The organism is Streptomyces sp. NPDC031049 (assembly GCF_055571015.1).
The window spans coordinates 63922-147316 of record NZ_JBVIGC010000020.1 but is presented as its reverse complement, the minus strand read 5'-3'; the positions used below and the strand labels follow the sequence as shown (position 1 = coordinate 147316).

Annotated in this window: 67 protein-coding genes and 1 riboswitch; of the genes, 20 read left to right on the top strand and 47 right to left on the bottom strand. The window is 72.9% G+C overall.

Going from position 1 to position 83395, the window contains the following annotated elements:
• Positions 1–205 precede the first annotated feature (205 nt).
• The 8 genes from ACZ45Q_RS28645 to ACZ45Q_RS28610 form a co-directional block, all read right to left on the bottom strand.
• On the bottom strand, positions 206–1078 hold the full coding sequence (locus ACZ45Q_RS28645; protein ID WP_468266528.1) for a DUF3159 domain-containing protein: 873 nt from the start codon (positions 1076–1078) through the stop codon (positions 206–208).
• Between the two features lie 3 nt (positions 1079–1081).
• Entirely contained in the window at positions 1082–1480 is a 399-nt protein-coding gene (locus tag ACZ45Q_RS28640) for an OB-fold nucleic acid binding domain-containing protein (protein ID WP_468266526.1), read from the bottom strand.
• A gap of 62 nt (positions 1481–1542) precedes the next feature.
• Positions 1543–2226 (bottom strand): response regulator, encoded by a 684-nt coding sequence (locus ACZ45Q_RS28635; RefSeq protein WP_468266524.1) that lies wholly within the window; start codon positions 2224–2226, stop codon positions 1543–1545.
• Positions 2223–4769 carry an ATP-binding protein gene (locus ACZ45Q_RS28630; protein ID WP_468266522.1) on the bottom strand — a complete coding sequence of 849 codons (2547 nt, stop codon included), beginning with the start codon at positions 4767–4769 and terminating at the stop codon, positions 2223–2225. Before ACZ45Q_RS28630 ends, ACZ45Q_RS28635 begins: the two co-directional genes overlap by 4 nt.
• 162 nt (positions 4770–4931) lie before the next feature.
• Positions 4932–5600 (bottom strand): ABC transporter ATP-binding protein, encoded by a 669-nt coding sequence (locus ACZ45Q_RS28625; protein ID WP_468266536.1) that lies wholly within the window; start codon positions 5598–5600, stop codon positions 4932–4934.
• Positions 5601–5937: 337 nt separating this feature from the next.
• Positions 5938–6690 carry a DUF3710 domain-containing protein gene (locus ACZ45Q_RS28620; RefSeq protein ID WP_468266520.1) on the bottom strand — a complete coding sequence of 251 codons (753 nt, stop codon included), beginning with the start codon at positions 6688–6690 and terminating at the stop codon, positions 5938–5940.
• A 1-nt stretch (position 6691) separates the two neighbouring features.
• A complete protein-coding gene (gene dut / locus ACZ45Q_RS28615; protein ID WP_468266518.1) occupies positions 6692–7255 on the bottom strand; it encodes a dUTP diphosphatase in 564 nt (187 codons plus the stop codon).
• A complete protein-coding gene (locus ACZ45Q_RS28610; RefSeq protein ID WP_468266516.1) occupies positions 7252–7836 on the bottom strand; it encodes a PaaI family thioesterase in 585 nt (194 codons plus the stop codon). The genes dut and ACZ45Q_RS28610 overlap by 4 nt, the downstream gene beginning before the upstream one ends.
• Before the next feature lie 58 nt (positions 7837–7894).
• On the opposite strand from ACZ45Q_RS28610, the gene ACZ45Q_RS28605 reads away from it, so the two are divergent.
• Positions 7895–8356, top strand: coding sequence for a DUF3093 domain-containing protein (locus ACZ45Q_RS28605; RefSeq protein ID WP_468266514.1), 462 nt, complete (start codon positions 7895–7897; stop codon positions 8354–8356).
• 243 nt (positions 8357–8599) lie between these two features.
• On the opposite strand, the gene ACZ45Q_RS28600 is transcribed toward ACZ45Q_RS28605, so the two are convergent.
• The 4 genes from ACZ45Q_RS28600 to ACZ45Q_RS28585 form a co-directional block, all read right to left on the bottom strand.
• Complete coding sequence (locus tag ACZ45Q_RS28600) at positions 8600–9541, bottom strand: hypothetical protein (protein ID WP_468266512.1); 942 nt, start codon at positions 9539–9541, stop codon at positions 8600–8602.
• Positions 9542–9554: 13 nt separating this feature from the next.
• Positions 9555–9851 carry a DUF4193 domain-containing protein gene (locus ACZ45Q_RS28595; protein ID WP_003993510.1) on the bottom strand — a complete coding sequence of 99 codons (297 nt, stop codon included), beginning with the start codon at positions 9849–9851 and terminating at the stop codon, positions 9555–9557.
• Between the two features lie 404 nt (positions 9852–10255).
• On the bottom strand, positions 10256–11491 hold the full coding sequence (locus ACZ45Q_RS28590; protein ID WP_468266510.1) for a sensor histidine kinase: 1236 nt from the start codon (positions 11489–11491) through the stop codon (positions 10256–10258).
• 6 nt (positions 11492–11497) lie between these two features.
• Positions 11498–12151: a response regulator transcription factor gene (locus tag ACZ45Q_RS28585; RefSeq protein ID WP_007387794.1), complete on the bottom strand. Its 654-nt coding sequence runs from the start codon at positions 12149–12151 to the stop codon at positions 11498–11500.
• A gap of 419 nt (positions 12152–12570) precedes the next feature.
• Between ACZ45Q_RS28585 and ACZ45Q_RS28580 the strand changes: the two genes are divergently transcribed.
• Positions 12571–12744 carry a hypothetical protein gene (locus ACZ45Q_RS28580; protein WP_468266508.1) on the top strand — a complete coding sequence of 58 codons (174 nt, stop codon included), beginning with the start codon at positions 12571–12573 and terminating at the stop codon, positions 12742–12744.
• 205 nt (positions 12745–12949) lie between these two features.
• On the opposite strand, the gene ACZ45Q_RS28575 is transcribed toward ACZ45Q_RS28580, so the two are convergent.
• Both ACZ45Q_RS28575 and ACZ45Q_RS28570 read right to left on the bottom strand, forming a co-directional pair.
• The gene (locus ACZ45Q_RS28575) at positions 12950–13765 is read right to left on the bottom strand and encodes an inositol monophosphatase family protein (protein WP_468266534.1); all 816 of its coding nucleotides are present in this window, start codon (positions 13763–13765) and stop codon (positions 12950–12952) included.
• A 17-nt stretch (positions 13766–13782) separates the two neighbouring features.
• Positions 13783–14910, bottom strand: coding sequence for a ferrochelatase (locus ACZ45Q_RS28570; protein WP_468266506.1), 1128 nt, complete (start codon positions 14908–14910; stop codon positions 13783–13785).
• Positions 14911–15107: 197 nt separating this feature from the next.
• On the opposite strand from ACZ45Q_RS28570, the gene ACZ45Q_RS28565 reads away from it, so the two are divergent.
• Together ACZ45Q_RS28565 and ACZ45Q_RS28560 are read left to right on the top strand one after the other, a co-directional pair.
• Positions 15108–16352, top strand: coding sequence for an MFS transporter (locus ACZ45Q_RS28565; RefSeq protein ID WP_468266504.1), 1245 nt, complete (start codon positions 15108–15110; stop codon positions 16350–16352).
• A complete protein-coding gene (locus ACZ45Q_RS28560; protein WP_468266502.1) occupies positions 16306–17631 on the top strand; it encodes a D-arabinono-1,4-lactone oxidase in 1326 nt (441 codons plus the stop codon). The genes ACZ45Q_RS28565 and ACZ45Q_RS28560 overlap by 47 nt, the downstream gene beginning before the upstream one ends.
• Here ACZ45Q_RS28560 and ACZ45Q_RS28555 read toward each other — a convergent pair.
• Positions 17555–18430 carry a hypothetical protein gene (locus ACZ45Q_RS28555; RefSeq protein ID WP_468266500.1) on the bottom strand — a complete coding sequence of 292 codons (876 nt, stop codon included), beginning with the start codon at positions 18428–18430 and terminating at the stop codon, positions 17555–17557. The two genes, ACZ45Q_RS28560 and ACZ45Q_RS28555, sit on opposite strands and share 77 nt — an antisense overlap.
• Before the next feature lie 472 nt (positions 18431–18902).
• Here ACZ45Q_RS28555 and sepH point away from each other — a divergent pair, with 472 nt between their 5' ends.
• Positions 18903–19955 (top strand): septation protein SepH, encoded by a 1053-nt coding sequence (gene sepH / locus ACZ45Q_RS28550; RefSeq protein WP_468266498.1) that lies wholly within the window; start codon positions 18903–18905, stop codon positions 19953–19955.
• 372 nt (positions 19956–20327) lie between these two features.
• On the opposite strand, the gene ACZ45Q_RS28545 is transcribed toward sepH, so the two are convergent.
• Entirely contained in the window at positions 20328–21179 is an 852-nt protein-coding gene (locus ACZ45Q_RS28545) for a sulfurtransferase (protein WP_468266496.1), read from the bottom strand.
• A gap of 295 nt (positions 21180–21474) precedes the next feature.
• Between ACZ45Q_RS28545 and ACZ45Q_RS28540 the strand changes: the two genes are divergently transcribed.
• Positions 21475–22278, top strand: coding sequence for a VOC family protein (locus ACZ45Q_RS28540; protein ID WP_468266494.1), 804 nt, complete (start codon positions 21475–21477; stop codon positions 22276–22278).
• 59 nt (positions 22279–22337) lie between these two features.
• Here the strand turns inward: ACZ45Q_RS28540 and ACZ45Q_RS28535 are convergent, their stop codons facing one another.
• The 4 genes from ACZ45Q_RS28535 to ACZ45Q_RS28520 all read right to left on the bottom strand — a co-directional run bounded on the left by ACZ45Q_RS28535 (position 22338) and on the right by ACZ45Q_RS28520 (position 27805).
• Complete coding sequence (locus tag ACZ45Q_RS28535) at positions 22338–22988, bottom strand: thymidine kinase (RefSeq protein WP_468266492.1); 651 nt, start codon at positions 22986–22988, stop codon at positions 22338–22340.
• A gap of 43 nt (positions 22989–23031) precedes the next feature.
• Positions 23032–24270: an alkaline phosphatase family protein gene (locus ACZ45Q_RS28530; RefSeq protein ID WP_468266490.1), complete on the bottom strand. Its 1239-nt coding sequence runs from the start codon at positions 24268–24270 to the stop codon at positions 23032–23034.
• On the bottom strand, positions 24270–24857 hold the full coding sequence (locus tag ACZ45Q_RS28525; RefSeq protein ID WP_468266488.1) for a DUF5998 family protein: 588 nt from the start codon (positions 24855–24857) through the stop codon (positions 24270–24272). Before ACZ45Q_RS28525 ends, ACZ45Q_RS28530 begins: the two co-directional genes overlap by 1 nt.
• 140 nt (positions 24858–24997) lie before the next feature.
• Positions 24998–27805: a bifunctional acetate--CoA ligase family protein/GNAT family N-acetyltransferase gene (locus ACZ45Q_RS28520; RefSeq protein ID WP_468266486.1), complete on the bottom strand. Its 2808-nt coding sequence runs from the start codon at positions 27803–27805 to the stop codon at positions 24998–25000.
• Positions 27806–28030: 225 nt separating this feature from the next.
• Here ACZ45Q_RS28520 and ACZ45Q_RS28515 point away from each other — a divergent pair, with 225 nt between their 5' ends.
• Positions 28031–28312: an HPr family phosphocarrier protein gene (locus tag ACZ45Q_RS28515; protein WP_019755624.1), complete on the top strand. Its 282-nt coding sequence runs from the start codon at positions 28031–28033 to the stop codon at positions 28310–28312.
• Between the two features lie 197 nt (positions 28313–28509).
• Here ACZ45Q_RS28515 and ACZ45Q_RS28510 read toward each other — a convergent pair whose 3' ends face one another.
• The 4 genes from ACZ45Q_RS28510 to ACZ45Q_RS28495 form a co-directional block, all read right to left on the bottom strand.
• On the bottom strand, positions 28510–29205 hold the full coding sequence (locus tag ACZ45Q_RS28510) for a GntR family transcriptional regulator (protein WP_468266484.1): 696 nt from the start codon (positions 29203–29205) through the stop codon (positions 28510–28512).
• Positions 29206–29406: 201 nt separating this feature from the next.
• The gene (locus ACZ45Q_RS28505) at positions 29407–30183 is read right to left on the bottom strand and encodes a M23 family metallopeptidase (protein WP_468266482.1); all 777 of its coding nucleotides are present in this window, start codon (positions 30181–30183) and stop codon (positions 29407–29409) included.
• 12 nt (positions 30184–30195) lie between these two features.
• A riboswitch (cyclic di-AMP (ydaO/yuaA leader) is annotated at positions 30196–30360 on the bottom strand.
• 246 nt (positions 30361–30606) lie between these two features.
• A complete protein-coding gene (locus ACZ45Q_RS28500; protein WP_468266532.1) occupies positions 30607–31977 on the bottom strand; it encodes a M16 family metallopeptidase in 1371 nt (456 codons plus the stop codon).
• A gap of 17 nt (positions 31978–31994) precedes the next feature.
• Positions 31995–33362, bottom strand: coding sequence for a M16 family metallopeptidase (locus tag ACZ45Q_RS28495; RefSeq protein WP_468266480.1), 1368 nt, complete (start codon positions 33360–33362; stop codon positions 31995–31997).
• Between the two features lie 354 nt (positions 33363–33716).
• Here ACZ45Q_RS28495 and ACZ45Q_RS28490 point away from each other — a divergent pair, with 354 nt between their 5' ends.
• A complete protein-coding gene (locus ACZ45Q_RS28490) occupies positions 33717–36170 on the top strand; it encodes a DNA gyrase/topoisomerase IV subunit A (protein WP_468266478.1) in 2454 nt (817 codons plus the stop codon).
• 57 nt (positions 36171–36227) lie between these two features.
• On the opposite strand, the gene ACZ45Q_RS28485 is transcribed toward ACZ45Q_RS28490, so the two are convergent.
• The gene (locus tag ACZ45Q_RS28485) at positions 36228–37301 is read right to left on the bottom strand and encodes a CobW family GTP-binding protein (protein ID WP_468266476.1); all 1074 of its coding nucleotides are present in this window, start codon (positions 37299–37301) and stop codon (positions 36228–36230) included.
• Between the two features lie 318 nt (positions 37302–37619).
• On the opposite strand from ACZ45Q_RS28485, the gene ACZ45Q_RS28480 reads away from it, so the two are divergent.
• A complete protein-coding gene (locus ACZ45Q_RS28480; protein WP_468266474.1) occupies positions 37620–38153 on the top strand; it encodes a DUF6082 family protein in 534 nt (177 codons plus the stop codon).
• A 254-nt stretch (positions 38154–38407) separates the two neighbouring features.
• Positions 38408–38644 (top strand): hypothetical protein, encoded by a 237-nt coding sequence (locus tag ACZ45Q_RS28475; protein ID WP_468266471.1) that lies wholly within the window; start codon positions 38408–38410, stop codon positions 38642–38644.
• A 211-nt stretch (positions 38645–38855) separates the two neighbouring features.
• Here the strand turns inward: ACZ45Q_RS28475 and ACZ45Q_RS28470 are convergent, their stop codons facing one another.
• Complete coding sequence (locus tag ACZ45Q_RS28470) at positions 38856–40019, bottom strand: citrate synthase/methylcitrate synthase (RefSeq protein WP_468266469.1); 1164 nt, start codon at positions 40017–40019, stop codon at positions 38856–38858.
• 121 nt (positions 40020–40140) lie between these two features.
• Between ACZ45Q_RS28470 and ACZ45Q_RS28465 the strand changes: the two genes are divergently transcribed.
• The 4 genes from ACZ45Q_RS28465 (at position 40141) to ACZ45Q_RS28450 (ending at position 45273) form a co-directional block, all read left to right on the top strand.
• Entirely contained in the window at positions 40141–41400 is a 1260-nt protein-coding gene (locus ACZ45Q_RS28465; protein WP_468266467.1) for a citrate synthase, read from the top strand.
• 227 nt (positions 41401–41627) lie between these two features.
• Positions 41628–42572, top strand: a complete 945-nt coding sequence (locus ACZ45Q_RS28460; protein ID WP_468266465.1) for a sucrase ferredoxin — start codon at positions 41628–41630, stop codon at positions 42570–42572.
• 284 nt (positions 42573–42856) lie between these two features.
• On the top strand, positions 42857–44596 hold the full coding sequence (locus tag ACZ45Q_RS28455; protein WP_468266463.1) for a sensor histidine kinase: 1740 nt from the start codon (positions 42857–42859) through the stop codon (positions 44594–44596).
• Positions 44593–45273, top strand: coding sequence for a response regulator (locus tag ACZ45Q_RS28450; protein WP_468266461.1), 681 nt, complete (start codon positions 44593–44595; stop codon positions 45271–45273). The genes ACZ45Q_RS28455 and ACZ45Q_RS28450 overlap by 4 nt, the downstream gene beginning before the upstream one ends.
• An 87-nt stretch (positions 45274–45360) precedes the next feature.
• Here ACZ45Q_RS28450 and ACZ45Q_RS28445 read toward each other — a convergent pair whose 3' ends face one another.
• The 3 genes from ACZ45Q_RS28445 to ACZ45Q_RS28435 all read right to left on the bottom strand — a co-directional run bounded on the left by ACZ45Q_RS28445 (position 45361) and on the right by ACZ45Q_RS28435 (position 49772).
• The gene (locus ACZ45Q_RS28445; protein WP_468266459.1) at positions 45361–46953 is read right to left on the bottom strand and encodes a solute symporter family protein; all 1593 of its coding nucleotides are present in this window, start codon (positions 46951–46953) and stop codon (positions 45361–45363) included.
• Positions 46950–47444 carry a DUF485 domain-containing protein gene (locus ACZ45Q_RS28440; protein WP_468266457.1) on the bottom strand — a complete coding sequence of 165 codons (495 nt, stop codon included), beginning with the start codon at positions 47442–47444 and terminating at the stop codon, positions 46950–46952. Before ACZ45Q_RS28440 ends, ACZ45Q_RS28445 begins: the two co-directional genes overlap by 4 nt.
• Before the next feature lie 204 nt (positions 47445–47648).
• A complete protein-coding gene (locus ACZ45Q_RS28435; protein WP_468266455.1) occupies positions 47649–49772 on the bottom strand; it encodes a DNA gyrase/topoisomerase IV subunit B in 2124 nt (707 codons plus the stop codon).
• A 442-nt stretch (positions 49773–50214) separates the two neighbouring features.
• On the opposite strand from ACZ45Q_RS28435, the gene ACZ45Q_RS28430 reads away from it, so the two are divergent.
• Positions 50215–50445 carry a DUF7455 domain-containing protein gene (locus ACZ45Q_RS28430; protein ID WP_468266453.1) on the top strand — a complete coding sequence of 77 codons (231 nt, stop codon included), beginning with the start codon at positions 50215–50217 and terminating at the stop codon, positions 50443–50445.
• A gap of 217 nt (positions 50446–50662) precedes the next feature.
• On the opposite strand, the gene ACZ45Q_RS28425 is transcribed toward ACZ45Q_RS28430, so the two are convergent.
• The 7 genes from ACZ45Q_RS28425 to ACZ45Q_RS28395 all read right to left on the bottom strand — a co-directional run bounded on the left by ACZ45Q_RS28425 (position 50663) and on the right by ACZ45Q_RS28395 (position 61913).
• Complete coding sequence (locus ACZ45Q_RS28425; protein ID WP_468266451.1) at positions 50663–51631, bottom strand: S1 family peptidase; 969 nt, start codon at positions 51629–51631, stop codon at positions 50663–50665.
• Between the two features lie 158 nt (positions 51632–51789).
• Positions 51790–53325 carry an RNA polymerase sigma factor gene (locus tag ACZ45Q_RS28420; protein ID WP_468266449.1) on the bottom strand — a complete coding sequence of 512 codons (1536 nt, stop codon included), beginning with the start codon at positions 53323–53325 and terminating at the stop codon, positions 51790–51792.
• A 427-nt stretch (positions 53326–53752) separates the two neighbouring features.
• A complete protein-coding gene (locus tag ACZ45Q_RS28415; protein WP_468266447.1) occupies positions 53753–54640 on the bottom strand; it encodes a FadR/GntR family transcriptional regulator in 888 nt (295 codons plus the stop codon).
• A gap of 162 nt (positions 54641–54802) precedes the next feature.
• On the bottom strand, positions 54803–56785 hold the full coding sequence (locus ACZ45Q_RS28410; protein WP_468266445.1) for an ABC transporter ATP-binding protein: 1983 nt from the start codon (positions 56783–56785) through the stop codon (positions 54803–54805).
• 162 nt (positions 56786–56947) lie between these two features.
• Entirely contained in the window at positions 56948–57706 is a 759-nt protein-coding gene (locus ACZ45Q_RS28405; protein ID WP_468266443.1) for an NUDIX hydrolase, read from the bottom strand.
• Between the two features lie 131 nt (positions 57707–57837).
• Positions 57838–59907, bottom strand: coding sequence for a glycogen debranching N-terminal domain-containing protein (locus ACZ45Q_RS28400; protein WP_468266441.1), 2070 nt, complete (start codon positions 59905–59907; stop codon positions 57838–57840).
• Positions 59908–60305: 398 nt separating this feature from the next.
• Positions 60306–61913, bottom strand: a complete 1608-nt coding sequence (locus tag ACZ45Q_RS28395) for a DUF4192 domain-containing protein (protein WP_468266439.1) — start codon at positions 61911–61913, stop codon at positions 60306–60308.
• Positions 61914–62066: 153 nt separating this feature from the next.
• Between ACZ45Q_RS28395 and ACZ45Q_RS28390 the strand changes: the two genes are divergently transcribed.
• Together ACZ45Q_RS28390 and ACZ45Q_RS28385 are read left to right on the top strand one after the other, a co-directional pair.
• Positions 62067–64232, top strand: coding sequence for a RecQ family ATP-dependent DNA helicase (locus ACZ45Q_RS28390; protein WP_468266437.1), 2166 nt, complete (start codon positions 62067–62069; stop codon positions 64230–64232).
• 447 nt (positions 64233–64679) lie between these two features.
• Complete coding sequence (locus tag ACZ45Q_RS28385; RefSeq protein ID WP_468266436.1) at positions 64680–65294, top strand: hypothetical protein; 615 nt, start codon at positions 64680–64682, stop codon at positions 65292–65294.
• A gap of 349 nt (positions 65295–65643) precedes the next feature.
• Here the strand turns inward: ACZ45Q_RS28385 and ACZ45Q_RS28380 are convergent, their stop codons facing one another.
• From ACZ45Q_RS28380 to ACZ45Q_RS28370, 3 genes are all read right to left on the bottom strand, one after another.
• Entirely contained in the window at positions 65644–66306 is a 663-nt protein-coding gene (locus ACZ45Q_RS28380; RefSeq protein WP_468266434.1) for a hypothetical protein, read from the bottom strand.
• 68 nt (positions 66307–66374) lie between these two features.
• The gene (locus ACZ45Q_RS28375; RefSeq protein WP_468266432.1) at positions 66375–67076 is read right to left on the bottom strand and encodes a ribonuclease HII; all 702 of its coding nucleotides are present in this window, start codon (positions 67074–67076) and stop codon (positions 66375–66377) included.
• 81 nt (positions 67077–67157) lie between these two features.
• A complete protein-coding gene (locus ACZ45Q_RS28370; RefSeq protein WP_468266430.1) occupies positions 67158–67781 on the bottom strand; it encodes a TetR/AcrR family transcriptional regulator in 624 nt (207 codons plus the stop codon).
• 232 nt (positions 67782–68013) lie between these two features.
• On the opposite strand from ACZ45Q_RS28370, the gene ACZ45Q_RS28365 reads away from it, so the two are divergent.
• Positions 68014–69561 (top strand): MFS transporter, encoded by a 1548-nt coding sequence (locus tag ACZ45Q_RS28365; protein ID WP_468266428.1) that lies wholly within the window; start codon positions 68014–68016, stop codon positions 69559–69561.
• Between the two features lie 391 nt (positions 69562–69952).
• Here ACZ45Q_RS28365 and ACZ45Q_RS28360 read toward each other — a convergent pair whose 3' ends face one another.
• From ACZ45Q_RS28360 to ACZ45Q_RS28350, 3 genes are all read right to left on the bottom strand, one after another.
• Positions 69953–70858: an ADP-ribosylglycohydrolase family protein gene (locus ACZ45Q_RS28360; protein ID WP_468266426.1), complete on the bottom strand. Its 906-nt coding sequence runs from the start codon at positions 70856–70858 to the stop codon at positions 69953–69955.
• A gap of 12 nt (positions 70859–70870) precedes the next feature.
• Positions 70871–71530, bottom strand: a complete 660-nt coding sequence (locus ACZ45Q_RS28355) for a histidine phosphatase family protein (protein ID WP_468266424.1) — start codon at positions 71528–71530, stop codon at positions 70871–70873.
• Positions 71531–71605: 75 nt separating this feature from the next.
• Positions 71606–72211, bottom strand: coding sequence for a YdbC family protein (locus ACZ45Q_RS28350; RefSeq protein ID WP_468266422.1), 606 nt, complete (start codon positions 72209–72211; stop codon positions 71606–71608).
• Positions 72212–72367: 156 nt separating this feature from the next.
• On the opposite strand from ACZ45Q_RS28350, the gene ACZ45Q_RS28345 reads away from it, so the two are divergent.
• Positions 72368–72901 (top strand): TerD family protein, encoded by a 534-nt coding sequence (locus tag ACZ45Q_RS28345; protein WP_468266420.1) that lies wholly within the window; start codon positions 72368–72370, stop codon positions 72899–72901.
• A 117-nt stretch (positions 72902–73018) separates the two neighbouring features.
• Here ACZ45Q_RS28345 and ACZ45Q_RS28340 read toward each other — a convergent pair whose 3' ends face one another.
• Together ACZ45Q_RS28340 and nrdR are read right to left on the bottom strand one after the other, a co-directional pair.
• Positions 73019–75904: a vitamin B12-dependent ribonucleotide reductase gene (locus ACZ45Q_RS28340; RefSeq protein ID WP_468266418.1), complete on the bottom strand. Its 2886-nt coding sequence runs from the start codon at positions 75902–75904 to the stop codon at positions 73019–73021.
• Between the two features lie 165 nt (positions 75905–76069).
• On the bottom strand, positions 76070–76630 hold the full coding sequence (gene nrdR, locus ACZ45Q_RS28335) for a transcriptional regulator NrdR (RefSeq protein WP_468266416.1): 561 nt from the start codon (positions 76628–76630) through the stop codon (positions 76070–76072).
• A gap of 615 nt (positions 76631–77245) precedes the next feature.
• Here nrdR and lexA point away from each other — a divergent pair.
• The gene (gene lexA, locus ACZ45Q_RS28330; protein ID WP_468266414.1) at positions 77246–78025 is read left to right on the top strand and encodes a transcriptional repressor LexA; all 780 of its coding nucleotides are present in this window, start codon (positions 77246–77248) and stop codon (positions 78023–78025) included.
• Between the two features lie 351 nt (positions 78026–78376).
• On the opposite strand, the gene ACZ45Q_RS28325 is transcribed toward lexA, so the two are convergent.
• From ACZ45Q_RS28325 to ACZ45Q_RS28315, 3 genes are all read right to left on the bottom strand, one after another.
• Entirely contained in the window at positions 78377–80353 is a 1977-nt protein-coding gene (locus tag ACZ45Q_RS28325; protein ID WP_468266412.1) for an ATP-dependent DNA helicase, read from the bottom strand.
• A 241-nt stretch (positions 80354–80594) separates the two neighbouring features.
• Entirely contained in the window at positions 80595–81434 is an 840-nt protein-coding gene (locus ACZ45Q_RS28320; RefSeq protein ID WP_468266410.1) for a GNAT family N-acetyltransferase, read from the bottom strand.
• Positions 81435–81463: 29 nt separating this feature from the next.
• On the bottom strand, positions 81464–83395 hold a 1932-nt coding region (locus ACZ45Q_RS28315), incomplete at its 5' end, for an IucA/IucC family protein (protein ID WP_468266408.1).

Here is an 83395-nt window from a genome sequence, read left to right as displayed (position 1 = left end):
CGGGGGGGGGGGGGGGGGGGGGGTGTGCGGGGGGGGGGGGGGGGGGGGGGGTGGGGGGGGGGGGGGGGAGGGGGGGGGGGGAGGGGGGGGGGTGGGGGGGGGGGGGGTCCGGGGTTTTTGTTTCCCCCCCACCGTCGTGTACGCGATGTCCTGGCCGTACGGCGCCACCGCGCGGGCGTCGCGCCTCGCGGTGACCGCGCCGGCGTCACGCCTCGCGGTGCCTGCCGCCGCGGGCGTCGGCCGCGTCGCCGTCGCCGTCCGTGAGACGGCGGAGGGTGTCGTCGACGGCGGGTTCCATGACCTCGCCGAAGATCTCCGCGGTGCGTCGCCGCTCCGCCTCCTGCTGCTCGCGCTCCGCGGCCCGGCGCTCCTCGCGCTCCTTCTCGGCCTTCTCCGCCGCCTCCATCTCCGCGAACACGTCGATGGGGGCCGGCGCCTTGGCCAGGAACACCCAGGTCAGCCATACCGCCAGCAGGAACGGCGGGATCTTGAGGGTGACCAGGACCCAGCCGAGCTGCTCGGTGTCCGCCCACCAGTACAGGGGGAAGAGGATCGCGCACTTGGCGAGCAGGATCGCGCCCCACGCGTAGCTGGCCTTGGCGTAGGCCTTCTTGCGACCCGGGTTGCGGGTGCGCCAGGAGAGGTTCTCCTTGAAGACCGGGCCGAGGATCAGGCCGATCAGGGGCACACCGGCGAGCGTGGTGATGATGTACGCCAGGCCCAGGCCCAGCGTGTAGAGCATGCCGGGCAGATAGAAGTTCTTGGCGTTGTCGGTCATCATCGCGAAGACGACGCCGAAGGCGACACCGAAGACACCGCTGAAGGCGTGCTTGATGGTGTCCTTCATCGCCAGCCGGACGACCACCAGCACCAGCGAGACGGCCAGTGCCGCGATCGCGGACAGATGGAGGTCGTTGTTGATCGTGTAGATCGTGACGAAGAGCAGGCCCGGCAGGACCGTCTCGATCATGCCCCGCACGCCGCCGAAGGCTTCAAAGAGGGCGGCCTCCGTCACCGCCCGCGAGTCGCCCGCTTCGTCCGCTTTCGTGTCTTCGGTCGGCTTGTCGAGGGACGTCACCGGCTACTCCCGTCCGAGGGGTCGTAGTTCGTACTTCGGGTTGAACAGCACCCGGCGGCCCCGGCTCATCGAGATCCGGCCCGATGCGATGAGCCTGCGCCCCGGCTCTATGCCCACGATGGAGCGCCTGCCCAGCCACACCACGTCCAGCGCGGCGGAGCCGTCGAACAGCTCGGCCTCCAGGGCGGGGACGCCCGCCCGCGGTCGCAGGGTGACCGTGCGCAAGGTACCAGTAACCGAGACGATCTGCCGGTCCTGGCAGTCGCAGATGCGGGTGCAGCCGGCCGTGTCCGCGTCCTCCCGCAGCTCCTCGGACTCCAGGTCCTCCTGGGAGGAGGAGAGCCGGTCGAACATGCGCCGGAACCGGCCCGCCGGCTTGCCGGAACGAGGGACACCACTCATACCTGAAGCCTACCGGGGCCCACCGACGGCCAGGCACCCCCACGGCACCGGTATCGCGAGGGTCACTTCTCGAACCGGTAGCCCATGCCGGGCTCGGTGATGAAGTGCCGCGGGTGGGAGGGGTCCGCCTCCAGCTTGCGGCGCAGCTGGGCCATGTAGACGCGCAGATAGTTGGTCTCCGTGCCGTACGACGGGCCCCACACCTCCTGGAGCAGCTGCTTCTGGCTGACCAGCCGGCCGGTGTTGCGCACCAGCACCTCCAGCAGGTGCCACTCCGTGGGCGTCAGCCGGACGTCCTTGCCGCCCCGGGCGACCTTCTTCGCCGCGAGGTCGACGGTGAAGTCCGCGGTCTCCACCAGCACCTCCTCCTCACCGCCGGGCACCGGCTCGGCCCGGCGGACGGCCGCCCGCAGCCGGGCCAGCAGTTCGTCCATGCCGAAGGGCTTGGTGACGTAGTCGTCGGCGCCCGCGTCCAGCGCCTGGACCTTCTCGTCGGAGGAGTGCCGGGCGGACAGCACCAGGACGGGCACCCGGGTCCAGCCGCGCAGGCCCTTGATCACGTCCACGCCGTCCATGTCGGGCAGGCCGAGGTCGAGGACCACCACGTCGGGGTGGCGGGCCGCGGCGAGCCGCAGGGCGGTGGCGCCGTCGTGCGCGGCGTCCACCTCGTAGTGGCGCGCCTTGAGGTTGATCACGAGGGCGCGCACGATCTGCGGCTCGTCGTCGATCACGAGCACCCGGGTCATCGGGCAGCCTGCCTTTCTGCTGTCGGGGCGGGAAGGAGCTCGGGGGGCGAGCCCGCCGCGCGGAGGGTGAGGACCATGGTCAGGCCGCCGCCGGGTGTGTCCTCCGCCTCCAGGGTGCCGCCCATGGCCTCGGCGAACCCGCGGGCCACGGCCAGCCCGAGCCCCACGCCGGAGCCGCGCGGAGCGTCGCCGTACCGCTGGAAGGGCTCGAAGATGCGGTCCTTGGCCTCGTCCGGGACGCCGGGCCCCCGGTCCACGACCCGCACCTCGACCCGGTCGGCGAGGGCGCTGGCGGCGACCAGCACCGGCCGGCCGGGGGGACTGTACTTGACGGCGTTCTCCACCAGGTTGGCCATCGCCCGCTCCAGCAGCCCCGCGTCCACGGCGACCATGGGCAGCGACTCGGGGATGTCCAGGTCCACGGCCGTCTCGGGCACCCCGCCGAGCGCCATCGGCACCACCTCGTCGACGTCGATCTCGCGGATCAGCGGCGTGACCGTACCGGTCTGGAGCCGGGACATGTCGAGCAGGTTGCCGACCAGGTGGTCGAGGCGGTCCGCGCCCTCCTCGATGCCCTCCAGCAGCTCGGCCCGGTCCTCCTCGGACCATGCCACGTCCTCGGAGCGCAGCCCGGTGACGGCGGCCTTGATGCCGGCCAGCGGCGTGCGCAGGTCGTGGCTGACGGCCGCGAGCAGGGCCGTGCGGATGCGGTTGCCCTCGGCCAGCGCGCGGGCCCGGTCGGCCTCCTCGCGCAGCCGCCGCCGGTCCAGGACGACGGCGGCCTGGGCGGCGAACGCGGCCAGCACCCGGCGGTCCGCGGCGGGCAGCACCCGGCCGGTCAGCGCGAGCGCCATGTGGTCCCCGACCGGCATGTCGACGTCGGCGTCCTCGGGGCGCAGCACCGCCGGGCCGGTGCCCGCGCGGCCGGCGCAGGTCCAGGGCGCGACGTCGTCCGTCCGCTCCAGCAGGGCGGCCGACTCCATGCCGAACGTCTCGCGCACCCGTTCGAGCAGTGCCTCCAGGCTGGTCTCACCGCGCAGGACGTCGCCGGCCAGGAAGGACAGGATCTCCGACTCGGCGCGCAACCGGGCCGCCTGGTGGGTGCGACGGGCCGCCAGGTCGACGACGGAGGCCACGGAGACCGCGACGCCGACGAAGATCGCCAGCGCCAGCATGTTCTTCGGGTCGGAGATGGTGATGCGGTGGACCGGCGCGGTGAAGAACCAGTTGAGCAGCAGGGACCCCACCGCGGCCGAGGCGAGCGCCGGGTAGAGCCCGCCGAGCAGGGCCGCGGCGACCGTCAGGGCCAGGTAGAGCAGTACGTCGTTGGCCAGGCCCAGGTGCACGGTGTTCAGCACCAGCGTCAGCAGCAGCGGCCCGGCGAGGCCGACCAGCCAGCCCGAGACGAGCCGGGCCGGCCCCAGCCGGGCGCCTCGGGACACGGGCAGGCCGCGGCCCTTGGCGGCCTCCTCGTGGGTGACGATGTGCACGTCCAGGTCGGGGCCGGACTCGCGGGCGACGGTGGCACCGACGCCGGGTCCGAAGACGTACTGCCAGCTCTTGCGGCGCGAGGAGCCGAGGACGATCTGGGTGGCGTTGACGCCGCGCGCGAAGTCCAGGAGGGCGGCCGGTATGTCGTCACCGACCACGTGGTGGAAGGTGCCGCCGAGGTCCTCCACCAGGGTGCGCTGCACCGCCAGTTCCTTCGGGGACGCGGCGGTCAGCCCGTCGCTGCGGGCTATGTAGACGGCGAGCACCTCGCCGCCGGCGCCCTTCTCGGCGAGCCGCGCCGCCCGGCGTATCAAGGTGCGGCCCTCGGGCCCGCCGGTCAGTCCGACGACGATCCGCTCGCGGGAGCCCCAGATCCGCGACACCCGGTGGTCGCTGCGGTACTGCTTCAGGTACGCGTCGACACGGTCCGCCACCCACAGCAGCGCCAGCTCGCGCAGCGCGGTGAGGTTGCCGGGGCGGAAGTAGTTGGACAGCGCGGCGTCGACCTTGTCCGGCTGGTAGATGTTGCCGTGCGCCATGCGCCGTCGCAGCGCCTGGGGGGACATGTCGACCAGTTCCACCTGGTCGGCGCGGCGCACGACCTCGTCCGGCACCGTCTCCCGCTGCCGTACGCCCGTGATCGACTCCACCACGTCGCCGAGCGACTCCAGGTGCTGGATGTTGACGGTCGAGATCACGTCGATCCCGGCGGCCAGCAGTTCCTCCACGTCCTGCCAGCGCTTGGTGTTGCGGGTGCCGGGGACGTTGGTGTGCGCCAGTTCGTCGACGAGGGCCACCTTGGGGCGGCGGGCCAGCACCGCGTCCAGGTCCATCTCGGTGAAGGCGGCGCCGCGGTGCTCCAGCCGCCGGCGGGGCACCTGCTCCAGGCCGTGGAGCAGCACCTCGGTGCGCTGCCGGCCGTGGTGCTCGACGAACGCCACCACGCAGTCCGTACCGCGCTCGACGCGGCGGTGGGCCTCGGAGAGCATGGCGTACGTCTTGCCCACGCCCGGTGCCGCCCCGAGGTAGATCCGTAGCTTGCCGCGTCCCATGGCCTCATTGTCTTCCGGTCAACTGCTGACTGCGCAGCGTCGACCTTACGGCCAACAATCCCGACAAATGCGGGCCGGGTACGCCCGGAACCGGTCTTTGACGCAACTCTGACGCCGGCCGTCGTCACTGCTCTGACGCCGGCGGCCGTCACTGCTCGACGATCACTGCTCGACGATCTCTCCGTCGCGCAGTTCCAGCACACGGTCGGCCAGGTCGAGCAGGGTCGCGTCGTGCGTGGCGACCAGCGCGGTGACGTGTTCGCTGCGGACGACGGCCCGCAGCAGCTCCATCACGGCGTGCCCGGTCTCCGCGTCGAGCTGGCCGGTCGGCTCGTCGGCGATCAGCAGGGCGGGCCGGTTGGCGAGGGCCCGGGCGACGGCGACCCGCTGCTGCTGGCCGCCGGACAGCTCGCCGGGCCGCTGGGCGGCGTGGTCGGCGAGGCCGACCAGGGACAGCAGCAGGTCGACGCGTTCCTCGCGCTCGCGCGGATCGGCCCGGCGCAGCCGCAGGGGTACGCCCACGTTCTCGGCGGCGGTGAGGATCGGGATGAGCCCGAAGGACTGGAAGACGAAGCCGATCCGGTCGCGGCGCAGGGCCAGCAGCCCGTCCTCGTCCAGCCCGCCCAGCTCGACACCGTCGACCGTGACGCGCCCGGCGTCCGGGCTGTCGAGGCCGCCGACGATGTTGAGGAGCGTGGTCTTGCCCGACCCCGAGCGCCCCTTCAGGGCGACCAGCTCCCCGCGGGGCACCTCGAAGGAGACGCCGCGCAGCGCGTGCACGGCGGCGTCGCCGCGGCCGTAGGACTTGCGCACGTCCTCGACGCGCAGCATGGTCTCGGTCTGCGTGATCACCTGTGGCACGTGCCCTCCCCCGCCGGAACCGGGCGTCAGTATCACCGGGGAACGGCCGCCGGTTCAACGACCGCGCACACGCCGACCTCTGCCGCCGGTTGCGGTGCCGGGGGGCGGGGGGGACGCCCACCGGCAACGGTTGCGAGGTTGCTCTGTGGCTTCTGCATCTGGTGGTGCAGAAGGGGAGAGCGTGCCCGGCGAGTGAGGCCGTGTCCCGCCGGTGGGCAGTGACTGGACGTTCCGCGCATGACAAAAAGAGGCCGGGCCCCCGATCCGGGGCCCGGCCTCGCTCACGGCTGTGTACGGCCCTCCGCCGTCACCGGACCTCGGTGATCTCCGGGCCCCGCTGGAGCCGGGTCATGCCGCCGGAGAAGCGGGAACCCTCCTCCTGCTGGACGCCCTCGGGGACCATCTGCGCGTCGTTCGGCAGCTTCAGCACGATCGGGTCGCGGGGCGCCATCGGGCCCTCGCCGCGGACCACGACCGTGTCACGGAAGATCTGCTCCAGCAGACCGGCCGCCTCCGGCTGCACCGCGCCCTGACCGGAGATCACCCCGCGCAGGAACCAGCGGGGGCCGTCGACGCCGACGAAGCGCACGACCTGGAAGCCGCCCGTGCCGTCCGGCAACTGCACCGGCACCTGGGCGCGCAGCTCCCAGCCGAGCGGGCCCTCGACCTCGTCGATGATGCCACCCTGCTGGGTGATGCCGGTCGCGATCTCCTCGCGCACCTCGGACCAGATGCCCTCGCGCTTGGGCGCGGCGAAGGCCTGGAGCTGGACGGCGCTGTCGCGCAGCACGACGGTCGCCGCGACGATCGCGTCGCCCGCGACCTCGACCCGCAGTTCCATGCCGTCGACGCCCGGCACGAACATGCCGCCCAGGTCCACCCGGCCCTCGGCCGGGTCGCGGACCTCGGTGCTGTCCCAGGGCCCGTCGGGCCGCGGCCCGGGCTCGAGCCGCACCCGCTCGCCCTCGTCGTCCGCCTCGGTGTCGACGCTGTCGACGACCTGCTCGGCCTCGCCGGCCGCGTCCTCGGCGGCACCCTTCCTCTTGCGACGTCCGAACACGTCACTGTCCTTCCCGGTCGGATACGACCGAAGCGTATCGATTCCCACCCGTCGGGCCGCCCTCGGCGACCTGACCGCTTGTGCCGCTTGTTGTGCCGCTTGCAGGCCCCGTCCCGGCGTGGCCACCGGTGGACCCGAAGCCCCCCTCGGCCCGTGCCGAGTCGGGAAGCTCCGCGACCTCGCGGAAGCGGACCCTCTCGACCTGCTGGACGACCAGTTGGGCGATCCGGTCGAAGCGCTCGAACCGCACGGCTTCGCGCGGGTCGAGATTCACCACGATCACCTTGATCTCCCCACGGTACCCGGCATCAATCGTCCCCGGGGCATTCACGAGGGCGACACCGCAGCGGGCGGCGAGGCCGGAACGCGGGTGCACGAAGGCCGCGTACCCCTCCGGGAGCGCCACAGACACGCCCGTGGGCAGGACGGCCCGCTCACCGGGGCCGAGTTCGCAGGCGACGGTGGTGCGCAGATCGGCGCCCGCGTCGCCGGGGTGCGCGTACGCCGGGAGCGGTACGTCGGGGTCGACGCGCCTGAGCAGGATGTCGAGCGGCGCGCGGCTCACGGGTTCACCTCGAAGGCGCGGGCGCGACGGAGCTGGTCCGGGTCGTCCATGGCGGCGCGGATCTCCTCCTCGCGGCCGTGGTTGACGAAGTGCTCGACCTTGACCTCGATGAACACGGCGTCGGCGCGCACGGCGACGGGGCCGTCGGGGCCGCCGATCCGGCCGGTGGCCGTGGAGTAGATCTTGCGTCCGGCGACCGCGGTCGCCTCGGCCGTCAGGTGCAGCGTGGTGCCCACCGGGACGGGCCGCAGGAAGTCGGTCTCCAGCCGTCCGGTGACGGCGATGGTCCGCAGCAGCCAGTTCAGCGAGCCGAGGGTCTCGTCCAGTGCGGTGGCGAGCACGCCGCCGTGCGCCAGGCCGGGGGCGCCCTGGTGGGAGGGCTGCACGGTGAACTCGGCGGTGATCGACACCCCTTCGCCGGCCCGCGCCTGGAGGTGCAGTCCGTGGGGCTGGTCGCCGCCGCAGCCGAAGCACTGGCCGTAGTGGGCGCCGAGCAGTTCGCCGGGAGCGGGGGCGTCGGGGTGCCGAACGGGTCGCGCCGCGTCGGCGGGGGGCTGAAGAGCTGCGGAAGTACCACTCACAGGCGCAGACCTTACCCGCGCGTCGGCCCTGCGCCGATCCCGTGCCAAGCTTGGCTCCATGCAGCTCTCCGCCACCCCGTACGAAGAACGTCTCACCGCGCCCCGTTCCTGGTGGTTCGGTTCCTTTCTGCTGGGGCTCGCGGCGGCCCTGATCCTGCTGCCGTTCGGCACGCTGCCGATGCTCGGCGGGCTGGCCGGCGGCACGGCGGTGGCGGCCGTCGCCGCCAGCTCCTACGGCTCGGTCCGCATCCGCGTCGTGGGCGACGCGTTGATCGCGGGCGACGCCCGGATCCCGGTGGCGGCGCTGGGCGAGGCGGAGGTGCTCGACGCGGAGGAGGCCCGCGCCTGGCGCACCTACAAGGCCGACACCCGTGCCTTCCTGCTGCTGCGCGCCTACATCCCGACGGCACTGCGGGTGGAGGTCACCGACCCCGACGACCCGACGCCGTACCTCTACCTGTCGACCCGGGAGCCGGAACGCCTGGCGGAGGCCCTGCGGGCGGCGAGGGCGGCGGCGTAGCCGGGGTGCGCGGGGTGCCCCGCGCCGGCGGCTGACGCACCCCTGTGCCGTCCGCCGTCGGTGTGCGGGCGCCTCCCGCCGAGGGAGTTCGGAGGCGGGCGGGTTCCCGGGTCCCGGGCCGCGTCGTCGGTCCCGGTACGGCCCTGGCCTCTCCCGGCTCCTCCCCTGCCGCTCGGGGGTCACCCCGTCCCGTGCCGCTCGGGGCTCAGGGGGACGCGTCGACGTGTTCCTCGTCGGGACCGGTCAGCGGTCGCCGAATCCCGGGCCGCGCCCGAGCCGCTTCGGGGCCTCGCCCATGTCCAGGGCGTCGGGCGGCGTCTCCAGGGCCGGCAGGTCCGGCAGCGCGTCCCACGGCACCTGGCGCTTGCGCAGGTCGTCCCGGATGCGCGCGGCGAGCTTTCTGGTGTCGCGGCGGTTCATCACGGCGCCCACGGCGGCTCCCACCATGAACGGCATCAGGTTGGGCAGGTTGCGCACCATCCGCTTCATGATCTGCTGCCGCAGCTGGCGCTTCATGTGGCCGTTCATCGCCGCGCCGATGGTCGACGGCTTGGTGACGTCGATGCCGCGCTCGTCGGACCAGGCGTTCAGATACGCCGTGCTGCGCTGGGTGAGCGCGCCCGGCGGGCGCAGGCCGTAGACCTCGTGGAGTTCGGCGATCAGCTTCAGCTCGATCGCCGCGACGCCGGTGACCTCCGCGGCCAGTTCCGCGGGCATGGCCGGCGGCACGGGCAGCATCGCCGCCGCGCCGATCCCCGCTCCGACCGTCGCCGTGCCCTTGGCGGCACCGGCCACGAGCCGGTCGGCCAGCTCCTCGGGGCCGAGGCCCGGGAACTGCTTGCGGAGCGTCGCCAGGTCCCGTACGGGGACCCGTGGCGCGATGTCGATGATCCGGTCGGCGAGATGCGCCAGGGCCGTCCTGGCGCGGTCGCCGCCCTTGCGAATGCCGTCGCCGGCCCTCTCCCGGAACACCGCCGCCCGGCGTCGGGCAGCGGGCGCGGGAGCCGCCGTGGGGACCGGGAGGTCACTCCGGTCGCTCGGGCCGGCAGCCGGTTCGAGCGAGGCCGTTCCCTGATCGGTCGGGCCTCGCTCGTCGTCACGCGCGCGGTGCGGGCCGTCGGACGGCCCTTGGTCCGCTCCCCGCTTGGAGAAGCGGCGCTTCCAAGGAGGGGTCGAGCCAGTCACGGCCGACCCCGCCTCAGTCGCAGTCGCGGCAGATCGGCTGGCCGTTCTTCTCCCGGGCCAGCTGGCTGCGGTGGTGTACCAGGAAGCAGCTCATGCACGTGAACTCGTCCTGCTGCTTCGGAAGAACTCGAACGGCCAGCTCCTCGTTCGAGAGGTCGGCGCCGGGAAGCTCGAGGCCCTCTGCGGCCTCGAACTCGTCGACGTCCACGGCGGAGGCCGACTTGTCGTTCCGCCGGGCCTTGAGTTCTTCGAGGCTGTCCGAGTCGACGTCGTCGTCGGTCTTGCGTGGAGTGTCGTAATCGGTTGCCATGTCGCTCTCCCCCTCTGGGTGTCTGCGGTGTCTCCAGCGCACGTAACGCGTGAGAGGCCGGACTTGTGCCCGACCCGAGGCGGAGATTTTGCCTCACATCAAGGTCTGTTACTCAATCGACACCCAACCGGACTCCTCATGAGTGATCGGCTTGGATGGCGAAGGGGACCGTACACGGTCCGATTGCCGCACCTCAAAGGCGCCTCACCGTGTACTTCCCGTGATCAGGGCACCGGAAAACCCGGATTATCCCGACTTTCCGACAGGGTGCATGATCACGGAGAGTAGATGGCCGGAAAATCGCCGTTGTGATCGATCACACATGGGCCGACAGGGTCGACGGCCCGGAAATTACGCGCAAAGCGAACATTCCCGAGGGCGGCCAGGCGATCGAGGTCATGATCTCAGATCGGCAGGGTCACCCGCATCACGAGCCCACCTCCCTCGCGCGGCTGGGCGTAGATGTGGCCGCCGTGCGCCCGGGCCACGGACCGGGCGATGGACAGACCGAGCCCGACGCCCTTGTCGCTGCCCGTCCGCTCCGTGCGCAGCCGGCGGAACGGCTCGAAGAGGTTGTCGATCTCGTACGCCGGCACGACCGGCCCGGTGTTGGTGACGACCAGGACCGCTTGTCCGTGCTCGACCTCGGTGGTGACCTCGACCCAGCCGTCCTCGGCGACGTTGTAGCGCACGGCGTTCTGCACCAGGTTCAACGCGATGCGCTCCAGCAGCACGCCGTTGCCCTGCACGACGGCCGGCGCCCGCTCACCGCGGATCGCGACACCCTTGGCCTCCGCCTCGGCGCGCACCTGGTCGATCGCCTGCGTGGCGACCTCCGCCAGGTCCACCGGCTTGCGCTCGACGATCTGGTTGTCGCTGCGCGCGAGCAGCAGCAGGCCCTCGACGAGCTGCTCGCTGCGCTCGTTGGTGGCCAGCAGCGTCTTGCCGAGCTGCTGGAGCTCCACCGGCGCGTTCGGGTCCGACAGGTGCACTTCCAGGAGCGTGCGGTTGATCGCCAGCGGGGTGCGCAGCTCGTGCGAGGCGTTGCCGACGAAGCGCTGCTGGGCGGTGAACGCCCGCTGGAGCCGCTCCAGCATGTCGTCGAAGGTGTCCGCCAGCTCCTTCAGCTCGTCGTCCGGGCCGTCCAGCTCGATCCGGCGGGAGAGGTCGGAGCCGGCCACCGCGCGGGCGGTGCGGGTGATGCGGCCCAGCGGCGACAGGACCCGGCCGGCCATGGCGTAGCCGAAGGCGAAGGCGATCACGGCGAGGCCGAGGAGGGCCAGCAGCGAGCGGCTGAGCAGGCTGTCCAGGGCGTGCCGGCGCTGCTCGTTGACGCAGGCGTTCATGGCGTCGTTGAACTCGCTGGGCGGCGCCTGCCGCGGCAGGTCGCAGACGCTGCTGGTGACGTGCCCGTCGGTGATCTCGAAGGGCAGGTCGCTGCCGACGTTCATCGCCTCGGCCGCCAGCAGGTAGATGATCGACAGCAGCAGGATGCCGGCGATCAGGAACATGCCGCCGTACAGCAGCGTGAGCCGTATCCGGATGGTCGGCCGCAGCCACGGGAACGGTGCCGGCTGGCGCGGGTCCCAGGTGGGCTTCGGCGGTGTCTGGGGAGGCGCGGGTGTGGGGGTGGAGGCCATGGGCGATCAGATCCGGTAACCCGAGCCGGGCACGGTGACGATCACCGGCGGCTCGCCCAGCTTGCGGCGCAGGGTCATGACGGTCACCCGGACCACGTTGGTGAACGGGTCGGTGTTCTCGTCCCAGGCCTTCTCCAGGAGCTGCTCGGCGGAGACCACCGCGCCCTCGCTGCGCATCAGCACCTCCAGGACGGCGAACTCCTTGGGCGCCAGCTGCACCTCCTTGCCGTCGCGGAACACCTCGCGGCGGTTGGGGTCCAGCTTGATGCCGGCGCGCTCCAGGACGGGCGGCAGCGGCACGCTGGTACGCCGGCCGAGCGCGCGCACACGCGCGATCAGCTCGCTGAAGGCGAACGGCTTGGGCAGATAGTCGTCGGCGCCGATCTCCAGGCCCTCGACCCGGTCGCTGACGTCGCCGGACGCCGTGAGCATCAGCACACGCGTGGGCATGCCGAGTTCGACGATCCTGCGGCAGACGTCGTCGCCGTGCACGAGCGGGAGGTCGCGGTCGAGGACGACCACGTCGTAGTCGTTGACGCCGATGCGCTCCAGGGCGGCCGCACCGTCGTACACGACGTCGACGGCCATGGCCTCCCGGCGCAGTCCGGTGGCCACCGCATCGGCGAGCAGCTGCTCGTCCTCGACGACGAGTACGCGCACGTCGCTTGTCCTTCCTGTGTCCACCCGCGCGGGAGCCGCTCCGGGCACGCGCGGGCAGGGGTCTGGTGGGTGTGTTGCCTCCATCCTGCCCTTTTCGGCCATAAGTCGGCTGTAAGGCGGCCGAGGGCGCCGGCCGGCCCCGGACCGCGCTGGGGGGAATGCGGGATTTTCTCGCGTGGTTGAGGTTTCCGCGGAAGGGAGCTGGGGGAGGACGGCTTTACACCCCGCGATCACGCTCTGCCGTACCGCACGACCAGCGGTGCGCAGCTGTCCGCTTCCCGCAGGGCGGGCGGGGGTGCCCGGCACCGTCGCCGCCCGGCGAAGCGGTGCGCCGGGCGCCCTCAGTCAGACGTGATCGCCCCTTCCGAACGGCACACCCCCGTGCCATCGACCCACGACCCAGGACGAGGGGGCGCAGCATGGACGCTTTCACCGCAGGACTTCTGCAGCGCATAAAGGCGACCGAGTCCGACCTGTCGCGGGCCCGTGACGAGGGCGACGACTTCCTCGTCGAGGTGGAGCTGGGCGAGCTGGACGACCTCCGCCGCCTCGCTGCCGAGCACGGTGTCGAGGTCGGCACGTCCGGCGTCTGACCCGCCCGCGAACGAACCGAACAGCGAAAGACCCCGGCGAGATCCAGCGCCGGGGTCTTTTCGCTGCCTTCGCGCTGCCACGGGTCTCCTCGCCGCCGGGGTCTCCTCGCCGCCGGCGTCGTCCCTCAGGCTGGGTCGTCCCTCTGGCTGGGCCGTTCGCCGGCGACGGCGGGAGTGGCCCCGCGGGCGGCCCGGACGGCGGGGGTCAGCCCCGCCAGACCCCCGCGTCCTCCAGGAGCCCCTGGAGGGGCTCGAAGACGCCCGGTGAGGCCGCGATCGCCATGTCGCCCGACGGGCGCTCACCGGGGCGTCCACCGGTGCGCGCGCCCGCCTCCCGGGCGATCAGGTCGCCCGCGGCCATGTCCCACGGGTGCAGCCCGCGCTCGTAGTAGCCGTCCAGCCGGCCCGCGGCCACGTCGCACAGGTCGATCGCGGCCGAGCCGCCCCGCCGGATGTCGCGCACCCGCGGGATCAGCCGCCGGGCGACGTCGGCCTGGTGGGCGCGGACCTCGGCGACGTAGTTGAAGCCGGTGGAGATCAGGGCCTGGTCGAGGGGCGGGGAGGGGCGGCAGGCGAGGGCCCGTTCGCCCGCCCAGGGGCCCGTGGCCCAGGCGCCGGCGCCCCGGACGGCCAGGTACGTCTCCTGCCGCATCGGCGCCGCGACCACGCCGACGACGGTCTCGCCGTCCTGTTCGGCGGCGACCGAGACCGCCCACGTGGGCAGGCCGTAGAGGTAGTTCACCGTGCCGTCGAGCGGGTCGATCACCCAGCGGACGCCGCTGGTGCCCTCGGTGGAGGCGCCCTCCTCGCCGAGGATGCCGTCGTCCGGACGGCGCTCGGCGATCAGGCCGGTGATCAGCTTCTCGGCCGCGATGTCCATCTCGGTGACCACGTCGACGGTGCTGGACTTGGTCGCGGCGACCGAGAGGTCCGCGGGACGGCCGTCGCGCAGCAGGTCGCCGGCGCGGGCGGCGGCCTCCTGGGCGAGCCGGAGCAGTTCCGCGTGCAGGGGGTCGGTCACGTCGGTCACGGGGCTCCTCACGCGTAGGGGCTGTCGGCGCCCGCGGCGGCGGGGCGCGGGGCGCGGGCCGGGCAGCAGCCGACCGGGCAGAGGTGGTGGCTCGGGCCGAGGGCGCCGAGGGCGCAGGGGGTGACCTCCTGACCGCGCTCGTGGGCGGCGCGCTCCAGGACCAGGTCCCGGATCGCGGCGGCGAAGCGCGGGTCGGCGCCGACGGTGGCCGAGCGGCGGACCGGCAGCCCCAGCTCCTCCGCCTTGGCCTTGGCCTCGGTGTCGAGGTCGTAGAGGACCTCCATGTGGTCGGAGACGAAGCCGATGGGGGCCATGACGACGGCCGGGGCCCCGGCGGCCTGCCGCTCCTCGAGGTGGTCGCAGATGTCGGGCTCCAGCCACGGGATGTGCGGGGCGCCGGAGCGGGACTGGTAGACGAGCTGCCAGGGGTGGTCGACGCCGGTGCGCTCGCGGACGGCGTCGGCGATCAGCCGGGCCACGTCCAGGTGCTGTCGGACGTACGCCCCGCCGTCTCCGTGTTCCTCGGCCGGGCCGGAGGTGTCGGCGGCGGAGGTCGGGATGGAGTGGGTGGTGAACGCGATGTGGGCGCCGTCGCGGACCTCTTCGGGGAGGTCGGCCAGGGACTCCACCAGGCCGTCCACCATGGGCTCGACGAAGCCCGGGTGGTTGAAGTAGTGCCGCAGCTTGTCGGTCTTCGGCAGCTCCAGGCCCTCGGTCTCGAGCGTGGCCAGGGCGTCGGCGAGGTTCTCGCGGTACTGGCGGCAGCCCGAGTAGGAGGCGTAGGCGCTGGTGGCGAGGACGAGGATGCGGCGCCGGCCGTCGCGGACCATGTCGCGCAGGGTGTCGGTCAGATAGGGCGCCCAGTTGCGGTTGCCCCAGTAGACGGGCAGGTCCAGGCCGTGCTCGGCGAAGTCCTTGCGCAGAGCGTCCAGCAGGGCACGGTTCTGGTCGTTGATCGGGCTGACCCCGCCGAAGAGGAAGTAGTGCTGCCCGACTTCCTTGAGGCGTTCGGTGGGGATGCCTCGCCCGCGCGTCACGTTCTCCAGGAAGGGGACCACGTCGTCCGGGCCCTCCGGGCCGCCGAACGAGAGCAGGAGCAGGGCGTCATAGGGGCTGGCATCGAGCACGTCTGGCATGTCTCGATCCTGCCACCCGGCACTGACAGCCGGGAAACGGCGGGGGCCGCCCGGGGGTGCGGGGCACCTCGCAAAGGGGGTGCGTAAGGGTGACCTAACCGGTAACCTGTATCAGCTGCGTTCGCACCTTACTGAGCCGTAACCAGCCTTCTTCGCCGAGCCTTCCGCGGCTCGCTGAGCGCTCCCCGGAGACCCCGTTGCCAAGCCCTTACCGCGCCCTGTTCGCCGCCCCCGGCTCCAAGGGCTTCTCCGCCGCGGGCTTCCTCGGCCGGCTGCCCCTGTCGATGATGGGCATCGGCGTGGTGACCATGATCTCGCAGCTCACCGGCCGCTACGGGCTGGCCGGCGCGCTGTCCGCCACCATCGCGCTGTCCGCCGCGGTGGCCGGTCCCCAGGTGTCCCGCCTGGTCGACCGGCACGGGCAGCGGCGGGTGCTGCGCCCGGCGACGCTGGTCTCGCTCATCGCCGCGGCGGCGCTGCTGTTCGCCGCGCACTACGGGTGGCCGGACTGGGTGCTGTTCGTGTGCTGCGTGGGCATCGGGTGCGTGCCCAGCGTCGGCGCGATGGTCCGGGCCCGCTGGGCCGCGCTCTACCGGGGCACGCCGCAGCTGCACACCGCGTACTCCTTCGAGTCGGTGGTGGACGAGGTCTGCTTCATCTTCGGGCCGATCGCCTCCATCGGTCTGTCCACGGCGTGGTTCCCGGAGGCGGGGCCGCTGCTGGCGGGCTGCTTCCTGGCGACCGGCGTCTTCTGGCTGACCGCCCAGCGCGCCACGGAGCCCGAGCCGCACCCGCGCGAGCGGCACGGCGGCGGCAGCGCGCTGCGCTCCGGCGGCCTCCAGGTCCTGGTGGGCACGTTCGTGGCGACCGGGGCGATCTTCGGTGCGGTCGACGTGGTCACCGTGGCCTTCGCCGAGGAGGAGGGGCACAAGGCCGCCGCCAGTGTCGTGCTGGCCCTGTACGCGGCGGGGTCCTGTGTGGCCGGCATGGCCTTCGGTCTGATGCGGTTCGCGGGAGCGCCCGAGCGCCGCTGGCTGCTGGGTGTGTGTGCGATGGCCGTGAGTATGATCCCCCTCCTACTGGTCGGAAACTTGCCGCTTCTGGCCGTGGCGCTCTTCGTCGCGGGTCTGTCCATCGCGCCGACGATGATCACGACGATGTCCCTCATCGAAGAGCACGTACCACGCGCGCAGCTGACCGAGGGCATGACCTGGGTGAGCACCGGGCTCGCGGTCGGGGTCGCGCTCGGCTCCGCCGTGAGCGGCTGGGTGATCGACGCCGCCGGGGCGCGCGCCGGGTACGGGGTTCCGGCGGTCGCCGGCGCCGTCGCGGTCGCGGTCGGTTTCCTCGGGTACCGCCGGCTCACGCGGCCGGCTTCGCGTCGGGGAGGGACCGTTGAGCAGCACACGCACGGCGAGCGGCAGGAACGGCACATGGCGTAACTGGGGCGGCACCGTCGCCGCCCGCCCCGCGCGGGAGGTGACCCCCGCCTCGGTCGAGGAACTGGCCGACGCCGTGCGCGAGGCGGCCGAGGACGGACTGCCGGTCAAGGCCGTCGGCTCCGGGCACTCCTTCACGTCCATAGCGGCGACGGACGGGGTGTTGATCCGCCCTCAACTGTTGACGGGGATACGCGGGATCGACCGCACGGCCATGACCGTCACGGTCGAGGCCGGCACCCCGCTCAAGAGGCTCAACAGGGCGCTCGCGCGGGAGGGCCTGTCGCTGACCAACATGGGCGACATCATGGAGCAGACGGTCTCCGGGGCGACCGGCACCGGCACCCACGGCACGGGCCGCGACTCGGCCTCGATCGCCGCCCAGATACGCGGCCTGGAGCTGGTCACGGCGGACGGTTCGGTGCTGACCTGCTCCGAGAAGGAGAACCCGGAGGTCTTCGCCGCCGCGCGGATCGGCCTCGGCGCCCTGGGGATCGTCACGGCGATCACGTTCGCCGTGGAGCCCCTCTTCCTGCTCACGGCCCGCGAGGAGCCGATGCCGTTCGACCGGGTCCTGGCCGGCTTCGACGAGCTGTGGGCCGAGAACGAGCACTTCGAGTTCTACTGGTTCCCGCACACCGGGAACACCAACACCAAGCGCAACAACCGCAGCGCGGGCCCGGAGCAGCCGGTGGGCGCGCTCCAGGGGTGGTACGAGGACGAGTTCCTCTCCAACGGCGTCTTCCACGCGGCCAATCTGGTCGGCCGTGCGGCGCCCGCCGCCATCCCGGCGATCGCGCGAGTCTCCAGCCGGGCGCTGTCGGCGCGCACCTACACCGACATCCCGTACAAGGTCTTCACATCGCCGCGCCGGGTGCGGTTCGTGGAGATGGAGTACGCGGTTCCGCGCGCCGCCGCCGTCCAGGTGCTGCGCGAGCTGAAGGCCATGGTGGACCGCTCCCGGCTCCGGATCAGCTTCCCCGTCGAGGTGCGCACCGCCCCGGCCGACGACATCACGCTGTCCACCGCCTCGGGCCGCGACACCGCCTACGTCGCCGTCCACATGTTCCGCGGGACGCCCTACCAGGCGTACTTCACCGCGGCCGAGCGCATCTTCACGGCGCACGAGGGCCGTCCGCACTGGGGGAAGATCCACACGCGGGACGCCGGGTACCTCTCCCGGGTGTATCCGCGGTTCGGTGAGTTCACGGCGCTGCGGGACCGTCTCGACCCGGAGCGGCGGTTTCGGAACGACTATCTGCGGAGGGTCCTGGGGGCGTAGCCGACGGCTCGGGGGCCGGGTCGGTGGCGTCGCCGGTCTGCCGGTCGCCGGTCGCGGTCGGGGTGGGCTCCGGTTCCGGCGTCGTACCACTGCTCTGGGTGCCGCCGGCGCCGGGCGGCGTGCCGGCGCCGGACCCGTCGGGCGTACCGGAGGGCGTGCCGGACGGCGTCCGGCCGCCGGTGCCGGGGTCGGAGGGACCGCTCGAGGGGCCGGAGTCGTCCGGTTCGTCCTTCTCCTGGGAACTGCCGGAGTCCGGGCCGGACTTGCCGCCGCCGGCCAGGGCGGCGCCGACCGTCGTGCTGCCGCCGCCGCTGAGGCTGTGACCCGAGGCGAGTTCGTACGCCGTGATGCCGGCCATGGTGACGCCGAAGACCACGGCCGCCGCGACCAGCGGACGCCTCCAGCCGCGGACCCTGGCCCGGTAGACGGTGCCCTCGGTGAACGCGCCGGGGGCCGGGGGCCGCTGCGCGCGCGGCCGGGGACCGGCCGCCACCGCCACCGTGCCGCGGGCCCGCTCGCCGGACCGCCTGACCTTCAACTGCTCACCGGTGCGCTGGAAGAAGTGCTGGAAGAGGGTGCCTCCGCAGGTCGCGACGACACTGATCAGGCCGGCGCCGAGGATGGTGCCGTACACGCCGAAGGACGAGGCGAGCTTCGCGGCCACCACCGCCGCGAGGGCGCTGCCGGCCACCTGGGGCACGCTCAGGTCGAGCCGCCGGGTCCCGGTCTCCCCCTCCTCCTGCCCCTCCCGGTCCTGGACATCACCGCCGTCGCCGCCGACTTCGGGCCTTTCACGCATCACCGGATCTTGCCTGTCTTTCCCGTACGCGATTGATCAACTGCACGAGAAAGGGACGTACGGGCGAATCCGTTAGTTCCGTTTCTGGTGATTGCGTGAAGTACGCCACGTCCAAGATCGCGCGGATCCGGCCAGGGGCGGCCGAGAGGCCCCTCTTGCCGGAAGTCGGACGGCGTGCCAATCCACGCACGTGGCCCGAATGGAGTACTGTTGCGAGCCCTGGGTCCGGTCTCCCGTCAGGGGGTACGGGACCGTCAAGGTCCGCCGGGAAGGGGCTAGTTGCACAGGGTGACGGAGTTGGTCACTTAGCGTTGCGAATAGGTAACCGTGCCATAACGGCGATCCAGGGCCCGCGCCCGACACGCCGGGCAACTCGGCAAGGTTGTGGCAGGCTGCACCCGGGCAGGCCACACTCGACAGAGCGGAAGCAGCGACGCACGTGACGTCGGCAGGCACCACCCGGGAGGTCCCCATGCCCGAACTGCGTGTCGTGGCCGTCTCGAATGACGGCACACGGCTGGTGCTGAAGGCTGCGGACGCAACGGAGTACACGCTTCCGATTGACGAACGCCTGCGCGCCGCCGTGCGCGGTGACCGTCCCCGCCTCGGCCAGATCGAGATCGAGGTGGAGAGCCACCTCCGCCCCCGCGACATCCAGGCGCGTATACGCGCCGGTGCGACCGCGGAGGAGGTCGCCCAGCTGGCCGGTATCCCCGTCGACCGCGTACGCCGGTTCGAGGGCCCGGTGCTGGCCGAGCGGGCGTTCATGGCCGAGCGGGCCCGCAAGACCCCCGTCCGCCGCCCCGGCGAGAACTCCGGGCCGCCCCTCGGCGAGGCCGTCCAGGAGCGGCTGCTGCTGCGCGGCGCCGAGAAGGACACCGTCCAGTGGGACTCCTGGCGCCGGGACGACGGCACCTGGGAGGTGCTGCTGGTCTACCGCGTCGCGGGCGAACCGCACTCGGCGAGCTGGACCTACGACCCGCCCCGGCGGCTGGTCCAGGCCGTGGACGACGAGGCGCGTGCGCTGATCGGGGAGTCCGACGACCTCGCGGCGCCCGAGCCCAGCTTCCCGTTCGTGCCGCGCATCGCCCGGCTGCCGCGCGACCGCCCGCTGGACCGCACCGCGGACCGCGAGCGGCCGAGCCTGCCCGCGCAGGCGTCCGAGCCCGCCGAGGAGAGCACCGGCAGCGGTGAACGGGACTCGCTGACCAGCCTGTTGGAGGCGGTGCCGAGCTTCCGGGGCGATCTGGTCGTCCCCGAGCTCCCGTCGGCCTCCGCCGAACCCCCGGAGGAGCCCGAGGAGGAACCGGCGGCCGAGGAGCCGCCGGCCCCCGCGGCGTCGGCCGGCGCCGGCTCCGCGTACGCCGACGTGCTCATGCCGCGCTCGGTGGGCAGCCACCGCGACCGGCTGATCGGCTCCACCGACCGGCAGGCGGAGGCGGACGGCGTCCGTCCGGGCCGCCGCGCGGCCGTGCCGAGCTGGGACGAGATCGTCTTCGGCACGCGACGCAAGAAGCAGGAGTAACCAACCGCACGCACCCGGGCGAAGGGGGCGCGTCCTCATTGGGGCGCGCCCCCTTCGCCACGACTGCTGCGACTCGACCGCTTCGCGGCGACCGCCGCACCGGGCCCGTTTCGCCGGGTCGGCTGCGACGGGTCCGTCGGGCCGCGACGCGTGCGAAGGGGCCGTTGGGCCAGGGCGCTGCGCAGGGTCCGTTGGGCCTGGGCGCTGCGCAGGGTCCGTTTCGGCGCGATGCTGCCGCGGGTGCGTTCGGCGCGGCCGGCCCAGCAGGGGCCGCTTCGTCACGAGCGCTGCGACCGCGCCGCTTCCTCAGGGCCACTGCGAACGGCCCGGTTCCGCACGCGTGCGCGTGCGGTCCGGCGCGGGCCCGTGGGCCTACTGCGGGTCCGGGCCGACGGCCACCGGGCGCCGTGGGTCCGAGGACCACTCCGACCACGAACCCACGTACAGCGCGGCCGGGATGCCCGCCACCGCCAGGGCCAGCACCTGGTGGGCGGCGGAGACGCCCGAGCCGCAGTACACGCCCACCTCGGCGCCCTCGCCGGCGCCCAGCCCCTTGAAGCGGGCGCGCAGTTCCTCGGCGGACAGGAACCGCCCGTCGGGCCCGACGTTCTCGTTCGTCGGCGCCGACACCGCGCCCGGGATGTGCCCGCCGACCCGGTCGATGGGCTCCACCTCACCCCGGTACCGCTCCCCCGCGCGCGCGTCGAGCAGCACACCGGAACGGGCCAGGGCCGCCGCGCCGTCGGCGTCCAGCACCCCCTGATCACCCGGCGCCGGCCGGAAGTCGCCCGGCTCCGGCGTGGGGACGTCCGTGGACAGGGGGCCGTGCCAGGCCGGCAACCCGCCGTCGAGGACCCGCACGTCCGGGTGACCGGTCCAGCGCAGCAGCCACCAGGCGCGGGCCGCCGCCCAGCCCTGGCCGCCGTCGTAGACGACCACCGGGCGGGCCGGCGAGACGCCCGCGCGGCGCATCGCGGCACCGAACACCTCCAGGTCGGGCAGCGGGTGCCGGCCGTCGGGGCCGGGCGCACCGGCGAGTTCGGCGTCCAGGTCGACGAAGACCGCACCGGGCAGATGCCCGGCCGCGTACTCGGCCCGCCCGTCGAACGGCGGTTCACCGGCGGCGCGGGCCACGCTGAGCTGCCAGCGGACGTCCAGCAGCACCGGCGGGTCGCCGCCCGCCAGGTCGGTCGCGAGGTCTGATGCGGAGATGATGGCGTTCATGGCCACCATCCTGGCGTACCGGGTGGCCGCCGCGCCGATGTCGGGCTACTCTGCCCGCCGGACACTCCCGATCACGACGCGTACGGGATCGGACACATGCTGTACAGCCGATCGACACCCGTCGGCCATGGCGCGGAAAGCGACAACACACCGCACATCAGGCATTCTCCGGACAGCCGGGTCACCGCGGGGCGCGCCGGTGGCACGCGGCACCGGGGGTGGTGCCAGCATCGGCACGGGGGTCCGTCAGAGCGGAAGCGACACGGCGCCGCGAGGGGCCGAGAAGAGAGTGACGATGACCGACGCACCGGGTCCGGCCGACCCCGACGGCGAGGAGAACACCCGGCACGCGCCCGGCTCGCCCTGCTGGGTGAGTCTGATGGTGCACGGGCCGGCCGCGACCCAGGAGTTCTACCGGGCGCTGTTCGGCTGGGAGTTCCAGCCGGGACCGCAGCAGCTCGGCCCCTATGCGCGGGCACTGCTCGACGGCAAGGAAGTGGCGGGCATCGGCCGGCTGCCCCCGGACCGGCAGCTGCCGATCGCCTGGACCCCGTACTTCGCCTCGGACGACGTCGACCGCACGGCCGACACGGTCCGGCTGTGCGGCGGCACCGTCGGCGTGGGCCCGCTGGACGCGGCCGAGGCCGGGCGGCTGCTGATCGGGGCCGACCCGTCGGGTGCCGTGTTCGGGGCCTGGCAGGCGGCCGAGCACCTCGGTACGGCCGTCACCGGCGTGCCCGGCACACCCGCCTGGAACGAACTGCTGACCTTCGAGTCGGCGACCGTGGCCAAGTTCTACGAGACGGTGTTCGGGCACCGCCAGGAGCCGGTCGTCTCCGCCGACTTCGACTACGTCACCCTGTCCGTCGGCGACCGACCCGTCGCCGGCATCCACGGCGTCGGCTCCGCCCTGCCCCGCGACCGCGGGGCGCACTGGGTGACGTACTTCGAGGTCGCCGACACCGACGAGGCCGTGGAGCGGCTCACCGACCTGGGCGGCCACGTCCTCACGCCGCCCCGCCAGACCCCGCACGGCCGGGAGGCCATGGTGGCCGATCCGGAGGGGGCGCGGTTCGCGCTGGTGCAGAGCGGGCGGTGACCGGCCGGGCCGCCGGGCACGTGCGGGACAGCTGAGGCGCGGGGCGTTTCGCCCGCAGGTCAGCCGGGGGCGACCGGCAGGACGTCCGGGGAGAGGACGCCGGCCCGGGCCGACGCGCTGGTCGTCCGGCGCCGGTGGTGGCGGCGGCACAGCACCTCGTAACCCACCTCCGCGGCGGGGCGGTTCACGTCGCCGACGACGACCTGCTCGCCCTCGACGACCATCTCGCCGCCGACCGTACGGGCGTTGTGGGTGGCGCGGGCTCCGCACCAGCACATCGCCTCGACCTGGAGGGTCTCGATCCGGTCCGCCAGTTCGATCAGCCGCTGGGAGCCGGGGAACAGCTTGGTGCGGAAGTCGGTGGTGATGCCGAACGCGAAGACGTCCAGGTCCAGGTCGTCCACCACCCGGGCCAGCTGGTCGATCTGCTCCGGGGCGAGGAACTGGGCCTCGTCCACGATCAGGTAGTCGACCCTGCCGCCACGGGACATCTGGTCGACGACATAGGCGAACAGGTCCAGCCCGGGGGCCGCCTCGACCGCCTCGGTCACCAGGCCGAGCCGGGAGGACAGCTTCCCCTCCCCCGCGCGGTCGTCACGCGTGAAGATCAGGCCCTGAAGGCCGCGTGCCGCCCGGTTGTGCTCGATCTGGAGGGCCAGCGTCGACTTCCCGCAGTCCATCGTTCCGGAGAAGAACACCAGCTCGGGCATGGGGGGATGGGCACCTTTCGGCGAAGTAGGGGCACGGCGGGCGTCAGGAGCGTACTTCGAGCAGCGGGACCAGCTGCTCGGCAGGGGTCATCGAGCCGTGGTTGCCGACCATCGCCGACTCCTTCGGCTCCCGCTCGGAGGCGATGAGCAGCACGTCGTCGCGGGCGGCGGCGACCACGTCGCCGATGCGCTCGTACACGCGGGCGTCCACCTCGGGGCCGAACCAGCCGGCCGCGACCGCCTCGTCCCGCGAGGCCACCCAGAACTGCTCGCCGAGCACCTCGCGCCAGCAGGTCAGGACGTCGTTCTGCGCGCCGGGGATGGCGTAGACGTGGCGGGCGCGGCCCTCGCCGCCGAGCAGGGCGACACCGGCGCGCAGCTCCCAGTCCTCGTCGAAGTCGATGCGGTGCTCCTCGTCGAAGGGCACGTCGACCATGCCGTGGTCGGCGGTGACGTAGAGGGCGCTGCGCGGGGGCAGTTGCTCGGCCAGGCGCTGCACCAGCCGGTCGACGTGGCCGAGCTGGCCGCGCCAGGTGTCGGAGTCGACGCCGAAGCGGTGGCCGGCGCCGTCGACCTCGGCGTAGTACGTGTAGACCAGGGAGCGGTCGCCGGCGGCCAGTTGCTCGGCGGCGAGGTCCATGCGCTCCTCGCCGGAGAGCCTGCCGAGGAAGGTGCCGCCGCTGAGCGCGACCTTGGTCAGCGGGGTGTTCTCGAAGTGCGGGGAGGATACCTGCACCGCGTGCACCCCGGCCTCGTGGGCCAGTTGGAAGACCGTCGGGCGGGGCTGCCAGGCCCGCGGCTCCGTCCAGGGCTGCCAGCGCAGCTGGTTCATCAGCTCGCCGGTGTCCGGGTTGCGCACGGTGTAGCCGGGCAGGCCGTGGGCGCCCGGCGGCAGGCCGGTGCCGACGGAGGCGAGGGAGGTGGCGGTGGTCGCCGGGTAGCCCGCGGTGATCGGGCGGCCGGTGCCGCCGCGGGAGCTGCCCAGCAGCGAGGTCATGAAGGGGGCGTCCTCCGGGTGCGCCCGCAGCTGCTCCCAGCCGAGCCCGTCGATCAGGAAGACGCAGGCGCGGTCGGCCGGGGTCAGCTCCTCGATGGCGGGGGCCGTGCCGGGGACGCCGAGGCCCGCGGCCAGGGTGGGCAGCAGGTCGGCGAGGGAGCCGCCGCCGTACTCGGGCACGGGTGCGGAGGCGACGGGCAGCGGCTCGGGGTCGGTGTCCCAGGCGGTGGGGACGGGCTCGGAGCGGCCTCGGTCGTGGGCGGCGGGGGGCGACGGGTGGGACATCAGCGGCCGGTGTCCGCGGTCGCCTCGGAGAGGGCCTGGGCGAAGGCGAGCGCCTGGCGCACCGTCTCCGGGCCGTCCCCGGCCTCGCTGACGCGCAGGCTGAGGTCGTCGGCCGTGGAGCTGCCCGTGTAGCCGTGGTCGGCCTCGCAGTTGGGGTCGCCGCAGGCGGCGGGCTCCAGGTCGATGCGGGAGACGGCGCCCCAGCCGATGGTCAGCACGATCTCGCGGGGCAGGGTGCCCGGCTTGTACTGCTCCGGGTTGGCGACCACCCGGCTGACGACGATCGACGAGATCCGGCCGAGCTTGACCGACTCCGTGGACGTCGTGGCGTACGGCGTCGGGGAGGTGTCGTCGGCGGCCTGCTCGTCGGTGTGGCTGACGATGAAGCGGTTGTCCGTGAGCACCAGCACGGTCACGTGCCGGCGGACCTCGTTCTGGTCGAAGGTGGTCTCCTGGTGGACCAGGTACGACCGGACGGGCTCGCCGCCCACGGCGGCCTCCACCGCCTCGGCCACGAGGGCCGGGTAGTAGCCGCTGCGCTCGATCGCCGCACGCAGCCCCTGGGTCGTCGTACTGGTCTTGGCCATGCGCTCCATCCTACGGGGGCCCACTGACTGCGAGGCACCGCTCGTCGGGTCTCCGTACGGCTGTGCGAGAGCCGGACGCCGGGGGCGTGCGGCCCGTGGCTCCCGGGCGGTGCCGCCGGGGCGCCCGGGAGCGCGTGCCGTCAGTACGCCGGGAGCGTGCGCGGGCCGAGGTCGTCGCGGGCCGGGGGCGGGGCGAGGCGGACGGAGGCGCCGAGGACGCTGAGGCCCTGCGGGGCGACGACGACCGGTTCGAGGGTGACCGCGACGACCTCGGGGTGGTCGTCGACCAGGCGGGAGACCCGCAGCAGCAGCTCCTCCAGGGCGGGGGTGTCCGCGGGGGCCGAGCCGCGCCAGCCGAACAGGAGCGGGGCGGTGCGGACGGAGCGGACCAGGGAGGCGGCCTCGCGGTCGGTGACCGGGACGAGGCGGTGGGCCATGTCGCCGAGGAGCTGGGTCGCGGCACCGGCGAGCCCGAAGGACAGCACGGCCCCGGCCGCCGGGTCGATGACGGCCCGCACGACCGTGTCCACCCCGCGCGGTGCCATGGCCTGCACGACCGGGCGCAGCTCCTCCGGGGTCCCGAACAGCCCGGTCAGCTCCTCGTAGGCGCGCCGCAGCTGATCCTCGTCCGCCAGGTCCAGGCGTACGCCGCCCAGGTCGGCGCGGTGGCGCAGGTGCGGGGCGGTGGCCTTGAGGGCGACCGGGTAGCCGACGCCGCGCGCGGCGGCGACCGCGTCGTCGGCGGTGGGGGCGGGCAGGGCCCGGTGGACGCGGATGCCGTACCGGCCCAGGAGCTCGCAGGTCTCGTCCGTGCCGAGGGTGAGGCCCTGGCCGCGGGCGAGGAGGCCGCCGATCAGCGCGGCGGCTCCCTTCTCGTCGATGTCCTCGTACTCGGGGACCTTGCCGGGGTCGGCGGCCTCGCGACGCCACTGGGCGTAGCGGACGGCCTGGGAGAGGGCGCGGACGGCGCGCTCGGCGGCGGGGTAGGCGGGGATGAGGTGGTCGCCCTCGGGGGCCTGGACGGCGGGCGGGCGCTGCTCGGGCGGGGCCGGCGGGGCGCCGGGGGCGGCCTGGGGCGCGGTGCTGGCCGCGGCGGACAGGGCCTCGGCGAGGCCGCCCAGCTCCACGTGGACCACGAGGACCGGCTTGGCGGGCGCGGCGGCCACCGCCGAGCGCAGCGCCTCGGCCAGGGCGGCGTCGCCGGAGGTGCCCTCCCCCACGGTCGGGATGGCGGTGACGACGACGGCGTCGCAGGTGTCGTCGGCCAGGGCGCGGGTCAGGGCCGCGTGGAAGTCGTCCGGGGCGGCGGCCGTGGTCAGGTCCAGCGGGGGGTGCGGGCGCAGCCCCTCGGCGAGGCACGCGTCGTAGGTGAGCAGGCCGAGGGACTCGGAGTTGCCGAGGATCGCCACGCGCGGGCCGGCGGGCAGCGGCTGCCGGGCGAGCAGCAGCCCCGCGTCGACCAGGTCGGTGATGGTGTCGACGCGGATCACGCCGGCCTGCCGCAGCAGTGCGGAGACGGTTTCGTGGGGCAGCCGGGTGGCGCGCACGGCGTGGCCCTGCGGGGCGGCCCCGCGGTGGCGGGCGCCCTGCACCACGACCAGCGGCTTGGCCGCGGCCGTGCGGCGTGCCAGGCGGGCGAACTTGCGCGGGTTGCCGATGGACTCCAGGTACATCAGGGCGACGTCGGTGTCCGGGTCGTCGTACCAGTACTGGAGGACGTCGTTGCCGGAGACGTCGGCGCGGTTGCCGGAGGAGACGAAGGTCGACACTCCCGTGACACCCGTCACCCCGCCGCCGCGCCGGTGCAGCCGGGAGAGCAGGGCGATGCCGATGGCCCCGGACTGGGCGAACAAGCCGATGCGGCCGGGGCGGGGCATCTCGGGGGCGAGGGAGGCGTTGAGCCGGACCCCGGGCGAGGTGTTGACGATCCCGAAGGCGTTGGGCCCGATGATCCGCATGCCGTACGTGCGCGCGTGCCGCACCAGGGCGCGCTGGCGCTCGAGTCCCTCGGGGCCGCTCTCCGCGTACCCGGCGGAGATCACGACCAGGCCCTGCACGCCGTGCTCGCCGCATGCGGTGACGATCTCGGGGACGCGCTCGGCGGGGACGGCGACGACGGCGAGGTCGACGGGGCCGTCGATGTCCCGCACGCAGCGGTGGGCGGGCACGCCGTCGAGGTCCTTCAGGTCCTCGGGGAAGGCCCGGTTGACCGCGTGGAGGCGGCCGGTGAAGCCGGCGTCGCGGATGTTGCCGAGGATGCTGCGGCCCACGCCGCCGGGGGTGCGACCGGTGCCGATGACGGCGACGGAGCCGGGGGCCAGGAGGCGCTGCACGGAGCGGGCCTCGGCGCGCTGCTCGCGCGCGTACTGCACGGCGAGGGAGCGGTCGGTGGGTTCCAGGTCGAGCTCCAGGCGGACCACGCCGTCCTCGAAGCTGCGCTTCTGGGTGTACCCGGCGTCCGTGAACACCTTGATCATCTTGGTGTTGGCGGGCAGCACCTCGGCGGCGAAGCGGCGGATGCCGCGCTCGCGGGCGACGGCGGCGATGTGCTCCAGCAGCGCGGAGGCGACGCCGCGGCCCTGGTGGGCGTCCTGGACGAGGAAGGCGACCTCGGCCTCGTCGGCGGGTCCCGAGGCGGGTGTTCCGTCGGGGCCGATCCGGTCGTAGCGTACGGTGGCGATGAACTCGCCGCCCACCGTGGCCGCGAGTCCCACCCTGTCCACGAAGTCGTGGTGCGTGAAGCGGTGGACGTCCTTGGCGGACAGGCGGGGGTACGGCGCGAAGAAGCGGTAGTACTTCGACTCGTCGGAAACCTGCTCGTAGAAGCTGACCAGGCGCTCGGCGTCATCGACGGTGATGGGGCGGACGCGCGCGGTGCCGCCGTCGCGCAGCACCACGTCGGCTTCCCAGTGGGCGGGGTACTCGTGCCGGTCCGGCGAGGTCTGCATGGGCCCCAGAGTACGGCTCGCGCCCGACAGCGGCGCGGGGCAGTCTGTGGGGTGACGACCGGCGGGACCGGGCGTCGAGAGGACAAGGACGTCATGTGCGATGACGAGGTCGGGCCGAGGCCGCGGTCCGACCGTCGTCCCGGAGCGGTGCGCGCCGCTCGGGGCACGCTTCACGATATGGGAAACTGGTCTAGACAACCCTGAACACCTGAAGGGCAGCAACACATGGCTGAGCGCCGCGTCAACGTCGGCTGGGCCGAGGGTCTCCACGCCCGCCCCGCCTCCATCTTCGTCCGAGCCGCCACGGCCACAGGCGTCCCGGTGACGATCGCCAAGGCCGACGGCAACCCCGTCAACGCGGCCTCCATGCTGGCCGTCCTGGGCCTGGGCGCCCAGGGTGGCGAGGAGATCGTCCTCGCCTCCGACGCCGAGGGCGCGGACGCCGCCCTGGACCGTCTGGCGAAGCTGGTCTCCGAGGGGCTCGAGGAGCTTCCGGAAACCGTCTGAGCGCCTCCTCGCGCTCGAACGGTGCCGGTTAACGGTGCCGGATATCGGCACGCACCGCCGAAGGGCTCGCCCGAATCACCGGGCGGGCCCTTCGCTTTTTCTTTTCCCCGCGCGCCACCACCGGGCGACAACAATTGATTTCCGGCAGCACGAAGAAGCCCCCTCGAAAGGGACTCTCTTTGTATACGGCGCCGCCGTTAATTCCGCAGGCCCGGTGTGTTTACGGCACGTTGCGGACTTCTCACACCGGCCGTCCGCTCACCGCCCGGGGCGAACCGCAGCCGGTGCGCCGACGACGACCGTTCGGCGTGCAGCGCGGTGAGCGCCCGCGCCCGCTCGCCGTCGCCTCGGGCCACGGCGTCGACGATCGCGCCGTGCTCGGCCCAGGCCTCCACCGGCCCGGCCGGGGCCTCCACCGCGTACATCCAGGCGATCTTGTGCCGCAGCTGGGCCAGCACCGCGACCAGCGCGGGGCTGCCCGAGGCCTGGGCGAGCGTCTCGTGGAACCAGCCGCCCAGGGAGCGCAGGTCGTCGCTGGTGCCCTGCCGGGCGCGGGCCTGCCCCAGCCGGACCAGGCCGCGCAGCACCTTGAGGTGGGCGTCGGTGCGCCGCTGGGCGGCCCGTGCGGCGCCGAGGGGCTCCAGCAGCAGCCGCATCTCCAGCAGGTCGGCGGCCTCCTGCTCGGTGGGTTCGGCCACGCACGCGCCCGCGTGCCGCCGGGTCACCACGAAGCCCTCGGCCTCCAGGGTGCGCAGGGCCTCGCGCACGGGGACGCGGGAGACGCCGTAGCGGCGCGCCAGGAGTTCCTCGGTGAGCCGGCTGCCGCGCTCGTAGACACCGGCGACGATGTCGTCCCGGATCGCCGTGCAGACCGAGTGCGCCGGAATACGCATGACCCACCTCCGCGATGGTCCCGTGCAACGCCGATGATTGACACGTGTTTCCGTGACTCTATGGCAATGGGCCAGGAATTCCGATGGCGGCTGGAATTCATGACCGTTTTTTGGACAACCGGGCGGGCCGGCCGGGTACGCGAAAACGCCGAAAGCCCCGGAGCGGTCCGGGGCTTTCGGCGGTGCGTCGCGCGCGGGACGTCAGATACTGACGCCGTGGGAGCGGAGGTAGGCCAATGGGTCGATGTCCGAGCCGTACTCCTGGCCCGTGCGGGCCTCGAAGTGCAGGTGCGGTCCGGTGGAGTTGCCGGTCGAGCCGGCGAGCCCGATCTGCTGGCCGGGGACGACCGCCTGGCCCACCGAGACACCGATGGACGACAGGTGCCCGTACTGGGTGTACGTCCCGTCGTGCATCCGGATCACGACCTGGTTGCCGTACGCCCCGCCCCAGCCGGCCTCGACGACGGTGCCGGCGCCGACCGACCGCACGGAGGTGCCGGTCGCGGCGTGGAAGTCGATGCCGGTGTGGCTGCCGGAGGACCACAGGCCGCTGGTGGCCCGGTAGCCCGTGGAGACGTAGGAGCCGCTCACGGGGGCGACGTAGGTGGTGAGGCGCTTGCGCTCGGCCTCGCGGGCGGCGCGTTCCTTGGCCTCGCGCGCCTTCTCCGCGGCCACCTGGGCCGCCTCGGCCGCCCGCTGACGCGCGGCCTCCTCGGCCCGCTTCTCGGCGGCGGCCTCTTCGGCGGCCTGCCGCTGCGCGGTGGCCTGAGCGTCGATCTCCTCGGCTATGGAGTCACCGATGGTGACGACCGGGGTGATGCCGGTCTGCTCGGGGACCGGCTCGACGGCGAGCGCCGGGGCCGCGAGGGTGCCGACGACTCCGGTGGTGGTGAGGGCCGCGACACCCGCCGCGCGGGCGGTGGTGCGCTGCATCCGGCTGGGCCGGCGGTGCTTCCCGGTGGCGCGCGTGAACGCCATGAACAGGCTCGTCCTTTCCTTCCCTCTCGCCTACCGGGTTAGCTGACGGGTTCGGAGCAGGAAGGTCTCCTACGGACCCCCCTCGCTGTGCGCGCGGGCGTCCGATTCACCCCAAGGGACTGGTGGGTCCCCGGCTCCCCTGGCTCGCGCCGTACGGGGACTCGGCGATGGCTGCCCGGCGCCGCGGGTGCGACGCAACTGCCTGACGAACAGCCCGGAAGACGCTAAGGCGGAGGACTTTCAATTCCCAAACGGAACTGCGGTTTTGTAGCACACACCACAGGCCAGACAGGCATCTCTACCGCAATTCCGACATACTTGCGACGCGCTTGCCACGGGTGCCTCCGCGCGCACGTCCGACGGACAGGGCCCCGGTGACGCTCGCGTCACCGGGGCCCCACGCGTGTGCGGCTGATCGCCCGTCTACTCGGCGGCCACGACGGTGACTTCGCCGATCCCGAGGGCCTCGACCGGCTTCTTGATCTGCGCCGCGTCGCCGACGAGGACCGTCACCAGGCGGTCCACCGGGAAGGCGTTGACGACCGCCGCGGTGGCCTCCACCGTGCCGGTGGCGGCGAGCTGCTGATAGAGCGTCGCCTGGAAGTCGTCCGGCAGGTGCTGCTCGACCTGGTCGGCGAGCGTGCTCGCCACGGCCGCCGCGGTCTCGTACTTCAGCGGGGCGACCCCGACCAGGTTCTGCACCGCGACGTCGCGCTCGCCGTCGGTGAGCCCCTCCGCGGCGAGCGTGCGCAGCACGGTCCACAGGTCGGCGAGGGCCGGACCGGTGTTCGGGGTGTCGACGGAGCCGCTGATGGCGAGCATCGACGCGCCCGTGCCGTCGGGTGCGGAGCGCAGGACCTGGCCGAACGCCCGCACGCCGTAGGTGTAGCCCTTCTCCTCGCGCAGGACGCGGTCCAGGCGGGAGGTGAGCGTGCCGCCCAGGCAGTAGGTGCCGAGCACCTGGGCGGGCCACACGCGGTCGTGCCGGTCGGGACCGGTGCGGCCGATCAGCAGCTGGGTCTGGACGGCCCCCGGGCGGTCCACGATCACGACCCTGCCGGTGTCGTCGGCGACCACCGGGGGCACCGGGCGCGGCTCGGCCGCGGAGCCGGTCCACGCGCCGAGCGTGTCGCCGAGCAGCGCGTCGAGGTCGATGCCGGTCAGGTCGCCGACGACCACGACGGTGGCCGTGGCGGGGCGGACGTGCCGCTCGTAGAAGGCGCGCACGGCCGCGGAGTCGATGCCGGCGACCGTCTCCTCGGTGCCCTGGCGGGGCCGGGACATCCGCGAGTCCGCCGGGAACAGCTCCTTGGACAGCTCCTTGGCGGCCCGGCGCGAGGGGTTGGCCAGCTCGTGCGGGATCTCGTCGAGGCGGTTGCGCACCAGCCGCTCGACCTCGCTGTCGGCGAACGCGGGCGCCCGCAGGGCGTCGGCGACCAGACCGAGGCCCTTGGCCAGGCGGGAGGCGGGGACCTCCAGGCTGAGCCGGACGCCGGGGTGGTCGGCGTGCGCGTCGAGGGTGGCGCCGCAGCGCTCCAGCTCGGCGGCGAACTCCTCGGCGGAGTGCTTGTCGGTGCCCTCGGAGAAGGCGCGCGCCATGATCGTGGCGACGCCGTCCAGGCCGGCCGGCTCGGCCTCCAGCGGGGCGTTCAGAAGCACCTCGACGGCGACGACCTGCTGGCCGGGGCGGTGGCAGCGCAGGACGGTCAGGCCGTTGCCGAGCGTGCCGCGCCCGGGGGCCGGGAACGCCCAGGGCTTGGGGGCGCCCGCCTGCGGCTGGGGGTGGAAGTCCATGGTGGCGAGCTGCTCGGTCACTGGGCCGCCTCCTCGTTCTCGGCACCGGCGGCTTCGGCGGTTTCGGCTTCGTCGGCTTCGGGTGCGGTCGGCTCGTAGACGAGCACCGCGCGGTTGTCGGGGCGCAGGCGTGCCTTGGCGACCTCCTGGACCTCCTCCGCGGTCACCTCCAGGACCCGCTGGACGGCGGTGAGGGCGAGCTGCGGGTCGCCGAACAGCACGGCGTAGCGGCACAGTTCGTCGGCGCGGCCGGCGACCGTGCCGAGCCGGTCCAGCCACTCGCGCTCCAGCTGGGCCTGGGCGCGCTCCATCTCCTCGGGCGTCGGGCCCTCCTCGGCGAAGCGGGCCAGTTCCTCGTCGATGGCGGCCTCGATGACCGGCACCTCGACGTCGCCGGAGGTCTTCACGTCCAGCCAGCCGAGCGACGGGGCGCCGGCGAGCCGCAGCAGGCCGAAGCCGGCGGCCACGGCGGTGCGGTCGCGGCGGACCAGGCGGTTGTAGAGCCGGGAGGACTCGCCGCCGCCGAGGACGGTGAGCGCCAGGTCGGCGGCGTCGCACGCGCGTGTGCCGTCGTGCGGGAGGCGGTAGGCGGCCATCAGGGCGCGCGCCGGGACCTCCTCCTCGACGACCTCGCGCAGCTGCTCGCCGATGATGTCCGGCAGGGAGCCGTCGCGCGGGGCGGGCTTGCCGTCGTGGCCGGGGATGGAGCCGAAGTACTTCTCGATCCAGGCCAGGGTCTGCTCGGGATCGATGTCGCCGACCACCGACAGCACCGCGTTGTTCGGCGCGTAGTAGGTGCGGAAGAACTGGCGGGCGTCCTCCAGGGTCGCCGCGTCCAGGTCGGCCATCGAGCCGATGGGGGTGTGGTGGTAGGGGTGGCCCTCCGGGTAGGCGAGGGCGGTGAGCTTCTCGAACGCCGTGCCGTAGGGGACGTTGTCGTAGCGCTGGCGGCGCTCGTTCTTGACCACGTCGCGCTGGTTCTCCATGGACTCGTCGTCCAGCGCGGCGAGCAGGGAGCCCATCCGGTCGGCCTCCAGCCAGAGGGCGAGCTCCAGCTGGTGGGCGGGCATGGTCTCGAAGTAGTTGGTGCGCTCGAAGCTCGTCGTGCCGTTCAGCGAGCCGCCGGCGCCCTGCACCAGCTCGAAGTGGCCGTTGCCCTTGACCTGCGCGGAGCCCTGGAACATCAGGTGCTCGAAGAGGTGAGCCAGGCCGGTGCGGCCCTTGACCTCGTGGCGGGAGCCGACGTCGTACCAGAGGCACACCGCCGCGACCGGGGTCAGGTGGTCCTCGGAGAGCACCACGCGCAGGCCGTTGGCCAGGCGGTGCTCGGTCGCTGTCAGGCCGCCGGAGCCTGCCTCGGCTGTGGCCGTGTGACCCATGGGCATGTACGTCCCTTCGATCGCCGAAATCTGGGTGGAGGTAGCGCAGCCGCAGTGGGCGGAACTGCGGGTTTCCTGCCGATCCTGCCACTGTATGCAAGCGTGCGGGGCCTTCGCGAAGTTCCCGGGCGCCGTACGCCGAGAGCGAGAACGCGGGTGACGGGGCGCGCGGCGGACGGAGGCGAGGGCGTGGATCCCGGTGGCGGGGCCGCGGGGGCGGGCGGGCGCCGAGGGCGTACCCTGCGGGCAGCACCGGGCCGGGCAGCCCGCGACGGGTCCTGGCCGGTCGCTGTCAGTGCCGCGGTCCACAATGGTCCCCGTCAGATCACCGTTCAACGCTTCAGCAAGGAGCCGGCAGCGATGGCCCGCCGTAGTACGAAGACCCCGCCGCCCGACGACTCGTACGAGGAGAAGATCCTCGACATCGACGTCGTGGACGAGATGCAGGGCTCGTTCCTCGAGTACGCGTACTCGGTCATCTACTCCCGCGCCCTGCCGGACGCCCGCGACGGCCTGAAGCCGGTGCACCGCCGCATCGTGTACCAGATGAACGAGATGGGCCTGCGCCCCGAGCGCGGCTATGTGAAGTGTGCCCGCGTCGTCGGCGAGGTCATGGGCAAGCTGCACCCGCACGGCGACGCCTCGATCTACGACGCCCTGGTGCGCATGGCGCAGCCCTTCTCCATGCGCGTGCCCCTGGTCGACGGCCACGGCAACTTCGGCTCGCTGGGCAACGACGACCCGCCGGCCGCCATGCGGTACACCGAGTGCCGGATGGCCGAGGCCACCAGCCTGATGACGGAGTCGATCGACGAGGACACCGTCGACTTCGCCCCCAACTACGACGGCCAGGAGCAGGAGCCGGTGGCCCTGCCCGCCGCCTTCCCCAACCTGCTGGTCAACGGCGCCTCGGGCATCGCGGTCGGCATGGCGACCAACATGCCGCCGCACAACCTGCGCGAGGTGATCGCCGCCGCCCGCCACCTGATCCGCCACCCGAACGCCGATCTCGACGCCCTGATGAAGCACGTTCCGGGCCCCGACCTGCCCACCGGCGGCCGGATCGTCGGCCTGCCCGGGATCCGGGACGCCTACGAGACGGGCCGCGGCACGTTCAAGATCCGTGCGACGGTCTCGGTGGAGCCGGTGACGGCCCGCCGCAAGGGCCTCGTCGTCACCGAGCTGCCGTTCACGGTCGGTCCGGAGAAGGTGATCGCCAAGATCAAGGATCTCGTCGGCGCGAAGAAGCTCCAGGGCATCGCCGACGTCAAGGACCTCACCGACCGGGAGCACGGGCTGCGCCTGGTCATCGAGATCAAGAACGGCTTCGTGCCGGAGGCGGTCCTGGAACAGCTCTACAAGCTGACGCCGATGGAGGAGTCCTTCGGCATCAACAACGTCGCGCTGGTGGACGGGCAGCCCCTGACCCTGGGCCTGAAAGAGCTGCTGGAGGTCTACCTCGACCACCGCTTCGACGTGGTCCGGCGCCGCAGCGAGTTCCGCCGCGGCAAGAAGCGCGACCGGCTGCACCTGGTCGAGGGCCTGCTGACCGCCCTGGTCGACATCGACGAGGTCATCCGCCTCATCCGCTCCAGCGAGAACTCCGGCGAGGCCAAGCAGCGCCTGATCGAGCGCTTCTCGCTGAGCGACGTGCAGACGCAGTACATCCTCGACACGCCGCTGCGCCGGCTCACCAAGTACGACCGCATCGAGCTGGAGGCCGAGAAGGACCGGCTGAACGCGGAGATCGAGGAACTGACCCGCATCCTGGAGTCGGACGCCGAGCTGCGCAAGCTGGTCTCCTCCGAACTGGCCGCGGTGGCCAAGAAGTTCGGCACGGACCGGCGTACGGTGCTGCTGGAGTCGGCGGCCACGCCGGCCGCCGTGCCGCTCCAGGTCGCCGACGACCCGTGCCGGGTGCTGCTGTCCTCGACGGGCCTGCTGGCCCGTACGGCGGACGACGCGCCGTTCGACACCGAGGCCGCCGCCAAGCGCGTCAAGCACGACGTGATCGTCTCGGCGGTGCCCGCCACGGCCCGCGGCGAGGTGGGCGTGGTGACCTCCGCCGGCCGTCTGCTGCGGCTGAACGTGGTGGACCTGCCGCAGCTCCCGGAGTCGATGCCGACGCCGAACCTGTCGGGCGGCGCGCCGCTGGCGGAGTTCGTCTCCCTGGAGGACGACGAGACGGTGGTCTGCCTGACCACGCTCGACGAGTCCTCGCCGGGTCTGGCGCTCGGCACCGAACACGGTGTCGTCAAGCGGGTGGTGCCCGACTATCCGGCCAACAAGGACGAGCTGGAGGTCATCACCCTCAGGGAGGGCGACCGCATCGTGGGCGCGACCGAGCTGCGCACCGGCGAGGAGGACCTGGTCTTCATCACCGACGACGCCCAACTGCTGCGCTACCAGGCCTCTCAGGTCCGTCCGCAGGGCCGCCCGGCGGGCGGTGTGACGGGCATCAAGCTCGCCGAGGGCGCCAAGGTCATCTCGTTCACGGCGGTCGACCCGGCGGCGGACGCTGTGGTGTTCACCGTCGCGGGCTCGCGCGGCACGCTGGACGACTCCGTGCAGACCACGGCCAAGCTGACCCCGTTCGACCAGTTCCCGCGCAAGGGCCGCGCCACGGGCGGGGTGCGCTGCCAGCGGTTCCTCAAGGGCGAGGACTGCCTGGCCCTGGCCTGGGCGGGCGCCGCCCCGGCCCGCGCGGCGCAGAAGAACGGCTCGCCCGCCCAGCTGCCGGACATCGACCCGCGGCGGGACGGTTCGGGCGTGTCCCTGCCGAAGACGGTGTCGGCGGTGGCCGGACCGGTCTAGAGCCCGGCTGGGCCTGGACTCCGGCTGGCCCCGGAGTCCGGGCGGCCCGGAGCCCGGCTAGGCCGGGAGGTCGGCCGGCGGTTCGGCGACGGCTTCCTCGTCCGGGTCCCGTACGTAGCGCAGGACGCCCCACATGCCGTGCTCATCGGCGTCCGGGGCGTCGTCGGCGCACGCCCGGAGCTCCTTGTCGAGGGCGGACCCGTCGATGCCGGCGCCGATCAGGACCAGCTGGGTCAGGCGCGTGTCGCCCGGCGCCCAGGGCTCCGGGTAGAAGCGCAGGAAGCGTCCGACGGCGTGCACGGCGTAGCGGTTGCGCGGGTCGTGCGGGCCGAAGTCGACGTATCCCTTGATGCGGTAGAGCCCCTCGGGCCGGCTGTCGAGGAACGCCATCAGCCGCCGTGGGTCGAGCGGCACTTCGGAGGCGAAGGACACGCTGTCGTAGGCGGCGTGCAGATGCCCGGCGTGCTCCTCGGTGCCGTCCTGTTCGTGCAGGTCGTCGAAGGACAGCTGACCGATGCGCTCCTGGCTCGGCCGGCAGTCGAAGAAGAACTCGGGGTCGACGCGACCGTAGGTGGCGGGCACGACGGCGGCGCGGTCGGTGAGGGAGCCCACCAGGCCGAGCACGCGCTCGGCGTCCGGGGCCCGGTCGAGCTTGTTGACCACGACCAGGTCCGCGAGGGCCAGGTGCCGGTCGATCTCCGGGTGGCGGGCACGGGTGTCGTCGAACTCGGCGGCGTCGACCACCTCGACCAGCCCGCCGTAGACGATCCCGGGATGTTCGCTGGCCAGCAGCATGCGGACCAGTTCCTGCGGCTCGGCCAGACCGCTGGCCTCGATGACGATGACGTCGATGCCGGTGTCGGGGCGGGCCAGGCGCTCCAGGTAGACGTCCAGCTCGCCGGGTTCGACGGCACAGCAGAGGCATCCGTTGCCGAGGGAGACGGTGGAGTCGCCGAGCGCGCCGGCCACCGCCATGGCGTCGATCTCGATGGCGCCGAAGTCGTTGACGATCGCGCCGATCCGGCTACCCCCGCTGTGGTGGAGGAGGTGGTTGAGGAGCGTGGTCTTTCCGGAGCCGAGGAAGCCCGCGAGGACGACGACCGGGATCTGCGGGCTCGGGCTCTGCCCCACTGTGCGACCTCTCTCACGCCGACGCGTGCACCGGCACGCGGCTCGGCATACGTGGCGGAAACGAATGCCGGTCCAGGATACGAGCCGCAGGAAACGCCGCGAAGTGAACGATTGTTAGCCGCTCTTGCCGGGCAGACGTCAGGGAAGGCGCCGGACCGTGCGACCCTCGCTTCCCTCCGTGCGCCTCCTCTCCGCCTCCCCGCCGATCAGAGCCGCTCGGCACCCTGGAGGTGGCACGCGCCACCCATCGCTCGCCGGTCCCCGTCCGCCGACCCGCACTCGACGACCGGCGGGCGGTCGCCTGATTCGGGGGTTGACATGGTCACACAGAAGCACGCCGCGGGCCGGTACGGCTCCGCCGCGGCCTGCCTGCTGCTCGCCACCGCCGGGCTGACACTGGCCGCACACCGGCGGCTGCACGAGCGACGGCTGGAACTGGAGGAACAGGCGATCCGGCGCCGGTCGCTGCAACACCAGCAGCGCATGCACTGGGAGTTGCTGCTGAGGGCGATCGACGACCCCTCCCTGGCCGAGGTCATCGACACGTACGACAAGAGCATCCCCGCGGCGCGGCGCCGCCAGTTCTTCTACGCCAACGCCTGGTACGTCAACCTGTACCACGTCCACCGCGCCGGACTCATGGACCAGGAGGAGCTGTACGGGCACCTGCGCGAGCTGTTCCAGAGCCCCGTCTTCCGCGAGTACTGGGAGGCTTCCCGGCACATGCGCGCCGCGCTCAACGACGCCTCCGAGGAGGCCCGGCTCGGGCGCCTCGTCGACGCCCTCGTCCGCGACCTCGACGAGGCCGACACGGACGAGTGGTGGGTCGTCGGCAAACCGCCTGCCGAGTAGCGACGTCCGGCTCGGGGCCTGCTCCGGCCTGCTCGCCCTGCTCCGGCTCGCTCGTGCCTGGTCCGGTCTACTCGCGCCGCTCGGGCCTTGTTCCCGCCGCTCGGGCCTGCTCGGCCGAACAGGTCAACACACCGGCGCCAGTGGGCACGACGGAGTGTTCTTCAGCGATTCGGCCACAGCCGCCTCGCCGGCCCCAGTAGCGTATGGCCGCCACAACCCCGTCGAGATTTCCCTGTTCCTAAGGACCGGTACCTTTGAAGATCGTGCGCCGCATCGGTGTGCCTCCGAGCGCCCGGGGCAGTGCCTCGGGATCCACCTGCCCTGACGTCTTCGAACTGAGCGACGGCAACTTCGCCGTCATCGGCACCGAGGCCACCGAGGCGCTGGAGGGTGAACTGCCCGCAGACGCCGCCCGCGCGGACTACGAACGCATCGTCGTCGTCAGCCGGGAGACGCTCATCCGCGCCAAGGCAGACATTCCCGACGCCTGACCCCCCGCCCCTCCGGCCGCACGCAACCGCCCCGCCGAGCCGGCTCCTCCGGCGAGCAACCGGTACCCCGTCCCTGCTCGACCCGCCCTCGATGAGGCCTGGCGCCAGAACGGCACCAGGCCCCCGTCGTCCCCGCCCGCACCGCACCTCGGCCGCCCGGTCCGCATCTCGTCCTCGGCGCCGCGCACCCGTTCCCGGCACGCACGCCGTCTCAGGCCGCCGGCACCCGTACCGGCGCTCCCGGCCCCACATACCGCGCCGCCGGCCTGATGATCTTCGAATCCGCGGCCTGTTCCAGGATGTTGGCGCTCCAGCCCACGACCCGCGCCGCAGCGAACGTCGGCGTGAACATCTCGCGCGGCAGACCGCACAGCTCCATGACGACGCCCGCGTAGAACTCCACGTTCGTGTGCAGTTCCCGCCCCGGCTTCAGCTCCGCCAGGATCGCCTCGACCCGCCGTTCCACCTCCATCGCGAACTCGACCCGCGGCCCCCCGAACCCCCGGGCCACCTCGCGCAGCATCCGGGAACGTGGGTCCTCCGTGCGGTAGACGGGGTGGCCGAAGCCCATGATGCGGTCGCCGGCGGTCACCCGGTCGCGGATCCAGGCATCGATCCGCTCCCGGCTGCCGATCGCGTCCAGCGTGTCCAACGCCCGGCTGGGCGCCCCGCCGTGCAGCGGTCCGGACAGGGCCGCCACCGCACCGGTGAGACACGCGGCCACGTCCGCCCCGGTGGAGGCGATCACCCGGGAGGTGAAGGTTGACGCGTTGAATCCATGATCAATGGTGGAGATCAAGTACTGCTCGACGGCGCGCGCCCGGCGCTCCTCCGGCACCTCGCCGGTGAGCATGTAGAGGTAGTTCGCCGCGTAGGGCAGGTCCTCGCGCGGCTCCACCGGCTCCAGCCCCCGGCCGAGCCGGTACAGCGCGGTGAGCAGGGTCGGCACGGCCGACGCGGCCACGACCGTGTCGCGGCGGCGCCGGTCCGGGTCGATGTCGTACACCGGCCGGAAACCGTGCGCCGCGCCCAGCATGGACAGGGCGGTACGCAGTCCGGCGAGCGGCCCGGAGCCACCGGTGGCGCGGGCGACGGCGGGCAGCGCCGCGCGCACGTCGTCGGGCAGCCGTCGCAGCGCCGCGGTCTCGGCGGCGAAGGCGGCACCCCGCCGGGCGTCCGGCAGTTCGCCGTGGACCAGCAGATGCCAGACGTCCTCGAAGCCGCGCGTCCGCGCCAGCTCCACGGCCGAGTACTGGCGGTAGTGGTAGAAGCCCTCCGCGCCCCGCACGTCACCGATCTCGGTGTCGGTGACCACGACGCCCGCGAGTCCTCGGGGCACGTCGACGAGCGTGGCGGCAGACCTGTTGACGGACATGATTTCCCTCTCCGTTCCCTACCCGACTTGACTCGACTGTCCACAGTTGACTATTCCTTTGTCAATATTGACTCAATCAATGCAAGGCCGGACGAGGCGGAGGATCGGTACGGTGACCCGCATGCGTGATCAAGAACCCGGCCCGTCCGTCGGTGCCGAGCGCTGGCTCAGCACCAAGGAGGCCGCGGAGCTGCTCGGTGTGAAGCCCGAGACCGTGTACGCCTACGTCAGCCGTGGCCGGCTCAGCAGCAGGCCCGCGCCCGGCGGCCGGGGCAGCACGTTCGACGCCGAGGAGGTCGAGGCGCTCGCCCGCCGCAACGGGCGCGACGGCGGGACTGGCCCGGCCCCCGGCGGAGAGCTGTCCGTGCGGACGCGCCTGACCCTCATCGAGGAGGACCGGTACTACTACCGGGGCGTCGACGCCGTGGAGCTGGCCACGCGGCGCACCTATGAGGAGGTCGCCGAGTGGCTGTGGACCGGCCGGTCCTGCCCCGGGGCCGCCTTCGCCGCGCCCGAGGCCTCCGTCGCCGTCGCCCGCCGCGCGGTGGCGGCCCTGCCCGAGCACACCGCGCCCACGGACCGGCTGCGGGTCGCCGCCATCGCCGCCGCTGCCGCGGACCCGCTGCGCTACGACCTGAGCGAGGACGCCGTGCTCGGCACCGCGCGCGTGCTGATCCCCACGCTGGTCGCCGCCCTCCCTCCGGTCCGACGCGACGCCCGCCCCGACCAGGGACCACTCGCCCAGCGGCTGTGGACGCGCCTCAGCGGACACCCGGCCGACGAGGCGTCCCTGCGCGCCCTCGACGCGGCCCTCGGCCTGCTCGCCGACCACGACCTGGCCGCGTCGACGCTCGCCGTGCGGGTCGCCGCCTCCGCCCGCGCGCACGCCTACGCGGCCGTCTCCGCCGGACTCGGCGTGATCGAGGGTCCGCTGCACGGCGCGGCGAGCGGACTCGCGCACCGGCTGCTGCTGGAGGCGCTCGACCACGGCAGCGCGGCGCCCGTGGTCGCGGAGGAGCTGCGGGCCGGCCGCCGCGTCCCGGGGCTGGGCCACCGGCTCTACCCGGGCGAGGACCCACGCGCGCGTGCCCTGTTCGCCCTTTTGGAGGACGTCCCCGGGACCGGCCCCGCCCTCGCCGCGGCCCGCGACATCGTGGCCACCACCGCCCGGCACACGCCGCTGCACGCCAATGTGGACCTCGCGCTGGCCGTGCTCACCGCCTCCAGCGGCATGCCCGCCAGCGCGGGCGAGACGATCTTCGCCGTGGCCCGTACGGCGGGCTGGATCGCCCACGCCCTGGAGGAGTACGGGGAACGTCCGCTGCGCATGCGCCCGAGCGGGGCCTACGCGGGTCCGCGACCGCCCCGGCCCCTCCCCTGACGGCCCGCGCGGCGGACGAGCGACGACCCCGGAACGGCTGCGGGCGGCTACGGGCGGCCACCCGGACGGCTGAGGAGGCCGTGGCCGTCCGCGAGCCGAGGCCGACCACGGGAGCCGGGACCGGCCGCGGGCGGTTCGCGGGTCCGTCCCGGACATCACTCCCGTAACACGACGAACCCGCGCGGTGGACAAGTCACCGGGTGCCAAGTCAGGTTAGGCTCACCTCTGTGAGTACGTGCTCAACCGTCTCCAGGGACCTCGACGAGCCCGTCGCGGGCACCGCGGCCACCGCCAGGACCTGGCTGTTGCTGGAGCAGCCCGGGCCCTGGGGGGCGAAGGCGCTCACATCCAGCCACCTGGACCCCGCCCTGGGACGCGCGCTGGAGAAGGCCGCCAAGGGCACGGGCGTGCGCATCGCGCTCATCCGCCGGCCCGGACGCCACGCCGACTGCGGCGCCCTCGCCGAGCGCCGCGTCTACGCGGCCCACACCGTGCCGGGCAGCGCATGGCTGCACGGCGCGACGATCACCGACCCCGAGCTGCTGCTCGGCCTCGACTTCGCCGCCCTCGGCAACGGGGACGCCCGCGGCTTCGACACCGTCCTGGGCGGCCGCCCGCACACCGGCGATCCGCTCGCACTCGTCTGCACCAACGGCAAGCGGGACCGGTGCTGCGCACTGCTGGGCCGCCCGCTCGCCGCGGAACTCGCCGCCTCCGGAGCCGAGGGCGTCTGGGAGGTCACCCATCTGGGCGGACACCGCTTCTCGCCCACGATGCTCGTCCTGCCGTACGGATACTCCTACGGCCGCGTCGAGGCGCACGCCGTCAAGGGCATCCTGCACGGGGTGCGGGCGGGCCGGATCGTACTGGAGGGCTGCCGCGGCGGCTCCGCCTGGGAGCGGCCCGGCCAGGCCGCGGAACTGGCCGTGCGCAGGACGACCGGCGAGAAGCGCGCCGAGGCCCTGAGCGTCACCCGGACGGACGGCAGCGCGCCGCGCTGGGAGGTGACCGTCGCCCACGTCGACGGCCGGCACTGGCGGGTGACCGTCGCCCAGAGCGCCTCGGCCCCGCCCCGGCCCGAGAGCTGCGGCACGTCGGTGCTGGGGTCGCCCGCGCGGATGGAGGTCACGGAAGTCCGCGAGCTGGCGGTGACCACGGCGCTCGCCGGCTGACAACGGCACGACGCTCACCGGCTGGCGGTGGCACGATGCTCACCGGCTGGCGGTGGCACGATGCTCACCGGCTGACAGCGGCACGGCGCTCGCCCGCTGGCGGTGGCCAGGGCGCTCACCGGCCGACCGTGGCGGCGCCGCTCGTCGGCCGACGCACCTAAACCCGCTCCTCCCCGCGGCACCCCGGACGTGCCCCTCCCCCTCGGCGGACCACCCGATCACCGCGCGAGATCCACGTCACAACCCCCTACGGGCCCGCGTACCGGGCCACGTACCGTCAGGGTATGAGCCCCACTCCCCCCGCACGCCGCCTGCGCCTCGGGCTGCCGCGGCGGATGTTCTCACAGGTCCTGCTGATGCAGCTGGCGATCGCCGCGGGCGTCGCGGTGCTCGCGACCGGGCTGTTCCTCGCCCCGCTCGGTGACCAGCTGGACGACCAGGCGATGCGCCGGGCGCTGGCCATCGCGCAGACGACCGCGCAGCAGCCGCAGATCGTGCGGGACCTGCGCACCACGCCCGCCGCGCCGGACGGTCCCGTCCAGCGGGAGGCGGAGCGCGTCCGCGAGGCCACCGGGGCCGAGTACGTCGTGGTGATGGACCGCCGGGGCGTGCGCTGGTCGCACACCGATCCCGGGCGGGTCGGCGGGACCGTGTCGACCGACCCGGGCGAGGCCCTGGCCGGCCACGAGGTCATGGAGATCGACGAGGGCACGCTGGGCCGCTCCGCCCGCGGCAAGGTGCCCCTGCGCGACGGGGACGGCGACATCGTCGGGGCGGTCTCGGTCGGCATCGCCTACGACAGCGTCCGGGCCCGGCTGATCCACGCCATTCCCGGGCTGTTCGCCTACGCCGGCGGAGCGCTGGCCGTCGGCGCGCTGGCCGCGTGGCTGATCTCGCGCCGGGTGCAGCGGCAGACCCGTGACCTGGCCTTCTCCGACATCTCGGCGCTGCTCGCGGAGCGGGAGGCCATGCTGCACGGCATCCGCGAGGGCGTCGTCGCCCTGGACCGGGGCGGCCGTGTCCGCCTGCTGAACGACGAGGCGCAGCGGCTGCTGGACATCGGTGGCGAGGCCGTCGGCCGTTCCCCCGACGAGGCGCTCGGCGCGGGGCGGACGGCCGACGTCCTGGCCGGCCGGGTGAGCGGTACCGACCTGCTCACGGTCCGCGGCCAGCGGGTGCTGGTCGCCAACCGCATGCCCACCGACGACGGCGGTGCCGTCGCCACCCTGCGGGACCGCACCGAACTGGAGCAGCTGGGCCGGGAGCTGGACTCGACGCGCGGGCTGATCGACGCCCTGCGGGCCCAGGACCACGAGCACGCCAACCGCATGCACACGCTCCTGGGGCTGCTGGAGCTGGAGATGTACGACGAGGCTCTGGAGTTCGTGGGCGAGGTGGTCGGTGACCACCGGGCCACCGCCGAGCAGGTCACCGAGCGCGTCGGGGACCCGCTGCTCGCCGCGCTGCTGGTCGGCAAGGCGACCGTCGCGGCCGAGCGCGGGGTCGCGCTGTGGGTGTCGGACCGGACCAGGCTGCCCGACCGGCTGGTGGACCCGGGCGGAGTGGTGACCATCGTCGGCAACCTGGTGGACAACGCGCTGGACGCCGCCGCGGGCACCGCGCACGCGCGCGTGGAGCTCACGTTGCGCTCGGAAGGGCGGACGGTGATCCTCACGGTGCGGGACACCGGCCCCGGTGTCCCGCCCGAGCACCGGGAGCTCGTGTTCACCGAGGGCTGGTCCACCAAGGAACCGCCGGCGCACCGCCAGCGCGGCATCGGACTGTCCCTGGTGCGCAGGCTCGCGGAACGCCAGGGCGGCAGTGCCGCGGTCGCCGAGGCGCCGGGCGGCGGAGCGGAGTTCACCGTCGTCCTGCCCGAGGCGCTGGCCGGGGCGGAACCGGAATCCGCGCTCACCGGCGTCGCCGCCCCCGCGGGCACCGCGCACCGCGCGGAAGCCGCGCACATCGTCGCCGCGGACACCGCTGTCGCCGCGGACACCGCTGCCGAGGAGGAGTCACGATGATCGAGGTCCTGGTCGTGGACGACGACACGCGGGTCGCGCGGGTCAACGCGGCCTACGTGGAGAAGGTGCCGGGCTTCCACGTCGCCGGGCAGGCGCACAATGCCGCGCAGGCCCTGCACGGCCTGGGGGCGCTGCCCCGGGTGGACCTGGTCCTGATGGACCACTACCTGCCCGACCGCACCGGCCTGGAGGTCGTCCAGGAGATGCGGCGGCGCGGCCACGAGACCGACGTGATCATGGTGACCGCCGCGCGGGACGTGACGACGGTGCAGGCGGCGATGCGGCAGGGGGCGCTGCAGTACCTGGTCAAGCCGTTCAACTTCGCCGGTCTGCGCGCGAAGCTGGAGGCGTACGCCGGTCTGCGGCGCACCCTCGACGGCGGTGGCGAGGCCGAACAGGCCGAGGTGGACCGCATCTTCGGCGCGCTGTCGGCCCCCTCGGAGCCGGGGCTGCCCAAGGGCCACTCCCCCACCACGGCGGAGCTGGTGCGCCAGTCCCTGATGAAGGCCGACGGCCCGCTGTCGGCCCAGGAGATCGCCGAGCTGACCGGTGTGAGCCGGCAGACCGCCCAGCGCTACCTGAAGCTCCTGGAGCGCACGGGCCGGGCGCGGCTGACCCTCCGGTACGGCGAGGCGGGCCGTCCGGAACACCGGTACGAGTGGGCCTCCCGCACCTGACGGGCGTACCGCCACGCCGGTGAGGGCACGCGCGCCCTCACACGCCCCTGGCCCCAGCCGTCCGGTCCGGCCGCCGCCCCGTCCGCCTCAGACCGCCCCGGCCCCCGTCAGCGACCGCACCTCCGTCTCGGCGTGCTTGGCCTCGTCCGGGGCCTCCCGCGAGGTGCGGGTGCCGAGCCAGCCCGCGAGGAAGCCCAGCGGAATGGAGACGAGGCCGGGGTTCTGAAGGGGGAAGAGCTGGAAGTCGACGCCCGGGAACAGCGCGTCGGGGCTGCCCGACACCACCGGTGAGAGCAGCACCAGCAGCACGGCCGGACCCAGTCCGCCGTAGACAGCCCACACGGCGCCACGGGTGGTGAAGCCGCGCCAGAACAGCGAGTACAGCAGCACCGGCAGATTGGCGGAGGCCGCGACGGCGAAGGCGAGGCCGACCAGGAAGGCCACGTTGAGGTCCCGGGCCAGCAGGCCGAGCGCGATCGCGACCGCGCCGATGCCGACGGCGGCGAGACGGGCGACGGCCACCTCGCTGCGCGGCTTGCCGCGCCGGCGCCGCAGGGACGCGTACAGATCGTGGGCGACGGACGCCGACGAGGCCAGGGTGATGCCGGCGACGACCGCGAGGATGGTGGCGAAGGCGACGGCGGCGACGACGGCGAACAGAACCGTTCCGCCGGTGGAGTCGGCGCCGCCGCCGAGGTCCAGGGCGAGCAGCGGGACCGCCGTGTTCCCGGCCGCGTTCGACTCTCGTACGGTGTTCGTGCCGACCACGGCGGCGGCGCCGAAGCCGAGGACGATCGTCATCAGGTAGAAGCTCCCGATGAGGCCGATCGACCAGACGACCGACCGCCGCGCGGCCCGGGCGGTCGGCACGGTGTAGAAGCGGGACAGGATGTGCGGCAGCCCCGCCGTGCCCAGGACCAGGGCGAGTCCGAGGCTGATGAAGTCGAACCGGGCGGTCCAGTCCACGCCGTAGGCCAGTCCGGGTGCGAGGAAGGCGTCCCCGTGACCGCTGCGTTCGGCGGCGGTGAGCAGCAGGTCGTCGAAGTCGCCGTGGAAGCGGACGAGGACGAGCACGGTCAGCGCGATGGTGCCGCCGAGCAACAGGACCGCCTTCACGATCTGGATCCACGTGGTGGCCCGCATCCCTCCCATCGACACATAGACGACCATCAGCGCGCCGACGCCGATGACCGTCCAGGCCCGGGCCGTCTCGCTGGTGCCGCCGAGGAGCAGTGCGACGAGGCTGCCCGCGCCCACCATCTGCGCCACCAGGTAGAGAACGGACACGGTGACCGAGGAGGTTCCCGCGGCGATCCGTACGGGCCGCTCCCGCATCCGCGCCGCCACGACGTCGGCGAGGGTGAACCGTCCGCAGTTGCGAACCAGTTCGGCGACGAGGAGCAGCACCACCAGCCAGGCCACGAGGAAGCCCACCGAGTACAGCATGCCGTCGTAGCCGTAGAGGGCGATGAGGCCGGAGATACCGAGGAAGGACGCGGCGGACATGTAGTCGCCCGCGATGGCAAAACCATTCTCCATGGGGGAGAACAGCCGGCCGCCCGCGTAGAACTCCTCCGCGGTGCCGTGCCGGTTGCGGCTCACCCAGGTCGTGATGCCCAGGGTGACGGCGACGAACGCGCTGAACAGCACCAGCGCCAGGGTCTGGTGGCCGACGGTCACGAGGCACCGCCCCGGGCGCCGCGGGTCAGTTCCTGGGTGTCCCAGCGCAGTTCGAGCGCGGCCCGGTCCCGGCGCAGCCGCGCGTGACGGGCGTAGGCCCAGGTGAGCAGGAAGGTGGTGAGGAACTGGCCGAGTCCGGCGACCATCGCCACGTTCACGGCTCCGGCCACCGGCCGGGCCATGAGGTCGGGTGCGGTGGTGGCGGCCACCACGTAGGCGACGTACCAGGTGAAGAAGCCGACCGCCGCCGGCACCACGAACCTGCGGTAGCGGCTGCGCACCTCCTGGAAGGCCGCGCTGCGCTGCACCTCCAGGTACACGTCCGCCGCGTCCGGGACGTCGCCGGGCTCCCTGCGCGCCGACGGCACCGGCGCCGCGGGAGCGTTTTCGGCCGTCGACTCGCCCCAGCCGGAGGCGAGGGCGTCGTACCAGGGGTCGTCGTACTGCGGACCGCCTCCCGTTCCGGAGAGGCGGTCATTGCGTGACTGCATGCCCAAGGATGGACAGAACGGGAAGATCCCCGACTCTTCTTCCCCTCGCTCTTCACCCCATCAGGTGACCGCTCCCGCCCGGTGCCGGGCCGCCGCCGGGCAGGGCGGCGGACCGGGTGCGCTCAGGCCCGGCCCCGGGTGCGCCGCGGTGGGGCCGGGGTGCGCTGAGGCAGGGACCGGGGTGCGCTGAGGCGGGGCCCGGGTCTACGCGTCGATGCGCGACCGGTCGAGCGTCGCCGCCGAGTTCGAGATGAACTCCTTGCGGGGCGCGACGTCGTTGCCCATCAGCAGGTCGAACACCTGCTCGGCGGATTCGAGGTCGGTGAGGTTGATCCGGCGCAGGGTGCGGCGGCGCGGGTCCATGGTCGTCTCGGCCAGCTGGTCGGCGTCCATCTCGCCCAGGCCCTTGTAGCGCTGGATGGAGTCCTTGTAGCGGATGCCCTTGGTCTGGAACTCCATGAGCTTGTCGCGCAGCTCGCGGTCCGAGTACGTGTAGACGTACTTGTCCTGGCCCTTCTTGGGCTGGATCAGCTCGACCCGGTGCAGCGGCGGCACGGCGGCGAACACCCGCCCGGCCTCGACCATGGGCCGCATGTAGCGGTGGAACAGGGTCAGCAGCAGGGTGCGGATGTGGGAGCCGTCCACGTCGGCGTCCGTCATCATGATGATCTTGCCGTAGCGGGCCGCGTCGATGTCGAAGGTCCGGCCGGACCCGGCTCCTATGACCTGGATGATCGCGCCGCACTCGGCGTTCTTGAGCATGTCCGTGACGGACGACTTCTGGACGTTGAGGATCTTGCCCCGGATCGGCAGCAGCGCCTGGAACTCGGAGTTCCGGGCCAGCTTCGCCGTGCCCAGCGCGGAGTCGCCCTCGACGATGAACAGCTCGCTGCGGTCGACGTCGTCGCTGCGGCAGTCGGCGAGCTTGGCGGGCAGCGAGGAGGACTCCAGGGCCGTCTTGCGGCGCTGGGCGTCCTTGTGCTGCCGGGCGGCGATCCGGGTGCGGGCGGCGGCGACGGCCTTCTCCATGACGACGCGGGCCTGCTGGGCGGCGTCGCGCTTGGTGGAGGTCAGGAACGCCTTCAGTTCCTTGGTGATGACGTTGTTCACGATGCGGCGGGCCGCCGAGGTGCCGAGGACCTCCTTGGTCTGGCCCTCGAACTGCGGCTCGGCGAGCCGGACGGTGACGACCGCCGTGAGGCCCTCGAGGGCGTCGTCCTTGACGATGTCGTCCTCTGCGACGCGCAGCAGCTTCTTGGCGCGCAGCACCTCGTTCATCGTCCTGGTGACGGCCTGCTCGAAGCCGGCGACGTGGGTGCCGCCCTTGGGGGTGGCGATGATGTTGACGAACGACTTGACCGTCGTGTCGTAGCCGGTCCCCCAGCGCAGCGCGACGTCCACGCCCAGGTCGCGGGTGACCTCGGTGGGCGTCATCTGGCCGCGTTCGTCGAGGACCGGGACGGTCTCCTTGAAGGTGCCCTGACCGGTGAAGCGGAGGACATCGCAGACGGGCTTGTCGCTCGCCAGGAACTCGCAGAACTCGCTGATGCCGCCGTCGAAGCGGAAGGACTCCTCGCCCTTGCTGCCGCCCTCGCCGAGCCCGTACTCGTCCCGGACGACGATGGTCAGGCCCGGCACCAGGAACGCGGTCTGGCGGGCGCGCTGGTGCAGCGTGTCCAGGGAGAGCTTGGCGTCCTTGAGGAAGATCTGGCGGTCGGCCCAGTAGCGCACGCGCGTGCCGGTGCGCGTCTTGGGGATCTTCTTGGCCTTGCGCAGGCCGCCCTTCGCCTCGAACTTCGCGTCCGGCCCGAGGGCGGCGAAGGCGCCGGGGACCCCGCGCCGGAAGCTGATGGCGTGGGTGTGGCCGCCGCGGTCCACCTCGATGTCCAGCCGCGCGGAGAGGGCGTTCACCACGGAGGCGCCCACGCCGTGCAGACCGCCGGAGGCGGCGTAGGAGCCGCCGCCGAACTTGCCGCCGGCGTGCAGCTTGGTCATCACGACCTCGACGCCGGAGAGGCCGGTCTTGGGCTCGACGTCGACCGGGATGCCACGGCCGTTGTCACGGACCTCCACCGAGCCGTCGTCGTGGAGGACGACCTCGATGTGGTCGCAGTAGCCGCCGAGGGCCTCGTCGACGGAGTTGTCGATGATCTCCCACAGGCAGTGCATCAGGCCACGGCTGTCGGTCGAGCCGATGTACATGCCCGGGCGCTTGCGGACGGCCTCGAGCCCCTCGAGGACGAGCAGGTGCCGCGCGGTGTAGTTGGAACCGTCCCGGTCTGCTCCTGCCAGCAGCGCTGTGGACGGCACGGACGTCTCGGCGGTCACGCGGTTCGCTCCTCGCTGAATTTCAGATGGGGCCCTGATGGGTATGGGCGCGGCGTCGTTCACCGCTCAGAGGGTACCGAGGCCTGGTAGAGCCGTTGTCACGCCACCCTCGTCGGGAACTCACACTAGACCAAGGTCGCATACTTGTTCGATCCCTCGATGGAGTGAAGCACACATCACGTTCCCTTCGAGGCATGAACCATTTAGGCTCCGGGCACGTCCTCATGAACAAACCGGCAACCCAGCCGGCAGGGACTGACACTGACCGACAGCGCGAAACCGTACGACACACAGACACGCACTACGGCACATTCGCCGCCAACCGGCAACAGCCAGCCTCCCCGGAAAGATTTTTCGAGGAAAAGCCACGAGCGGGAACGTTTTGGGGCTGGTTGGATGTTGACCCTGGTACGACAGCTCGTCGAGCTAGAGAAGAGGCGACGTGACTACTGTTCTGACTTCCGCGAGCCCGCTGACGGCCGCTGACCGCTGCGACCGTTGCGGCGCCCAGGCCTACCTGCGCGTCGTCCTGCTGAGTGGCGGAGAACTGCTCTTCTGCGCCCACCACGGTCGCAAGTTCGAGCCGGAACTCAAGAAGATCGCCGCTGAGATACAGGACGAGACCGAGCGCCTGACCTCGGTTCCGGCAACCGCCACCGAGGACGAGCGCTGACGAAGCGCGGCGACCCGACCAAGAGCGCCGACACCTCGCGCCCTACGACGAGCCAGCCCGGCACAGGCCGGTGACGCGGGCGGCCGCCTCCCACTCGGAGGCGGCCGCCCGCGTCGTACGCTCGGTTGCTGTTTCCTGCCGCGCCTTCCAGGCGGCACCGGGGTCTGCCGCTGCTTCCCCTGCCGCGCCGGCCCCGGACTCGGCCACCGTGTCCTCCTCAGGTCACGTCGGGAGCCTTCGCCGCTGCTTCCTGCCGTGCGGCGTCGGGCTCGGCCGCTGCACCGTCCCACCCCGCGTCAGAGTCCGCCGCTGAGCCCCGCTGGGCGGCGCCGGACGCCCCCGTGGCGCTTCGGTGGGCGGTGTCCCAGCCCAGCGTCCGCAGGACGGCGGAGACGCGCGTGTAGACCCCCGGGCTGTCCGGCCGCCCACAGCCGCTGCCGAACGACACGATCCCGATCAGCTTCCCCTGGGCCACCAGCGGTCCGCCGCTGTCCCCCTGACAGGCGTCCCGCCCGCCGTCGTCCCGCCCGGCGCAGAGCATGGTGTCGGGGCGGTACTGCCCCTCGTCACCGCCCGGATACGCCCGCGCACAGCGCGGATCCGGCAGCACGCGTACGCGCGCCCCGCGCAGACTGTTGGCGTAGTCGCCGGCCCCCGAGGTGTCCCCCCAGCCGAGCACGACGGCGCCGCCGCCCGGGCGGTAGGCGGGATCGCCGTCGGGTGCCATCCCTATGGCGGAGCCGGCGGGCAGAGCCTCCGAAAGGGTGACGACGGCGAAGTCCCCGGAGTTGCTGACGTCGTCGTGGGCCGGGTTCACCCAGACGTCCCGCACGGGGATCTCGCGTCCCTCGTCGGAGAGCAGATCCGTACGCCCCGCGATGACCTTCAGATCGCGCACCTGGTCGGCCGGCGTGCCCAGCACCTGCTCACCCAGGCAGTGGGCCGCCGTGAGCACGGTGGTCCGGCCGACGGCCACTCCTCCGCAGAACTGCCCCGCCCGCGTACCGCCGAACCGGTCACGGCTGGAGAGCGCCACGGTCCACGGAGTGTCGGAGGCCTCGACGGGGAACCCGCCCACGACGATGCTGTCGGCCGATGCCTCGGCCGCGGACACCAGCGGTATGGCGGTCGCCGCGGCCGCCAGGACAAGCGGCCGGGCCAGCGCCCGAACAGAAGGGCGACGCATGCAGGCTCCTCACTCTGGGCGGTCATGGAAAACCCAGAGTGATCCACTCGGCTCCGGCGCGCACCCGCGCGGCTCCCGTCCGGATACCCCGAAGGCCCGATACCCCGAAGGCCCGGCCCCCGAGGGGGACCGGGCCTTCGTCGTCCGTAAACCTCGACCTAGTCGAGGTAGTCGCGCAGCACCTGCGAACGCGACGGGTGGCGCAGCTTGGACATGGTCTTGGACTCGATCTGGCGGATGCGCTCGCGCGTGACGCCGTACACCTTGCCGATCTCGTCGAGGGTCTTCGGCTGGCCGTCGGTGAGACCGAAGCGCATGGAGACGACGCCCGCCTCGCGCTCGGACAGGGTGTCGAGGACCGAGTGCAGCTGCTCCTGGAGGAGCGTGAAGCTGACCGCGTCCGCCGGGACGACCGCCTCGGAGTCCTCGATGAGGTCACCGAACTCGCTGTCGCCGTCCTCGCCGAGCGGGGTGTGCAGCGAGATGGGCTCGCGGCCGTACTTCTGGACCTCGATGACCTTCTCGGGGGTCATGTCGAGCTCCTTGGCCAGCTCCTCCGGGGTGGGCTCGCGGCCCAGGTCCTGGAGCATCTGGCGCTGCACGCGGGCGAGCTTGTTGATGACCTCGACCATGTGCACCGGGATACGGATGGTGCGGGCCTGGTCGGCCATCGCGCGGGTGATCGCCTGACGGATCCACCAGGTGGCGTACGTGGAGAACTTGTAGCCCTTGGTGTAGTCGAACTTCTCGACCGCGCGGATCAGACCGAGGTTGCCCTCCTGGATCAGGTCCAGGAAGAGCATGCCGCGGCCGGTGTACCTCTTGGCCAGGGAGACCACCAGACGGAGGTTGGCCTCCAGGAGGTGGTTCTTGGCGCGGCGGCCGTCCTCGGCGATGATCTCCAGCTCGCGCTTGAGCTTCGGCGCGAGCTTGTCGGAGTTGGCCAGCTTGTCCTCGGCGAACAGGCCCGCCTCGATCCGCTTGGCCAGCTCGACCTCCTGCTCGGCGTTGAGCAGGGGGACCTTGCCGATCTGCTTGAGGTAGTCCTTGACCGGGTCGGCCGTGGCGCCGGCCGCGGCGACCTGCTGGGCGGGGGCGTCGTCCTCGTCCTCGTCGGACAGCACGAAGCCCGCGTTCTCGGTGCCCTCGGGCTCCTCCGCGACCTTCGGCTCCTCGATCACCTCTTCCTCGAGGAGCTCGGGGGCCTCGTCCTTCTTCGCCGTGGTCTTCTTGGCCGCCGTCTTCTTGGCGGTGGTCTTCTTCGCGGCCGCCTTCTTGGCAGTCGTCTTCTTCGCCGCCGCCTTCTTCTCGACAGGCGCCTCTTCCTCGGCGGCGGGCTCCGGGGCGGGCGTCGCCGGGGTGGCGCCGGGGGTGGCCTTCCGGCCGGCCGTGGTCTTCGCCGCGACCGTCTTGGTGGCGGTGCGCTTGGCGGGACTCTTCGCTGCGACGCTCTTGCGGGTGCGCTTGGGCTCTGCGGCACTGACCATCAGCGTCACACCCTCTTCCTCGAGGATCTGGTTGAGGCTGCGCAGTACGTTCTTCCACTGAGTGGCCGGAATCTGGTCAGCTTCGAAGGCCCGACGCACGTCATCGCCGGCGATCTGCCCCTCAGCCTTTCCCCGCTCAATGAGCGCCATGACAGAGACGGACTCGGCGATCTCCGGCGGGAGCGTACGGGATGTGCTGGCCGACACGAACAACCTCTCGGAACGTTGGAAAACGGCTTCCGGCCCCGTCCACGGCGGACAGGAGCCGACCGCCGGCTTGGGGATGGGCCGACGGCGCGGGCGGGGGCCGGGGAGTTGCACAGCGCCGTGACCGGCGTCCGTATTCCCTCCGCGGCTGTCACCTCTTAGGTCATCGCGTGGTTCCCGCGAGCGTTACGCCCAATCCGCGTGGCCCGAGTCACACCCCGTAAGCGGTCAAATCCATTAAGAAGTGAACGAAAGCGGTCATAGATGGTTTCTACCCGGAGTACCCCGGACATCGACCTTCTCATCACACCGTCGGACCCCGCAGAGCCACCGGGACTCTGCGGGGTCGACGGCGACGGCGACCGGCCGGGACGACCGTAGGAGGGGTCCGGCCTGCCCGGCCCGCGCCGCTGCGGCGGAATCGCGGTCAGTGCTCGCGCGGGGCGGGCACCACGCGTTCCACCTCGGGGTGGACGGTGAGCAGTTGGCGCATGGCCGCCTCGGCCGCCGATCCGTCTCCGGTGGCGAGGGCGTCGACGATCCGGCCGTGCTGCGCCAGCGCGGTGTCGTTCGGCCGTTCACAGCCCGTGACCGGGCCGCCGGAGACCTGAAGGGCGGCGGAGACGATGCCGGAGAGGTGCTCCAGCATGCGGTTGCCGGCGACCTGGATGAGCAGCGTGTGGAACTCGGCGTCGGCCCGCGAGAAGGTGAGCGCGTCGCCCTGCGCCATGGCGTGTCCCATGATCCCGACCATGTCGGCCAGGCGCTGCTGGACGTCCTCCCGGCCGTGGCCGGCGGCGAGGCGAGCGGCGAGCGGCTCGATCGTCCAGCGCAGCTCGCTGAGCTCACGGCGCTGGTCGTCGCGCTGCGGCCCGAAGGCCCGCCACTCGATGATGTCCGGGTCCAGGAGATTCCAGTCGCTGACGGGCCTTACGCGCGTGCCCACGTTCGGACGGGCGCTGACCAGGCCCTTGGCCTCCAGTACGCGCAACGATTCGCGGACGACGGTCCGGGACACCTCGAAACGCTGGCCGATCTCCTCGGGCACCAGCGGGCGGTCGGCACCCAGGTCACCGGAGACGATCATCTGGCCCAGCTGCTGGACGAGTTGCCCGTGCAGTCCGCGTCCGCGGCTGCCCGCGGCACGCCGGCCGACGCGGCCCAGCTCGGGGTCCGCCCCTTCCCAGGCGGGGGACCCGACGCGGTCGACGGCGGGCGCCTCGGCGAAGGGGTAGCGGTCGAGTTCGCCCGGGTTCGCGAGGCCGGAGTCGGCGGAGCGGGCGGCGGTCATCATGGTGTGCGCAAGGGTACTCACGCATCCTTTGTCGGCGCGGTTCCCAACTCCCTTGAGGTCTTTGGTGAAAAGCACACGAAAGGGTGATCGCTCACCCCGTCGCAATTGACGCCTTATCGGAAAGAAATGGGCTTTCCCCGGGGAGTTGCGCACAGGGCCGGACCGGGCGGTCACCGAGCGTGGTCAGCGGGCCCTGCTGCGCACGGTCATGAGGAGATAAGCGCAGAGCAGAGCGGTCAGGGACAACATCAGTGCACTGCCCACGGGTTGGGCGACGAGGTGCAGAACGGCCGCCACATGACGCTCCCCGCCGAACGGCCACTGCGACAGGAACACCTCCCGCAGCCGCATCGGGAACCCGGCGGCGTTCCGCACGGACGGGCCCTCCCAGACCCTTTGTACGAGGGGCACGACGAGGACCGGAACGGCGACCACGGCCGCGAGTCCGGCCGTGGTGGAGCGGAAGACGCCCGCGGCGAGGACACCGGCCCACGCACACCCGACGACGAAGCCGATCCAACCGGCGCTCAGGGACACCCAGTCCTCCGGCACCCGCGCGATCTCCCCTCCGTAGACCAGGTGCAGCACTTCCGCGTCGCAGGCCACGGTGAGGACGGCCAGGAGCAGCGCGGTCACGGCGGAGACGAGGAGTTTTGCGGTAAGCAGTCCCAGCCGGCGGGGCACGGTGCCGCGGTCCGCGGCCAGGGCGGGGTGGCGGAACTCGTCGCCGAAGGCGAGCGCCCCGAGCAGGCCCGCGCCCAGCGCCGCGGGAGGCAGCGGCAGCTCCCTCGGCCACGCGGCGAGCACGCGGTGCTGCGGGGTGTGTCCGATGCGGGCCAGCACCACGGCGGTGACCGCGGACACGACGAGGACGACGGCACCGGTGACGAAGGCGGTGCCGATGCCCACGGCCCGCCGGAACTCGTAGCGCAGGGGCCGCAGGGGGCTGGGGGCGGAGCGGACGGAAATGGGGGGCGGGAGGGCGGAGGGAGGCACCGGCGAGGCGGAACCGCCGGGGCTGAGGGAGGCCGGCCGGGCCGGGGATGGGGCCGGGCGGTCTCCCGGGGGCGGGGCGGGCACTGCTGTTGCCGTTGTTACGTCTGTTGTTACGCCTGTTGTGGCATCTGTTGTTTGTGTTGCCTCCGGTGGTTCCGCGGGCTGCATTGCCGGGGTTGCCGCCGGTGTGGTTACCGGAGTTACTTCGGTGACTGCTGTTGCTGTAGGCGCCGAGGCTGACGGTGTGACTGGAGTTGCCGTTGGGGCTGTCGGCTCGGTGCCGCCGTCGGCGCCCGGTCCCATGTCGCCGATTTCGTCGGCCAGTTGGTGTACGAGGATGCCGTTCCGGAAGGCGGTCTCGCCGACGTGTGCGCACGTACTGCCGTACACGGAGAGCCGGTTGCCGCCCTCGCGGACGATCTCGACGGAACGGCGGGTGCTGCGGGCCTCCTTGGCCAGGAGCGCGGCGAGCCGGGCGGCGTGCGGACTGCGGACGGCGACGCGTGGACGCAGCCGGGTCCGGGAGAAGTCGGCGGCCTCCTGGTCGGCGACGACCTTGCCGCGGTGGAGCGTCACCACGCGGTCCGCGGTGCGGGCCGCTTCCTTGGGATCGGCGGTGGTGAACAGGACGGTGCCGCCCTGGTTCGCGTAGGCCCGCAGTGCGCCGTGCAGCCAGCGGCTCTCGCGGACGGAGAGGTCGCCTGCCGGGTCGTCGAGGACGAGGGTGTGCGGGTCGGCCAGCAGGGCGCAGGCGAGGCCGAGGCGGCGGTCCATGCCGCGCGAGAGGGTGCCGAGGCGTTCCTCGCGCAGGCTCACCAGGCCGACCGCCTCCAGGACTTCATCGGCCCGCCGGACCGGCACGCCGGCCGCCGCGCACAGCATCCTGAGATGGCCGCGGACGGTGCGCGAGGGGTGTCCCGGCACATCGCCGAGCAGCACGCCGATCTCGCGGGACGGATGGGCGATGCGGTGCAGGGGCCGGCCCCGGAAGTAGGTGATGCCACGGCCGCGTTGGAGTTCGAGCATGAGTCTGAGCGCCGTCGTCTTTCCGGTGCCCGAGGCTCCGAGCAGCGCGGTGACGCGGCCCGCGCGCGCCTCGAAGGAGACGTCGTCGACGGCGGGCGGAAGCTCTTTGCGGGGCTTGCTGGTCAGTCCGAAGGCCTGGATCACCCGATGCAAGATAGCGTGGTATGTCGGGTTTTCCGGGCATCGCACTGCCCACCCGGCACGGGGTGGGCGGCTCGGCCGGGCCTTGTCACCGACGGCTTCCGGGACGGTCGTGCGGCCGTCGCCACGGGGCCGGACCGGGGTCGGCGGGGTCGCTGGTCGGGGTCACACCTCGGGGCGCAGCATCGGCGGGTTGAGAAGGGTGGCGCCGCCGGCGCGGAACAGCTGTGCGGGGCGTCCGCCCTGGCGGGTGGTGGTGCCGCCGGTGGGGACGAGGAAACCGGGCGTGCCCGTGACTTTGCGGTGGAAGTTGCGCGGATCGAGCGCCACCCCCCACACCGCCTCGTACACACGGCGCAGCTCGCCGACGGTGAACTCGGGCGGGCAGAAGGCGGTGGCGAGCGAGGAGTACTCGATCTTGGAGCGGGCTCGCTCCACCCCGTCGGCCAGGATCAGGGCGTGGTCGAAGGCGAGGGGCGCCACGGGCTCGCCGTCACGGCCGTAACCGGCCTGTTCCAGCAGCTCCTCGACCGGTGCCCACCGTGCGTTGCTGGCGTCGCCGCCCGCCCGGGGCGCGGGCAGGTCGGGGGCGAGGGCGAGGTGGGCGACGCTGACCACACGCATCCGGGGGTCGCGCTTGGGGTCGCCGTAGGTGGCGAGCTGTTCGAGGTGGGCGCCGTTGTCCTGGGTGGGCGCGGCCGGGTCGTGGACGCTCAGCCCGGTCTCCTCGGCCAGTTCCCGCGCCGCCGCCTGCGCCAGGTCCTCGTCGGCCCGGACGAAGCCGCCGGGGAGGGCCCAGCGGCCCTGGAACGGCGGTTCCCCCCTGCGCACCGCCAGCGCGCACAGGGAACTGCGGCGCACGGTCAGCACGACCAGGTCCACGGTCACGGCGAAGGGCGGAAAGGCTGACGGGTCGTAGGGCATGCGGCGATCATAGTCGTCTGCCTGACGATAAACACGTCCTTCGCCGGTCGCTCGGACGACTGGTCCCCTTCGGTCCGGCATGTGCGTCACCGTCCGCCTCCGGTCGCCGGGGGCCGTGGTGTCGCTCCAGGTCACACCCCCAGTTGCAGTCCGCCGGCGGCCTCCTCGACCATGGCCAGCCCGAGCCGGCTGACCCGCACCGAGAAGGGGGCGCCCGCCACCCGCAGGCCGGTCAGGCCGATCTCGCCCAGCGGGGCGCTGCGCAGCGGGCGCAGGGTGACCGTCCCGGCCGGTGCGTCGGGGCGGATGCCGGCGAGCGTGGTCGGCAGCAGCACGCCGGCCGCCGCTGCCGTGGCGGCGGGGCGGCAGGCCGCGGGGTGCGGCAGCGGCGCGCTGCCGCTCGTCCGCTGCTCCCCCGCGTACATCTCGGGCAGCCGGTGGCCGAGGGCGTCGGCTGCCGCCAGCACACCCCGCAGCAGGGAACCGGCCTCCTTCTCGTACCCGAAGGCGGCGAGACCGGCCACGGCGACGGCCGTCTCGTGCACTCGCACGGCGCCCGAACGGTGACCGAAAGGGTTGTGGCCGGCCTCTTTCGTGCCGAGCGAGCGCAGCCCCCAGCCCGAGTCCAGGGACGGTCCGCCGAGCAGCCGGGCGAGTTGGCCGGTCTGCGCCCTGTCGAGCAGTCCCGGCGCTTGTGTGCCGCCGCCGAGCAGTCCGGTGTCGAGCAGATGGGCCGCCGCGGCGCCCAGGTGCGGCACCAGCCGCCCGCCGAGCGTGCGCCCCGCCGCCGGCCGGCCGCCTGTCGGGTCCTCGATCCAGAAGTCCCGGCGGAACGCCGTCCGCAGCCGCTCCGCCCACTCCCGCAGGGCGGCGGCACCCGGTCTTCCGCAGGCGTCGAGCAGGTCCGCGCCGAGCAGGGCGGCGCGGTGCGCATGGGCCTGGGTCTCGCAGCGGACAGGACCGCCCGGCTGCGGGTCCGGCACGTAGACGCCGTCCCCGGCAGTGGTGCGCAGCCAGGTCAGGCATCGCTCGGCGGCGGGCAGCAGTTCCTCGGTGTCGGACCGGGGCAGGCCCCAGCGGCGGGCCTCGGCCAGCAACGCCGGGAAGAGCAGGGTGGCCTCGGTGCCGGTGCAGCCCGGCGGCAGGTGCGGGCCCGCGTCCCGCAGCGGCCCGGGGATCAGGCCGTACCCCGGCCCGGGACCGAGGAGTTGGGTGCGCGCGACGGCACGTAGCGTGCCCGCGGCGAGACGGGTGCCGAGGGGCAGGGTCATCCGGGCCGCGGCGAGCGCCTCGGCGGGCGCGGGGCCGCATCGCCAGGGGGCTCCGGCCGCGAGATACAGGTCCGCGGGGCGGGCGGGATCGCGCAGCAGCAGGGCTCGCAGGTCCTCGATGCTCGTCCTCAGCAGCGCGGCCACCGCGGGGGTGTCGCCGGTCGCCTCTGCGGCGGCCAGCGGACTCGTCGCCGTGCGGCCCACGGGCCGGACCGGCGGCCCGGCACCAGGGCGCACCCGCAGCTCCACCGCGGCACTGTCGCCCGGGGCCAGGTCGAGTTCCCACCGCAACAGTCCGGCGGCGGCGACCGCATCGGTGGGCGGCGGCTGGGCCGTGACCGCCGAGGCTCCCGCGGGGCAGGACCAGCGGAGGCCCGAGTCGTGGATCCTGGCGGGCAGGTCGCTTCCCGCCCCACCCGCCGCGATCGCGCTCATGTCGGCCAGGTCGGTGCCGAGGGCCAGCTCGACGGGCAGACGGAGCGGCCGAGAGGCCCAGTTGTGGAGCTTGATGTGTTCGACGCCGTCCGCGTGCCGGGTGCGCTCGACCGTGATCTCCGGGTCCGGGCCCGACGGGACCGACACCCGGAGCGTTCCCACGAACCGTGCGCGGTCGGCGCCGGTCATCCGGGCCTGCACCGGGAGCGGTTCACGTCCGGCCACCCGCAGCCGGCACCGGGACAGCAGCCGTCGGCCGGCGTGGTAGAAGCCCTCCAGGCCGTCACCGGTCAGCTGGCCGTGCTCGGTGGAGACCGCCAGTCCCGGAAGGGCGACGCAGATCATCGCGGTGTGGGTGGCGGGCAGGCCGGCGGCGTGCCGGGGCGGGGGTGCCGCGACCCTCCGTGGAGCGGTCGGCGTGGGGTTTCCGGTCCCGGGGCCGCTGCCTGCGGGGCTGCTCGCACCCGCGGCGCGGGGTGGAGTCTGCTGGTGCATGTCTGGGGTTCCTCTGCGCTCGGTGGGCCGGGGCTGGGGCTGGGGACGGTGTTCGGGGGCCGGACGGCGGGGCTGTGTTCGGGCCCTGGGGGGCGGGGCAGGTGGGTGTTCCGGGACGGGTGGGCGTTCCGGCACCGGGCGGGGTGCCCCGGCACGGGGTGGGGTGTTCCGGCACGGGGTGGGGTGTTCCGGCACGGGCTGGGTGTCCCGGAGCTGCGTGGGTGCCGCGAGGCGGGCGGACGGGGAGGGTGCCCCGCCCTGCCGGGCGCTCCGCCACCCAGGTGAACGGACCGGGCCTCGCCCGGGTCACGCTCGACGGCCCCTGCCGGCCGCCGTCCCCTCCCGTCGTCCCTGTTCTTTCGCTCTCGCCTCCTCACTGGGTTCCTTCTGTCCCCTGCTCACTGACCCGGCTGCCGTTCGTCCTCCGAGTACGCCTCCCGTCCGGCCGCGGCGCGCTTCCGAAGGGCGCGCGATCCGGTCGTCCGGGCCGCCGACGCCCGGTCCGGGCGGGGGTGCCCGGTCGGAGTGGGCGGACGTGTCCCGTCCGTGGGCGCGGACCTCGGTGCCCGCGTGCCGCGCCGGTCCGTGACCGCGGAAGCCGCGGAGCGCGCCCGCCGCCGGCGGCCTGGGCGCGGGGGTGCGGTGGGGCCGGGAGGCGCGGGCGCCGTGGGGCCGGGAGGCAGGGGCTCTGCGGGGCCGGGAGGCAGGGGCATGGGCGTCTCGGGGACGGGTTGGCGCTTCCGCCGGGCCGTGGGCTCCTCGGCAGCGGCGGCGGTGCCGGGGCGGCCCCTCTTCGTGCCCGTCCGGGCGCCGCGTTCCGTGCGCAGACAGCGGCGGACGGACTCCGGGTCGAGGCCCTCGTTGCAGGCCTGGTGGAGAAGACGGGCGAAAAGGTAGTCGGGGTCCGCGCCGAGGGCCATCGCCAGTGCCTCCCGGGCCTCCAGTTCGTCGCCGGACGACCAGGCGACCCAGCCCGCGAGGGTGAGCGGCGCAGCGGCGTGCTCGCCGTAGGGCCCGACGCAGCGCCGGGCCAGGGCGCGCCAGAGCCGGAGCGCGGGGCCGGCCTCGTCGCCTTCCATCCATTCGGCCGCGCGGTCACGCGTCGTGCGGTCCTGCAAGCCCAGGATCAGCGTGGCTGCCTCGCCGTCCGTCAGCAGGGTGTCGTCGTGGAGGTCCGACACGGCCGGTCCGGTGACGGGCGGCGCCTGGGCCAGGCGGTGCATGACCCGCTCCGCCAGCTCGAGCGTCTCCCGGGCCACCTCCGGGCGGCCCGCGTCGTCGAGCATCCGGGCGACCAGGGACATACTGGCCGCGTCGAGCGCCACCTCCTGTGCGACGGAGTCGGGACTCTCCCGGGGAAGCAGCCTGGCGTGCAGGTCCCGCAGGGTGCCGCGCACCTGGATGCCGGCGTACGTGGCGGCGGCGGCCAGCACGGAGGTGCCGGGCAGGCCCATGGGGGTCCCTTCGGCCGGACAGCAGGCCTCGTCGTCACAGCAGTAGGACCAGAAGCGGCCGTCCGCGATGCACAGTGCCTCCACCACGGGTACGTCGAGGGCTCCGCATTCGACGCGGAGTTTCTGGGCGAGCGGTCGCAGCCGGCTCATGACCTGCCGGCCGGACTCGCCCGGTGACGGCTCCTGGCAGAGGAAGGCGACCATCTGCTCGGGCCGGGCGCCGCGCCGCTCGCTGCCGGTCACCAGGCCGTGGACCAACTGCCGGGCCGCGGATGCCCAGTCGTCGACGTGGGCCGGGATGCCTAGACGCGCCCGTCCGCCGAAGCGTCCGCGTCCGTCCCGGTCCCGCAGGGCGACCAGGACGATGCTGTCCTCGGGGCGGTATCCGAGCAGGTAGGGCAGGGCGTCGGCCAGTTCGGCCGGGGTGCGCAGGGTGACCTGCGGCTCGTCGGCGGGCTCCTCGCAGGCGGCGCGGGTGGCCCGGGCGGGGTCGGCGCCGCCCGGGATGTCGCCGTTCCCGGAGGATCCAGTGGTTTCGCTGTGGTTCGTCATGGCCCGACGATCTCGCGGATTGCCAACCTCCGCTTGTGCCTGTGGATAAGTCCGATCAGGGACACGTCACGGCGCTGTCCGTCCATGCCGTCCGTCCACAGTCGGGGCACGGGCGCGGGCACGTTGTCAGTGTCTTCCTGTTGTATGGGAGGCATGGAGCACACGAGCAACGCGGACCTCCGGGCGGCCGCCGACGCGGTCCTCGCCCGCCTCGTCGGTGACGACTCCGGGACGGCCCGGCTGCGCGAGGACCAGTGGCGGGCGATCGAGGCGCTGGTCGCCGACCGTCGCCGGGCCCTCGTGGTCCAGCGCACGGGCTGGGGCAAGTCCGCGGTCTACTTCGTCGCCACCGCGCTGCTGCGTGGCCGCGGCGCCGGGCCCACGGTGATCGTCTCCCCGCTGCTCGCGCTGATGCGCAACCAGGTCGAGGCCGCCGCCCGGGCCGGTATCCACGCCCGGACGATCAACTCCTCCAACACAGAGGAGTGGGAGCAGGTCCAGCACGAGATCGCCGCCGGCGCCGTCGACGTCCTCCTGGTCAGTCCCGAGCGGCTGAACAACCCGGACTTCCGCGACCAGGTGCTCCCGAAGCTGGCCGCCGCGACCGGCCTTCTCGTGGTGGACGAGGCCCACTGCATCTCGGACTGGGGCCACGACTTCCGGCCGGACTACCGCCGGCTGCGCACCATGCTCGCCGATCTGCCGCCCGGCGTGCCCGTGCTCGCGACCACCGCCACCGCCAATGCGCGGGTGACCGCCGACGTCGCCGAGCAGCTCGGCACGGGCGGCACCTCGGACGCCCTGGTGCTGCGCGGCCCGCTGGACCGGGAGAGCCTGAGTCTCTCGGTCCTCCGGTTGCCGGACGCCCCGAGCCGGATGGCCTGGCTCGCCGACCACCTGCACGAGCTGCCGGGATCGGGCATCGTCTACACGCTCACCGTGGCCGCCGCCGAGGAGGTCACGGCGTATCTCCGCCGCCGTGGCCACGCCGTCGCCTCCTACACGGGCAGGACCGAGAACGCCGACCGGCAGCAGGCGGAGGAGGATCTGCTCGCGAACCGGGTCAAGGCCCTGGTCGCCACCTCCGCGCTCGGCATGGGCTTCGACAAGCCGGACCTGGGCTTCGTCGTCCACCTCGGCTCGCCCTCCTCCCCCATCGCCTACTACCAGCAGGTGGGCCGGGCCGGACGCGGTGTGGCGCACGCCGAGGTGCTGCTGCTGCCGGGCGCGGAGGACGAGGCGATCTGGGAGTACTTCGCCTCCCTGGCCTTCCCGCCGGAGGATCTGGTGCGCCGCACCCTCGACGTCCTCGCTCACGCGGAGAAGCCCCTGTCGCTGCCGGCCCTGGAGCCCCTGGTCGAGCTGCGCCGTTCCCGGCTGGAGACCATGCTCAAGGTCCTCGATGTCGACGGTGCGGTGCGGCGGGTCAAGGGCGGCTGGACCGCGACCGGGCAGCCGTGGACGTACGACAGGGAGCGCTACGACTGGGTGGCGCGGCAGCGGAAGGCCGAGCAGCAGGCGATGCGTGAGTACGCGTCGACGACGGACTGCCGCATGGAGTTCCTGCAACGCCAGTTGGACGACGAGGGCGCCAAACCGTGCGGGCGCTGCGACAACTGCGCGGGGGCGAGGTTCACCGTGGACACCTCCGCGGACGCCCTGGACGCGGCGCGCGCCGACCTGGGCCGGGCCGGTGTCGAGGTGGAGCCGCGCCGTATGTGGCCGACCGGGCTGCCGGCGATCGGCATCGACCTCAAGGGACGCATCCCGGCGAGTGAGCAGGCCTCGACCGGCAGGGCCCTGGGGCGCCTTTCGGACATCGGCTGGGGCAACCGGCTGCGGCCGATGCTCGCCCCCCACGCCCCGGACGGACCGGTACCGGACGATGTCGCCAAGGCCGTCGTGGACGTGCTGGCCGACTGGGCGAAGGGGCCGGGCGGCTGGGCTCCCGGCGCCGTGGACGGCCGTTCCCGCCCCGTCGGCGTGGTCACCGTCGCCTCGGCCGGCCGGCCGCAGCTCGTCCACTCCCTGGGGGCACGCATCGCCGAGGTCGGCCGGCTACCGCTGCTCGGCACCGTCGCGTACACCGGTGAGGCTCCCCGGGCCTCCCGCAGCAACAGCGCGCAGCGCCTGAAGGCCCTCGACGGGGCGCTGACGGTGCCGCCCGACCTCGCTGCCGCGCTCGCCGAGCGGCAGGGGCCGGTCTTCCTGGTGGACGACTTCACCGAGACCGGCTGGACCCTCGCCGTCGCGGCCCGGCTGCTCCGCCGTGCCGGCGCCCAGGAGGTGCTGCCGCTGGTCCTGGCGGTACAGGGCTGACCACCCCCGGCACTCCCTCCGGCTCGTCGGCTCACCTGCCCGTCCGTCCCGCTGCCCGCCTGACCACGCCGGCGGGACCGGACACCAGGCCGTCGGGACGGAGGACCCGCCCAGGCAGCGAGGCCGAAGGGGCGTGCGCGGTGAGACGGCGAGGACGGCCGGGGAGACGGCCACGGCGGCTCCTGGCGCCGTGGCCGTCTCCCGGCCGTCCCTCGGCAGACCCCTCCAGGCATCGCGCCGACAAGCTCTGGGTAGGGATATAAAGCGCGCATCACCCGATAACGCTCGACGGGCCCAATTGCTCGTTGCCGCAGCCTAATTCGCCAGGAAGAATTGAGGTCCGCTCCCCGCACGGCTCGTCCGTGTTCCGGTTGGGCTTCACTGCGGTGCGCGCTCCCCCGAATCCGACCCCGCCCGCGGTATGGGCGCGTAGCCGAAGGGAGGAACGTGACCTTCGGATTCGCTCCGTCCTCGACTGCGTCACTGTCGCCGACCGCCGCTTCCGCCGGCCGTGTGCTGGAACCCGCGGAGTGGGCCGCCGCCGGGATCCCGCTGCTGCGCAATCCCCGGGAGGTCGTCAGCGGGCTGCACTCCCGGCACCGCCCCGGGCCCGCCACCGCGATCGTGGCCGTCCTCGACCCGGACGAACGACTGCGCGCCAGCGCCTCGTTCACCCGCCGCACGGCTCCCGCGGATGGCTGGATGTTCCGCAACGTGCTGCTCGACCAGCTGCGCCGGGTCATCCCGCACGACCTGCGGCGCCGCACGCCGGTGCGGACCGCCGTGCTGCTCTACTGCCGTGACGGCGACGCCCGTTGGACCGAGGAGGACGGCGCGTGGATGTGGGGCCTGCGGGACGCCTGCACACTCCACGGGCTGCGCTGCGGGGCCTACATCACGCTGACGCGCGACGGTTGGCAGGTTCTCGGGGAGGGCCGTGGCGGCCGTCGCCCCCACTCCGGTTCCGCACCGGAACCGTTCGCCACCGCCGAGGCGCCGCCTCCACCGCCGCGCACCGGCGGTGCCGCGTCGGAGGTTCTGCGCCGCGCGGCAGCCCGCTGAACGCCTCCGGCGACAGCCCGCTGAGCACCTCCGTACGCTGCTGCCGGGCGCTCCGAGCGCCACCGCACCCAGCACCTAGCCCAGCACAGGCAACGGCGGGTCGTCGTCCGCCGCACTCCGCACGGACGCTACGGCGCGGCCCGCGGCCCGCGGCCGGCCAGCACTCCCCGGCGCAGCCGCGTCAGTCGGCACGCCTCCCGGCCGGCGCCTCACCGAGGCACGGCACCACACCGGACGACGCGAGCAACGAAGCCCCTCACCGTGCCGGTGTCCGATGGCCCCACCGTGCCGTGGCCGAAGACCGGCACCGGCCCCGCCCCCGGCATCCGCCGGAGGCGACCGCGTCGGCTCAGACGCCCGCGCCGAGCACCGAGTTGATGCGCTGCGGGTCGCCACAGACGATCAGCAGGGAGCCGGCACGAGCATGGGCCAGGGACAGCGCGGTGGCGGCATCGGCTTCGGAACCGCCGTTGAGCGCGACGACGACCACGGGCCGGGTGCCGGCACGCTCGGCGACGGAGGCGTCCGCATAGAAGACGTCGTCACCCGCGTCGTGCTGGGCCCAGTAGGCGGTCTCGCCGAAGGACAGTTCGTGGGCGGCCCACGGATGCGGCTCGCCGGTGGTCAGCACCAGCACCTCCCCGGGACCACGGCCCGAGTCCAGCAGCAGGTCCACGGCTTCCTCGGCGGCGTCGAGGGCGCCGTCGACCGAGGCCGGGATCAGCTGGATCTGCGGGGTGGCCGAAGCGGCGGCAGCTGCCGGTCCGGGTTTCGAGGCGGCCGGTCCGGGCTGCGGCGCGGAGGGCCCGGGCTTGGGTGCGGCCGCGTCGCGCGGGGTGCGCTGCGCCGGCGGCGCGGGCCGGTTGGGTCCGGGGCGACCGGGACGCGGCGGAGCCGAGGGACGGGGGCCGGGTACGGGGCGGGGGGTCGGCGCGGTGCGGCCGCTGGCCGGAGTGGCGCGGGGACCCTGGGCACTCTCGTGAATCTGAGGCTCCTCGGGAATGAGAGGCATGAGCTGATTTTTATCAAACGTTGGTGCGGCTCGCGTGGGCGGGTGGCACATAAGTGCGAGCGAAACCGTCAGAAATCGAAGCCGAGCTGACCCTCGATTTCCGGAACGCGTTCCTCCGCCCAACTGCGGGCCTTCTTGAGGTGCCGCCACTGGGGCAGCGCATCAAGATACGCCCACGACAACCGGTGGTACGGGGTGGGGCCCCGCTCCGCCAGTGCGGCCTTGTGCACGGGTGACGGATACCCGGCGTTGTCCGCAAAACCGAAGTCTGCATGGTCGACACCCAGTTCGGCCATCATTTTGTCGCGCTGGACCTTGGCGATCACCGACGCCGCCGCGACCGCCACACACGACTGGTCCCCCTTGATCACCGTACGGACCTGCCAAGGGGCCCCGAGATAGTCGTGCTTGCCGTCGAGGATGACCGCGTCGGGACGGACCGGCAGGACCTCCAGGGCACGCACCGCGGCGAGCCGCAGCGCGGCCGTCATCCCCATGTCGTCGATCTCCTCCGGGGAGGCGTGCCCCAGTCCGTAGGAGGTGACCCACGTCCGCAGTTCCTCGGCGAGCTCGGTGCGCCGCTTGACGGTGAGCAGCTTGGAGTCGGTGAGCCCCACCGGGGGGCGACGCAGTCCGGTGACCGCGGCGCAGACGGTGACGGGCCCGGCCCAGGCACCGCGTCCCACCTCGTCGACACCGGCGATGACCTTCGCTCCGGTCGTGGCGCGCAGGGAGCGCTCGACGGTGTGAGTAGGTGGTTCGTACGGCATGGCGCCCATAGCCTACGCCGCCTCCGATTCTCTCCGACACCCCGGTTCCCCCCGGGACACCGGGCCCGTCGCCGGCGCCGCTCAGGAGCCGTCGGGCCGCAGCAGCGGGACCATCAACCGGTCGATCATCTCCTCCAACTCCCGGTCCGTCCATTCACTTCCGCAAATCTTCGAGCGGTACATCATCATCGCCGGGATCGCGTCGAAGACGTATCCGTTCGCGGCGTCGGGACGCACCTCGCCACGCGCTATTCCGCGGGTGATGACCTCGCGAAGCATGCGCATGGTGGGCTCGATGACGCCCTCGACGATCACGGCGTGGAACCGGTCCGCCTGTAGGTTGTCGCACTCGTGAATGACCGACTGAAGGGCGAACCCGGTGCGGGAGTACATCGCGTCCCGCGCCCGGCGGCACAGCACCAGCAGATCCTCGCGCACACTCCCGTGATCGGGCACCGCGTCGAAGCTCGGCAGCCCGGACCGCAGCGCGTCGGCGACGAGGTCCTCCTTGGACGGCCAGCGCCGGTAGACCGCGGCCTTTCCGGTCTGGGCACCGGTCGCGACGCCTTCCATCGTCAGGCCTTTCCAGCCGACGGTGCCGAGCTGCTCCAGCGCGGCGTCGAGGATGGCGCGTTCGAGCACCGCACCACGACGGCGCGAGGCCGACTGAGCGGGGGCGGCCTCCCGGTGCTGCGGGGTGGTCATGAGGCTGTCTCCAGGGAAGGGAGCGGATCTTCTTCGGGGGATCTTCTTCGGGGGATGGACCCGGGCGCGCGACCACAACGGGGGACGGGGACTCGCGGCGCGCGGCGGGACACGCGGCAGGAACACGCGGCGACGGGAAAAAGAGAACGGTTGCGTTCACTGTCTGGTTGTCACTACCTTGGTCAGAACAGTGAACGCGAGCGTTCACTAAGGAACTCGTGGGGGACCCATAGTGACAACCTCTCCAGTGATCCAGGACGACAAGCCGGGTGCGGTTCGCCGGGAGCGGCGCCCCGGCGTCGCACTCGCCGTCATCGCGGCCTGTCAACTCATGGTCGTACTCGACGCGACGATTGTGAACATCGCGCTCCCGCACATTCAAGAAGCGCTCCGGTTCAGCACCACCGACCTCACCTGGGTGGTCAGCGCCTACACCCTCACCTTCGGCGGACTGCTGCTCCTCGGCGGCCGGGCCGGTGACATCCTCGGCCGGCGCCGCGTCTTCATGACCGGCATCCTCATCTTCACCCTCGCCTCCCTGCTCGGCGGATTCGCCCAGGAGCCGTGGCAGTTGCTCGCCGCGCGCGTCCTGCAGGGGATGGGCGGCGCGATCGCCTCGCCCACCGCACTGGCGCTCATCACCACCACGTTCCCCGAGGGACCGGAACGCAACCGGGCCTTCGGTGTCTTCGCCGCGGTCTCCGCGGGCGGTGGCGCGATCGGCCTGCTGGCCGGCGGCATGCTCACCGAGTGGCTCGACTGGCGCTGGGTCCTCTTCGTGAACGTGCCGATCGGCGTGCTGATCGCCGTACTGACCCCGATGTACATCAGTGAGTCCGCACGCCACTCCGGCCGATTCGACATCGCCGGAGCCGTGACCTCGACGGCCGGCATGGCCTTGCTCGTGTACGGCTTCATCCGGGCCGCGGAAGAGGGGTGGGGGGACACTCTGACCATCGGGTCCTTCGGTGCCGCGGCCCTGCTGCTGCTGGCTTTCGTGGCCATCGAGTCCCGGGCCAGGGAGCCGATCACCCCGCTGAGGATGTTCGCCGACCGGAACCGCTCCGGCACGTACGTGATCATGCTGTGCCTGGCCGCGGCGATGTTCGGCATGTTCTTCTACATCGTCCTGTTCGTGCAGAACGTGCTGGGCTACAGCCCGATCCAGGCCGGTCTCGCCTTCCTGCCGGTCACGGTGGTCATCGCCCTCGGTGCGGGGGTGTCGCAGCGCTTCCTGCCGGTGCTCGGCCCCAAGCCCTTCATGCTCGTGGGCTCGGCGCTCGCGGCCGTCGGGCTGGGCTGGCAGGCGCTGATCAGCTCCGACAGCTCCTACGTCGGCGGAGTGCTCGGCCCGATGCTCGTCTTCGGCTTCGGCATGGGCCTGAACTTCGTGACCCTGACGCTCACCGCCGTCTCCGGCGTCGCCCAGCACGAGGCGGGCGCGGCATCCGGGCTGCTCAATACGACGCAGCAGGTGGGCGGCTCGATCGGTCTGGCCATCCTGACGACCGTGTTCGGCACGGCGAGCAGGGAGGAGGGCGAGAAGCAGCTGCCGGACTTCCTGGCCAACGGCTCGCCGGCGGAGAAGGTGGAGTTCGCCCGCACCCACCAGCTGCCGGCGCCATGGGGTCACGACGTGCTGGCGCAGGGCATCTCCGCGGCCTTCATGCCGGCCGCCGCCATGGCCGTGCTCGCCCTGGCCACGGCCTGGTTGGTGATCCGCGTCCGCAAGAGCGACCTGGAGGCTCTCTCCGGCTCCGCCGGTCCGGGCATGGGCTGACGACGGGGCGGCGTCGGCCGGCGGGGCCTCGCCGACAGGTGTCATGAGGACCTGTGGGCGACGACCGCTCCGGCCCCCGCCGGTTCCCCGTGCCCCTTCACCACCCTGAGCCGTCCGGCGTCCGACGTCCGGCCGGAGACGACATCCCCGGGCGCGCGCACTCCTCGTCCCGACCATCCCGACCCCCTGACCTCCGTGACCACCTGCGGGGTGCTTCGTCTCCCCCGCACAGCCGATGTCACGACAACGGGCCGCGGTTACGCAGAGTTCCCACCGAACACGCAGAGTCCATGAGACCCCGGTCCAAGGACACGGCACGGCCGTCAGCCGCCCCCCGCCCGGTGACCGGCCCGGCACTCAGCCCGGCCCCACGCTCGGCCCGGCCCAGTGCTCAGCCCGCCTCGGTCAGCCAGCCCGGCAGCGCTTCCGTCCGCCTCGTCCACTCCGCGGGCGGCGCGCCCGCCTTGTCGGCCGCGACGACTCCGCCCACGATGGCGCAGGTGGTGTCCACGTCCCCGCCGGCCTGGGCGGTCGTCCAGAACGCCTGCTCGTAGTCACCGAGGGCGCGCGCGGCCGACCACAGCGCGAACGGGACCGTGTCGTGCGCCGTCGTACGCCGCCCGCAGCCCAGTACGGCCGCGACCGTGGCCGCGTCGCCGTAGTCGAGCATGTCCCGGGCGCGCCGCAGACCGGCCCCGACCGCGCTCTTCGGTACGAGTTCGATCACCCCGTCGAGGAGCTGCTCGGCGCCGGGCGGTCCGCCGGGCGCGGCGGCCAGGGCGGCGGCAGCGGCGACGGCCATGGCCCCGACGACGGCCTCACGGTGCTGGTGCGTGGGGTAGGCCGAGATCTCGGCCTGGTGGGTCGCCTGCTCCGGATCGTCCGCGTACCAGGCGCCCAGGGGCGCGATGCGCATCGCGGCGCCGTTTCCCCAGGAGCCCTGCCCGTTGAAGAGCGCGGCTGACAGTTCCCGCCAGTCGCCGCCCTCCCGCACCAGCCGCAGGAGCCGGTCGGCCGTGCGGCCGTACGCCCGGTCGGCGTCGTGGTGCTCGGCGAAGGAGTGCGCCAGCGCGTCCTGGTCGATGCGGTGGTGGGCGGCCAGCACGCGGACCACGGAGGACGCCATCTCGGTGTCGTCGGTCCACCGCCAAGGCCCCGGCGGCAGCTCGCGCCGCTTGAGCAGCGGATAGTTCACCGGCACGAAGAACTGCGAGCCCAGCGCGTCGCCCACCGACAGTCCGCGCAGGCTGGCCAGGGCGCGGTCCAGGCGCCCGTCGGGTGAGGAGTGAGCGGTCATCGCCCTGCCACTCTATCCGGTGATCCCGTACGGTTCCGGATCTCGCCAGCGGTCGAACGGACGGTCGAGGGTGTACTTGCCGTCCGCACCGAGAACGAGCATCCGGTACTCACCGTTCCCGGGATTGGACAGCGACTCGAACTCGGCCACCGTCCAGTGGAACCACCTCATGCAGAACAGCCGCATGGCGAGGCCGTGCGTCACCAGCAGGACGTTCGGCGGGTGGTCCGGGGCCTCGAAGCTGCGGAAGAGGCTCTCCAGGAAGTTGCCGACCCGGTCGTAGACGTCGGCGCCGGACTCGCCCTGGGCGAAGCGGTAGAAGAAGTGGCCGTAGGCGTCCCGGTAGGCCTTCTGGAGGCGGACGTCCTCGCGGTCCTGCCAGTTCCCCCAGTCCTGCTCGCGCAGCCGCGGCTCCTCCCGCACCCGTATGAGACCGGGGTCGAGCTGAAAGGCGCGCAGCGTCTCGTGGGTCCGGCGGTAGGGGGAGACGTACACGCTGACGCGCTCCCGGCCGAACAGCTCGCGCAGGGCCTTCCCCGTCTCCTCCGCCTGCCGCCGGCCCTGCTCGGTCAGCGCCAGCGCGTGGTCGGGTTCGCGCTCGTACACGGAGTCATCGACGTTGCCGGTCGACTCGCCGTGCCGGACGAGGACGATGCGCCGTGGTCGTGCCATGCCAGAACCCTAGATCGGGACGGCGGTGGGCGAGCACCCGCACCGGCTCCGTACGGCGTAGGTCACACACGGGGCTCACACCGTCCAGGAGGGCTCCAGCTCCACGATGTCCCCCGTCAGGGCCGCCACGTCGGCCTCGGTCTGGGCGCGCAGGGCGAGGCGTTCCACCCGCTCGGTGCGGTACTTGCCGTGCTCGGCGGCCGACTGCCACATCGACAGCACCAGGTACTCGTGCCCCGGCGCCTCGCCGAACAGCCCGCGGACCATGCCCGGCGAGCCCGCCATCGCGGGGTTCCAGACCTTCTCCTGCATCAGCACGAAATGCTCCGCCCGCTCCTCGTGGACCCGGCACAGAGCGACCCGCACCAGATCGGTGTCGGTGAAGCGGGGTTCGAAACCGGTCTTGACGTCGAACCGGTAGTCGAAGAGCCGGGACTGGGCGTCCTTGAACGTGCCGGACTGGGCCGCGGCGAGCCGGTCGTGGGAGCGCGCCATGAACGAGTCGTAGAAGGCCCGGCTCTCCCAGAAGGCGAAGACGTGCGCCACGTTCGGCCGTCCCCGGCTCCAGCCACCCCCCTGCCCGCGAAATCCCGGCTCTCCCAGAAGCCCCGCCCACTTCCGCTGCCCCCGCTCGAACCCCCGGCGGTCCACCACGGTGCAGCGAATCCACTTGACCAGCACCGCGCCATGGTAAAGCCACGGAGCGTGGTCCCGGTCACTCTCGTGCGCAACGCTCGTCCGCATGTGCACGCGCGCGCGTGGCAGGATGGACAACCGGCCGTGACCGCTCGGCAGTTGGAGTGGACGGGCGGGACGGGGACCGGGAAGGGGAAGTTCGTGAACGGCCTCAGCAAGGGGATCCGCAAGGTAGAGGTCGCACTGCGGTGGGACCCGAGTCCGGCCGGGCAGCCGCCCACCGATCTGGATCTGATCGCCGCGACATATCTGGCGAGTGACCCCTACGGCGATCCCGCCTATGTGGTGCACTTCGACAGCCGCTCCCCCGACGGCACCATCTATCTCAACCGTGACAGCCGGGACGGCAAGGGCTTCGGATTCGACGAGGTCATGGTCCTGGAACTGGAGCGCCTGGACCCGCGGTACGCGCGCGTGGTGGTCGGTGCGGCCATCCAGCAGCGTTTCGGGGAGCGGGGCTTCGCCGGGGTGGGCAATCCGGGGCTGCGCATCCGTGAGGGCTACACGGACCTGGCCACGGACGACTTCGGCGGGGTCCTGGAAGCGACGGCGGCCACGGTCGCGGAGTTCGCCCGTGACGAGACGGGAGCATGGGAGTTCCACGCCGGGGTCCATGGGTACGAGGGCGATCCGACGGACTTCGCCCGCACCATGGGGGCGGCTCGCCGCCCCTGACGCCCTCATCCATGAGCGCCCGCAGGCGCTCGTGAGTGCCCATGGGCGCCCGTGAGAGCCCATGGGTAAGGGGCGCCGCCCAATGGGCGGCGCCCCTTACCCATGGGGTGCCGGGCGTCAGCTGCAACCGCTGGTCGAGCCGCAGCCCTCGCAGATGTAGCAGGAACCGGCGCGCTGCATCTTCGTGCCGCAGGAGAAGCACAGCGGGGCGTCGGCCTGGATGCCCAGCTGCATCTCCACCAGCTCCGCGCTGGTGTGGGCCTGCTGCGGGGCGGGCTTGGCCGCCTCGGCCTCGGCCTGCGGCGTGGCGACCGCCTTCAGCTCCTGGGCGCGCGGCGCCGACTGGGCCAGGCCCTCGACGTCGACCTCGTCGTCGGACGGCTCGTACGAACCGGTCTCCAGGTGACGCTGGCGCTCCTCGGCGGAGTGGATGCCGAGCGCGGAGCGCGTCTCGAAGGGCAGGAAGTCCAGCGCCAGGCGGCGGAAGATGTAGTCGACGATCGACTGCGCCATCCGCACGTCCGGGTCGTCCGTCATGCCGGCCGGCTCGAAGCGCATGTTCGTGAACTTCGAGACGTACGTCTCCAGCGGCACGCCGTACTGGAGGCCGACGGAGACCGCGATGGAGAAGGCGTCCATCATGCCCGCGAGGGTCGAACCCTGCTTGGACATCTTCAGGAAGACCTCACCGAGACCGTCGTCCGGGTAGGAGTTGGCGGTCATGTAGCCCTCGGCGCCGCCGACCGTGAAGGACGTGGTGATGCCGGGGCGTCCCTTCGGGAGGCGCTTGCGGACCGGGCGGTACTCGACGACCTTCTCGACCGCGGCCTCGACGGCCTCCTCGATCTCGGCCTTCTTCTCCTCCTCCTTCTTCTTGGCGGAGAGGGGCTGGCCGACCTTGCAGTTGTCCCGGTAGATCGCGAGCGCCTTGACGCCCAGCTTCCAGGCCTCGTAGTAGATCTCCTCGACCTCCTCGACGGTCGCCGACTCCGGCATGTTGACCGTCTTGGAGATGGCACCGGAGATCCACGGCTGGATCGCGGCCATCATGCGGACGTGGCCCATCGGGGAGATGGCGCGCTCGCCCATGGCGCAGTCGAACACCTCGTAGTGCTCGTGCTTGAGGCCGGGGGCGTCGATCACATTGCCGTGCTCGGCGATGTGGGCGACGATCGCCTCGATCTGCTCCTCCTGGTAGCCCAGGCGGCGCAGGGCCTGCGGGACCGTGCCGTTGACGATCTGCATCGAGCCGCCGCCGACCAGCTTCTTGAACTTCACCAGGGCGAGGTCGGGCTCGACGCCGGTGGTGTCGCAGGACATCGCCAGGCCGATGGTGCCGGTCGGGGCGAGGACGGAGGCCTGGGAGTTACGGAAACCGTTCTTCTCCCCGAGGCGCAGCACGTCCTGCCAGGCCTCCGTGGCGGCGGCCCACACCGGGGTGTCCAGGTCGTCCATGCGCACGGCCGTGCCGTTGGCGTCGGCGTGCTGCTTCATGACGCGCTGGTGGGCACCGGCGTTGCGGGCGTAGCCGTCGTACGGGCCGACGACCGCGGCGAGTTCGGCGGAGCGGCGGTACGCCGTGCCGGTCATCAGGGAGGTGATGGCGCCGGCGAGGGCACGGCCGCCGTCCGAGTCGTAGGCGTGGCCGGTGGCCATCAGCAGGGCGCCAAGGTTGGCGTAGCCGATGCCGAGCTGACGGAACGCGCGCGTGTTCTCGCCGATCTTCTGGGTCGGGAAGTCCGCGAAGCAGATCGAGATGTCCATCGCGGTGATGACCAGCTCGACGACCTTCTGGAAGCGCTCGGTCTCGAAGGACTGGTTGCCCTTGCCGTCGTCCTTCAGGAACTTCATCAGGTTCAGCGAGGCCAGGTTGCAGGACGTGTTGTCCAGGTGCATGTACTCGCTGCACGGGTTCGACGCGGTGATCCGGCCGGACTCGGGGCAGGTGTGCCAGGTGTTGATGGTGTCGTCGTACTGGATGCCCGGGTCGGCGCAGGCCCAGGCGGCCTCGGCGATCTTGCGGAAGAGCGCCTTGGCGTCGACCTCCTCGATGACCTCGCCGGTCATGCGGGCACGCAGGCCGAACTTGCCGCCCTTCTCCACGGCCTTCATGAACTCGTCGTTCACACGGACCGAGTTGTTGGCGTTCTGGTACTGGACGGACGTGATGTCGTCGCCGCCCAGGTCCATGTCGAAGCCCGCGTCGCGCAGGACGCGGATCTTCTCCTCCTCCTTGACCTTGGTCTCGATGAAGTCCTCGATGTCGGGGTGGTCCACGTCGAGGACGACCATCTTGGCGGCCCGGCGGGTGGCGCCACCGGACTTGATCGTGCCGGCGGAGGCGTCGGCGCCGCGCATGAAGGAGACCGGACCGGAGGCGTTGCCGCCGGAGGAGAGCAGTTCCTTGGACGAGCGGATGCGGGACAGGTTCAGCCCGGCGCCCGAACCGCCCTTGAAGATCATGCCCTCTTCCTTGTACCAGTCGAGGATCGACTCCATGGAGTCGTCGACGGACAGGATGAAGCAGGCGGAGACCTGCTGCGGCTGCTTGGTGCCGACGTTGAACCAGACGGGGCTGTTGAAGCTGAAGATCTGGTGCAGGAGGGCGTAGGCCAGCTCGTGCTCGAAGATCTCGGCGTCGGCGGGCGAGGCGAAGTACTTGTTGTCCTCGCCGGCCTGCCGGTAGGTCTTCACGATGCGGTCGATCAGCTGCTTGAGGCTGGTCTCGCGCTGCGGGGTGCCGACGGCACCGCGGAAGTACTTGCTGGTGACGATGTTGACCGCGTTCACCGACCAGAAGTCGGGGAACTCGACGCCGCGCTGCTCGAAGTTGACCGAGCCGTCGCGCCAGTTGGTCATGACGACGTCACGGCGCTCCCAGGCCACCTCGTCATAGGGGTGGACCCCGGGGGTGGTGTGGACGCGCTCGATACGGAGCCCCTTGCCCGCCTTCGTGCCCTTGGCGCGGGAACTCCGTGCCGGACCGCTCGCCGTCTCTGTCATGCCGCCTCCCTGTACGGGCGAAAACGCCCTGAAGTGCCCCGTTTGTTCCCGTGGCACGGTGTTCTGTCTGGTGTTGCGGGCCCTCTCGCTCCGCCCGCAACAGGTCTTCTTCTTCGCCGCCGTCCCGGCCGGTCCCGGTCACTGCCGCCGGGGCCGGCCCGCCGGTCAGTCGGCGGCGCCTGCGGGCTCGGGGACCTCGGCGGTCCCGCCGCGCCCGCGGTCGTCTTCCCGGCCCCCCGCGACAGCGTCCTCGCGGTCTTCGTCGACCGCGGCGGGGCGTCCCGTCTGTTCCCTGAGTTCCGTGATGGCCGCCTCGAAGTCCTCGAGCGAGTCGAACGCCCGGTAGACCGAGGCGAACCGCAGATAGGCGACGAGGTCGAGCTCCTGCAACGGGCCGAGTATGGCCAGCCCCACGTCGTGGGTGGTCAGCTCGGCGCTTCCGGTGGCCCGCACCGCCTCCTCGACCCGCTGGCCGAGCTGGGCGAGTGCGTCCTCGGTGACCGGCCGCCCCTGGCACGCCTTGCGCACGCCGTTGATGACCTTGGTGCGGCTGAACGGTTCGGTGACCCCGGACCGCTTGATCACCATGAGCGAGCACGTCTCCACGGTCGTGAAACGACGGGAGCAGTCAGGGCACTGGCGGCGCCTGCGGATCGACGTGCCGTCGTCGGTCGTACGGCTGTCGACGACACGGCTGTCGGGGTGCCTGCAGAAGGGGCAGTGCATGGACTCCAACCCTCCTCACAGCAGACTCGATAGCCTCGGAAGGCCTCTTGGGCCTCTCCCGAAGCAGCCCCCAGCATAGGCGATCGCCGCGGGCCCGAAGACCCGGGGGACCACAACTTGTGGGCTGCTCGCGCAATCCAACCACTAGATGTGGGGATTGGCTCATACATTCAGCTACACGCGCGTGTCGCCTTCACACGGGCCGCCGTGCGCCGGACGGGACGGCCCCGCCGCGCCGGACGGGACGGCCCGGCCGCGCCGGACGGGTCCGCACAACCGCACCGCAGCACCGCGCGGGAAGGCCCGCCGCGGCACACATGCGGAGATACGGTGGGCGCCGCGAGGAGGGGGCGTGGGACTCCCGCACAGGGTGGGAACCAGGTCCCGCCGGGCGGGTCACCGAGTGGCAGACTGAGCGTGCCCGCGAGGTCGTCGCCCCGGCGGTGAAGCGTACAGCAGCGAGCCCCTCCGCCTACCGGACGACGCGGAAGCCATACACCTGGACACGGGATCACGCCACGCGATTCGCGTTTTTTCACTCGAACGTGTGTTTGGCGCAACCTTTCGAAAGCAACTACCGTTGTCCGAGCAGGGAGACCATCGAGAGGGGCCGACGTGACCACCACCGCAGACAGTGCCGCCATCACTGCCCACGACCGCTCACCGGGCCGACTCGAACCGGTGCACGCGGTGACCGACGCCACGAGTCCCGAGGGGCCCAAGCGCTCCCTGCCGGGCCGACCTCCAGGGATCCGGGCGGACAGTTCCGGGCTCACCGACCGCCAGCGGCGGGTGATCGAGGTCATCAGGGACTCCGTGCAGCGCCGTGGCTACCCGCCGTCGATGCGGGAGATCGGCCAGGCGGTCGGCCTGTCGAGCACCTCCTCCGTGGCCCACCAGCTGATGGCACTGGAGCGCAAGGGCTTCCTGCGTCGTGACCCCCACCGCCCGCGCGCGTACGAGGTGCGCGGCTCCGACCAGGCGGCTTCGGTGCAGCCCACCGACACCGCCGGCAAGCCCGCGGCGTCGTACGTCCCGCTCGTCGGCCGCATCGCCGCCGGCGGCCCGATCCTCGCCGAGGAGTCCGTCGAGGACGTGTTCCCCCTGCCGCGGCAGCTGGTCGGTGACGGCGAGCTGTTCGTGCTGAAGGTCGTCGGCGACTCGATGATCGAGGCCGCCATCTGCGACGGGGACTGGGTCACGGTCCGTCGCCAGCCGGTCGCCGAGAACGGCGACATCGTGGCCGCGATGCTCGACGGCGAGGCCACCGTCAAGCGCTTCAAGCGCGAGGACGGCCATGTCTGGCTCCTCCCGCACAACGCGGCGTACGAGCCGATCCCCGGCGACGACGCGACCATCCTCGGCAAGGTCGTGGCCGTCCTGCGCCGCGTCTGAGCGGCCCCGGCGAGCGGACCTCCTGCTACGGGTCCGGTCTCGCCGCTGCGACCGGGCCCCGGGACCCCTGCGCCGGTTCCGGGGCCCTGCTCCACCTCCGGCCCCTGTTCCGGTGCCCTGGCTCTCTGCGCTCGGTGCCGTGCTCTGCGGTCCCCGGCCCGGTTCTTGGCCGCCCCGGTGTCCGGCTCCCTCGGATCGGGGGTTAGCCTGTCGCGGCGCCGCGACAGGCTAACCCCCGATCATGCGTGCCCGTGGGTCATGCGCGTGCCCGCGGGTCACGCGGGCCCCTACCGACCATGCCTGTGACCGACCATGCCTGTGCCCGCATCCCGCGGCGCCCTCCGGCAGTGCTCATCCGGCCTCCGCCTCCCGCGCCACGGCGTCGATCGCGGCCAGCGACTTGCGGACCTGGTTACGGTCCGTGGTGTACCAGAAGTCGGGGAGTGACGCCTTCAGATAGCTGCCGTAGCGGGCCGTGGCCAGGCGCGGGTCCAGCACCGCGACCACGCCCCGGTCGCCCGACGCCCGGACGAGCCGGCCCGCCCCCTGCGCCATGAGCAGTGCCGCGTGCGTGGCGGCAACCGCCATGAAGCCGTTGCCGCCGGCCTCCTCGACCGCCTTCTGCCGGGCGCTCATCAGCGGATCATCGGGGCGCGGGAACGGAATCTTGTCCATGACGACCAGCTGACAGCTGGGGCCGGGCACATCGACGCCCTGCCAGAGCGAGAGGGTACCGAAGAGGCAGGTCTTCGGGTCGGCCGCGAAGTTCTTGATCAGCTCGCCGAGCGTCTCCTCGCCCTGGAGCAGGATCGGGAACTCCGGAATGCGGGAACGCAGCTCCTCGGCGGCCAGCTGGGCCGCCCGCATCGAGGAGAACAGGCCCAGCGTGCGACCGCCGGCCGCCTGGATCAGCTCCGTCAGCTCATCGAGCATGTCCCCTCGGTCGCCGTCCCGCGCGGGCCGCGCCAGATGCTTGGCGACATAGATGATGCCCTGCTTGCGGTAGTCGAACGGTGAGCCGACGTCGACGCCCTTCCACCGCGGGAGGTCGTCGCCCTCGGTGCCCTCGGGGGCGAGGCCCAGGGAAGCGCCCACGCCGTTGAAGTCGCCGCCCAGTTTCAGCGTGGCGGACGTGAGGACGACCGAGCGGTCGGTGAAGAGCTTCTCGCGCAGCAGGCCGGAGACGGACATGGGGGCGACCCTCAGCGAGGCACCGAACCTGTCGTGGCGCTCGTACCAGACGACGTCCCACTCGGAGCCGTTCACGATCCGCTCGGCCACGTCGTGCACGGTCTCCACCGAGGCGAGCGCCTGTTTGCGGACCGCGTCCTCGTCCTGGACGGACTTGTCACGGGTGGTGCCCATGGCGGAGATGACCGTGCGGCAGGCGTCGCGCAGGGCCATGAGCGCGTAACCGAGGTCCTCCGGGATCTCCTCCAGACGGCCCGGCAGCGCCAGCTCCATCAGCCGCTCGAAGCCCTCCGAGGCGGTCTGGAGCTGGTCGGCGGCCTTTTCGTTCACCAGCTTGGCGGCGCGCCGCACCGCGCGGTTGACCTGGCCGGGGGTCAGTTCGCCGGTGGCGACGCCGGTGACGCGGGAGACCAGCTCATGGGCCTCGTCCACGATCAGCACCTCGTGCTGCGGAAGGACCGGGGCGCCCTCGATGGCGTCGATCGCGAGCAGCGCGTGGTTGGTGACGACGACCTCGGACAGTTTGGCCCGCTCCCGGGCCATCTCGGCGAAGCACTCGGCGCCGTACGCGCACTTCGAGGCGCCCAGGCACTCCCGGGACGAGACCGAGACCTGCGACCAGGCCCGGTCGGAGACGCCGGGCGTGAGGTCGTCGCGGTCACCGGTCTCCGTCTCGTCGGCCCAGTCGCGCATCCGCAGCAGGTCCTGGCCCAGCCGGCTGGTGGGGGCCGCTGCCTCGAACTGGTCGAACAGGCCCTCCTCCTCGTCCTGCGGGACGCCCTCGTGCAGGCGGTGCAGGCACAGGTAGTTCGACCGGCCCTTGAGCATCGCGAACTCCGGGCGGCGGCGCAGCAGCGGATGCAGCGCGTCCACCGTGCGCGGCAGGTCCCGCTCCACGAGCTGGCGCTGCAGGGCGAGGGTGGCGGTCGCCACGACCACTCGCTCCCCCTGCGCGAGGGCGGGCACCAGGTAGCCCAGCGACTTGCCGGTGCCGGTGCCGGCCTGGACGAGCAGGTGCGAGCCGCCGTCGATCGCGTCGGCGACGGCTTCGGCCATGGCCACCTGGCCGGGGCGCTCCGTGCCGCCGACGGCGGTGACGGCGGCGTGCAGGAGTTCAGGGAGTGAGGGCTTCGTCATAGCGCGACCACCCTACGACCCGGGACTGACAATCGGGCGATCACGGCGGGGACGTCGACGAGCACCGACGGCGCGGGACAGATCAAGGTGCGGGGGCTCCTGGGGACGGTCGGGGGGGACGGATCGGTGTGCGGGGCTCCGGCGGACGGACGGCCGCGCCAGATCAAGGCGCGGGCTCCGGCGGACGGACGGCCGCGCCAGATCAAGGCGCGGGCTCCGGCGGACGGACGGCCGCGCCAGATCAAGACGCGGGACTCCTGCGGTCGCACGGCCGGGCCGAATCGAGGCGCGCGGTTCCTGCGGACGGACCACCGGGACGGCCGCCGGTCCCGGTGCGGACGGGACCCGGGCCGCGACCGTCTTGCGGGGAGCGGTCGCGGATCATCAGGGCGGCCCGCTTGGCGGGCAGGTCGACCTCGGCGGCGCAGCGGAACCCGGCGGAGCGGAAGGCGGCCACGGAGGCGGTGTTCCGGACGTCCGGCTCCGCGAGGACCCGGACGCAGCGGGGCCGCCGGGCGAGTACGAGGTCGGTCACGGTCCTGATCAGCAGGGTGCCGAGGCCCCGCCCGCGGTCGGCGGCGTCGCCGATGAGGAGGTGGATGCCCGTGTCATGGGGCCGGACGGGACAGTGCCGGGCCAGCGGGTCGAGGTCGGCCCGGTAGATCTCCCAGTAGCTCATCGGCGCGCCCTCCAGGACGCCGACGCACGGAACGCTGCGTCCGTCGCCGGCCAGCTGGGCCCGCAGGTGGTCCTCGGTGACACTCGGCGGGCCGGCCAGCTCCCAGTAGGCCGCCACTTCGGGGTCGTTCATCCAGCGGGCCAGGAGCGGCAGGTCGCGTTCGAGGCGGACCGGGACCAGGTGGAAGACGCCTGCCGGGGTGATGCCGGGACCCCACTCCGCGACGCGGTCGAGGAGGTCGTCGCCCAGCCACGGCGACGGACGCCCGGAACCGGGATCGCCCGCCGCGGCGAGGGTGGCGAAGTCCTCGGGCAGCCGGAGGTCCAGGGTGTCCTCGCCGTCCGTGCCCGCTCCGGCACTCGGGTCGGTACCGGCTTCGGCGCTCGCGTCGGTGGGTGGCACGGCGGCGCTCCTCTCAGCAGACGGGTCGGTCAGCAGTGCAAGGGGTTGGCGATCGTGACGTAGACGGACTGGGTGTCGACGGGGCCGACGAGTTCGTCCAGGCCGTGCAGCCGGGTCAGCAGGTTGGCCTTGCAGCGCAGCGTGGGTGAGTCCAGGAGCCGGGCGGGCAGGGACGAGCCGCGCGGGTGCTCCGGCCCGGCGACGGTGTGGAGGAAGCGGCGGAAGGCGGCCAGCAGCAGCCGCTCGTCGGCGACGCGCTGCGAGCCGAGGGCGCCGATCAGCCCGAACACGTTGTTGATGGCCAGGTAGTACGCGAAGCGTTCGTCGGCGACCTCGTCGGCGACGAAGGTGTCGCTGTGCTCGCCGATGCCCGGCAGCCGGGCGTCGAGGACCGGGCGACGGGACTCGCGGAAGTAGTAGCCCTGGTTGTCGCGGTAGCGCCCGCCGGACGGCCAGCCGTCGGTGTCGAGGAGGACCAGCGTGTTCTGCTGGTGCGCCTCCAGGGCGATCCCGGCCGCCCCGTCCAGCCACAGCACGGGCCGCACCACCTGCTCCAGGTAGCGCAGGAACCACTCCACGGCCACGGCGCCGAGCGGGCGGCCGGTGCGGCCGGCGAGGCGTGCGACGATCTCCGCCAGCCGGGAGCGGGGGTGCGCGGAAGCGGACGGTTCCGGGCGCTCGTACGGCGTCGGGCCGGGCCGGGGCGCGACGAGCGCGGCGACGCAGGCGACGTCGGCGGCGGGGTGGAACGGGTTGTGCCGGATCACGGCGTCGAGTCCGGGCACGGGTGTGCCGTCCGGGGCGTCGACGGCCAGCCAGGCGGGGTCGCGGACGATGTCGAACGCCGGGTGCGCGGCCCGCCACTGCCGGGACAGTCCACCGCGCAGCAGGCGGTGGACCTCGACTCCGCGGTGGAGTTCCTTGCGGAGGTTCTCCCGCCGGGAGTTGGTGATGTGCAGGCCCAGCGACAGCTTGAGCATCGCGGGGGCGCCGGGCCGGTGGACGGTGCGGACGGAGGAGGTGGGGTGCCAGGGGGCGCCGTGGGCGCCGAGGTCGCGGAGCAGCCCGGCGTCCAGCAGGGCGGCGACGGCCGGCCGGTGGCGGAGTTCGCGGAGCTGCCAGGGGTGCACGGGCAGGGCGGCGTACCCGTCGGGCAGGGCCGGCCCGGTTCCGGCGAGGCGCGCGGTGAGCCGGGGAGCGCTGACGGGCCGGCCGCGTTCGGTCCAGGCGGAGTCGGTGGCGAGCACGGGCGGGGCGACGGCCAGCCAGTGCAGCGGGAACGAGCCGCGCAGTTCGGGCGAGTACCGCCACGTCTCCGCGTCGGTGAGCCCCTCGCGGCTCTTCGGGGTGGGGTGCAGGGGGTGGCCCAGCAGGAGGGACTGCTCGGCGGCGAGGAAGAGGTCCTTGGCAGCAGGGACGGCACCGACGGCGGCCGGAGCAGGGTGTCCCGGTCCGTCCCGGTGTTCCTGGCGGGCGCGGAGGAAGACGGTCGTGCGGCGCACGGAGTCGGCGACGCGGGCGACCAGGTCGACGCCGTCCGCTCCCGACGTGCCCGCCGATTCGCGGGCGAGCAGTGCGGCGACGGTGACCGCGTCGGCCGGTGGGGCGCCGTCGGGGGCGGCGGCCGGGCGCGGCGGGCCGAAGCGGTGCCACCCGGTGGGCGACCAGTGGACGACGGGCACCAGGAGGGCCGTTCCGCTGGCGGGGAGCGGGACCCGCAGGACGCCGTCGCCGGGTTCGGTCAGTCCGGTCTCACGGACCCAGCAGCGCAGCAGGTTCTCCACGGCGACCGCCTGGGCGGCAGCGTGCGGGTCCGCGGGCTCCGCGGGGTGCCGGGCGGACGGCAGCGCGCCCGGCTCCGTCGGCGCGCCCGGCTCCGTCGGCGCGCCCGGCTCCGTCGGCGCGCCCGGCTCCGTCGGCGCGCCCGGCTCCGTCGGCGCGCCCGGCTCCGTCGGCGCGCC

What these genes read in the sequence shown, in the direction of transcription:
- ACZ45Q_RS28640 (WP_468266526.1), bottom strand. Translation starts at nt 1,480, where the DNA reads ATGAGTGGTGTCCCTCGTTCCGGCAAGCCGGCGGGCCGGTTCCGGCGC.
- ACZ45Q_RS28635 (WP_468266524.1), bottom strand. Translation starts at nt 2,226, where the DNA reads ATGACCCGGGTGCTCGTGATCGACGACGAGCCGCAGATCGTGCGCGCC.
- ACZ45Q_RS28630 (WP_468266522.1), bottom strand. Translation starts at nt 4,769, where the DNA reads ATGGGACGCGGCAAGCTACGGATCTACCTCGGGGCGGCACCGGGCGTG.
- ACZ45Q_RS28625 (WP_468266536.1), bottom strand. Translation starts at nt 5,600, where the DNA reads ATGCTGCGCGTCGAGGACGTGCGCAAGTCCTACGGCCGCGGCGACGCC.
- ACZ45Q_RS28605 (WP_468266514.1), top strand. Translation starts at nt 7,895, where the DNA reads ATGCAGCTCTCCGCCACCCCGTACGAAGAACGTCTCACCGCGCCCCGT.
- ACZ45Q_RS28595 (WP_003993510.1), bottom strand. Translation starts at nt 9,851, where the DNA reads ATGGCAACCGATTACGACACTCCACGCAAGACCGACGACGACGTCGAC.
- ACZ45Q_RS28590 (WP_468266510.1), bottom strand. Translation starts at nt 11,491, where the DNA reads ATGGCCTCCACCCCCACACCCGCGCCTCCCCAGACACCGCCGAAGCCC.
- ACZ45Q_RS28580 (WP_468266508.1), top strand. Translation starts at nt 12,571, where the DNA reads ATGGACGCTTTCACCGCAGGACTTCTGCAGCGCATAAAGGCGACCGAG.
- ACZ45Q_RS28570 (WP_468266506.1), bottom strand. Translation starts at nt 14,910, where the DNA reads ATGCCAGACGTGCTCGATGCCAGCCCCTATGACGCCCTGCTCCTGCTC.
- ACZ45Q_RS28555 (WP_468266500.1), bottom strand. Translation starts at nt 18,430, where the DNA reads ATGCGTGAAAGGCCCGAAGTCGGCGGCGACGGCGGTGATGTCCAGGAC.
- sepH (WP_468266498.1), top strand. Translation starts at nt 18,903, where the DNA reads ATGCCCGAACTGCGTGTCGTGGCCGTCTCGAATGACGGCACACGGCTG.
- ACZ45Q_RS28545 (WP_468266496.1), bottom strand. Translation starts at nt 21,179, where the DNA reads ATGAACGCCATCATCTCCGCATCAGACCTCGCGACCGACCTGGCGGGC.
- ACZ45Q_RS28540 (WP_468266494.1), top strand. Translation starts at nt 21,475, where the DNA reads ATGACCGACGCACCGGGTCCGGCCGACCCCGACGGCGAGGAGAACACC.
- ACZ45Q_RS28535 (WP_468266492.1), bottom strand. Translation starts at nt 22,988, where the DNA reads ATGCCCGAGCTGGTGTTCTTCTCCGGAACGATGGACTGCGGGAAGTCG.
- ACZ45Q_RS28530 (WP_468266490.1), bottom strand. Translation starts at nt 24,270, where the DNA reads ATGTCCCACCCGTCGCCCCCCGCCGCCCACGACCGAGGCCGCTCCGAG.
- ACZ45Q_RS28525 (WP_468266488.1), bottom strand. Translation starts at nt 24,857, where the DNA reads ATGGCCAAGACCAGTACGACGACCCAGGGGCTGCGTGCGGCGATCGAG.
- ACZ45Q_RS28520 (WP_468266486.1), bottom strand. Translation starts at nt 27,805, where the DNA reads ATGCAGACCTCGCCGGACCGGCACGAGTACCCCGCCCACTGGGAAGCC.
- ACZ45Q_RS28515 (WP_019755624.1), top strand. Translation starts at nt 28,031, where the DNA reads ATGGCTGAGCGCCGCGTCAACGTCGGCTGGGCCGAGGGTCTCCACGCC.
- ACZ45Q_RS28510 (WP_468266484.1), bottom strand. Translation starts at nt 29,205, where the DNA reads ATGCGTATTCCGGCGCACTCGGTCTGCACGGCGATCCGGGACGACATC.
- ACZ45Q_RS28505 (WP_468266482.1), bottom strand. Translation starts at nt 30,183, where the DNA reads ATGGCGTTCACGCGCGCCACCGGGAAGCACCGCCGGCCCAGCCGGATG.
- ACZ45Q_RS28500 (WP_468266532.1), bottom strand. Translation starts at nt 31,977, where the DNA reads ATGGACTTCCACCCCCAGCCGCAGGCGGGCGCCCCCAAGCCCTGGGCG.
- ACZ45Q_RS28495 (WP_468266480.1), bottom strand. Translation starts at nt 33,362, where the DNA reads ATGCCCATGGGTCACACGGCCACAGCCGAGGCAGGCTCCGGCGGCCTG.
- ACZ45Q_RS28490 (WP_468266478.1), top strand. Translation starts at nt 33,717, where the DNA reads ATGGCCCGCCGTAGTACGAAGACCCCGCCGCCCGACGACTCGTACGAG.
- ACZ45Q_RS28480 (WP_468266474.1), top strand. Translation starts at nt 37,620, where the DNA reads ATGGTCACACAGAAGCACGCCGCGGGCCGGTACGGCTCCGCCGCGGCC.
- ACZ45Q_RS28470 (WP_468266469.1), bottom strand. Translation starts at nt 40,019, where the DNA reads ATGTCCGTCAACAGGTCTGCCGCCACGCTCGTCGACGTGCCCCGAGGA.
- ACZ45Q_RS28465 (WP_468266467.1), top strand. Translation starts at nt 40,141, where the DNA reads ATGCGTGATCAAGAACCCGGCCCGTCCGTCGGTGCCGAGCGCTGGCTC.
- ACZ45Q_RS28455 (WP_468266463.1), top strand. Translation starts at nt 42,857, where the DNA reads ATGAGCCCCACTCCCCCCGCACGCCGCCTGCGCCTCGGGCTGCCGCGG.
- ACZ45Q_RS28450 (WP_468266461.1), top strand. Translation starts at nt 44,593, where the DNA reads ATGATCGAGGTCCTGGTCGTGGACGACGACACGCGGGTCGCGCGGGTC.
- ACZ45Q_RS28440 (WP_468266457.1), bottom strand. Translation starts at nt 47,444, where the DNA reads ATGCAGTCACGCAATGACCGCCTCTCCGGAACGGGAGGCGGTCCGCAG.
- ACZ45Q_RS28425 (WP_468266451.1), bottom strand. Translation starts at nt 51,631, where the DNA reads ATGCGTCGCCCTTCTGTTCGGGCGCTGGCCCGGCCGCTTGTCCTGGCG.
- ACZ45Q_RS28405 (WP_468266443.1), bottom strand. Translation starts at nt 57,706, where the DNA reads ATGCCCTACGACCCGTCAGCCTTTCCGCCCTTCGCCGTGACCGTGGAC.
- ACZ45Q_RS28400 (WP_468266441.1), bottom strand. Translation starts at nt 59,907, where the DNA reads ATGCACCAGCAGACTCCACCCCGCGCCGCGGGTGCGAGCAGCCCCGCA.
- ACZ45Q_RS28395 (WP_468266439.1), bottom strand. Translation starts at nt 61,913, where the DNA reads ATGACGAACCACAGCGAAACCACTGGATCCTCCGGGAACGGCGACATC.
- ACZ45Q_RS28390 (WP_468266437.1), top strand. Translation starts at nt 62,067, where the DNA reads ATGGAGCACACGAGCAACGCGGACCTCCGGGCGGCCGCCGACGCGGTC.
- ACZ45Q_RS28380 (WP_468266434.1), bottom strand. Translation starts at nt 66,306, where the DNA reads ATGCCTCTCATTCCCGAGGAGCCTCAGATTCACGAGAGTGCCCAGGGT.
- ACZ45Q_RS28375 (WP_468266432.1), bottom strand. Translation starts at nt 67,076, where the DNA reads ATGCCGTACGAACCACCTACTCACACCGTCGAGCGCTCCCTGCGCGCC.
- ACZ45Q_RS28370 (WP_468266430.1), bottom strand. Translation starts at nt 67,781, where the DNA reads ATGACCACCCCGCAGCACCGGGAGGCCGCCCCCGCTCAGTCGGCCTCG.
- ACZ45Q_RS28360 (WP_468266426.1), bottom strand. Translation starts at nt 70,858, where the DNA reads ATGACCGCTCACTCCTCACCCGACGGGCGCCTGGACCGCGCCCTGGCC.
- ACZ45Q_RS28355 (WP_468266424.1), bottom strand. Translation starts at nt 71,530, where the DNA reads ATGGCACGACCACGGCGCATCGTCCTCGTCCGGCACGGCGAGTCGACC.
- ACZ45Q_RS28340 (WP_468266418.1), bottom strand. Translation starts at nt 75,904, where the DNA reads ATGACAGAGACGGCGAGCGGTCCGGCACGGAGTTCCCGCGCCAAGGGC.
- nrdR (WP_468266416.1), bottom strand. Translation starts at nt 76,630, where the DNA reads ATGCACTGCCCCTTCTGCAGGCACCCCGACAGCCGTGTCGTCGACAGC.
- ACZ45Q_RS28325 (WP_468266412.1), bottom strand. Translation starts at nt 80,353, where the DNA reads ATGACGAAGCCCTCACTCCCTGAACTCCTGCACGCCGCCGTCACCGCC.